Source organism: Enterovirga aerilata, from assembly GCF_013044135.1.
Taxonomy (GTDB): Bacteria; Pseudomonadota; Alphaproteobacteria; order Rhizobiales; family Beijerinckiaceae; genus Enterovirga; species Enterovirga aerilata.
The window spans coordinates 832762-943185 of the sequence record NZ_JABEPP010000002.1 but is presented as its reverse complement, the minus strand read 5'-3'; the positions used below and the strand labels follow the sequence as shown (position 1 = coordinate 943185).

Genomic DNA, 110424 nt, shown 5'->3' with positions numbered 1-110424 from the left:
TTACCCGGAGGGCGGCGCTGGTCCGGCTCCCCGAGTGCGGGTTCGCGAAACCCGCCCGCAGGCGCCGCGTCAGCCGGCCTGGGCTCTCGCCCATTCCGGCCCATTCAAGCTCTTCCGCTCTGTCGACGCCTCGCGAGAGCGCCCCTCGGCGAAGAGGACGGAGCCGATCTAGACTATATTCCTAACAATGTCAAGCCGCATGTCATCCCCGGCGGCCCGCAGGGCCGGGAAGGGGATCCAGCACACCTCCCACCGCGGACGACGTCCCTGGATTCCCTTCCCCTCCGCAGCGCTGACGCGCTGCTCCGGCCGGGAATGACAGTTGCGCGTGTCATCCCCGGCGGGCGCGAAGCGCCCGGGAAGGGGATCCAGAAGCCCTACGGTCGCGGGTCCCCCTGGATTCCCTTCCCCTTCGCAGCGCTGACGCGCCGCCTCCGGCCGGGAATGACAGTTGCGCGTGTCATCCCCGGCGGCCCGAAGGGCCGGGAAGGGGATCCAGACAACCTACCGCCGCGTGTCCCCCTGGATTCCCTTCCCCTCCGGCGGCTCCGCCGCCTCCGGCCGGGAATGACAGTGGAGACGCCGGTGCCACATCCCCTTCGGTAGCGTGCAGGTCCCGGGAAGCCCTCGGCGTCATCCCCGGCGGGCGCGAAGCGCCCGGGAAGGGGATCCAGAAGCCCTACGGTCGCGGGTCCCCCTGGATTCCCTTCCCCTCCGCAGTGCTGCCGCACTGCTCCGGCCGGGAATGACAGTGGCGCGTGTCATCCCCGGCGGCCCGAAGGGCCGGGAAGGGGATCCAGACAAGTGCCCACGACAGGCGGCGCGCGCGGCCGTCGTGCTCCGGTTGGAACCCGAGAATCCCGGTCAGGCGCTCGCCTGCGCCGCCTCGAGCAGGCGCAGAAGGTTGCAGCCGACGTAGACGAAATCGGTCACGCCGGCTTCGCGCAGGGTCTGCTCGATCTCGCCCGGGCGCCCGGCCAGGTAGATCGCGGTGGCGCCCGCGGCCTTGAGCGCCGCAGCAGCCGGAGCGGCCTGGGTGCCGTAGATCTCGTCGGAGGAGCAGATGCAGGCGAGACGGGCTCCCGATCCGCCGAAAGCCGCGGCCAGCTCGTCGAGGCCGCCGAAGCCGTCATTCGTCACCGCCTCGACGCCGCCCGCCTCGAAGGCGTTCTTGGCGAAGGTGGCGCGGGCCGAGAAGGCCGAGATCGGACCGAGATTGGCCAGGAACACGCGCGGGCGGCTGCCGGTCTGCGCCAGCACCGCGTCCGAGCGGTCGCGCAGGCGCTCGTAGGGTTCCGCGAGCCGGATGGAGGGGAGGGGGGTGACTTGTCCCTCCCCCTCGCGGGGAGATGAAGGCGGCGAGCTTGGCATCAGCACGCTCACCGGCGCCTCGTGGATGTCCGGGAACTCGCTCGTGCCCGTGAGGGGATCGCGGCGGGTCGCAGTGGCGGCGTCGCGCTTCGACCGCGTCTCGGCGATGCGTCCCTGCAGCGCGCCGGAGGCGAGCGAGGCGACGATGCCGCCCTCGCGCTCGATCTCCTGGAAGCGCGCCCAGGCCTCTTCCGCCAGCCCCGCCGTGAGCGCCTCGAACGCGCCGGAGCCCGCCACCGGATCGGCGACGCGCCAGACGTTCGATTCCTCCAGCAGGATGATCTGCGTGTTGCGGGCGAGCCGCCGGGCGAAGCCGTCCGGCAGGCCGAGCGCGGCCGTGAAGGGCAGGACCGTGACCGCGTCGGCCCCGCCGATCCCGGCCGAGAAGGCGGCCATCGTGCCGCGCAGCAGGTTCACCCATGGGTCGCGGCGCGTGCTCATCCGCCAGGCGGTCTCGGCATGGAGCCGGAGCGGCTTCGGCGCGAGCCCGCAGGCCTCCTCGACCTCCGCCCAGAGGCGCCGGAGAGCCCGGAACTTGGCGACCGTCAGGAACTCGTCGGCATCGGCGACGAGCAGGAACGAGAGAGCGTCCCGCGCCCGGTCGAGCGCGTGGCCGCCGGCCTCGAGCGCGCGCAGATAGGCGAGGGCGGTCGCGAGCACGGCGGCGAGCTCCTGCGCCTCGCTGCCGCCCGCCTCGTGATAGGGGCGCCCGTCCGCGATCGCGAGCCGTCCGGCGAAGCCGCGCTCCGCGAGCCGCCCGAAATTCTCCGAAAGCCGTCCGGCCACAATGTCCCAATCGGCCGACATCCGGCCGGTCGCCGCGAACGCGCCGATCGGGTCGAGCCCGAGGTCGAGGTCGAGTCCGGAGAGCGCATGGCCCCGCCGCTCCGCGAGGTCGAGCATCAGGCCCATCGCCTCGCGGCCGCCGAGGCCGGCTTCGAGCCGGACCGAGACGAGGTCGAGCATGACGCCCGACAGCGCGCGGTCGAGCTCGTCCAAACCCGCCGCGTTCAGGCCGAAGCCGCGCGCGGCCGGCGCGCCCGCGAAGGTCAGGACGAGCGCGTCCGCGCCGCCCTCGAGATCGGCCAGCGCGAGCGCATTCGCCGCCTGCGGGTCGGGATGGTCGACCCGCTGCGCCACGCGCCAGGGCGAATGCGCGGCGCGGCGAACCGGCGCAGGCGCCTCCGCCTTGGGGTAGAGCGGCTCGATCCTGATCCCGTCATAGGTGCGGGAGACGAGCCTCTTCTCGAAATCGGCACCCTTCAGCACCTTGTCCACGAGCGCCGTCCAGGCCTCGCGCGTCGGGGTCGGGAACTCGGATGCAAGCGCGAGATCGGTCATGGGATGCGGGTCACAGGCTCGTCGGCTATGGTCCGGCCGGGAATAGCGACCATCTCCGTAGCGTCACAAAGCTGCGACGTCACGATTCCTGCATGTTCGTCTGCCAGCACCTCGTCAGCGATCCGAAGCGAGCGACGATGAAAGCGCTTTTGAGCGCCGCCCTGGTGGCGCTCTCCCTCTGGGCCGGCTTCGGCCATGCCACGGCGGCGCCGCGCGCCGAGGACCTGGTGAAGGCCGAGCTCGTCGCCGAGCCCTCGGCCGTCAGGCCCGGCGAGCCCTTCACGGTCGGCGTGAAGCTGACCATGGCGCCGCACTGGCATACCTACTGGCGCAATCCCGGCGATTCCGGGCTCGCGACCGAGATCAGGTGGTCGCTCCCGGAGGGCCTGCAGGCCGGCCCGATCCAGTGGCCGGTGCCGCAGCGCATCCCGGTGAGCCACCTCGTGAACTACGGCTACGAGGGCGAGACAATCCTCCTCACCGAGATCACGCCGCCCGCGGATCTCTCGCCGAGCCGCCCGCTGACGCTCAAGGCCGATGTCAGCTATCTTGTCTGCGAGCGCGAATGCATCCCCGGCGAGGCGAGCCTCTCCATCCTGCTGCCGGTCGCGGGCCCGAGCGAGGACGGGAGGCCGGACCCGGCCGACAAGGCGCTGTTCGACAGGGCGCGCGCGGCGCTGCCGACGCCCTCGCCCTGGACCGCCCGGACCGAGATCTCCGGCGACAAGCTCCTGTTCTCGGTCGAGGCGCCGGGGCTCGGGCCCGGCAGCATCCGGTCGGCCTATCTGTTCCCGTTCGACGAGACCGCGATCGAGCATGCCGCGCCGCAGAGCCTGTCGGCGAGGGCCGACGGGTTCGCGCTGGAGATCAAGCGCAGCAGCCTGTCCCAGGGAGAGCCGGCCCCGCTCGGCGGCGTGCTCGTGCTGGAGGAGGCGCTCGATACGGGAACGGTCCGCCATGCCGTCGAGATCGGCGCGCCGCCCAAGGCCTCCCCGGCGGCCGCAGCCGTCGCGCCCGGAACGCCCGCGGCGGCCGGGCCGGGGGCCGGCACGCGGCAGCCGGCGGAGCTGACCTTCGCGGGGGTAGCCCAGGCGGCCTTCCTCGCCTTCCTCGGCGGGCTGATCCTCAACCTGATGCCCTGCGTCTTCCCGGTGCTCTCCATCAAGGTGCTGAGCCTCGTAAAGCATTCGGGCTACCCGCCCGCGCTCGTGCGGCTGAACGGGCTCGCCTATGCGGCCGGGGTGGTCGGCAGCTTCCTCCTGCTCGCCGGGATCCTGCTCGCGGTCCGGGCCGGCGGCGCCGAGGTCGGGTGGGGGTTCCAGCTGCAATCGCCGGCCGTCGTGACGGCGCTCGCCTTCCTGCTCTTCGCGATGGGCCTCAGCCTGTCGGGCGTCGTCGAGCTCGGCACCTCGCTGGCCGGGTTCGGCCAGCGGCTCGACACCCGCACCGGCCTGCCGGGTTCGTTCCTGACGGGCATTCTCGCGACCGTGGTCGCGACGCCCTGCACGGCGCCCTTCATGGGCACGGCGATCGGCTTCGCGATGACCGCGCCGGCCGTAGTGGCGCTCGCGATCTTCGCCGCGCTCGGGCTCGGCCTCGCGCTGCCCTTCCTGCTCCTCACCTTCTGGCCGGGCCTCGCGCGGCACCTGCCGCGGCCGGGCCGCTGGATGGAGACGCTGAAGCAGTTCCTGGCCTTCCCGATCTACGCGACGGTCGCCTGGCTGCTCTTCGTGCTGTCGCAGGAGGTCGGGCCGGCGGGGCTCTTCTCCGCGCTGATCGGCCTCGTCGCGGTCGGCTTCGCGGCCTGGGCGCTCCGGCTCGCCGCCTTCCGCGAGGGCTGGAGCCGCCGCGCCTGGCAGGGCGGCGCGCTGGCCGCGATCCTCGCCCTCGTCGGACTCGGGATCGCGATCGACAGGGACCGGGTTCAGGGATCGGCCAGCGCCGCGGCGGCCTCGGGCGAGGCCTGGCAGCCCTTCACCCAGGCGAGGCTCGACCAGCTCCGTGCGGAGGGAAGGCCGGTCTTCGTCAACATGACGGCCGCCTGGTGCATCACCTGCATCGTCAACGAGCGCACCGCGCTCTCGACGGAGGCCGTGCAGCAGGCCTTCCGCAGCCGCCAGGTCGCGTATCTGAAGGGCGACTGGACGAACCGCAATCCCGAGATCACCCGCCTCCTGGAGCAGCACGGCCGCAGCGGCGTGCCGCTCTACGTCTTCTACCCGCCCGGCGGGGAGCCGGTCGTCCTGCCGCAGATCCTGACCCAGGCGACCGTGATCGACAGCCTCGGCGCCGCGCCCTCGAAGCGGGCCGGGCTGCAGAGTTCAGCAACCAGGAAGGAGTGAGCCATATGACGACCACCAGACGGGCCGTGTTCGCGGCCGCCCTCTTCGCGGCGGGCGCGCTCTCGGCCGGCGCCTTCGCCCAGTCCGGCCCGAAGGTCGGCGCGCCCGCGCCGGGCTTCACGGCGACCGATTCCCACGGCAAGCAGGTCTCGCTGGCCGATTTCAAGGGCAAGACGGTCGTCCTGGAATGGACGAATGACGGCTGCCCCTTCGTGAAGAAGCATTATAGCGGCCAGGCCATGCAGGCGCTCCAGAAGAAGTGGACCGAGAAGGGCGTGGTCTGGCTCTCGGTCATCTCCTCGCCGCCGGGCGAGCAGGGCTATGCCGACGGCCCGACCGCGAACAGGCTGACGGCGGAGCGCGGGGCGGCGCCCACCGCCGTGCTGCTCGACCCGAAGGGCGATCTCGGCCGCACCTATGGGGCGCAGGTCACGCCGCACATGTACGTGATCAAGGGCGACGGCACGCTCGCCTATATGGGCGGCATCGACGACAAGCCCTCGACCAAGGTGGAAGACCTCAAGACCGCGAAGAACTTCGTCGACGCGGCGCTGACCGAGATCACGGAGGGCAAGCCCGTCTCCGTCTCGACCTCGCGGCCCTATGGCTGCACGGTGAAGTATACGTCGTGACGTATGGCGCAGGGCTCCCGCAGGTTCAGATCTCGCGGGAGCCCCGGGCCGCGTGGAAGACGCCGAGGATCGAGGTTGTTCTTCGATCCACCTCGATCCGGTAGGCGATGATGTAACGACGCCGAGGCACGACGATCTCGAACACGCCGGGCTCGGCAATCATTCGGCCGGGTTCTGGAAGTCGCGGAGGAGGCCAACGGTCCTGTGTATCTGCGCGAGCACTCACGCCGCGCCCGAGGACTTCGCTCGGATAATTGAGCAGGTCCCATCTCCGGGTCGGAGATGAAGGGCGGCCTGGCCGGAATCAATCGAGCCGCACGATGCCGGTCCGGTCGATCCTCTCCGCCCAGTCGCGGATGCTCCGCCCGGCGACGATCCGGTCCGGCGCGATCTCGGCGAGCGGCGCCAGCACGAAGGCGCGCTCCGTCAGGCGCGGATGCGGGAGCGCGAGGCCGGGCTCGTCGAGCTCCTGCCCGGCATAGTCCAGGATGTCGATGTCGATCGCCCGCGGCCCCCAGCGCTCGCCCGGCACGCGGCCGAGCTCGCCCTCGAGCGACTTCGCCAGGGCGAGAAGATCGCGAGGGGCAAGCCGCGTGTCGCCGGCCGCGCAGGCATTGACGAAATCGGGCTGCGGCACCGGCCCCCAGGGGGGCGTGCGGTAGAAGCCCGACACCCGCCGGATGGCCACGCCGCGCTCGCCGAGGCGGACGAGCGCCCGCCGGATCGTGGCCTCGGGATCGCCGAGATTGCCCCCGAAGCCGAGCAGGACCTCGGCCAGCGGCCCGGACCCCGTCAGAGGAACTGCGACAGGCCCGGGATCGCGCCCACGATCGCGCCCATCGTGTCCTCGCCCGCATGCTCGCGGCCATAGGCAAAGAGCTCGCGCGCGAAGGGCTGCATCTGGCTCATCGGGACGCCCGCGGCCATCAGCTTGGTGCCGAGGGCCATGACCCCGCCGCCGCCCGGCATCATGCCCATCAGGCCGCCCATGGCGCCGCCGGGGCCGCCGTCGCCCGAGGTCGCGACCGCCTCGCGGGCGCCCGGAAGCGCGTCGAAGAGCTTGCCGACCTCCTCCTGCGGGCCCTCCTTCTCCAGGAAGGCCAGGATCAGGCCGACGGCCTTCTCGACCACGTCGGCTCCGAGGCCGGTCGCCTCCGTGATGCGGGCGATCAGCGCTTCCATGCAGGGCTCCTCAGGATGCTGGGGACGCGCCCGGGTGGGCGGCCGCCCATGTAGCGGGTCGACGGCCGATTGCGTATGACAGGCAAGGCACCGCCGCAACCTTCGAGACCCGCATGGCCGAGACCACGTCGCCCCAGGACCGCATCCTGGTCGGCAAGAGCGACCACCTCGAATACCTGCTCCTGAAGCTCGCCAACCGGCACGGGCTCGTCGCCGGCGCGACCGGGACGGGCAAGACCGTCACGCTGCAGGTCCTGGCGGAGGGCCTGTCGAATGCCGGCGTGCCGGTCTTCGCGGCGGACATCAAGGGCGACCTCTCCGGCATCGCGGCGCCGGGGCAGGGGAAGGACGTCTTCGTCAGGCGCGCGGCCGAGATCGAGATTCCATACCAGCCGGACCGGTTCCCGGTCGTCTTCTGGGACGTGTTCGGCGAGCAGGGCCATCCGATCCGGGCGACCGTGAGCGAGATGGGGCCGCTGCTCCTCGCCCGTCTCCTGGAGCTGAACGACACCCAGGAGGGCGTCCTCAACGTCGCCTTCAAGGTGGCCGACGAGAACGGCTGGCCGATCCTCGACATGAAGGATCTGCGCGCGCTGCTGCAATTCGTCGGCGACAACGCCGCCGAGATCGGCGCCCAATACGGCAACGTCGCAAAGACCTCGCTCGCCGCGATCCAGCGCCAGCTGCTCATGCTGGAGAACCAGGGCGCCGACAGCTTTCTCGGCGAGCCGGCGCTCGACCTCAACGATTTCATCCGCACCGACCGCGACGGGCGCGGCGTGGTCAACATCCTCGCCGCCGACAAGCTGATGGCGAAGCCGCGCCTCTATGCGACCTTCCTCGTCTGGATGCTGTCGGAGCTGTTCGAGACGCTGCCGGAGGTGGGCGACCTGCCCAAGCCCAGGCTGGTCTTCTTCTTCGACGAGGCGCATCTCCTCTTCAACGATGCGCCCAAGCCCCTGCTCGAGGCCGTGCAGCAGGTCGTGCGGCTCATCCGCTCGAAGGGGGTCGGCGTCTATTTCGTGACCCAGAACCCGCTCGACGTGCCGGAGGAGGTGCTGGGCCAGCTCGGCAACAAGGTCCAGCATGCGCTGCGCGCCTTCACGCCGCGCGACCAGAAGGCGGTCCGCGCCGCGGCGGAGACCTTCCGCCAGCGTCCCGGGCTCGACACCTCGAAGGCCATCATGGAGCTCGCGGTCGGCGAGGCGCTGGTCTCGCTGCTGGAGGAGGGCGGCGTGCCCGGCATGGTGGACCGGGCCCTGATCGCCCCGCCCGCGGCGCGGGTCGGGCCGCTGACGCCGGAGGAGCGCGCCGCGATCGTCGCCGCGAGCCCGCTGCGCGGGAAATACGATCAGACGCTCGACCGCGAGAGCGCCTACGAGATCCTGGCCAAGCGCCGCCACCTGCCGGAGGAGCCGGCCCAGGCGGCGACGGCATCGGGCGGGCTGGGCGGCATCCTGGACCGGCTCACCGAGACCCTGGGCTCGTCCGGCATCCCGGTCGGCCGGTCCACGGGCGGCGGGACGGCACCCTCCGGGGGCGCCGCTCCTTCCGGCAAGGGGAAGGGCGGCGGGCGCCAGTCCATGTCCCTGACCGAACTCGTGATCCGCTCGGCGGCGCAGAGCTTCGCCCGCTCCGCCTCCACCCAGATCGCCCGAGAAGGCGCCAAGATCCTGCGCAACTCGCTCGGCGGCATCATCGGGGGCGCGATCGGCGGGGCGATCGCGAAGGAGGGCGGCGGCGGCCGCGGCCGGCGGACACGCGCCGTCGGGTCAGGCGTGCCGCCGACGGGCTCCGCCGATTTCGCGGGCGAGATGTCCGACCTGCTCGGCGGGAAGGGACGGCGTTAGGGCAGCAAGATCGTCGCCGCCCGGCGCGAGGGGGAAGGGGAGGCCGGCGCCGCGCCGCGCCCGGATCCGCGCGAGGCGACGCCGGCGCAATCCGCGCCGGCGGGCGAGGGCGGCGACCGGGCGCAGCAGGCGCAGGTCGCGCTCGACGAGGCCGGGACCGCCGACGGCAAGGGCGACGCCGCCGGCTGCGATGCCGCGCTCGCCCAGGCCCGGCGCCTTCTCGACGGCGCGCCGTAGCGCCGCCGCCTCAGAAGGCGTAGCGCAGTCCCGCGAAGACGCTCCGCCCCTCGCCGGGATAGAAGATCGCCGTCGAGGCCGTGCGCGCATCCGCCACCGCCGCGAGATCGCTGACATAGCGCTCGTCGGTGAGGTTGCGGGCATCGACGAAGACCGTGAGCCCGGGCGCGAGCTTCGCGCCGGCCTGGATGCCGAAGAGCGCGTAGCCGGGCGTGCGGAGCGTGTTCGCGTGATCCGCGAAGGCGCCCTGCGGCACCCAGTCGAGCGTGGGCGCGATGAAGAACCCGTCCGGGCGCGTATAGGACAGGGTGGTCCGCAGGACGTGGCGCGGCACGCCCGCGATCCGGTTGTTGCCGTAGACCCGGTCGCCGACGAAGCGGAAGTCGTTCCAGGTCCAGAGCTGCGCCAGGGTGATCGTGTCGCCGGCGCCGGGTCCGGAGAGGTCGCGGATGAGATCGACGGCGCCGCCGAGCTCGACGCCCTGGTGCACCGTCCGGTCGGCGTTGAAGGTGGCGGCCGGGATGCCGAGCGCCGCATTCTGGCTGAAGTTGATGAGCTCGTCCCGGACCGTCGAGCGGTAGAGCGTCACGTCCCAGCGGAAGCGGTCCCATGAGCCGCGCGTGCCGATCTCGCCCGTCCAGGCCTTCTGCTGCTGCAGCGGCACGAAGGTGAGCCCGGCGAGATTGGCCTGCGCCAGGTCGGAGAAGTCCGGCACGTCGCGCGACCTGGTGATGTCGGCGAAGACCTGGACGGTCGGTGCGGGCTGCCACAGCAGGCCGAGCTTCGGGTTGAAGCCGTCGTAATCGCGGGCCGCGGTCCGGACCGGCGTCGCGAAGCGGTTCTCGAAGTCCCGCTCGTCGTGGAAGAGCTTGGCGCCCGCCATGACGGCGAGTTCCGGCGTGATCCAGAACCGGTTGTCGAGGAAGGCCTGGTAGTTGTTCGCGATCTGCCGCGCGTCCGCCGTCCGGGCGCCGCGGTTGCCCGCCACGTTGACGAATTGCAGGGCGGAGTTGGTCCCGCCGAAATAGCGCGCGCCGACCACGAGGTCGTTGCGGTGGCCGGCGAGGTCGAAGCTGCCGCTCCAGTGCGGCGAGACCCCGTAGGTCCACCCGTCCTGGTCGATCACCTGGAAGATCGGGTGGTACAGGTTCTTGTGAAGGACCCAGGTGTCGACATCGAGCTTGCCGCCGCCGAGCTCGAACGAGGTCCGGTTCGCGAGCCGCTGGGCGGAGACGTCGCGCGCCTGGTTGCCGGTGATGGCCGCGAGGCTCGCGCGGGTCGGGAAGGTCAGCGCGTCCGTCAGGCCGAGGGAGCCGGGCAGCTTCTGCCGCGTCTCGTAGATGCCGAGATAGAAGCGCGTCTCGACGCCCGGCGCCAGCCGGTAGCCGATATTGGCGTTGATCTGGCTGTAGTCCTGGTTCTGGTGCCGGCGGAACCCGTCCTGATGCGAGTGCGTGACGTTGAGGAGCGCATCCGCATCGCCCGATATGCCCGAGACCTGCGCGTTTGCGCGGAAGGCGCCGAACGAGCCGCCCTCGATCCGCACGAAGGCGGGCGCGAGCGCCGTATAGGCGGTCGGGGTGACGAAGTTGACCGCGCCGCCCAGCGTCGACGATCCGAAGACGAGCGCGTTGCCGCCCTTGAACACCTCGACCGAGCGCAGCGCGAGGGGATCGATCTGGTAATAGTCGCCCGAGCCGTCGGCGAAGTTGAAGGGGATGCCGTCCTGCAGGATCTCGACACCGCGCGTATGGAAGCTGCGCGCGAGGCCCGAGCCGCGGATCGAGAGCCGGATCTCCTGGCCGTAGCGGGTCTGGGCGAAGACGCCGGGCGTTTCCCGGAGCACGTCCGTGATGTTGTTGGTGTAGCGGTTCTCGAAGCTCCGGGCGTCGATGAAGGCGACGGACCCGACGGTGGCGTTCACGGCGTCGCGCTGCGCCTCGACGCTCGGGACGGTGAGCGAGCCCTGCGGCGGACCGGAGCCCTGCACGGTGATCTCGGGGAGGGCGACGGGCGCGTCCTGCGCGGCGGCGGGACCGACCGGGGCGGCGAGCCAGAGCAGGCAGGAGAGGGCGGACGCACCGCGTGCGCCGCCGGATGGAGAAAACGACATGGAAAACCTCGTCTGACGGAATCGGTGGAAGCGATGCGTCAGGCGAGGGGTGGGCCTCTGGCGGTATGGGAGCCTTCCGGCGGACCCGTGCGGGGCAGGTCGGCCTCAGGCCGCCACGCGATGCGGATCGCTTCCGCCGTTCTCCAGGAGACCGGGTCGTAGCCGCCCGGAGGCGGCGCGAGCGCCGGTCCGTGGCCGGGCAGGCAGCAATGGTGGTCGTGGCGGGCGGGTGCCCCGCCGCCCTCCGGCTGGCCGGGACCGTGCTCGGTGCAGAGGATGCCCCGGCCGTCCAGCGACAGGGTCGGGGTCGCGGCCGCCACGAAGGCCTGGAGCAGCACGGCGTAGAGCGCGATCGCACCAACGATCGCGCGCCAACGCATCCCTGTCGGCTGTCGGCCCATGGGCCCGATTAGGGGCGGCACGCCGGAGCCGTCAATCGCCTGGCCGCGATTTCGTCCCGGCGTGGCAGCGCTGCGTCACGGGCGCTTGGCAGCGGCCGCGATCGGGACTAGCCGGTGCCGGACGCCGATGGAGCAGACATGATCGACCGGGTTCTCGGGGACATCGACACCGATCTCGACAACGCGCTCGCCCGCCTCTTCGACTGGCTCAGGATCCAGTCGATCTCGACGGATCCGGCCTATGCCGGCGAGTGCCGCAGGGCCGCCGAGTGGGTCCGCGGCGAGCTCGAGGCGCTCGGGTTCAAGGCGCATCTGAGCGAGACGTCGCTCCATCCGGTCGTCGTCGGCCACAAGCCGAAGCCCGGCGCGCCGCATGTCCTCTTCTACGGTCATTACGACGTGCAGCCGGTCGACCCACTCGAGCTCTGGGAGACGCCGCCCTTCGAGCCGCTTCTCGCCGAGCTCGAGCCGGGCCGGAGGGTCATCCGGGCCCGCGGCGCCTGCGACGACAAGGGCCAGGTGATGACCTTCGTCGAGGCCTGCCGCGCCTGGATCGCGACGGAGGGCGAGCTGCCGGTCGGCGTGACCGTCCTGATCGAGGGTGCGGAGGAGAACGGCTCCAAGGGCCTGCCGGAATGGCTCGCCGCGAACAAGGACGAGCTCAAGGCCGATTACGCCCTCGTCTGCGATACGGGCATGTGGGATCGCGGCACGCCCTCGATCACGACCTCGCTGCGCGGGCTCGTCTACCGCGAGATCGTCGTGAAGGCGGCCGACCGCGACCTCCACTCGGGCATGTTCGGCGGCGCGGCCCGCAACCCGATCCACGTCGTGGCCAGGATCGTCGCCGACCTGCACGACGAGAACGGCCGGGTGACCCTGCCGGGCTTCTACGACGGCGTGCCGGAGACCCCGCCGGAGATCCTGGCGCAGTGGAACGCCCTCGGGCTGACGCCCGAGACCTTCCTCGGCCAGGTCGGGCTCTCGATCCCGGCGGGCGAGAAGGACCGCTCCGTGATCGAGCAGATCCAGTCGCGCCCGACCTGCGACGCGAACGGGATCGTCGGCGGCTATACGGGCGAGGGCTCCAAGACCGTGATCGCCGCGCAGGCGAGCGCGAAGATCTCGTTCCGGCTCGTCGGCGACCAGGACCCGCAGAAGATCTCGGCCGCCTTCGAGGCCTTCGTGCGCGAGCGCGTGCCGGCCGATTGCCGGGTCGAGATCCTGGACCATTCGGCCGCCCGCGCGATCCAGCTCCCCTACGACATGCCGGCGCTCGTCAAGGCCAAGGCCGCTCTCGCGGCCGAATGGGGCAAGGAGCCGGTCGCGATCGGCTCCGGCGGCTCGATCCCGATCGTCGGCGACTTCAAGCGCACGCTCGGGCTCGACACCTTGCTCGTCGGCTTCGGCCTCGACGACGACCGGGTGCATTCGCCGAACGAGAAATACGACCTCTCCAGCTTCCACAAGGGCGCGCGGAGCTGGGCCAGGATCCTCGGGGCGCTCGGGTCCTGAGCGCGTCCTTGATGTTCCGGCGATATGCCCTTAGCTTATGTGCATATCGCCGGAGGCTCTCATGGCCCGAGCCGCACAGCTGTCGCCCATCGCCGATCTGCCGAACGTCCGGAGCGCGGATTGGCGCGGAATCGTGGAGGCCACCCGCCGCGGCTTCCCGGTCCAGGCGGTCGACAATCTCGTTCGGACGGGGCGTCTGACGGCGGCCGAGGTGGACCGGACGATCATCCCCCGCAAGACCCTCAGCCACCGGCGCAAGATCGGCACGCTCACGGCCGAGCAGTCGGACCGGCTGGCCCGGGTGATGCGCGTCATCAGCGCGGCCGAGGAGACGTTCGGCTCGGAGGCCAAGGCTGCGCGCTGGCTCCGCCGGCCCACGGACGCTCTCGGGGGAGAGGCGCCCATCGCCCTCCTCGACACGAGCGAGGGGAGCAGGGAGGTCGAGCGCCTTCTCAGCCGGATCGACCACGGGCTGGCCGCCTGAAATCGCCACCGCATGCGATCCTGGCGCCTGTGCCGGGAGCCCTATGCCGACCTGAGCGGGGAGGGCGCCCGCCTGAACGGCGGCCGCTGGAACCGACCCGGGCGACCCCTGATCTACACGGCCGACAACGCCGCGCTCGCCGCGCTCGAGGTCCGGGTTCATCTCGACCTTCCGCCGGACCTCCTTCCGGACGACTACGTGCTGCTGGAGCTCGATCTGGGCGAGGCCTCCGTGGAAGGGATCGATGCGCCGCCGGCGGATCCCGCGGCCTTCGGCTCGGACTGGCTCGCCTCGGCCCGCAGCGCGGTGCTCCGGGTTCCGTCCGCGATCGTCCCGGAATGCAGCAACCTGCTCATCAACCCGCTCCACCCGGAGGCGGGGACGATACGGGTCGCGCGAAAAAGGCGCTTCGCCTTCGACCCGCGTCTTTGGGCGTCGTGACGGAAGGCCGAAGGTGAGCTACCGTCCGGGGATGCGCGTCGCGACCGTCACGCTCGGCCTTCTCCTGGGGGCCTCGGGCCTCGCCCTGGCGGCGGAGCCCTGGGTTGCGCCCGAGGTGGCAAAGCCCTGTCCGCATTACGGGCCGGGCTGGATCGCCGTCCAGGGGAGCAGCACCTGCGTCCGGATCGGCGGGCGGGTGGTGGCGGACTTCACGGCCGGCGGCAAGGCGGGGCCCGAGGTCCGGCGCGAGATGCCGCGCGGGTTCGGCACGGGCGCGCGGGTCACGCTCGAATCCCGGACCGAGACCGAGCTCGGGCCGCTGCACCTGATCTACCGGATGGATGCGGGGAAGAGCCGGATTCCCGGCCGCTGACGCCCGTCCGTCCGGCGGCCGGCCCGGGGCTCATATCCGGCGCAGCCGCAGGCCGAAGAGCCTGAGGCAGAGGGCGAGGGCCGCGCCGTAGAGGAGGAGGCCGGCGAGGCCGAGCGCTCCGAGCGTGCCGATGTCCCGGAGCGGCCCGAGCGGGGTGAGCGCCGTCGCGACCGGCGCGCGGCCGAACGCGGCCAGGGCCGCGAGCAGCGCGCAGGACAGGCCTATTCCCGCGAGCGTCTTGGCGAGCGCGCGCGAGGGCGCCGCGAAGTCCCGCCGCACGGCGAGGAACCATAGTACGCCGACATTGATCCAGGCCCCGACCGAGGTCGCGAGCGCGAGGCCGGCGACGCCGAACGGGCCGATCAGGACGAGCTTGAGCGCGACGTTCACGCCGTAGCCGGCGAGCGAGGCCCAGAGCGGGGTCGTGGTGTCGCCGCGCGCATAGAAGCTCGCCGTCACCGAGCGGATGATCACGGCCGCCGGAAGCCCGACCGCATAGGCCGCGAGCACCTCGCCGGACCGCGCCGCCGCCGCGGCGTCGAAGGCGCCGCGCTGGAAGAGCGCCGCCATGACGAGATCGGGCAGGACCAGGAAGGCCACCGCGCAGGGCGCCGCGAGCGCGAGCGTGAAGCCGACGGCCCTGTTCTGCGCCGCATGCGCGCCGGCCGGATCCCCGGCCGCGACGAGCCGGCTCATGGTCGGCAGGAGGACGGTCCCGGCCGCGATGCCCACCACCCCCAGCGGGAGCTGGTAGAGGCGCTCGGCGTAGTAGAGGGAGGAGAGGGCCCCCGTCGGCAGGAGCGAGCCGATGATCGTGTCGGCGAACATCGCGATCTGGATGCCGGCCGAGCCGATCACGGCCGGGCCGAGCCGCTTGAAGAAGCCGCCCATCTCCGGGTCGCCGCGCGGGTTCGCGAGCCGGGGGGCGAGCCCGGCGCGCGCCGCGTCCCACCAGACGAGCCCGAGCTGCAGCGCGCCCGAGAGCAGCACGCCGAGGGCGGCCGCGTGCCCCGCGGTCGGAAACAGCCAGGCGACCGCGAGCATCGCGATCATGGACAGGTTGAGGAGGATCGGCGCGGCCGCGGCCGCCCAGAACCGGTCGCGCGCGTTCAGCACGGCCGAGATCAGCGTGACCAGCGTGATCAGGAGAAGATACGGGAAGGTGATGCGGGTGAGCGTCACGGCGAGCTCGAAGGTCTCCGGCCTGAGCCCCGGCGCCAGGACGGACACGAAGGCCGGCATGGCGGCGAGCGCGACCAGGAGCAGCAGCGCCTGCACGGCGAGCATCAGCGTGTAGACGCGGTTCGCGAAGGCGGCGGCGCGCGCGGCCCCTTCCGTCTCGTTGACGCGCCCGTAGGTCGGCACGAAGGCCGCGTTGAAAGCGCCCTCGCCGAAGATGGCGCGGAAATGGTTCGGCAGCCGGAACGCCACCACGAAGGCGTCCGTGATCGGGCCCGCGCCCATGATGGCGGCCATCACGACGTCGCGGACGAAGCCGGTGATCCGCGAGACCAGGGTCCAGCCGCCGACCGACAGGATCTTCTTGAACATCGCGCCGCGGTGGGGTGAGCCGGATGCGCTGTCAAGCGCGGCTCCCCTGCCGGCCGCAAGGAACCAGGCCCGGCCCTTCCTGCTTGATGGCAGGCTATGCCGACGCCTGGATGGTGCCTCTGATGGGTGGTGAAGCTCTCGCGGCGGCCGCCTTCGAGGCCAAGGCCTCGCCCATCCTCAAGAATCCGGAAGCGGAGCCCTTCTATATCGAGGCGATTCGGGAGCTGTCGGAGCTCGGCATCCCCTACCTGCTCGCCGGGACCTATGCGGTCAGCGCCTATACGGGGATCAGCCGCGAGACCAAGGACCTCGACGTCTTCTGCAAGGCGGGCGACTACCCGCGCATCCTCGCCCATTTCAAGGCGCGCGGCTACGCGGTCGAGATCGAGGACGAGCGCTGGCTCGGCAAGGTGTTCAAGGGCCGGCACTTCTTCGACGTCATCTTCGCGTCCTCGAATGGCACCATGCCGGTGGGGGATGCGTGGCTGGAACATTCCTGCGAGATCGAGCTCTTCGGGATTCCGGTGCGCATCATCGGCCCGACCGAGCTCATCTGGTCGAAATGCTTCATCCAGCTCCGGCACCGCTACGACGGGGCGGACGTCGCCCACCTCATCCTCCGCGCGCACGAGCGCATCGATTGGCACCGCCTGCTCGGCTACATGGAGCTGCACTGGGAGGTGCTGCTCGTCCACCTCCTGAACTTCCGCTGGATCTACCCGGCCGAGCGCGACTTCGTCCCCGTCTGGCTGCTGGACGAGCTGCTGGACCGCCTCGAGAAGCAGCGGCAGCTGCCGGCGCCGCAGATGAAGGTCTGCCGCGGCCGGATGTATTCGCGCGTCGATTACGAGATCGACGTGAAGGAGTGGGGCTACGCCGATGTTGGCGGCGAAGGAGAATGGCGCAATGACTGACGCCGTGCGGGCGAGGGGCGGCCATGGCTGAGGAGGCCGGCGCGCTCAAGGTTGCGGCGATCGGCGACCTGCATGTGAAGGCGGACGGGACGACCAGCTACAAGGCGCTCTTCGGCGAGATCTCGCGCGCCGCCGACGTGCTCGTCATCGCGGGCGACCTGACGGATCTCGGCAAGCCGGCGGAGGCCGAACTGCTCGCGGAAGACCTGCGGGCCTGCACGGTCCCGGTCGTGGCCGTGCTCGGCAATCACGACTACGAGTGCGGGGCCGTCGAGGAGGTGAGCAGGATCCTCCGGCAGGCGGGCGTCCGGCTTCTCGACGGTCAATGGACGGAGGTCGACGGCGTCGGCTTCGTCGGCGTGAAAGGCTTCGTCGGCGGGTTCGGACGCGCGATGCTCGGCTCCTTCGGCGAGCCGGCGATCAAGGCGATGGTCGCCGAGAGCGTCAGCGAGGCGATGCGGCTCGAGAACGCCATGCGGCAGGTGCGCACCGAGCGGGCGGTCGTCGTCCTTCACTACGCGCCGATCGCCGAGACGATCGCGGGCGAGCCGCTGGAGATCTTCCCCTTCCTGGGCTCCTCCCGCCTCGCCGAGACGATCGACCGCTTCCCCGTCAGGGCGGTCGTGCACGGCCATGCCCACCGGGGCGCCTACGAGGGCAGGACGCCGGGCGGCGTTCCCGTCTACAACGTCGCGCAGCACATCGAGAAGCCGACCGGCTGCCCCTACGCCCTCCTGACGATCTGATTCCGGTCCGGCGCCTCAGTCGGTGACGGCGGGCGCGTCGTCCTCCACGGCCTGCAGGATGCCGATGATCTCGCGCACGCGGCCCGACGGAAGCTCCTGGCCGGCATTCATCAGCGCCTCGTCGTTCTGCATCCAGGCCCACGCCTTGGCGAATTCCTCCTGCGAGGCTCCGGTCGCGAGGATGCGCGCCACGACGGTGTCCTCGGCCGGCCTGAGGACCTTCACGACGTCGTCACGGGTAAGATCCGCCATCGTCTTCCTCCGGTTGGCTGTGCTGGAGTTTCGGCGGGGCGGCGCCCCGGCCTCCGGCGGCAAACGCATGGCGCCGCGGGCGGTTTCCGGCCGGCGCCCCGGATGCCTGCCGTCCGACCGTCCCGGGCCGGCCTATATGGCGGCGAGCCGCGCCTCGGCGACCGGGGAAGCTTCGCCGGACCCGCCGACCGTATCGGCCACGACATAGAGCGGCCGGCGCTTCACCTCGGCGAAGATGCGCCCGACATATTCGCCGATCATCCCGAGCGACATGAGCTGGATGCCGGAGAAGAACGTCACCGACACGATGAGGGACGGATAGCCCGGAACGTCGGAGCCGAAGAGCAGCGTCCGGACGGCGAAATAGATGGCGGCCGCGATGGACAGGAGCGAGATCAGCCCGCCCAGATAGGTCCAGACCCGCAGCGGCACGGTCGAGAAGGACGTGATGCCGTCGAAGGCGAAGCGGAAGAGCTTGCGGAAGCTCCACTTGGTCGTCCCGAACTGGCGCTCCTCCACGACGAAGGGCACGCCGACCGACGGGAAGCCGATCCAGGCATAGAGGCCCTTGGAGAAGCGGGCCCGCTCGCCGAGGCTGCGCAGGACCTCGACGCCCTTGCGGTCGATGAGCCGGAAATCGCCCGCGCCCTCAGGCAGCTCGGTCTCGCCGAACCGCGCGAAGAGGCGGTAGAAGGCCTGCGTGAAGCCGCGCTTCACCGGGCTCTCGCCGGCCCGGTCCGTGCGCTGGCCGTAGACCATGACATAGCCTTCGCGCCACTTGGCCACGAAGGCCTCGATCGTCTCGGGCGGGTGCTGCAGGTCGGCATCCATGATGACGACGGCCCTGCCGCGCGCATGGTCGAGCCCGGCCGCGATGGCGATCTCCTTGCCGAAATTGCGGCTGAACGAGACCGCCTTGATGCGCGGGTCTCGCGCGTTCTCGGCCCGGATGGCGAGCAGCGTGTCGTCCGTCGAGCCGTCGTCGACGAAGAGGATCTCGAACGAGCTCGCGACGCGCTCCAGGACCGGGACGAGACGGCGGCAGAGCGGTCCGACGCTCTCCGCCTCGCGGAAGATCGGGACGACCACGCTGATCTCGGGGTCGGTTCTGGGCTCGTTCATGGGGGTCAGGCTGTATGCGTTCGGCCGCGCGTGCCTCTCGCGGGCGATCGGCCTTGGGGGTGTGACCGGGATGGCAGTCCGGACGATTGTTCTGTGCGCCGATGACTACGCCATGAACGAGGGCGTGAGCCGCGGCATCCTGGCGCTCGCGCAGATGGGCCGCATCTCGGCGACGAGCGCGATGACCAATGCGCCGGGCTGGCCCGAACTCGCGAAGCGGCTCGACCCCTTGGCCGGCCGGATCGGGACCGGCCTGCACCTCACGCTGACCTGGGGTGGGCCGCTCGGGGCCATGCCGCAGCTCGCTCCGGGCGGCCGGCTTCCAGGGCTCCGCGCCGTCGTCGAGGGCTCCTTGAGCGGGCGCCTGCCGCTCGGCGAGGTCGCCGACGAGATCGGGCGGCAGCTCGATGCCTTCCGGCAGGCGACCGGGCGCGAGCCGGATTTCGTCGACGGCCATCAGCACGTCCACGCGCTGCCCGGGATCAGGCAGGCGGTTCTCGGGGTGCTCGCGGCGCGCGGCCTCGCCGGCCGGCTCTGGCTGCGGGATCCGGCGGACCGGCCGTCCGCCATCATCCGGCGCCGGGTGGCGGCCCCGAAGGCGCTGCTTGTGGCGGCCCTGTCGCGCGGCTTCGGCGCCCAGGCAGGCATGGCCGGCTTCCGGACCAATCGGGGCTTTTCCGGCTTCAGCCCGTTCGATCCCGCGCGCGATCTCCACAGGGATTTCGCGGCCTGTCTGGTGGCCGCCGGGCCGGCGCATCTCGTGATGTGCCACCCGGGCGAGATCGGCGCGGCCGAGGGGCTGGACGAGGTCGTCGAGGCGCGGCGGCGGGAGCTGGATTATCTCCGCTCGCCCGCTTTCGGGCGTCTCCTGGCCGAGCGCCGGATCGAGCTCGTGCCCGCCCCGGCCTGAACCGGGGCGGGCTCGGGGCGGGATTTACGCGGGCGCCTTGGAGAGCATCTCCTCGACATGCTCCCAGTTCACCAGGTTCTCGATGAAGGCCTTCAGATAGTCGGGCCGGCGGTTGCGGTAATCGATGTAGTAGGAGTGCTCCCACACGTCGACGCCGAGGATCGGGTGCGCGCCGTGCACGAGCGGGTTCTCGCCGTTCGGCGTCTTCATGATCTCGAGCTTGCCGTTCTTCACCGCGAGCCAGGCCCAGCCGGAGCCGAACTGCGTGACGCCCGCCTGGATGAAGTCGGCCTTGAACTTCTCGACGCCGCCGAGCTCGTCGTTGATGCGCTTCTCGAGCGCGCCGGGGATCGCGCCGCCGCCGTTCGGCTTCATCCACTGCCAGAAATGGATGTGGTTGTAGTGCTGGCCGGCATTGTTGAAGAGCGCCTGATTCTTGCCGTAGCTCCCTTTGACAACCTCCTCCACGCTCTTCCCTTCCAGCTCGGAGCCCTTCAGGAGGTTGTTCCCGGTGTCGACATAGGCCTTGTGGTGCTTGTCGTGGTGGAACTCGAGGGTCTCCTTGGACATGTACGGCTGGAGCGCGTCATACGCGTAGGGCAGATCGGGCAAGCTGAACGTCATCTTGGATCTCCTCGGGTCCGGAAGGGTTCGGCCGGACCTTCGCGAGGGCATCTATGACCGCAGGCGGCGCGCGGCAACGGCGAAACGTCAAGCTTGATCCGGCAACGAGGTGGAGACCGTCGGCGCCTCGCCGTTCGGCGAGCGTGGCGCGAGCGTGAGATGAGCGTGTTCCTGGCCCTGCTGGGCATCGCCATGATGGTCTCCGGCCTCGCCGCCATCTATTCCGGCTCGCTCTTCGTGGGCATCGAGCGCGGCTGGACGATGGTCGTCTCGGGGACGGTCAGCTTCTCGGCCGGCGCGCTCCTGCTCGGGCTCGCGGCCGCGCTCCGGCGGCTGAAGCGGATCGAGAGGGCGACCAAGCGGCTCGCCGGCACCTTCGGGACCTTCCGTCCGGTGACGCTCGAGGCGGAGCCGGCGAGCGTTGCGCCGCAGCCCGAGCCCGCCGCCGCTCCGCAGGTGCAGGACAAGGAAAGCGAGCCCGCAGGCGCGGCTGCTTCAGGCGAGGGGCTGGCCCCGGGCGGAGCGCCGCGATCCGCCGCGATCGTCGGCACCTACCAGGCGGGCGGAAATTCCTACGTGATGTATGCGGACGGCTCGATCCGGGCCGAGACGCCCTCCGGCGAGCACCGTTTCGCCTCCATGGACGAGTTCAAGGCCTTCATGATGACCGGCACGATGCGGGCCGGCGCGCCGGACGAGCCGGGGAAGATCCCGGCTTCCTCGGCGCCGGCTCAGGCCAAGCCGACCGCCTTGAGCGCGAAGGCGTAGATCAGCGCCACCTCCTCCAGCCGGTCGAAGCGGCCGGCGGCTCCGCCGTGGCCGGCATCCATGTTGATGCGCAGCAGGACCGGCCCGCCATCCGTCATGGTCGCGCGGAGCTTGGCGACCCATTTGGCGGGCTCCCAGTAGGTCACGCGCGGATCGGTCAGTCCGCCGAGCGCCAGGATCGCCGGATAGGGCTGCGGCCGGACATTGTCGTAGGGCGAGTAGGGCAGGATCGTCCGGAAGGCGGCCTCGTCCTGGCGGGGATTGCCCCATTCCGGCCATTCGGGCGGCGTGAGCGGCAGGTCGCCGTCGAGCATCGTGTTGAGCACGTCGACGAAGGGCACCTCCGCGACGATGCCGGCGAAGAGGTCGCCCGCCATGTTCGCGACCGCGCCCATCAGCATGCCTCCGGCCGAGCCGCCGAGCGCGACCAGGCGCTTGCGGCCCGTATAGCCGGCCGCGACGAGCGCCTCGGCGCTGGCGACGAAGTCCTTGAAGGTGTTGGTCTTCTTCTCGCGCTTTCCGTCGAGGTACCAGCGCCAGCCCTTCTCCGTGCCGCCCCGGACATGGGCGATCGCATAGACGAAGCCCCGGTCGACCAGCGACAGGAGGTTCGTCCGGAACGAGGCCGATACGGAGGAGCCGTAGGAGCCGTAGCCGTAGAGGAGGCAGGGCGCGGTCCCGTCGAGCTTCAGGTCGCGCCGGTGGACCAGGGAGATCGGCACGGTCTCGCCATCCTCCGCCGTGCCGAAGAGCCGGCGCGTGACGTAGAGGGCCGAATCGAAGCCGCTCGGGATCTCCTGGCGCTTGCGCAGCACGCGCTCGCGGGTGCGCAGGTTGTAGTCGTAGGTCTCGTTCGGCGTCGTCATCGACGAGTAGCCGAACCGGATCGTGTCCGTGTCGAACTCGTAGCCGGCATCGAGCCCGAGCGAATAGGCCTCCTCGGGGAAGGCGATGGCGTGCTCGGCGCCCGTCCACATCTCGCGCACGACGATGCGAGGGTTCGCGTCCTGCCTCTCCAGCCGGACGAGGTGGCGGGCGAGCGCCACCTGGTAGAGCACCATGACGCCCTGCCGGTAGGGCACGAGATCGCGCCAGTTCTCGCGCCGCGGATCGGCGAGGGGTGCGACGACGAGCTTGAAGTCCTCGGCGCCGTCGGCGTTGGTGCGGATGATCAGGTCGAGCCCGTGATGCTCGACGTCGTAGATGACGAGCGGGGTGCGGGCGGCGACGAGGCGGCGCTCCGCCTCCGGGTCCGCCCGGTCCAGAAGCCACACCTCGGAGGTCTCGTGGTCGCTGATGCTGACGACCACGAAGGCGCCGGACGTGGTCTGGTCGATATCGATGAACCAGCCGACCTCCGTCTCCTCGTAGATCAGCTCGTCTTCGGATTGCGGCCTGCCGAGGCGGTGGCGGCGGACGCGCGCGGGCCGGTGATTCTCGTCGACCTCGACGTAGTAGAAGGTCCGCGAATCCAGGCACCAGATCACCTCGCCGGAGGTCCGCCTGACCTCGTCGGCGAGGTCCTCGCCCGTCCCGAGGTCGCGGACGCGGATCGTGTAGAGCTCCGATCCGGCGACGTCCGCGCTCCAGGCGAGCAGCCGGTGATCCGGTGAATGGACCGCGTCCTGGAGGTCGAAATAGGCGAGGTCCTCGCCCTCCTTGTCGCCGTCGAGCAGGATCTCGGCCTCGCCGCCCTCGCGTGGCTCGCGGCAGATGAGCGGGTGCTGGCCGCCCTCGCGGTAGCGGGTGAAATAGGCGTAGGGCCCGTCCGGCTGCGGGACGGTGTCGTCGTCCTCCTTGATGCGGCCGCGCATCTCGCGGACGAGCCTCTCCCGCAGCGGCCCGAGATCGGCGAGCATCGCGTCCGTGTAGGCGTTCTCGCGCTCCAGATGCTCCCGGATGGCGAGCGGGAGGGCGCTGCCGTCCTTCAGGACCTCGCGCCAGTTCTCGGCCTTGAGCCAGGCATAGTCGTCCTGGATCTCCTGCCCGAAGAGCTCGAAGCGGTGCGGCCACCTCTCAGCGAGCGGCGGGGCGAGGTCGGGGAAGGGCGCGGTCCAGGACGCGTCGGCCACGGCGGGAACTCCAGGCGGGCGGCGGGACGGCCGCTTCACGGCCCAGCGCATAGGGGCGAGCGGAGCCGTTAGCAACGGAACGGCCGGCGCCTCTTGACAGAATATAGGAAAAAATACTTATTAAATGGGCGCCGTGACCGAGGTCTCACGCCCAAGCCGCTCAAGGAACGTATCATGAACATAAATGCCGTGTCCAATTCCGCGACCCTGTCGAAGGCGGCCCGTCGCCTGCTCGCCGCGCTCGCCGAGCCGGGAGCGAGCGCGATCCCCGATCCGTCGCGCGAGGGGATGCTGATCCTGCGCGGCGCGCGGCACGGCATCTCGATCGGACGCGGATGCGTGGAGGAGAAGGTCTGCCGCGAGCTGCAGGCGCACGACCTCGTGACCCGAGGGGAGGCGGGGCGGGCGGTGGTGATCTCGGAGACGGGCCGCCGGCATCTCCGGCGCGGCGAGGCGCCGCGGGCCGAGAGCGCGTTCCAGCAGCAGCACGCCGAGATCGAGACGGCCACGATCACGGACGAGACCGGGCCGGCCAAGGTCGCGCTCAATGCGGCCGAGAGCCCGCTCGACTGGCTGCGCCGGCGCAGGGATCGCGACGGAAAGCCGCTGATCGATGCGGCCTGCCACGAGGCGGGCGAGCGGCTGCGGCGCGACCTGACCTTCGGAGGGCTCCTGCCCTCGATCACGGCGCGCTGGGAGGGCTCCATCGGCTCGGGCGGTGCCGGCCCGCGCGATCCCGCGGCGGCGGCCGATGCGGTCGTCGCGGCGCGCCAGCGGGTGCGGAACGCCCTTGCCGCGGTCGGCCAGGATTTCGCCGATCTCCTCCTCGACCTCTGCGGCTTCCTGAAGGGGCTCGAGACGATCGAGCGCGAGCGGCGGTGGCCGCCCCGCTCCGCGAAGGTCGTGGTCCGGCTCGCGCTGCGGCGTCTCGCCGAGCATTACGGGCTGGAGACCGAGGCGCGCGGCCCGGCGCAGTCCCGCGGCGTGCGGAGCTGGGCCGCGGAGGAGAGCGCAGCCTAACATGGTTCGGGACAGGCTCTCCCGAGATACGTCTCCCCCCTGAACTCGACCCATTATGGCAAAACTGCCATTGCTCACGAAGCCGCTTCGATCTATGGTGGTTTTGCCATAAAGGAATGGCACACATGGGTGGGCAACATGAGTGATCCACCTTCGCAGGTACCCGACAGCGAGCTCGTCTGGCTCGGCCGGACGAAACAGACGGTGTCGGACTTCCCACCTGAGGTTAAGCGGGAGGTTGGGTTCGCCCTCCGCCTCGCTCAGAAGGGACGCAAACCGGCCTCGGCAAAGCCCCTGAGGAGCGAGAAGGACTTCAGGGGCGCGGCAGTTCTGGAGATCGTCGAGGACGACGACGGAAACACCTACCGGACGGCCTACGCGGCCAAGTTCGCCGGGGTGGTCTACGTTCTCCACGCTTTTCAGAAGAAATCTACGAAGGGTGTCGCTACCTCCCGCAAGGACATCGATCTGATCAAGGATCGGCTAGCCGAGGCGAAGCGGCACTACGCCGAGCACCATGCGGCAAAGGACACCGGTTGAGGCCGGTATCGCGTATCCCGAGTTCGTCCCTTTCCCGATCGGGAAAGGGGCACCACACACCAGGTAGACAGATCATGGCTGACCATCTCACCCGTTTCGCCGGATCCGCGGACATCGCTTCCGTTGTGGCGAACACCGATGACATGGCCACTCGTAGCAGCGGCAACGTCTATGCCGATCTCGGCTTCGATGATCCCACAGAGGAAAGCCTGAAGGCCGATCTCGTCATGGGGATCATGGACGAGATCGCGCGACGTGGGCTGTCGCAAACGGCGGCTGCGCGCCTCATGGGCATCAGCCAGCCGGACGTGTCCAAACTCCTGCGCGGCCGCACAGGTGGCTATTCGCTGGAGCGTCTGCTCGGCTTCACACGCGCGCTCGGCGGGGATGTCGAAATCACCGTCAAACGGAACGCGTCCGAGCGACGCGGCCAGCTAAAGCTGAGCGTGCGCGAGCCTGCCTGATCGTCAACCCTTTTCTGTTCGGCACACACACACAGAGAGAGAGCCGTCGGCCGGCAAGCCGGCGGCGTTTCTTGCTGAAGAACGGCCATTGTCTGCTGCCGACAGAAAATATGCCTTTCCTTTCGAAGGACAGGTACCTGTTCCGTCACACAGCTGCCGCTGCGACCCGCGCGGCCTCGCCCCGGATCCGGTCCACCATCGAGCGCAGGCCGTTGGAGCGCTTGCTCGTGATGTGCTGGCCGAGACCCAGGTCGCGGAAGAGCTTCAGGGCGTCGGTCTGCAGGATGCGGCGGGCCGGCTGGCCGGAATAGAGCGCCACCAGGAAGGCCACGAGGCCCTTCGTGATATGGGCGTCGCTGTCGGCCGCGATCGTCAGGACCGCGTTCTCGCCCGCGCCGCTCGTCCGCATGTCGAGCCAGACCCTGCTCTGGCAGCCGGGCACGAGCTTCTCGTCCGTATGCAGCTCCTCCGGCATCGGCGGCAGCAGGCGGCCGAGCTCGATGAGGTACTCGAACTGCTCGGTCGGGTCCTCGAGAAGCTCGAAATTGGTGACGATCTCGTCGGGGGCGGGAAGCATGGGCGGCGGCTGCAGGCTCGGATGTCATATAGAGAGCGGCCGCGGCCGAGGCGAGGCTCGCCGGCCGGCCGTGATCGCGCTCTCCTTGGGCCGGATGTCAGATCGCGCTGATGCGCCGGCCCGTGGAGAAGAAGGGCCGGGACTTCTCCCGGCAGCTCAGCGCCGGAGCGGAGGCATCTCGAGCGGCGCGGCCGTCGCGGACGAGGCGGTCCCGCGCAGGCTCCCCGGTCCGGCCGCGGCGGCGGCGCGAAGAGCCGTCCCGGCGGCGGCCGCGGCGAGGGCCGCTCCGTCCGGCACCCCGGCGTCCTCCGCTTCTCCGCGGCCGGTGAGGACGTCGAGGCTCGCGGAGAGCGAAGCGGGCGGCCAGGAGCGAGTCGCAGCCGAGTCGTGCCGGGAATCGCGCTCGGGCGAAAGCACGCACATCGCTGTTATGATGGCAAGACTGCCCACTACCCTGAACATCGCCCAAGTACCTGATCAAAGGACATCAGAATCTTGTGGCGAAGTTCAAGAAGTGTGACGTTCCGACACTCGCCGCCCGTCAGGATTAATGGGCGGTTAAGCGCCTGCGGCCGAGCGGGCGAGGGTTCGATTCGCCCTCTGTCCTTAGCTTTCATTTAAGTTCGCCGGCGCATTGTCGGGCCATGGGAGCGAGAGGGCGCGGCCAACGCGCGGACGGTTTGAGCAGCATCGAGTCGAGCTCCGCAGCAGGCCTGGCGCTTGGTCGCGCCACGCCGGTCCTTGCGGAGGCCAGCATCCCCGACGGGCGCCGGGTGAACGAGTTCGCCGCGACCCGCCTCGTCGCAGGCGGGCTCGGGCTCGCCTGCCTGTCGCCGTATCTCGCCTGGCGCGGCACCTCGTCCGCGGTGGATGCGGTGCTGGCCCTGGGCCTCGTGGCGCCGCTCGGGGCCGCCTATCTTGCCGCGCAGACGCGCCGGCTCGATCTCGCCTACGCGGTTGCGGCCGCCGGCATCGCCGCGCTCGTCTCCTGCGTCTTCTCCGGCGGCGGGGCGCTCGCCTGGCCTGCCGCGATCTGGCTCGCCGCCCAGCCGCTCGAGGCGCTCGCGGCCGGCGAGCGGCGCAACGCGCTGGCGGCCGGCCTCGTCTCGGCTCTCGCCTGCCTTCTGCTCGCCGGCGGCGCCGGAGCCGCGCTCTCGGTCCAGCCGCAGGCCGCGCCGGCGGGCATCGCGCTGCTCTTTCTGATCGCCGGGACCATGCTGGAAGGCGGGCTGCGCTTCGTGCGCCCGGCCCCGGACGCGGCTCCTGCGCCGGTCGAGGCCGGTGAGGAGGAATCCCGCCTGCGCGAGGCGCTGGGCGATCTCGTCACCTTCCACGACCGGCAAGGCGACGTGGTGAGCGCCTCGGGGGCCGCGATGGCCCTGACCCGCCGGCCCGCGCCCGCCCTGCTCGGCACCGGCCTGTTCGCGCAGGTCCATATCCCGGATCGTCCGGCCTATCTGAAGGCGCTGAGCGACGCGGCCTCGGGGCTCGGCCCGGTCACGACGCAGTTCCGCCTCGTGGTCACGCCCGAGCGCGGCCCCGCGCGGCTCGTCTGGGTGGAGATGCGGGCGCATGCGGCCAAGCGCGCCGAGGACCGGGCGCCCGTCGTCGCCGTGACCCGGGACGCCTCGGCGGACCGGACCCATGCCGAGGAACTGGAAGCGGCGCGGCTCGAGGCCGTCCAGGCGGCCGAGATGAAGGGCCGCTTCCTGGCGACGGTCAGCCACGAGCTCAGGACGCCCCTCAACGCGATCATCGGCTTCTCCGAGCTCCTCTCGGCCGACCACCCCTTCGTGATGGCCGAGGAGCGGCGGAAGGAATACGCCACGATCATCAAGAACTCCGGCCACCACCTGCTCGAGGTGGTGAACACGCTCCTCGACATGTCGAAGATCGAATCGGGGAATTTCAGCGTGGCGCCGGAGCCGTTCAACCTGGGCGAGTTGGCGAATGGCTGCTGCGATCTCATGGCGCTCAAGGCCCAGGAGGGGCAGGTGCGGCTCGAGCGGCAGATCGCACCCGACCTGCCGGAGCTCGTCGCCGACCGTCGCGCCTGCCGGCAGATCCTGATCAACCTCCTGTCGAACGCCGTGAAGTTCACGCCTGCCGGCGGCGCGGTGACCCTGTCCGTCCGGCGCGACGGCGACCGCGTCGTGCTCTCGGTCGCCGATGACGGGATCGGCATCCGCGAGGCCGATCTGCCGCGCCTCGGCGATCCCTTCTTCCAGGCGGGCGACCTGCATCGCCGGCCGCACGAGGGAACCGGGCTCGGCCTCTCGGTGGTGCGCGGCCTCGTGGGCCTGCACCATGGGACGATGGCGATCGAGAGCGGGCCCGGCGCCGGAACGGTGGTCACCATCACGCTCCCGCTTGCCGGACAGGTCGAGACGCGCCAGATCCGTCCGGTCGCCGTGCAGACGACGGCCCGCATCCCGGCCCGGCCGGCCGAGAGGAGAAGCGCGTGAGACAGGACCGAGGGAGGATGGGGCAGGGAAGGGCGGCTGCGCGACAGCCCGGGCCCGGACCGTCCCGCCTCGGCCGCGTTCTCGCCCCCGCGCTGCGCTTCGTCGGGAATCGCCCGGGGCTCGTGCTGGCCGCGACCGCCATCCTGGGCACCACCGGCGCGGTCGGATGGAATGCGCTCCATCAGGCGAACCGCCATCCGGCGCCGCTCTTCAAGCCGAAGCCCGCCGTCCAGGCCGAGGCGCCGCGCCGTGCCGAAGCCGCTCCGGCGGCTGCACCCGCTGCGGTGCCAATGCCCGTGCCGCGGCCCGATCCCGCGACCGTCGGCTCGCTCGCCGCGGCACCTGCGGCGTCGTCCGTTCCGGCCGTGAAGGTGGCGGCTCCGGGGGCCGATCCGATCGGCAACCTCATCCGCGGCGGCGAGCCGGGCGCGCCGCGCCCGGCCGAGGCGAAACCGGATCCGCGCGTGATCTCGGTGCAGAAGGCCCTCGCCAAGCTCGGCTACGGCCCGCTCAAGGCCGACGGCTATCTCGGTGCGACGACGCGCCAGGCGCTGGAACGCTTCGAGCGCGACAACAAGCTGCCCGTCACGGGCGGCCTCGGCATCCGCACCACCCGCCAGCTCGCGGCCGCCTCCGGCACGCAGATCGAATAGGCGCGGCCGCCCGCGTGAGCCGCATCCGCTCCGATTTCTGGGTCTCGGCGCATCTGAGGCGCTGCGCCCTGGAGGGCGTGGATGCGGTGCTGCGCCGCCGCGGCGCCGACGAGGCGGGCTCCATTTTCATTTCGGTCGACCGGCTCGACGGCCGCGCCGACCTGCTCGGTCCCGCGCCGCAGGTCTGGGTGCCGGACGGCGAGGTCGACCGCCTGTTCGCGGTCGTCCTCTCCGAGCGCCCGCCGCTCGAGATCGAGGAGCGGATGCGGCGCGAGATCAGGTTCGATCCGGACCTGTGGTGGATCGGGATCGATGACCGGCAGGGGCGCTCGCTCGTGACGCCGGTGACGGGCGAGCCCGCTCCGTAACGGCGCCGGGCGCACCCTCGGCCTTCCTGCCGCGCGGATCGGCGGCGCCGGTCGCGCGGGCGGGCTTTCGGGGCAGCTCCCTGGCCGCGAGAAGCTGCCACGCTGCCGCACGCGATGTCGTGCGGCAGACCTGGCGCAGCCGGAACACGGCCGGGACGGAAGCCGAGATGCGCGGATCGGCCGTGAGCAGCACGCGCATGCAATCCTCGATCGCGAGCCCCGCCGCGACGAGCGCAAGCCCGAACAGCTCCGCTTCTGCCGGATCGTCGAGGTTCCAGGGCGGGGCCTCGCCGAGCCCGAGCGCCCGCGCAAGCTCGCCGAAGAGCTCCGGCAGGTCCGCCTTGGCGGCCGCCCGGAGGATGCGGGCGCGGCGCCAGGCCGAGAGGGCGGGCAGGTTCGGCGCGGAGGCGGCGGCCGCGCGCTCCAGCTCCTCGCGGATGCGGTCGCGCTCGGCCCTGTCGCGCACGAAGCGGAAGAGCGCGCCCCGTTCCCAGGCCGAGAGGTCCGGCCTGGCGAGCAGCGCATCGGCCAGCGCCCGGTCGGCGGCGGCCCGCGCGACCAGCTCGCGCCGCCCATGCGCGTCGATGGCCGCGTTCCGGTTCCGGGCGAGCGCGAGATCGATCGCCGGATCGCCGAGTGCCAGCAGATCGGCGCTCTCCGCCTGGCTCAGCGTTGCCGCCGCCGCGCGCTCGCGCGGATCGGGCTCGGACCGGGCCCGGCGCCGCGCGGCCAGAAGGTCGATCACGCGCGCGGGCGCCTCGGGCACCCGCTGCAGCATGGCGGAGACATCCGCGATCACGTCATCGGGGACGAGCGGGATCAGGCCCAGCGCCAGCGCCTCGTAGGTCGCGACCGCGCGGCGGTCGCGCAGCGCGGCCGCCACGAACTCGCGTGTGTGGAGCTTGAGCAGGACCGGGCGGAGCTCGCGGTCGCCGTTGCGCGCGAGCATCGCGAGGCCCGCGAGGTCGGGAGGTGGAAAGCTCGACATCTACGGTTCGGCGGCGCGCGAGATTTATAGCTTCGGCAACCTTACCGAGCCCCTAACCATCGCGTGCGTGCCCACACCGGCTTGCCTCTGGAAACCGGTCATTAACCATAAGGGCCGTCAATCGAGGGCGTGAGACTCGGGGGAGGGCGGGATGCCGCACCCACAGACGATTTCGGTAGCGGAGGTGATCGCGTTTCCGCCGCTCTCGGCGCGCGCGAAGCGGGCGGCACTGCGCGAGGATTCCGAGCGCGGCACGGTCCTGCTCTTCACGGGCGTGCGCTACGAGCGCCTGCGGACGCAGGACGAGAAAGAGGGCGGCGAGGAGCGTCCGTCCCGGCGCGACGACGAGATCTGGTCCTGAGCCGGAGCGAGCGGCGCCCATGAGGCACCGCATCTCCGTCCGTCCCGCGCTCGCCGCGCTGTCCGCGCTGCTCCTCGGGGCCTGCGTCGAGCGAGGCGATTTCGGCCGCGTGAAGCGCAACTCGGCCTGGAACGACATGCTGGAGGCGACGGGCTCCGTCGCGGCGGCAGGGCGGGGCGAGCCGGTTTCGCCCTACGACCACACCGACGACGAGCGCGAGCTGCGCGACCGGGCCTGGCGCTTCCTCGTCCCGGCGCATGATCTCGCCTGGTTCGAGCGCGCGCTCGGGGAGCTCGCGGCCAAGCGCATCCTGCCGCCGGACGCCGGGGCGGGCGACCCGGCCGCCTATTTCGGCGCCCTCCAGCGGGACGGTGCGCTCTCGCCCGCCTCGCGCTACCGCCGCCTGTCGGAGGATGCGGCCGCCGATGCCCGTCTGCTGCCGAAGCTCGCCGATGTCGCGGCCCGGGTCTTCGCGGCGGACGGCGTGCGCATGAAGACGCTGGGCTATGCCGGCCGCGTCTCCGCCGCCGACATCGCCCAAGCCGAGGCGAGGGTGGCCGAGAACCGCTGCCTCGTGGCCTGGGTGGCCTGGGGTCTCGACCGCCGCCTGGCGGAATACCGCTACGCGCTCGAGCATCTCGTGATCGAGACGCCGCAGGCCCAGGCGGTGCCGGCCGAGCGCTCCGTCGCCTTCCTCGAGGCGCAGCGGCCGGCGCTCGCCCGCCTCGGGGTCCCGCCGCTCGCGAGCGCGGATTGCGCCGGCCGGGGCAGGGTCCCGGCAGCCGTCGCGGTCGAGTCAGCCCCTTCGCCGCCTGCTCTCGTCCGCAAGGGCTGAGGCGCGCCGCGATCCCGCCCATTTCGGGCGCTACGAGCCCGGCTCCGTTCCCCCGACAAGCCGTCCGATGAAATTCCCGCCCGACGCGGCAGACGAACCCTTCTGGCGCACCAAGCGCCTCGAGGAGATGAGCGAGGCAGAGTGGGAGAGCCTCTGCGACGGCTGCGGCCGCTGCTGCCTCGTCAAGCTGGAGGACGAGGATTCGGGCGAGATCCACTACACCGATGTCGGCTGCACGCTGCTCGACGGGACGAGCTGCCGCTGCCGCTCCTATGCGAACCGGCAGGAGATCGTGCCCGATTGCGTGCGCCTGACGCCCGGCACCGTGCGGGGGCTCCGGTGGCTCCCGACCACCTGCGCATACCGGCTCCTCGCCGAGGGGCGCGACCTCTATTGGTGGCACCCCCTCGTCTCGGGCGACCCCGAAACCCCGCATCTGGCGGGCGTCACGGTCCGCGACCGGCTCGCCGGCCCGGAGGAGGATTTCGAGGAGGAGGAGCTCTTCGAGCAGATCGTCGAATGGCCGGCCGAGGCGCCGGTGGAACCGCTCTCGGGCATGGTCCGCCGGAACGGGCCGCGGTTCGGCTAGGCCGTCAGCAAGCCTCCATCCTTCGAGCCCAGCTTGACGGGCGCATGCGCGCCGGCGCCGGAGCGGGCCGGAACTGACTGCCGTACGCCACGTTTCCCCGTCGTGACGCGCCCGACCGCGGGCGCCGGGAATTCATCCGACATCAAGGGAGACGGGCGATGGGCCTCTTCACGTCACCGATCAAGACGTTCGACGATCTCTATCTGCATACGCTTCAGGATATCTATTACGCCGAGCAGCAGATCACGAAGGGCCTGACCGAGATGATCGGCAAGGCCGAGAACGCCTCGCTGAAACAGGCCTTCCAGAAGCATCTCGGCGAGACCGAGCAGCAGATCAAGCGGCTCGAGGACGCCTTCAACATCCTGGGCGAGAAGGCCAAGGGCGCGACCTGCCCGGCCATCGACGGCATCATCAAGGAGGCCCGCGAGATCATCTCCGACTGCGACGACCACGAGGTGCGCGACGCCGCCATGCTGGCCGCCGCCCAGGCGGTCGAGCATTACGAGATCACCCGCTACGGCACGCTGATCTCCTGGTCCAACCAGCTCGGCCGCAAGGACATCGCCGCCATCCTGGAGAAGAACCTCGCCGAGGAGAAGGCGACGGACGAGAAGCTGACCAAGCTCGGCGAGAGCCGCATCAACAAGCAGGCGGCCTAACGGGCCGTGGCATTCGAGAAGGAGGGCGGCGGCCGGAAGGCCGCCGTTTTCTTATGTCCGCGCCGAGATTTTGCCCCGTTAACTACGATCAATTTCTCGTGAAACTGAGCGAAGTCCTGCGCGTTGCTCCCGGCGTGACAAGCTTGGCCGTTGGGCAGGAGGTCGACCGATGACAGTCGGAACAATTCTTCTCATCATCCTGATTCTGCTGCTCATCGGAGCCATCCCGAGCTGGCCCCATTCCCGCAGCTGGGGCTACTACCCGTCGGGCGGCATCGGCCTGATCCTGATCATCGTGCTGATCCTGCTCCTGATGGGAAGGCTCTGACGCACGGCTCGGCTCCGGCCGGAGAGGCGCCTCGGCTCATGCCGGGTCGCCCGTCGCCGTCTGAACGGCCGGCCGAATCCGTCCGGGTTCTTACCGCCTAGCTCGGACGCGCCCGAAGCTACCCCCAAAGCGCCGACCGCGACGCGTCGGATCCATGCGACGGAGCGGCCATCGTCGACGCGCTCCGGCGCGATGCGCCTCGACCCTGGGGGCGCGACATGGCTACCGTCACGAGCTTCGATCTGAACGGCTCCGGTGCCGGGCTCAACGAGAGCCGAAGCCTGCAGGAGGGCGCGTCCGCGATCCTCCTCGCCCCGAGCGCGACGCTCAGCGCGACCGGCAACTTCAATGCGCAGTCGCTCCGGCTCTCCGGCCTCCTCCCCGAGGCGGTGATCGGCTTTTCGAGCGGCGTCAGCCTGTCCGGCACCAGCCTGCGGGTCGGCGGCGTCGCGATCGGCTCGGTCACGGGCGGCCGGGACGGCGTCGACCTCGTGGTCGCGTTCAACAGCAACGCGACCGCGAGCCGGGTTCAGACCGTGCTGCGGAACCTGACATATTCTGACGTGAGCGACACGCCGACCCCGAGCCAGACGATCACCTTCGATCTCGCCGGCACGGTTCGCACCGACGCGATCACGGTCACGCCCGTCAACGATCCACCGGCGCTGGACCTCAACGGCGCGGCCTCGGGCACGGGCTCCTCGGCCGCCTTCGTCGAGAACAGGTCCGTTCTCGTCTCGCCGAATGCCACGCTGGCGGATCCGGACAGCGGCAGCCTCGTCTCGCTCACGGCGACGCTTCTCGCCCGGCCGGACGGCAACGTGCTCGAGCGCCTCGCCCTCGACGCGACGGCGGCGAGCGCCGCGGCGGCCGCGGGGCTCGCCGTCACCTACACGGCCTCGACCGGCGCGCTCAGCATCGCGGGCGGCGCCTCGGTCGCCACCTACCAGGCCGTCCTGCGCGGCATCCTCTATGAGAACGCAAGCGACCAGCCGTCCACGGCGGCCAGGACGATCCGGGTCGCGGCGAGCGACGGAACCGCCGCCAGCCTCACGCGAGATGCGAGCGTCGCGATCACGCGCGTCAACGACGCCCCGACCGTCGACCTCAACGGCGCTGCTGCCGGCACGAGCGTCGGGCTGTCCTACCGGACGGGCGACGCCGTGACCAAGATCGCGCCGGCCGCCGCCGTCGCCGATGTCGATTCGGCGAATTTCGGCGGCGGCTCGCTGCGCGTGAGCTTCGTGGAGAACGGTTCTGCCGGCGACCAGCTTCGGATCGTGACGGACGGGACGGTCACGCTGGCGAATGGCGGGACCACGGTGCGGGTCGGCGGCACGAGCATAGGGACCGTCGCGGGCGGAACCAACGGCGCGGATCTCGTCATCAGCCTCAATACGAGCGCCACGCCCGCAGCCGTCCAGACGCTTCTGCAGCATATCGGCTACGCGGCCAGCACGGGCAGCCCGACCCTGCCGCGCCAGATCGCGTTCACGCTGAACGACGGCGACGGCACGGCGAATGGCGGCCAGGCCGTCGCGAGCGCGACCGCGACGATCCAGCTCACGGCCGGCCAGGGCAACGTGGCGCCGACCCTGACGGGCGACCTCCGGGCGACGATCGCCAACGGCACGACCTACCAGTTCACGACGAGCGACTTCTTCTACACCGATCCGGATGACGGCCCGGCCGGGATCACCTTCGGGGTGAGCAACCTCGATAACGGCTACGTTCTCCGGAACGGCTCGGCGGTCTCCTCCTTCACGGCCGAGCAGCTCGCGGCGGGCCAGATCACCTTCTGGCACGACGGGACGGAGCCCGTCGGCAGCTTCCGGATCTTCGTCGAGGACGGGAACGAGGACGGCTCGGCCCCCGTGCCGCAGACCTTCGTGTTCGACGTGACGACAGGGCAGGTGAACGCCCCGCCGAGCCTCACGGGCGATCTGGCCGCGACGGTCGCGAGTGGCGGCACCTATGTGCTGAGCCAGGCCGACCTGTTCTATTCCGATCCCGACGACACGGCGGCCGGCGTCTCCTTCGCGGTCGCGGCGGTCACGGGCGGCAGCCTCCTGGTGGGCGGCGCTCCGGCGGCGAGCTTCACGCCGCAGCAGCTTTCCGCCGGCCAGGTGGCGTTCCGGCATGACGGCACATCCTCCGCGCCGTCCTTCTCCGTCTCGGTCGAGGACGGGAACGAGGACGGCTCGGCGCCGGTCTCACGGAATTTCGTGCTCAGCGTGGCCGCCGGCCAGGGCAACGTGGCGCCGACCCTGACGGGGGACCTCCGGGCGACGATCGCCAACGGCACGACCTACCAGTTCACGACGAGCGACTTCTTCTACACCGATCCGGATGACGGCCCGGCCGGGATCACCTTCGGGGTGAGCAACCTCGATAACGGCTACGTTCTCCGGAACGGGTCGGCGGTCTCCTCCTTCACGGCCGAGCAGCTCGCGGCGGGCCAGATCACCTTTTGGCACGACGGGACGGAGCCCGTCGGCAGCTTCCGGATCTTCGTCGAGGACGGGAACGAGGACGGCTCGGCCCCCGTGCCGCAGACCTTTGTGTTCGACATGACGACGGGGCAGGTGAACGCCCCGCCGAGCCTCACGGGCGATCTGGCCGCGACGGTCGCGAGCGGCGGCACCTATGTGCTGAGCCAGGCCGACCTGTTCTATTCCGATCCCGACGACACGGCGGCCAGCATCTCCTTCGCGGTCGCGGCGGTCACGGGCGGCAGCCTCCTGGTGGGCGGCGCTCCGGCGGCGAGCTTCACGCCGCAGCAGCTTTCCGCCGGCCAGGTGGCGTTCCGGCACGACGGCACATCCTCCGCGCCGTCCTTCTCCGTCTCGGTCGAGGACGGGAACGAGGACGGCTCCGTGCCCGTACCACAGACCTTCGTGTTCACCGTAGGTAGCGGTGGCGGGTCGACCCTCGACCTCTCCGGTGCTTCGCGCGGCGTCACGGCCGATCTCGGCGCGGCCCAATGGTCCCTCGCCACGAAGGTGATGGCCCTCGGCGACTCGATCACCAACGGCGACTCGCCGCCCGGGCAGGACGAGCACGGCTATCGGGGCTTCTTCTACAACAACGTCCTTGCGGCAGGGCGCCTCGTCGACATGGTCGGGCCGAACAGCAACGGCCAGGTGCCCGACCCCCATCACGCGGGCTATCCGGGGGAGACCGGGGACGACATCCAGGCCATCCTCCCGGGCCTGCTCGCCACCTACGCCCCGAGCGCCATCCTCCTCATGGCCGGCACAAACGACATCTTCTACAAGACCAATCCGCAGAACGCCGTCCGGGCCGAGATCGCCGGCATGCTGGACCATGTCGCGCAGGCGAGCCCGGCGACGCATGTCTATGTCTCGACCCTGATCCCGCTGGCGGGCTACGACGCGCAGGTCGCGAACGTGAACGCGGCGATCCGGAGCGTCGTCGCGGACGCGATCGGGCGCGGGCAGAACGTGAGCCTCGTCGAGATGCCGAGCGTCACGCTTTCCGACCTGTTCGACGGCATCCATCCGACGGATACGGGCTACCGCGAGATGGCCGGTTACTGGACGGCGGCCTTCCTGGCGAATCCGCCCGCGTCCGGTGCGGCGAACGCGATCGGTCCCGCCGTCACGGCGATCACCGGGAGCGCCCACAACGACCTCCTGGTCGGCGACGGCCGGGCGAACCAGATCGCGGGCGGCGCGGGCGTCGACTGGATCCGCGGCGAGGGCGGAGCCGACCTCCTGACGGGAGGAGCCGGCCGGGACGTGTTCGTGTTCGGGCCGGGTTTCGGCCAGGATACGGTGTCGGATTTCAGCCGGGGCGAGGACGTCCTCGACTTCCGGGCCCTCGCCCTGAATGTCGGCGACTTCGCATCCTGGCGCCAGGCCCATGTCGCGGCCTCGGGAACGGACGCCGTGGTGACGATCGAGGCCGGCCAATCCGTGACGCTCACGGGTGTGAACGCCGCCGCGCTCCAGGCGAGCGACTTCTGGTTCGTGTAGCGTTCTATGAAAATAGTCCTTGACACCCGGACGCTGCCCGGGTAGAGAAGACCCACGCTGACGAATTGCGCCGGGACATCGGCCTTCGTTGCGATGCCCTTCCGGCGAGCTCGCGAAAGCGGCCGGGGGCCGACACCCGACAATCTGAACCCGAGCGCGGGCGGAGGATCTCCGGCCGCGCTTCCGCTTGGGGAGCGTTCCATGACGCGCGCCTTCGGGCCGGCCATGATCGAGAAGATCCGCCTCGGCTATGCCGACCTCGATACCCCGCTGGACGAGACGGCGGCCAAGCTCGGCGTCCACCGCGGCACGATCGTCCGTCTCGCGCAGAGATGCGGCTGGCCGAAACGGCGCGAGGCTTCCGCCGCGCTCCGCCGGCCGCCGGCGAAGACCGACGAGGCCGACGAGCTCGATCCCTCCGGGCAGCTCGCGCGGTTGAACCGGATTTCGGCCCGGACCATCGCCGGCCTGGATGCGGAACTGTCCGCCGGCGAGACCAAGGATCCCGAGCGCACCGCCCGTGCGCTCGCCACCCATGTCCGCACGCTCGGGAGCCTGAAGAAGCTGCAGGCCGAGCGCTCTCAGGAGCCCGAAGCCGATGACGAACCTCCCCCGCGCACGCTCGCCGAGCTGCGCGACGAGCTTCGCCGGCACCTTGAAAGGATATGCGAGGAAGAAGAGGACGATTGCGATCCGGACCTTCGTGGAGACGCTGAACCGGGCTGAGGCGGAGGGGATGCTCGCGCATTGGCCGTTTCTCTGCCGAAAGGCCCAGCGCCCGCCGGAGACCTGGGGCGATCCGCTGGCCTGGACCGCCTGGCTGGTCCTCGGCGGCCGGGGCGCGGGCAAGACCCGGACCGGGGCCGAGTGGGTGCGCGGCATCGTCCGGGGCGATCCAGGCTTCGCCGAGCCGCCGACCGGCCGCATCGCCCTCGTCGGCGAGACCTTCGCGGCCGTGCGCGACGTGATGATCGAGGGGCCGGCCGGGATACTGGCGGTGTACGACAGGCGCGGGGAGGCCCGCCCCGCTTGGCTACCGGCCCTGCGCCGCCTCCAATGGCCGAGCGGCGCGGTCGCGCATGCCTTCTCGTCCGAGGACCCGGACAGCCTGCGCGGGCCGCAATTCGAAGCGGCCTGGTGCGACGAGCTCGCCAAGTGGCGCTATCCGACCGAGACCTGGGACATGCTGCAATTCGGGCTGCGGCTCGGGCCGGCACCGCGCGAGATCGTGACGACGACGCCGCGGCCGATCCCGCTCTTGAAGCGGCTGCTCGACGACCGGCGGGTCGTCGTGAGCCGGTCGCGGACGGCCGACAATGCCGAGAACCTCGCGCCCGCCTTTCTCGACGCGATCGTCGGCCGCTATGCCGGGACGCGGCTCGGGCGCCAGGAACTCGACGGGGAACTCGTGGAGGAGCGCGAGGACGCGCTCTGGTCGCGCGACCGGATCGAGGCCGCGCGCACCGAGGCGGCGCCGCCGCTGGCCCGGGTCGTGGTGGCGGTCGATCCGCCGGCCTCCTCCGGGGCGCGGGCGGATGCCTGCGGGATCGTGGTGGCGGGCGTGGACGCGGCCGGGACCGGCTATGTGCTCGCCGATGCGAGCCTGGAGGCCGCGCGCCCGACCGAGTGGGCGGAGCGGGCGGTCGCCGCCTATCGGCGCTGAAGCGCCGACGCGCTGGTCGCGGAGGCGAACCAGGGCGGCGAGATGGTCCGCGCGGTGCTGGCGCAGGTCGATCCCGCCGTGCCGGTGACGACCGTCCACGCGACGCGCGGGAAATACCTGCGCGCCGAGCCCGTCGCGGTGCTCTACGAGCAGGGCAGGGTGCGCCATCTCGGCGCCTTCCCGGAGCTCGAGGACGAGCTCTGCGATTTCGGCCCCGGCGGCCTGTCCTCCGGCCGTTCGCCCGACCGGCTCGACGCGCTCGTCTGGGCCCTCACGCACCTGATGCTGACCCGCGCGGAGCCGCGGGTAAGGATGTTGTGAGGGGGACCGCCCGCAAAAGCTTCGCCTCCGCGCTCGTCTGGCGGCTCCGTAGGACACGGGCGCGCCTGACGAATCGGTCCACGTCACCCTCACCCGCCTCCGGGCTCTGCCTGAAGGCGGCCTTTCCCCGCCGGGGAGAGGTTAGCGGCGGGGTTCCGCGCCTGCCAACAGATGGTCTGCCATGCCGAACCTCCTTTCACGCCTTTTCGGGCGGCCGCCCGAGGAGAAGGCCTCGCGCGCCCCGCTGCCCGCCGCCGGGCACGGGGTGGCCTTCTATCTCGGCGGGCGCGCTGCCTGGACGAGCCGCGACTACCCCGCGCTCGCCCGCGAAGGCTTCCAGCGCAACGCCGTCGTGCACCGGGCGGTGCGGCTGGTCGCGGAGGCGGCGGCCGCGATCCCGCTCGACCTGATGGAGGGCGAGCGGGCCCTCGCGGCCCACCCTCTGCTCGATCTCCTGTCGCGGCCGAATCCGCGCGAGAGCGGGACCCGCTTCCTGGAGGGCCTCTATGGCCACCTCCTGGTCTCGGGGAACGCCTATCTCGAGGCCGTCGCGGTCGAGGGGCTGCCGCGCGAGCTCTATGCGCTCAGGCCCGACCGGATGCGCGTCGTGCCCGGGCCGGACGGCTGGCCGGCGGCCTACGAGTACCAGGTCGGAACGCGGACGGTGCGGTTCGACCAGACGGGCGAGGTCCCGCCCATCCTGCACCTGACGCTGTTCCACCCGCTCGACGACCATTACGGCCTCTCGCCCATGGAGGCGGCCGCCGTGCCGCTCGACATCCACAACGCCGCCGGGGCGTGGAACAAGGCTCTGCTCGACAACGCGGCGCGGCCCTCCGGCGCGCTCGTCTTCGCCGGGCCGGCCGGGGCCCAGCTGTCCGATCCGCAATTCGAGCGGCTGAAGGCTGAGCTCGAGGCCAGCTACCAGGGCGCGGCGAATGCCGGACGGCCGCTGCTGCTCGATGGGGGACTGGACTGGAAGCCGCTCTCGCTCAGCCCGAAGGACATGGATTTCGTGGAGGCGAAGAACGCGGCGGCGCGCGAGATCGCGCTCGCCTTCGGGGTGCCGCCGCTCCTTCTCGGCCTCCCGGGCGACAACACGCATGCCAACTACGCCGAGGCGAACCGGGCCTTCTATCGCCAGACCGTGATTCCGCTCGCCAAGCGGACCGCGGAGGCGGTCGCGCAATGGCTCGGACCGGCCTTCGGTCCGGACCTGCGATCCGGCGCGGGGCTCACCCTCGTGCCCGATCTCGATGCGGTCGAGGCTCTGGCGCCCGAGCGCGAGTCGCTGTGGCGGCGCGTCGGCGGGGCACCCTTCCTCTCGGAGGACGAGAAGCGCGCCGCCGTGGGCTACGGCGCGCGGGGAGGCGGATCATGAGCGCGAACGGACAGGGCTCCGACCCGACGATCCAGTTCGCCGCCCTGCAGGAGCGGGTCTACGGGCTCGGCCAGCAGTTCCTCCATTTCGAGCAGACGACCACCGCGCCTTCCAGCAGGTGGAGAGCGCCATCGCGACCCTTTCGGCGGAGGTGCGGGCCGGCGGCAAGACGCAATGGCAGACCATCGTCACCTCCGTCGGCGTGATCGTCGCGATCCTCGGGGCGCTCGGCGGGCTCGCCTATCTGCCGATCAAGAACGGCATGGGCGTGCTCGGCTCCGAGCTCCGCCTCCTGCGCGACGCGGCCGTGCCCCGGGCCGAGCAGGCCGAGCGGTGGCGCCGGACCGAGGAGGACATCAGGGCGCTGCAGGCCGATCTGCGGCGGGCGGACACCCGCTTCGTCGGCCGCTCGGAATACGAGGAAAGGTGGCGCTGTCTTGAGAACAAATAGCGAACTTGTCCGCGGCCTGGAGGTGAAGCTGCTGCCGCGCGAGCTGCGCAGCGTCGGCCAGGATGGGCTCATCGAGGGCTATGCGAGCCTCTTCGGCGTGGCGGATCTCGGCCGCGACGTGGTGGAGCGCGGCGCCTTCCGCGACAGCCTCGCCCGGCGCGGCGCGGCGGGCGTGCGGATGCTGTGGCAGCACGATCCGGCCGAGCCGGTCGGGACCTGGCTGTCCATCCGCGAGGATGCGCGCGGGCTCCTCGTGCGCGGGCGGCTCAATCTCGCGGTGCGCCGCGCCCGCGAGATCGCGGCGCTGATCGGGGAAGGCGCGCTCGACGGGCTCTCGATCGGGTTCCGCGTGATCGAGGCCGCCAAGGGCGCGGGCGGCATCCGCCGGCTCGTGAAGCTCGACCTCTGGGAGATCTCGATCGTCACCTTCCCCATGCTGCCCGGCGCGAGGCTCGGCGCGCCGAAGGGCGGGCCGCCTTTTCCCCTCCGCCTTGCCGGGAGGGGCCACGCTCCCCGCAACGGGAAGGGCACATCCCCAGGCCTCGCCCGCGCCATCCGCCGCGCCTCGGTGCGGCTGTCCCGTCCCGCAACCCCGTGAGGAACAGATGACCCTGCAATCCCCCGCACCCGAGACGAAATCCGCCGCATCCTCCGATGTCGCCGCGGCCTTCGACGACTTCGCCCGGACCTTCGACGCCTTCCGGGCTGCCAATGACGAGCGGCTCGCCGAGATCGAGACGCGGCTCTCGGCCGACGTCGTCTCGGAGGAGAAGCTCGCCCGGATCGATGCCGCGCTCGACGACGCGAAACGCCGGCTCGACCGCGTCCAGATCGAGCGGAGCCGGCCCGCGCTCGGGGCGCCCTCCGAAGCCGGGCGCGATGCCGGGCTCGCCGAGCACAAGGCCGCCTTCGATCTCTATGTCCGGGCCGGCGAGGCCTCGGGCCTGAAGCGCCTCGAGGAGAAGGCGCTCTCCGCGGGATCCGGGCCGGATGGCGGCTATCTCGTGCCGGGGACGGTCGAAAAGGAGGTGCTGACGCGGCTCGCGAATCTCTCCCCGATCCGCGCCATCTCGTCGGTCCGGACGATCTCGACCGGGCTCTACAAGCGCGCCTTCTCGACGGCAGGCCCGGCCTCGGGCTGGGTGGGCGAGACGGCATCGCGGCCGCAGACCGCCTCGCCGAACCTCGCCGAGCTCGCCTTCCCGGCCATGGAGCTCTACGCGATGCCGGCCGCGACCCAGACGCTTCTCGACGACGCAGTGGTCGATATCGATGCCTGGCTCGCGGCCGAGGTCGAGACGGTCTTCGCCGAGCAGGAAGGCCTCGCCTTCGTCCGCGGCGACGGGGTGAACAAGCCCAAGGGCTTCGTGGCGGCCCCGGCCGTCGCGGAGGCGAGCTGGAGCTGGGGCAATCTCGGCTATGTGGCGACCGGCGCCGCTGGAGCGTTCCCGGCCGAGGGCCCCGCCGACGTGCTGATCGACCTGATCTACGCGCTCAAGGCCGGCTACCGGCAGAACGCGGTCTTCGTCATGAACCGCAAGACCCAGAGCGCCATGCGGAAGTTCCGGGACGACACCGGCGCCTATATGTGGCAGCCGCCCGCAGCCGCGGGCCAGCCCGCGACCTTCATGGGCTTCCCGGTAGTCGAGGCGGAGGACATGCCGGATATCGCGGCCAACGCCTTCCCGATCGCCTTCGGCGACTTCCGCCGCGGCTACCTGGTCGTGGACCGGGCAGGCATCCGCGTGCTGCGCGACCCGTATTCCGCCAAGCCCTATGTGCTCTTCTACACGACCAAGCGGGTCGGCGGCGGCGTCCAGGACTACGCGGCGATCAAGCTCCTGAAGTTCGCGGCGAGCTGAGGACGAGCCCCCCGTCATCCTCGGGCTTGCCCGAGGATCCGGGCAGGCCGCCCGGACGCCCCGATGCTCGGCTCGTCGCCGACCATGACGGGGCGGCGCCTCAGCGCATGGACCAGTCGTAGGCGTTGCTGCGCACGCGCGGCGCCGACCAGCCGATGGTCTGCTCGCCGTTGAGCCGCTGCAGGTCCTGCGCCCGGGCGGAGATCCAGTCCTCGTGCTCGGAGACCGGCGTGACGGCCGTCAGGCCGCCGCAGGCGGTCGGCGTCGAGGAATGGAGCGCGCCCGAGGACCAGCTCACGATGCCGAGGAGCTGGTAGCCGTCGGGACCGCCGCGGACGATCGGCCCGCCGGAATCGCCGCGGCACGCGCCCGCTCCGGTCGTCTCGGCGAGCCTGCGCTGGTCGGCCACGACGACGACGCGGTTGGCCGCCTGCAGCGTCCCGAGCGAGACGAGCCGGGTGGCGCGCAGAACGCGCGCCGAGCCGCGCTTCGCCTCGGCCGCAAGCCCGAACCCGGCGAGATCGACCAGGTCGCCCTCGCCGAGCCCGGGGGAACGCGCGGGGTTCAGCGGCGTGAATTCGGGACCCAGAGGTTCGGCGAGCTTGAGGATCGCAAGGTCGATGCCCGGCTGCGTGCGCGGCGTGGTGCCCGGCACGAAGGACGGATGCAGCGCGGCCGCGACGGCCCGGATGCCGCGCTTGCGGAAGCGCCGGTCGACCGCGACGACCCGGTAGGCGGCGCGTTGCAGCACGCAATGCGCGGCCGTGAGGATCAGGTCCGGCGCGATCACCGCGCCCGAACAGAGCTCGCCCTGCGAGCTCTCGATGAGCACGACCGAGCGGCGGATGCCGTTCGGATCCTGGACGACCTTGCCGCCGGTCACCGCGGTCGCGGGGAGGGGCGCGAGCGTCAGCGCCACGGCGGAGAGACAGCCGCGAAGGAGGCGTTTCATGCGGTCCAATGTGCCTTTGACGGCCGGATTCGACAAGTGACGGACCCTAGCGCCACTCGGCCGCGCGTCCCCAGGCCGTCAGCGTGCGGTCGATCCAGCCGCGCTGCGGCCCGAGGAGGACGCCCTGGCTCATCGTGCCGCAGCCGCCCTTCCGCTCGCCCGCCGCCCAGCTCGTGACCGCCGCGACCGAGCCGGACGCGTTCGCGATCGGGCCGCCGGAATCGCCTTCGCATGCGCCCGTCCCGCGTCCCGCCGAGGCCCAGAGCAGGATCGTGCTGCGGCCATAGGGTTCCACGACCGCAAGCCCGGCCGTGCGGAAGGTACCGGTCGAACGGGCATCGCCTTCCCGGGCGACGCCGTAGCCGCCGAGCGTGACCGGCTCGCCCTTCGCCGGCGCGCCGCCCGCGAGCGCGACCGGGCCGAAACGGCCGGGCAGGTCGCCCGGCATGCGGAGCAGCGCGAGGTCGATCGAGCGCCGGCGCTCGGCGACCGCGCCGGACACATAGAGCGGATGCAGGGCCCGCGAAGCAGGCTCGACGAGGACCGGCTGCCCGTCCTCGCCGCGCCAATGGACCCGGAACTCGCCCTGGCCCGCGACGCAGTGGGCGGCCGTCAGCACCACGTCGCGGGCGACCACCACGCCCGAGCAGACGCCGCCGCGCGAGTTCAGGACCATCACCGAGGACCGGGCGAGCGGGCCTGAATTCTCGCTGCCGCCCACCACGGCCGAAGCGGGCTGAAGCCCGGTCAGGAGAAGCGCGGCCGCCGCTGCGCAGCGGCGAATCCGGCGCGGCCGATCGCTGAATTTCGGAGACATGGATGAGTCCGATACCCATCGCCGGCCCGGCCGTCGAGCCCGTGACGCTGGCCGAGGCGAAGGCCTATCTGCGCCTCGACGGCGACGACGAGGATGCGGTGGTCGCAAGCCTCGTCGCGGCGGCGCGGCAGGTCCTCGAATGCGCCACCCGCCGCGCCTTCATCGCCCAGACCTGGCGGGTGCGGCTCGACCGGTGGCCGGAGGGCCGGGTCGTGGCGCTGCCGCTCGCACCGGTCCTCGCCGTCGCGGCCGTGCGGGTGAGCCCGGGAGCCGGGCCGGCGCTCGTGCTCGATCCCGCGCTCTGGCGGCTCGAGACGGATGCCGAGCCGCCGCGCCTCGTTGCGGATCCGGCCGCCCCCGATCCCGGCATTCCTTCCGGCGGCATCGAGATCGACGCGACATACGGCTTCGGACCCGCTCCTGCGGACGTGCCCGCGCCGCTCCGCCTCGCGATCCAGCGGCTCGCCGCCCGCTGGTTCGAACGACGCGGCGACGAGGACGGCGAGGGCGTCATGCCGGCCGAGATCCTGTCGCTCGTCGCGCCCTTCCTCCGGCCGAGGATCGCGTGATGGCGCCCGCCCGCAAGCCGATCGGGTCGCGCGACCGGCGCTTCACGCTGGAGCTGCCGCTGGAGACGCCGGACGGGTTCGGCGGTGTGATCCGGACCTGGCAGCCGGGGCCGCTCGTCTGGGGCGCCATCGAGCATCTCTCGGCCAGCGAGCGCAGCCGCGCCGACAGGGCCGAGGCCGCGATCACGCACCGGGTCACGCTGCGGCACCGCGAGGGCGTGAGCGAGCGGATGCGGCTCCTGCTCGGGCCCCGGCGGTTCCGCATCCGCAGCGCTGCCGATCCGGACGGAAGCCGGCGCGAGCTGGTCTGCCTCGTGGAGGAGATCCGCCCGTGAGCTCGCCGATCCTGCCTCTCCGCTCCGCGATCCTCGCGCGCTGCGGGGCCGACGCCCCGCTCGCCGCGCTTCTGGGCGGCACCGGGGCCATCCACGACGAGCCGCCGCCCGGTGCCGAGCCGGTCTATGCGGTCTTCGGCGAGGCCGAGGCGCGCGACGCGTCGAGCTCGGCCGAGCGCGGGCACGAGCAGGATCTCGCCATCCGGATCTGGGCGAGACCCGGCAGCACCGCCTCGGCGCTGGCGGCGGCCGAACGGATGGCCGAGCTCCTCGACGACGCGAGCCTCGCCCTGACCGGGCACCGCCTCGTCGCGCTTCGCGTGACGGCGATCGAGATCGGCCGCGAGGAGCGGACGAACCTGGCGCGTGCCGTCCTCCGGCTCAGGGCCGTGACCGAGGTGACCTGACGGAGCCGCACCCCGAACCCTCTCGCTAAAGGACGAACAGATGGCCGCACAGAAGGGCAAGGACCTGCTGATCAAGCTCGAGGACGGGGCGGGCGGCTTCACCACGGTCGCGGGGCTCAGGACCCGGCAGCTCGCCTTCAACGCGGAGGCGGTCGACGTCACGAACGCCGACTCGGCCGGGCGCTGGCGCGAGCTCCTGGCCGGCGCGGGCATGCGCCGGGCCTCGATCGCGGGAGCGGGCGTGTTCCGCGACGCGGCCTCCGACGCCCGCATGCGCGCGCTCTTCTTCGACGGCGCGATCCCGACGCTCCAGGTGATCCTGCCCGATTTCGGCACCGTCGAGGGGCCGTTCCAGATCACCGGCCTCGAATACCGCGGCGACCATGCCGGCGAGGTCACCTTCGACATGGCGCTGGAATCCGCCGGCCCGCTCGTCTTCACGGCGCTCTGACATGGCCAACCGGAGACGCGGCGAGGTCGCCGCAACGCTCGGCGGCGAGCGTTACACGCTGTGCCTGACGCTCGGCGCCCTTGCCGAGCTCGAGGACGCTTTCGCGGTCGCGGATCTTGCGGCGCTGGGAGCGCGTCTCGGCTCGGGCCGGCTCTCGGCCGAGGACCTGGCCAAGCTTCTGGGCGCGGGCCTGCGCGGCGGCGGGCACGAGATCGCGGATGAATCCATCCGCGCCTGGCCTGCCGCCTGCCTGCCGGAGGTGGCGAGCGCCGTGGCCGAACTCCTCGCCGCGACCTTCGGGGAGGGCGGCGAAAACCCTCGGGAGCCGCAGGCGGACTGAGCGGCGCGGCGGAGCCCTTTCCCTGGGACGAGGTGCTCCATCTCGCGCTTTCCCGCCTGCGGTGGAGTCCCGACGCGCTCTGGCGGGCGACGCCGCGCGAGCTGGCCCTGGCGCTCGCTCCGCCGGCACGGACCGCGCTCGAGCGACCGGGCCTCGACGTATTGATGAGGATGTTTCCCGACAGGTGAGGAAGAATTGTCGTGGCTATGTTAGACGACACCGAGACTATGCTCGCGGGCAATGCACGCCAGCTCGAGACACTGGACCGCCTCTCCCGGAGCTTCGGGCAGTCGCTCGCCGGCGCGCTTTCGGCCGGCGCCACGAGCGGCAAGCAGCTCGGGAGCGTGCTCGACGGCATCGGCGCGAAGCTCGCCGGCGCCCTCGGCCGGAGCGCCGTCTCGACGCTGCAGACGACGCTGACGGGAGCGCTGCAGGGCGCCGCCCGCGCTCTGACCGAGGCGGCATCCTCCTTCAGCTTCGGCGGGAACCTGTTCCCCTTCGCCAGGGGCGGTGCGCTATCCGGCGGCTTGGTCGTCCCCTTCGCGTCGGGCGGCGTCGTCGCCTCCCCGAGCTATTTTCCGCTCGGCCGCGGGCTCGGCCTCATGGGCGAGGCGGGCGCGGAGGCCGTGATGCCGCTCGCGCGCGGCCCGGACGGCAGGCTCGGCGTGCGCGCGGGCCCGGCGGCGGCCGCGAGCGTGACCGTGAACATCGCCACGCCCGATATCGACAGCTTCCGCCGCTCCGAGGCCCAGGTCTCGGCGGCGCTCGCCCGGGCCGTCGCGCGCGGCCGCCGGGCATCGTGAGGGCCGCATGCCTGCCGACTTCCATGAGGTCCGCTTTCCGCTCGACGTCGCTCTCGGCTCGCGCGGTGGGCCGGTGCGCCGGACGGAGATCGTGACGCTCGCCTCGGGCCGCGAGCACCGGAACGGGCGCTGGGCGGATTCGCGCCGCCGCTACGATGCCGGGCTCGGCGTCCGGACGGTCGATGCGCTCCACGCCGTTCTCGCCTTCTTCGAGGAGAGGCGCGGGCGGCTCCACGGCTTCCGCTTCCATGACCGGGTCGATTGCAAGTCCTGCGCGCCTTCGGGCGTGCCGAGCCCGACGGACGTGCGGATCGGGACCGGCGACGGCACGAGAGCGATATTCCAGCTCGTCAAACGATATGGCTCGGGCTTCTCTCCATACGAGCGCGCGATCAGAAAGCCCGTCGCGGGGAGCGTGCGGATCGCGGTCGCCGGGTCCGAGCTGGCGCTCGGCGCCGGGGTCGCCTGCGACGCGACGACCGGGCTCGTGACCTTCGCGGCGCCGCCCGCCGCGGGCGCGCCGGTCACGGCGGGCTTCGCCTTCGACGTGCCCGTTCGCTTCGACGCCGACGAGCTCGAATTCGACCTCTCCGCCTTCGCGGCGGGCGCGATCCCGTCGATCCCGCTCGTCGAGATCATCCCCTGAGGCCTCGCCGATGCGCACCATACCGCCCGCGCTCGCCGCGCATCTCGGCGAGGGCGCGACCACGCTCTGCCGCGCCTGGCGCCTCACGCGCCGCGACGGCGCGGTTTTCGGCTTCACCGACCACGATCGCGATCTCGCCTTCGACGGCACCACATTCGCGGCGCGGACCGGACTCGAGGCCGCGGAGGCGGGCGCCGAGCTCGGCTTCGCAATCGGGGGCGGGGAGGTCGCTGGCGCCCTCGTCTCCGCCGGGCTGACCGAGGCCGACATCCTGGCCGGGCGCTACGACGACGCGAAAGTCGAGACCTGGATCGTGAACTGGGCCGCTCCCGAGGCGCGGCTCCTGACGGACATGTTCTCGATCGGGGAGATCCGGCGCGAGGACGGCGCCTTCGTGGCGGAGCTGCGCGGGCCGATGCACCGCCTCGACGAGGAGCGCGGGCTGACCTACCGCGCGACCTGTTCGGCCGATCTGGGCGACGGGCGCTGCCGGGTCGACCTGTCCTCGGCCGCCTACACGGCCGAGGCTGCCGTGGAGACCACGGACGGCGCTCTGAGCCTCGCGGCGGGCGCTCTCGCCGCTTATGCGGCGGACTGGTTCACGGCCGGGCGCCTCGTCTGGCTCTCGGGCGCGAATGCCGGCGACGCCGTCGAGGTGAAGGCGCATCGGGTCGTCGGGAGCCGGGCGGAGCTCGACCTGTGGCGGCGCATGCCGGCCGCGGTCTCGCCCGGCGACGCGTTCCGCGTCTCGGCCGGCTGCGACAAGCGGCTGTCGACCTGCCGGGGCAAGTTCGACAACGTCATCAACCATCGCGGTTTCCCGCACATGCCGGGCAACGACTTCGTCCTGAAGGTCGCGACCGCCGGTACGGGCGTCTTCGACGGCGGGAGCCTGTTCAGATGAAGCGGGCGGAGATCGTCCTGGCCGCGCGGGGCTGGATCGGCACTCCCTACCGGCATCAGGCATCGCTGAAGGGCGTGGGCTGCGACTGCCTCGGCCTGCTCCGCGGCCTTTGGCGCGAAACGGTCGGCGCCGAGCCGGAAAGGGCGCCGCCCTATTCGCGGGACTGGGCGGAGGCGTCCGGCCGCGAGGCCCTGCTGGGGGCGGCGGGCCGGTACCTCGTGCCGGTCCGGGGGCGCTGCTGGCAGGCGGGCGACGTCCTCTTCTTCCGCTGGCGAAACCACCTGCCGGCGAAGCACTGCGCGATCGCGACGGGCGAGGGCACGATGGTCCATGCGCATGACGGCGCGTCGGTCGCGGAGGTCGCGATCGCGCCCTGGTGGGACCGCCATCTCGCGGCGATCTTCTCCTTCCCCGGAGCCGAGCCATGACGACGCTGGTTCTCCAGGCCGCCGACGCGGCGATCGGCGGGCTGGTCAATGCCGGCACAAGCTATCTCGGCGGGCTGCTCGCTGGTGCGATCGCGGGGGGCGGCGGGCGCAGCACGACCCGCGTGGTGGAGGGCCCGCGCCTCACCGAGATGAACGGGCTCGCCTCGACCGAGGGCGCCCCCATCCCGCGCGTCTACGGCCGCTCGAGGATCGGCGGACAGCTCATCTGGGCGACGCGGTTCGAGGAGGTGGCGAACACGGCGACCGAGCGCCAGACGAGTCGCGGCGGCAAGAGCCTCGGCTCCTCCCGGCGCGCGACCACGACCGTGACGACGACCTACGCGTATCACGCGAATCTTGCGGTCGGGCTCTGCGAGGGGCCGATCGCCTTCGTCCGCCGGATCTGGGCGGATGGGCGCGAGATCGACCAGACCGCGCTCGCGATGCGGGTGCATCGCGGCACGGAGGACCAGCTTCCCGACCCGCTGATCGTGGCCAAGGAGGGCGCGGAGAACGCGCCGGCCTATCGCGGCCTCGCCTATGTGGTCTTCGAGAGGCTGCCCCTCGCCGAGTTCGGGAACCGCGTTCCGCAACTGACCTTCGAGGTCGTGCGGCCGATGGACGGGCTGCGGCAGATGATCCGCTCCGTCTGCCTGATCCCGGGCGCGGGCGAGTTCGCCTACGAGACGGTTCCGACCCGGCGCGAGCTCGGGCTCGGACACTCGGCGCCGGAGAACGCGCACCAGTTCCAGCAGGCGACGGATGTCGCGGCGTCGCTCGACCAGGTTCAGGCGCTCTGCCCGAACCTGGAGCATGTCTCGCTCGTGGTCTCGTGGTTCGGCGACGACCTGCGGGCCGGCCATTGCACGATCGCGCCCCGGATCGAGACGGCGGACAAGACGACCTCCGGGACGGAATGGAGCGTCGCGGGCCTCGTCCGGACGGAGGCGCGCGCCGTGAGCCAGGCCGGGGGCCGCCCCGCCTATGGCGGCACGCCGTCCGACGCGAGCGTCGTCCGGCTCATCGAGGACCTGAAGGGGCGGGGGCTCGCGGTCACGCTCTACCCCTTCGTCATGATGGATGTGCCGCCCGGGAACGACCTGCCCGACCCGCGGACCGGCGAGGCCGGGCAGCCTCCCTATCCCTGGCGCGGGCGGATCACCTGCGCGCCCGCCCCCGGCCGGCCGGGCAGCGTCGACCTGACCCCGGCGGCGGCGGAGCAGGTCGAGACCTTCTTCGGTCCACCGGAGGGGTGGGGCCTGCGCCGCCTCGTCCGCCACTATGCCGACCTCGCGGCAGAGGCGGGAGGCGTGGACGGGTTCGTGATCGGCTCCGAGCTCGTCGGCCTGACGCGGGTGCGCTCCGCGCCGGGCGCCTACCCGGCCGTCGGCCAGCTTCGCGCGCTCGCCGGCGAGGTGCGCGACAGGCTCGGGCCCGCGACCCGCATCACCTATGCGGCGGACTGGACGGAATACGGCGCGCATGTCCTCGATGGCGGCGCCGAAGTCCGCTTCCCACTCGACCCGCTCTGGGCCGATCCGGCGATCGATGCGGTCGGGATCGACCACTACGCGCCGCTCTCCGACTGGCGCGACGGGCCGGCGAACGCCGACTCGGCGCTCGCCCGCAGCGTCTACGATCGCGACTATCTGCGGTCCCGCCTCCATGCCGGCGAGGGCTTCGACTGGTTCTACGCCGGCGATGCGGACCGCCTCGCGCAGGCGAGGATGCCGATCACCGACGGCGCCTACGGCAAGCCCTGGACCTTCCGGCCGAAGGATTTCGGGGGCTGGTGGAGCAATCCGCATGTCGAGCGGGTCGATGGGGGCGAAACCGCGCCGACGTCATGGCTGCCGATGTCGAAGCCGATCTGGCTCACCGAGATCGGCGTTCCGGCCGTCGACAAGGGGCCGAACGGGCCGAACGTCTTCCCCGATCCGAAATCGATCGAAGCGGCCGTCCCGCCCTTTTCCAGCGGCGCACGCGACGACCTCGTGCAGGTGCGGGCCCTTGAGGCGATGCTCTCCGGCTTCGATCCGGCGCTGCCGGGCCATTCCGGCGGCAACCCGGTCTCGCCATTCTATGGCGGGCGCATGATCGACCCGGCTCGCGTGTCGGTCTGGGCCTGGGACGCGCGCCCCTTCCCGGCCTTCCCGGATCTCGACCTCGTCTGGGCGGATGGCCAGAACTGGCAGGCCGGGCACTGGATCACCGGCCGGATCGAGGGCGTCCCCCTCGACCGGCTCGTCCAGGCGATCATGACGGAGTACGGCCTCGACCCCGGGCCGGACCTCCCGCTCGACGGCTTCGTGGACGGCTACGTGCTCGACCGGCCGATGTCGGCCCGCCAGGCGCTCGAGCCCTTGGCCGAGCTCTTCGGCTTCGATGCGGTCGCGAGCGGCGGCGCGATCCGCTGGAAGGGCAGGGGCGGCAGGGCCGAGGCGGCCGTCGCCGCGGCCGAGCTTTCGGAGCTGGACAAGGAACCGCTCCTCTCCCGCCTGCGGGCACAGGAAACGGAACTCCCGGTCTCGGTCGAGCTCGGCTTCACGGATGGCGAAGGCGAGTATGGTCGGGCGGCGGCAGGGTCCCGCCGGCTTGCAGGAACGAGCCGCCGCGAGATCCGCGTCGAGGCAGCGCTCGTGACGCGTCGGGCGGAGGCGCAGCGCCTCGCCGACATCCGGCTCCAGGACGAATGGGCCGGCCGGGAGACCGCCCGCTTCGCGCTCTCGCCGCGGCGGCTCGATCTCGAGCCGGGCGACATCGTGGAGCTCGAGGGACAGGCCGGCGCGGTGCTCCACCGTGTGGTGCGGATCGCGGACGGCCCGGTGCGCCGGGTCGAAACGCGCGAGGTCGATCCCGCGGTATTCGCCGTCACGGCGCGGTCCGTATCCTCGCCGCCGCGGCGTTCGCAGCCGCCCCCCATTGCGGGCAGGCCCGCGGCGTTGCTGCTCGACCTGCCGGCGGCCGGCGGGGAACCGACGCCGCTCCAGCATCTCGCGGTCGCGGCCGAGCCCTGGCCGGGCGCGGCTGCGGTCTGGCGGTCTCTCGATGGCGGCGCCAGCTTCTCGCTCCACGGCGTGGCCGAGCTGCCGGCCGTGATCGGCCGGACGCTCGCCCCCGTGCCGCCCGGTCCGGTCTGGCTGTTCGATCGCGGGACCACGATCGATGCCGAGTTCTCGGCGGCCGCGCTGAGCTCCGTCGGCGAGGCGCGGGCGCTCGGCTCTGAGAGCCTTTTCGCACTGCGCGGGCCGGAGGGCGCCTGGGAGGTCATCTCGGCGGCCTTCGCCGAGATGACCGGCCCCAGGCGCTACCGTCTCTCGGGCCTGCTCCGCGGGCTCGGGGGAACCGAGCGCCTGGCGCTCCGGACGGTTCCCGCCGGCGCCCCCATCGTCCGGCTCGACGAGGCGCTCCTGCCCGTCGCGCTCCACCCGGGCGATCTCGGGAGAGGCTGCCTCTACCGGGTCGGCCCGGCCGGCCGGGATCACGGGGATCCGAGCTGCGTCCAGCTCGCCGCGACCGCCGGCGGAACGGCGCTCGCTCCGTTCGCGCCTGTGCATCTGCGCGCCCGGCGCGAGCCGGAGGGCGTCCGGATCAGCTGGATCCGGCGCACGCGGCAGGGCGGCGACAATTGGGAGCTCGCCGAGGTGCCGCTAGCGGAGGAGCGCGAGGCGTACCGGCTGGAGGTCATGAGCGGCGCGGCGGTGCTGCGCGGGATCGAGGCATCAACAACCTCGGCGCTCTACGCGGCGAGCGACGAGATCGCCGATTTCGGCGCGGCGCAGGCCACGCTGTCCGTCCGCGTCGCACAGGTGAGCGCCGCAATCGGGCCGGGCTTTGCGGCCGAGGCCGTCCTTCCGATCCACTGAGCCGGGAACGATCATGTCCGAAACGCCCAATCTGGGCCTGCCGCTGCTCGCGGCGGCGCAGGCGCAGAAGCACGTCACTCACAACGAGGCGCTGCTCGCGCTCGATGCCCTCGTCCATTGCGCCGTCCTCGACCGCGACCTTTCCGCGCCGCCCGCCTCGCCCGCCGAGGGCGACCGCTATCTCGTCCCTGCCGCGCCGGGCGGCGCCTGGGCCGGCCATGCCGGCGAGATCGCGGCGTTCTCGGCGGGAGCATGGGCCTTCCACGCGCCGCAGCCCGGCTTCCTCTGCTTCGCCGCGGACGAAGCCGTGCTCCTCGTCTTCGATGGGGCCGCCTGGGCGCCGGCCGTTCCGGCGGCGCTGCAGAACCTTGCCCGGCTCGGGATCGGCACGAGCGCGGATGCCGCGAACCCGTTCTCGGCCAAGCTCAACAAGGCCCTCTGGACCGCGCTCGGCACCGGCGAGGGCGGGACGGGCGACCTGCGCTGCACGCTGAACAAGGAGGCGGCCTCGCAGGTGCTGTCGGTCCTGTTCCAGAGCGGCTATTCCGGTCGGGCGGAGCTGGGCCTCGTCGGCGACGACGATCTCCAGCTCAAGACCTCGGCCGACGGCACCGCCTGGAGCGAGGCGATGCGGGTGAAGGCCGACGGGAAGGTCGGGATCGGGACCTCCGCGCCTTCCGAGCGGCTTACCGTCGCCGGCAACATCGCTCCGGCGAGCGACAATGCGCATTCACTCGGGACGGGAACGCGCCGGTTCTCCGCGATCTATGCCGCGACCGGCACGGTCAGCACCTCCGACATGCGCCAGAAGCGCGAGGTCGAGCCGCTCGATCCCGGTCTGGCGCTCGATCTGCTCCGGGAGGCGCCGCCGATCGCCTTCGGCTGGAGGTCGGGAGAGAGCGGCCGCCATTTCGGCTGGAATGCTCAGGCCTGGCTCGCTGCGCTCGGTGCCAGGGTGGGAGAGGCGGGCCTCGTCGTCCGCCTCGCGCCGGACCGCCCGGACGGCGAGCTCGGCCTGCGGCCGGACCAGGTCACGGCGCTCCTCCATGCGGCCGTGCTGGAGCTTTCGGCCGGAATGACGCGCCTCGCCGCGAGGGTCGCGGCTCTCGAGGCAGACGCTACCTGACCTGCCAGGAGCGTGGCCACCAGCCGCTCTGCTCGGCCGCGACGACAAGGACGATCACCGCGAGCGTAGCCGCGATGATGACCGGCCAGCGCGACAGCGGCATGCCGCGTCCCACCAGGAAGAGCACGGCCAGAAGCGCGACGAGGGAGACGATCCAGGTCATCCCTGGAGCCTAGCCCAGCTCCTGCGACCCGACCAGCCGGCGCTGCCGGCATGAGCCATCACGACCCGGAGGAACCATGGCGGCGGACACATTCGACCGGGCGCTCGCGCTCGTCCTCGAGCTGGAAGGCGGCTTCGCGAACCATCCGAACGACCCCGGCGGGGCGACGAATCTCGGGATCACCCGCGCCACGCTGGCCAAGGCGCGGGGGCGGCCCGTGACGGTCGCCGAGGTCAAGGCTCTGACTCGTGCGGAAGCGGGCTCGATCTACCGCCGGCTCTACTGGAAGGCCGTTCGCGGAGACGAGCTTCCGGCCGGGCTCGACCTGGCGGTCTTCGACTTCGCCGTGAATTCCGGCCCCGGACGCGCCATCCGGACGCTGCAGACGGTGCTCGGCACGGCTCCCGACGGCAGGATCGGTCCCGTCACGCTGGCAGCGGCGCGCGCCGCCGTGCCGTCCTACGCCATCCGGGCGCTCACCCGCGAGCGGCTGCGCTTCCTGCGCACGCTCTCGACCTGGCCGGTCTTCGGGCGCGGCTGGACCTCGCGCACCACCCGGGTCGAGGCGGCGGCGCTCGCCGCCGCTGCGCGAGCTCCCGCCGGCCCCATCGCCGCGATCGCAGATTTGCAACCGAGAGAGGAGAACCAGACCATGACCGACACAAAGAGCATGCTGGCCAGCCGGACCGTCTGGGCAAACGTCGTCGGCCTCGGCTCGCTCGCCCTCGGCGCGCTCGGGGTGCAGACGGGAAGCCTGGATCAGAGCGGCCTCGCCGAAGCTCTGTCCCAGATCGTGGCGGGCCTGAGCTTCCTCGCCTCGACCTATTTCCGGCTCCGCGCCACCAGCCAGATCGCGCCCACCGCGAAGTGAGCCGGCCGCATTCACGGTGAGTTCAGGGGCGCGGCGCGAGCCTTCGTCATGCGCCGCGCCCTCATCGGCACGATCCTCGCCGCTCTCGGCTCCCCGTCCGCCCGGGCCGCCGACCGGGCTGCCGAGCCGCCTTGCCTGTCGCCGGGCGACACGGTGGAGGTCGTGGCCGCGCACGAGGTCGTCGCTCCGAGCGAGGCGCTCGTGCATGTGCGCCGGGCCGTGCCCGATTCCGAGATTCTCCGGGCGTCCCTCTGCCGCGAGCCCGACGCGCTCGTATATCGTATAGTTCTGCTGACCAGAGATGGCCGGGTCGTACGGGTGACGGTCGACGCGCCCTCCGGCAAGGTCAAGACAGTCCACTGATCCCGAAGGCCCCCGTGCGTCTCCTCCTCGTCGAAGACGATCGCAACCTGAACCGGCAAGTGGCGGCTGCGCTGAGCGATGCCGGCTACGCGGTCGACAAGGCCTATGACGGCGAGGAAGGACAGTTCCTCGGCGAAACCGAGCCCTACGACGCTGTCATCCTGGACCTCGGGCTGCCGGGGATCGACGGCGTCTCCGTTCTGACGAACTGGCGCCGGGCCGGGCGCAAGATGCCGGTCCTGATCCTGACGGCGCGCGACCGCTGGAGCGACAAGGTCCAGGGCTTCGATGCGGGGGCGGACGATTATGTGGCAAAGCCCTTCCACATGGAGGAGCTGCTCGCCCGCATCCGCGCGCTGCTCCGCCGCTCCACCGGTCACGCGACGAGCGAGCTCGTGGCGGGCTCCGTGCGGCTGGACACCCGGTCCGGCCGCGTCAGCGTGAACGGCACGCCCGTGAAGCTCACCTCGCACGAATACCGGCTGCTGTCCTACCTCATGCACCATTCCGGCCGCATCGTCTCGCGCGGAGAGCTGACCGAGCATCTCTACGACCAGGATTTCGACCGCGACTCGAACACGATCGAGGTCTTCGTCGGCCGGCTGCGCAAGAAGCTCGGGGTCGATCTGATCCAGACGGTGCGCGGCCTCGGATATCTCGTCGAAGCCGGACCGAAGGCCGAAGCCTGAGAGGGTGCGCATCATGCGGCGCCTTCTTGCCGGCCGCTCGATCGCCGTCCGCCTCGCGGCCTCCTCGCTGTTCTGGAGCTCGCTCATCCTTCTCATCGCGGGCCTGATCCTGTCGGCCGTGTACCGGCAGGCGACGGAACGTGCCTTCGACGAGCGGCTGCTCGTCTATGCCAACGACCTCGCGGCCGATCTCGTCGGCCCGGGAGACCAGGAGCCGCAGCGGGGGCTCGGCAGCCTCGGCGATCCCCGCTTCGATATCCCGCTGTCCGGCTGGTACTGGCAGGTCGGCCGCCTCGACGCGAAGCCCCGGGACGTGAAGGCCTCGCGCTCGCTTCTCGGCAACCCGCTTCCCACGCTCGCGGAGGCGTCGCCCGACCGCCGCTTCGGCCAGATCCGGAAGGATTATGCGGCCGGTCCGGAGGGCCGCATGCTGCGGATGCTCGAACGCGACATCGATCTCGGCGAGGATGGGCGCTTCGTCGTCCGCCTCGCGGGTCCGGCGGACGAGATATCGGATGCACAGCGCCGCTTCGTGATGGCGCTCGTCATCACCTTCCTTCTCCTCGGCGGCGCGCTCGGGCTGTCGACGCTCTTCCAGATCCGTTTCGGCCTGAAGCCGCTCCTCGATCTTCGCGCCGCCGTTGGATCGATCCGGCGTGGACATTCGGAGCGGATCGCCGGCGACTATCCGAGCGACATCGCCCCGCTCGCGGAGGAGCTGAACCTCCTGCTCGACGCGAATCGCGAGATTCTGGAGCGCGCCCGCACGCAGGTCGGCAATCTCGCCCACGCGCTGAAGACGCCGCTCAGCGTCATCATCAACGAGGCGAGCGAGCCGACTCCCGAACTCTCCGCGCGCGTCCGCGAGCAGGCTGCGATCATGCGCGACCAGATGGACTATTACCTCAATCGGGCGCGCGCGGCGGCTCTGGCCGGAACGCTCGGCGCGGTGACGGAGGTCGGCCCGGTCCTGGAGGCGCTGGCCCGCACCTTCGGCAAGATCTACCGGGAGAAGGACCTCTCCGTCTCGGTGGAAGCCGTCGAGGGGCTCCGGTTCCGCGGCGAGCGCCAGGACCTGGAGGAGATGGCCGGGAACCTCGTCGACAATGCCTGCAAATGGGCCGAAGCGCGCGTCGCCATCCGGGCCGGGCTCGGCGAGGACAAGGCGCGGCCGGTCCTGCGCATCACGGTCGACGACGACGGTCCGGGCCTTCCCCCGGAGGCGCGCGCGGAAGCCATGCGGCGCGGCCGCCGGCTCGACGAGACGAAGCCGGGGTCGGGGCTTGGCCTTTCGATCGTGGCGGAGCTCGCCGCGATCTATGGCGGGAAGCTGGAACTCGGGCCGTCCCCGCTCGGCGGGACGCGGGCGGAGATCACGGTGGCCGGGGACATGGTGGCGTGACGCGCGGGGCTGCGACGGCGCGCTCATGCAGGCCGCAAACCCGTTCCCACGCTAGGTTCCGATGCGCTAAGGGCTATTACGTGTGGCCACGTGCCACCTTCGGCTCGTTTTTCCTGGCGCGTATGTGAAGCCATGCTCCTTTGGGTCGTCATGGCGCTGATGACGGGGGCCGCCGTCATGGCGGTGCTCTGGCCGCTCTCCCGCCGGATCTCCGGCGCGGAGAGCGAGGCTCGTGGCGACGTCGAGTTCTACCGCGACCAGATGGCCGAGATCGACCGCGAGATGGAGCGTGGGCTGATTTCCGCCGATCAGGCCAAGGCCGCCAAGGCCGAGGCGGGCCGCCGTCTGCTGAGGGCGCATGCCGAGGGAGGGCCGGCGATCTCCGCGACTGGCGAGCCCGCTCTGCGCCGGCGCCGCGCCGCCGCGGCCTTCAGCCTGTCCATCGTTCCCCTGATCGGACTCGCCGTATACGGCGTGCTCGGCTCGCCGCAGATCTCATCCCGCATCGATGCGGAGGCCGCGCGCGCCGAGGTCGTCCGGGATTTCGCCGGGGCTCTCGCGAAGATCGAGGCCCATCTTGCGGCCAACCCGGAGGATGGGCGCGGCTGGGACGTCATCGCGCCCGTCTATCTCGGGGCCGGCCGGTACGAGGATGCCGCACGGGCCTATGCGGCGGCGCGGCGCCTGCAGGGCGAAAGCGTCGACCGGCTGACCGGACACGGTGAAGCTCTCGTTGGCGCCGCCGGGGGCGTGGTCTCGGCCGAGGCCGCCGCGATCTTCGCCGAGGCGCGCAGGCTCGATCCGACCTCCGCGAAGGCCCGCTTCTACGCGGCGCTCTCCGCCGAGCAGGACGGCGATGCGGCCCAGGCCATGGTCGAGTACCGGCGCATGATCGCCGAGGCGCCCGCCCAGGCGCCGTGGGTGCCGATCGTGCAGGCGCGCCTCGGACGGCTCGAAACCCGCGAGGCGAAGCCTGTCGCCGGGCCCCAGCCTGCCTCCCCCGAAATTCTCGCCATGGTGGAGGGGCTCGATTCCCGCCTCGCGCGCCACGGTGGCACCGAGCCCGAATGGGCGCGGCTCGTGCGATCCTTCGTCGTGCTGGGCCGCCCGGACGAGGCGCGCGACAGGCTCGCCAAGGCAAAATCGGCCCTCGCCGCAGACGCCCAGGCGGTCGCGAGCCTCGACCGGCTCGGCCAGGATCTCGGCCTGCCGACCCGGGAGGCCGGGCGATGACCCGCAAGGGCCGCCGGCTCGCCATCATCGGCACCGCGGGCGTGGTGCTCGCCGGTGCGCTCGGCCTCGCGCTGAACGCCATGCGGGACACGATCGTGTTCTTCCGCTCGCCGAGCGAGGTGGCCTCGACCGCCCTGCCGCCCGGCACGCGTTTTCGCCTCGGCGGACTGGTGGATGCAGGCTCCGTGAAGCGCGGCACCGATCAGGTCGTCGAGTTCAAGGTGGGAGACGGCGCGGCGAGCGTGCCGGTCCGCTACAAGGGATTGCTGCCGGATCTCTTTCGCGAGGGGCAGGGCGTGGTGACGGAGGGCGTGCTGAGCCCGAGCGGCGTCTTCGTGGCCGACACCGTGCTCGCCCGCCACGACGAGACCTACATGCCGCGCGAGGTCGCCGATGCGCTGAAGGCGCAGGGCGTCTGGCAGGGCGGCCCGCAGCAGCAATCGGCCACGCGCTGACGCCGCATGATCGTCGAAGCCGGTCATTACGCGCTCGCCCTGGCGCTCGGCCTCTCCGTCCTGCAAGGCGTGATCCCGTTCTGGGGCGCCCGCGCCAACGATCCCGTCCTGATGGGTTCGGCCGCGCCGGCCGCGATCGGGGTCGCCGGCCTCGTCGGCTTCGCCTTCGTGGCGCTTCTCGTCGCCTATGTGACGTCCGACTTCACCGTCCTGAACGTGGTGGAGAACTCCCATTCGGCGAAGCCGATGATCTACAAGATCACGGGCGTCTGGGGGAACCACGAAGGCTCGATGCTTCTCTGGGTGCTGATCCTCGCGCTCTTCGGCGCGATGGTGGCCGTGAGCCCCAATCTCCCAGCCCGGCTTAAGACGAACGCCCTCTCGGTCCAGGCCGCGATCACCGTCGCCTTTCTCGTCTTCATCCTGTTCAGCTCGAACCCCTTCACCCGGGCGAATCCGGCGCCGGCGGAGGGCAACGACCTCAATCCCATCCTCCAGGATATCGGCCTCGCCATCCATCCGCCGCTCCTCTATTTCGGCTATGTCGGCTTCTCGATGACCTTCGCGCTCGCCATGGCGGCGCTGATCGAGGGGCGGGTGGATGCGGTCTGGGCGCGGGCGGCGCGTCCCTGGGTGCTGCTCGCCTGGAGCTTCCTCACGCTCGGCATCTCGATGGGCTCCTACTGGGCCTATTACGAGCTCGGCTGGGGCGGGTTCTGGTTCTGGGATCCGGTCGAGAACGCTTCGCTCCTGCCATGGCTCGCCGGCACCGCGCTCCTCCATTCCGTCGTGGTGATGGAGAAGCGCGAGGCGCTCAAGGTCTGGACCATCCTGCTCGCGATCCTGACCTTCTCGCTTTCGCTGCTCGGCACATTCCTGGTCCGCTCCGGCGTCCTCACCTCCGTGCACGCCTTCGCGGTCGACCCGGCGCGCGGCGTCTTCATCCTGGCGATCCTGGCCATCTTCATCGGCGGCTCGCTCGCGATCTTCGCTTGGCGCGCGCCGCTGCTCCGCGCGGGCGGCATCTTCGCCCCCATCTCCCGCGAGGGCGCGCTCATCCTGAACAACCTCCTCCTGGCGAGCGCCTGCGCGACCGTCCTCCTCGGCACGCTCTATCCGCTCGCGCTGGAGGCCCTTACGGGCGAGAAGATCTCGGTCGGGGCGCCTTACTACAACCTGACCTTCCTGCCGCTCGTCCTGCCTCTGTTCCTCGTCCTTCCCTTCGGGCAGGCGCTGGCCTGGAAGCGCGGCGATCTCTACGCCGCCGCCCAGCGCCTCGCGGTTCTGCTGGCCGTTGCGATCCTGGTCGCCCTCGGGTTGGTGGCGGCGACGTCCGGTGGGCCGGTCCTCGCGCCGCTCGCGGTCGGGCTCGGCGTCTTTCTCGTGCTCTCGGGCGGAGGCGAGATCTGGTTCCGCTCGCATGCGCGCGGCCGCCCGCTCCTCGCGAGCCTCCGCCGCGCTGCGGGCCTCCCCCGAGCGGCCTGGGGCAGCGCCCTCGCCCATGCCGGGCTGGGCGTCACGATCATCGGTATCGCAGCCCAGGCCTGGAGCGCGGAGACCATCGTCACCGCGCGTCCCGGGACGCAGGCGAATGTGGGCCGCTATACGGCGCGGCTCGACAGCATGAAGCCGCGGACGGGGCCGAACTACACCGAACAGGTGGCGACATTGACGCTCTGGCGCGGCGGGCAGCCCGTCGGAACCGTCGAATCCGCCAAGCGCTTCTACCCGGCGCGCGGCATGCCGACGACCGAGGCCGGCATCCTCACCCGCGGCTTCGACCAAGTCTATGTCAGCGTCGGCGAGATCGGCACGGACGGATCCGTCGGCCTGAGGCTCTACGACAAGCCGCTGGTTCTCCTGATCTGGATCGGCTCGCTCTTCATGGCGGCAGGCGGGGCGCTCTCGCTCACCGACAGGCGCCTCCGGGTGGGCGTACCCGTGCGCGCCCGGGCGGCCGCCCCGCTCGGGGCCGCTGCCGGGAAGCCGGCATGATCCGAGCCCCGCTTGTCTTCGCCGCCGCCCTCGCCGTCGCGGCCGCCGCCTCCGGCCCGGTCTCCGCAGTCGCCCCCGACGAGATCCTGCCGGACCGGCAGCTCGAGAGCCGGGCGCGCGAGATATCCGCGGAACTGCGCTGCCTGGTCTGCCAGAACCAGTCCATCGACGACTCGGACGCGCCGCTCGCCCGAGATCTGCGCGTCCTGGTGCGCGATCGCCTGAAGGCGGGAGACAGCGACGAGCAGGTCCGGGCCTTCGTCGTCCAGCGCTACGGCGAGTTCGTCCTCTTGCGCCCCGTGATGGCCTGGCACACGGCCATCCTCTGGGCCGGACCTGCGCTCGTGCTCGCCCTCGCCGTGCTCGGGGTGGTCCGGGCGCGCAGGCGCAAGCCCGCCACGAGCGATGCCCCGCTCACGCCCGACGAGGAAGAGCGCATCCGGGCGATCGGCGGGCCGTGATCGTCAGGCCGCATCGGCGGCGGGGATCTCGGGATGGGCCTGGAGCCCGAGCATGCGATCGATCTCCTCGCGCGGCACGGGCCGGGAGAAGAGATAGCCCTGGAGCTGGTGGCAGCCGAGCGCCTGCAGGAAGCGGTGCTGCTCCTTCGTCTCCACGCCTTCGGCCGTAACGATCAGACCGAGCGCGCGACCGAGATGCACGATCGAGTGGACGAGGATCGCCGATTCGCCCGTCGCCTCCATGCTCTCCAGGAAGGAGCGGTCGATCTTGATCTTGTCGAACGCGAAGCGGCGCAGGTAGATCAGGCTCGAATAGCCGGTGCCGAAATCGTCCAGCGCGAGGTGGACGCCGAGCGCGCGCAGATCGATCATGGCCGCCTCGGCCGCGTCGGCGTCGCCGACCACCACTCCCTCGGTGAGCTCGAGCTCGAGCCGCGAGGGCTCGAACCCGGTCTCCTCCAACACGCGCATCACGCTCTCGACGAAGCCGCGATGGCGGAACTGGATCGGCGAGACGTTCACGGCCACGCGCAGGTTCGGCCAGCGCTTCCCGTCCTCGCAGGCCCGTCGCAGCACCCACTCGCCGAGCGGGATGACGAGGCCCCGCTCCTCCGCGATCGCGATGAATTCGGTCGGGCTGATCAGGCCTCGCTCGGGATGCGGCCAGCGGACCAGGGCCTCGAGGCCGACGATCCTTGTCCCGTCCGCCGAGAAGAGCGGCTGGTAGTAGAGGACGAGCTGATCCTCCTTGATGGCCCGGCGCAGATCGTCCTCGACCATTTTCCGCATCCGCAGGGTCTCGTCCATGCGGCTCTGGAAGAAGCTCATCCGGTTCCGGCCCTCGCTCTTGGCATGGTAGAGCGCTGTATCCGCGAGCTTCATCAGGCTTTCGCGATCGCGCGCGTGGTCCGGCGCGACGGCCACCCCGATCGAGGCCCCGACCGTCACCTGCGTATGCGCGACCGCGAAGGGGCGGGTCAGGAGGTCCAGGATGCGCCGGCAGAGCGCCTCCACCTCCTCGAAGGAGGCGACCTGGGTCTGGATGATGGCGAATTCGTCGCCGCCGAGCCGGGCGAGCGTATCGCGTTCCGGCAGGATGTTGAGGAGCCGGCCGGCGACGAGGCGGATGAGCTCGTCGCCGGCCTGGTGGCCATAGGCGTCGTTCACGTCCTTGAACCGGTCGAGGTCGATGAACATCACCGCGAGCCCGGGCTCGCCTTCGGCGACCTTGGCGAGCTCGCGGTCGAGCCGCTCGTTGAACAGCATGCGATTGGCGAGGCCGGAAAGCGGATCGCGGCCGAGCAGCTCCTTGGAGATCGCATCGGTCTCGGCCAGGTTCTTCGTCGTCTTGTGGAAATGGAGGGCGACGGCGCCGAAGAGCAGCGCCGCGAAGCCAAGCCCGATCGTGAGGAGAGGCAGAAGGCGGCCACGCATGACGTCGCCGGGCCGCTCCGGGTCCCAGACGATGTAGCTGGCGGTTTCTCCGCGCCCGTCGAGGAGGGGAAGGACGGCTTCGTCGCCCGACGACGGACCCGCCCGCGAGGCTGGCACGACCTTCAGGTTCTTCAGGCCGTGGATCGCGCCCATCCGGTTGAGGATGGGGCCGTCCAGTCTCTTCCAGGCGAGAACGAGATCGTTCGCGTGCGGAGACGCGATGAGACGGATGTCTCCGATCCGTGCGGACAGGACGGCGAAGACGGCTTCGCCGTCGCTCAGCAGCCGCGCTTCGATCGCTTGGCGGACCGGATCGACCGTGGCATTTGGTTCGCCGTCCCGATCGAGATCCGTCGTGGTTCCGCGCAGCGACAGCCCCCCCGCGACGAGCTTCTGGACGCGGTCGAGGGTCAAGGGGTCCCTGGCCGGGCTGTTGTAGAAGCCGGAGGGAGACAGCATTGCCGCATCGTCGAAGCCGCGGAACGTGACCGCCGCCGGATCGAGCCCGAAAGTCGGGTCGGCGCCCTCGATCGGGAGCCGGGCCAGAAACCCGGCGAACTCGTCGCGGAGCGACTCGAGGCGCTGGTCGAGGCCGGCGCCGAGCCGGGCCCGCTGGCCGTCGATGGCCACGAGGTCGGCGTTCTGGCTGGTCCAGAGGAAGGTCACGACCACCATGGTGAGGGTCGCCACGAACAGCACGCCCGTCGGCCAGAGGAGACGCGACAAGAGGGCGCTGTGCGAACGGGCGAGCCTGGAACTCAGGTGGGACATTCAGTCGGACTGCGATCTTCTCCGACTATGTGGAGCGAACCTTTAGAAGCCGTTGCGGCCAAGCACGCTTCCCTGGGGCCGCCCGTAGGGCGGCGATGGGATCGCCATGTGGGCTGCCCTTAGCGCCGTCGACCAGCGCTCGCGCAGATCGTGGAAATAGGGCTCGCCGACATCGATGCGATGGACGACCTCCGTCGCCAGCGCGTCGCGCCGGATCACCACGATGTCGATTGGGAGCCCGACGCTGAGATTCGACCGCATGGTCGAGTCCATCGAGATCAGCGCGATCTTCAGCGCGTCGTACAGGTCGGTGCCGTGTGAGACGGCGCGGTCGAGGATCGGCTTGCCGTATTTGTGCTCGCCCACCTGCAGGAAGGGCGCGTCGTGCGAGCATTCGATGAAGTTCCCGGCGGAATAGATCATGTAGAGCCGCATCGGCCCCCCCTTGATCTGCCCCCCGAAGAGGAAGGACACGTCGAACCTGAGCTCCGCCTCCTGCAGCCCGGGGCCATGGATGGCTCGAACCTGGCGGATAGCCCGCCCGACGAGCTGGGCGGCCTTGAACATGGTCGGCGCGTCGTGAATCGTCTCGAGCTGACCCGTATCGGGGTTCTCCGTGCCTTCCTGGAGGAGGCTGATCACCGCTTGCGAGACGGACAGGTTTCCGGCGCTCGCCAGCGCCAGGGCGCGATCACCCGGCGACACGAAGAGGTGCAGCTTGCGATAGGTTGATATATTGTCGAGCCCGGCATTGGTGCGGGTGTCGGCGATCATGACGAGGCCGTCCCTGACGAGCACGCCGACGCAATAGGTCATCTGTTCTCCTGGGCGGTCCTGCCCGCAGCTCAGCTCTGCGTCTGAACCTGCCGGCGAGCGGTATCCACTCTCAGGCGAACGTCAAGCTTCTCGCCGCCGCCGCCGCGACGGCTGCCGCGGATGGGGGCTGCTCCGAGATAGTCGAGCCCGATGGCCACCCGCACATGGGCCTCGGTCGTGCTGATGCTGTTGGCGGGGTCGAAGCCGATCCAGCCGAGATGCGGCACCTTGGCCTCCGCCCAGGCATGGCCCGCTTCCTGGTCGGCGACGCCGTCGGCGCGGTGAAAGTAGCCGGACACGTAGCGGGCGGGAATGCCGAGGTGGCGCGCGCAGGCGATGAAGATATGCGTCAGATCCTGGCACACGCCCCGACCCAGCGAGAAGGCCTGCGTCGCCGTCGTGGCGGCGTCGGTCGGATCCGTGTCGAACGCGATCGTCCGGTGGATCGCGGACATGACGGCGTGCAGGGCCCCCAGCGGGTCCCGGTCTGCATGGCGCCCGTGCTCGGAGGCGAAGGTGCGAATGGCGTCGTCGGCGGCGGTCAGCGGCGTCTCGCGCAGGAAGACCGGATCCGGCACCCGCTCCACCGTCCCGCGCACCATGCCTGCCGTGTCGTGCGTCTCGACATCGCCTATGACCGCGATGGTGAAGTCCTCGACGGGGTGGTCGGGCGCGAAGTCGTGGCAGAGATTGCCGAAGGCGTCCTCGAACGGCTTGAGCCGGCCCTCCACGCTGGGTTCCAGGCGCCACCAAAGGATGTGCTGGCTCTCGCTGTCCCGCGGCGTGAGCCGTAGGATCTGCAGCACCGAGCGGGCAGGGCTCTCGTAGATGTAGCGGGTCTGGTGCGAGATGCGGATCCGCATGGGTCTCGAGAGGGAACGTCAGCTCAGATACTGCTCGGCGATGGCCAGGCCGAGGCGATTGTTCTCGTCGATGAACTCGGTCACGAATTCATGCAGGCCCCGGGAGAAGATCTCGTCGATGCTGGATGACGAGAGACGCGCGCGCATGCCGGTCGCGATCCGCTGGCTCGGGCCGCGCCGGCCATAGGCGTCGGCGATCAGGTCGAGATAGCGCACGAGGATCTCGTAGCAGTTCGCGAACGAGCGCGGCATCTGCCGGTTCAGGATCAGGAGATCGGCCACGAGCCACGGCTTGACGCTCTCGCGGTAGACCCAGTGATACGCGGTGAGTGCCGAGACCTCGCGTAGGATCGTGGTCCATTGGAAGTAGTCGAGGCTGCCGCCGACGCGCTCGGTCTCGGGTAGGAGCAGGTAGTATTTCACGTCGAGGATGCGGGCGGTATTGTCAGCGCGCTCGATGGCGCTCCCGAGCCGGGTGAACCAATAGGCATCGTTCCGCAGCATGGTCCGGTAGGCCGAGCCGTCGATGGTGAGGACGACCCGCTTCACCCAGTCGAGGAAGCGCGCGAACTCCTCCTGGCTGATGTCGTTGTCGTATTTCTTCATCTCCAGCCAGGCGCAGTTCAGGTCGTCCCACATCTCCGAGGTGAGCGCGGTCCGCACGGACCTTGCGTTCTCCCGCGCGGTCTCGATGCAGCTGCGGATGGAGGATGGGTTTCTTGGGTTGAAGGCGAGGAAGTCGCGGACCGTGTCCTCGTTCGCGACGGAGTAGAGCGACCGGAAGAGCTCCACGTTGCCGGCCGAGGCGAGGGCGGATTCCCACTCGTTCCGCCCGCCGGAGTAGCTTTGCGGCAGCGTGGTCAGTCGCAGGGTCGCATCCAGGATGCGCGCGACGAAATCGGCGCGCTCCGAATAGCGCGAGAGCCAGAAGAGGGAATCGGCGGTGCGGGAAAGCATCGGGGAGGCCTTGCTGGTGGGAGCCGGGCGGTTCGGTCAGGCGGGGAGCGCTCAGCCGTCCAGGACCCAGGTGTCCTTCGTTCCGCCTCCCTGGCTCGAATTGACGACGAGCGAACCCTCCTTGAGCGCGACCCGGGTGAGGCCACCGGGCACGATCCTGATCTCGTCCGCGCCCGAGAGGACGAAGGGCCGCAGGTCGACATGCCGCGGCGCGACCCCGGAGGCCACGAAGGTGGGACAGGTCGAGAGCGAGAGCGTCGGCTGCGCGATGAAGTTCTCCGGGTTGTGCTTCAGCTTGCGGGTGAACTCGTCCAGCTCCCTCTTGGAGGCGTGCGGTCCGACGAGCATGCCGTAGCCGCCCGAGCCGTTCACCTCCTTGACGACGAGCTCGGACAGGTGTGCCAGGACATGCGACAGCGCCTCCGGTTCGCGGCAGCGCCAGGTCGGCACGTTCTTCAGGATCGCGTCCTCCCCGGTGAAGAACCGGACGATCTCCGGCATGTAGGTGTACACCGCCTTGTCGTCCGAGATTCCCGTCCCGACCGCATTGGCCAGGGTCACGTTGCCGGCCCGGTAGGCTCCCATAATGCCGGGCACGCCGAGGATCGAATCCGGCCGGAAGACGAGGGGGTCGAGGAAGTCGTCGTCGATTCGGCGGTAGATGACGTCCACCCGCGTCGGTCCCTGGGTCGTGCGCATGTACACGCGCTCATCCTTGACGAAGAGATCGGACGCCTCCACCAGCTCCACCCCGAGTTTGTCGGCCAGGAACGAGTGCTCGTAGAAGGCCGAATTGTAGCGGCCGGGCGTGAGAAGGGCGACGACCGGGTCGCGCGCCACGCTCTCGGGCGCGACGGAGCGGAGGGTCGCAAGAAGGGCGTCCGGATAGTTCTCGACCGGGGCGACGTGGTGCCTGGCGAAGAGCTCGGGAAAGAGCCGCATCATCACTTCGCGGTTCTCGAGCATGTAGGATACGCCCGACGGCGTTCGGGCGTTGTCTTCGAGCACGTAGAACTCGTTCGGTCCCACCCGGACGATGTCGATCCCGGCGACGTGGACATAGATGTCGTGCGGGATGGGGATGTCCTTCACCTCGAGCCGGTAGTGCGGGTTGCGATAGACGAGGTCGGCCGGGATGATCCCCGCCCTGATGCATTCCTGCGGCCCGTAGATGTCCTTCAGGAAGGCGTTGAGCGCCGCCACACGCTGCTTCAGGCCGCGCTCCAGGAACGACCACTCGGCCTTGGTGAGAAGGCGCGGAATGATGTCGAAGGGGATGAGCCGCTCGGAGGTCTCGTTCTCACCATAGACCGCGAAGGTGATGCCGATCCGGCGGAAGAAGAGCTCCGCCTGGCTGCGGCGGGTGTTGAAGAACTCGGGCGGTTGCTGCTTCAGCCAGGCGCTGAGGGCCTCGTACGGGGGGCGGACGCCATCGGTTCCGCTCCCGCTGCCGTTCATCTCGTCGAACGCTGCGCCTGCCATCGTCCCCCCGGGTGTAGTCTGCGACGCTAAACGCAAGTCGTGTTCCAGGGAAAGCGGAGTTTGGTGGTAGGTTCCGGCCAACACGTTCCCCTTGGTCTAAAGACCAGGGTACTCGCATCCGCATGCGGGGCGGCCAAGCCCGGGCGGGAGGACACCATGCTCGACCGATACGGCTATGCCACGCACGAGGTGCTGAACCAGCCGCCTCCGCTTTCGGATTACGACGCCTTCTCAAGCGACCCGGCGCTGGGCCGGATCGTGCATGCCTTCGGGGCAGACTGGGCGCGGCAGAAGCTCGAGGCGGCCGGGCGGACGGTCGGGAGCGCACATGTCCAGATGCTCGCGCGCCAGGCGAACCGCCACACCCCCGAACTCAGGACCCATGACCGGTTCGGCAACCGGATCGACCAAATCGACTTCCATCCGGCCTGGCATGAGCTGATGGGCCTGGCGATCGGACAGGAGGTGCATTCCCTCTCGTGGACGGACCGGCGCCCTGGTGCGCAGGTCGCCCGCGCCGCCCTGTCCTACCTCTGGAACCAGGGCGAGAACGGCATCATGTGCCCGATCCTGATGACCTATGCCTCCGTGCCGACGCTGCGCCGCGATCCGGCGCTTGCGGCGGAGTGGGAGGCCAAGGTCCTCTCGACCCGTTACGACCCGCGCCAGACCTCCGCGGCGGGGAAGACCGGCATCACGGTCGGCATGGCCATGACCGAGAAGCAGGGCGGCTCAGATCTGCGCCAGACCCAGACCTTCGCCGAGCGGGACGGCGAAGGCTGGCGCCTCGTTGGGCACAAGTGGTTCTTCTCGGTGCCGCACTCGGACATCTTCATCACCCTCGCCCGGACGGAGGCCGGCGTCTCGTGCTTCCTGGTCCCGGGCTGGCTTCCCGACGGTTCGCGCAACCACCTCATGATCCAGCGGCTCAAGGAGAAGGCGGGCAACCGTTCCAACGCCTCCTCGGAGGTCGAGTATCGCGGCGCCTACGCCCAGCTCGTCGGCGAGGACGGGCACGGCATCCGCGAGGCGATCTCGATGGGGCACCTGTCGCGGCTGGAATGTGCGCTGTCCTCTGGCGGGATCATGCGGCAGGCGATCTCGCACGCGGCGCACCATGTCGCGAACCGGCGCGCCTTCCAGCGCTCGCTCATCGACCAGCCGATCATGACGAACGTGCTCGCGGACCTGCAGGTGGAGGCGGTCGCGGCCGCCTGGCTGTCCTTCCGCGTGGCGGCGGCTTTCGACGGCGAGGCCGACGAGGCGGAGCGGCTGATCGGGCGCATCGCGGCGCCGATCGCAAAATACTGGGTCTGCAAGCGGGTCACGTCCGTCGTGACCGAGGCCCTCGAATGCCACGGCGGCAACGGCTTCATCGAGGATCACCTCATGGCGCGGCTCTACCGCGAGGCTCCGCTGAACGGGATCTGGGAAGGCACGGGCAATGTCATCTGCCTCGACGTGCTGCGCTCGATGCAGCGCGCGCCGGGCTCGCTGGAGGCGCTTCTTGCCGAGATCGGCCGGGCCGCGGGCGCGGATCGCCGCTTCGACGCGGCTCTCGCGGCGCTTCACGACGAGATCCGCGACCTCGCGGCTCACGAAGGCCAGGCGCGGCGTTTCATCGAACGCCTGGCGCTCATGCTGGCGGGAAGCCTGATTCTGAGGCACGAGCCGCCGGAGGTCGCTGACGCCTTCGTCGCGAGCCGGCTCGATGCCGGCTGGACGGGCGCCTTCGGCACGCTTCCCCGCGGCATCGATGCCGGAGCGATCGCCAGGAGCGCGGTGCCGCGCCTGCACTGACGGACGACGTTCAGATCAGCCTCAGTCCCTTCATGCTGGCATGGCCTTCGCGGCCGACGATGATGTGGTCATGCACCGCGATCCCGAGCGGCTTCGCCACGTCGATGATCTGGCGCGTCATCGAGATATCGGCCGAGGAGGGCGTGGGGTCGCCCGACGGGTGGTTGTGGACGAGGATCACGGCCGTCGCGGCGAGTTCGAGCGCCCGCTTCACCACCTCGCGCGGATAGACGGGCGTATGGTCCACCGTGCCGCGCTGCTGCAGTTCGTCCGCGATCAGGGCGTTGCGCTTGTCGAGGAAGAGCAGCCGGAACTCCTCGCGGTCGGAGAAGGCCATGGCGGTCCGGCAGTAATCCAGGACCGCGCTCCAGGAGGACAGGACGGGACGCTTCGCGACCGAGCCCCGCGCGAGCCGCTTGGCCGAGGCCTCGACGATCTTGAGGTCGAGCGCGACGCTCTCGCCCACGCCCTCAACCTCCGTCAGCAGATGCGGCGGAGCGGCCAGAACCTCCGCGAAAGAACCGAAGCGCTTGATGAGGCGCTTCGCGATCGGCTTCACGTCCCGGCGCGGGATCGAGCGGAAGAGCAGAAGCTCCAGGAACTCGTAATCGGCCATGCCCTCGCCGCGCGTCTCCGCGAAGCGGGCGCGCAGCCTGTCGCGATGGCCGAGATGATCGGGCGGGCCGGCCGGGTCAGAGCTCATCCGAAACCGCCCGACCCGGAGACTAGCCGGCGGTGGCGTAGGGCGGCTTGTGGTAGCCCTTCGGGGACAGCGTGAAGATCTCGACCCCGCTCTCCGTCACACCGACGCTGTGCTCGAACTGGGCCGAGAGGGAGCGGTCGCGGGTCACCGCGGTCCAGCCGTCGGACAGGACCTTCACCTGCGGGCGCCCGAGATTGATCATCGGCTCGATGGTGAACAGCATGCCCGGCTTCAGCGGGACGTCGTAGCTCGGCTCGACATAATGCAGGATCGTCGGCGCGTCGTGGAAGACGCGGCCGAGCCCGTGGCCGCAGAAATCGCGCACCACCGAGCAGCGCTCCTGCTCGGCAAGCGACTGGATGGCGGCCCCGATGGCGTTCGTGGTGCGGCCGGGCTTCACGGCTTCGATCCCGCGCATGAGGCACTCATGCGTGATGTCGCACAGGCGCGCCGCCCGTCGCGGCACCTCGCCGACGAAGTACATCCGGCTCGAATCGCCGTACCAGCCGTCGAGAATGAGGGTCACGTCGATGTTGAGGATGTCGCCTTCCCGCAGCGGCTTGTCGTTCGGGATGCCGTGGCAGACGACGTGGTTGATCGAGGTGCAGATCGATTTCGGGTAGCCGCGATAGAGCAGCGTCGCGCTGTAGGCGCCATTGTCGCGCGCGAAATCGGAGACGAGCGCATCGAGGGCCTGGGTCGAGACGCCGGGCTTCACGTGCTCCACGAGCAGGTCGAGCGCCTCCGCGGTGAGGCGGCCGGCACGGCGCATGCCTTCGAAGGCTTCGGGCCCGTGCAGGGGCGGCTCGGCCCTCCGCTCGGTCTGGGTGGCTGTATCGTAACTCATGGGGCTGACGACGTATCTAGTCGCCGCCCGGGCGGAAGCAAGCGCCGCGTCGGGCCGGGCTGGGTTGCGGGCCGGCGAGAGGGGTGCGATGAGCACGCCATCCGCACCCGCCTGCCGGACCCTGATAACTCATCGGAATGATCGAGGCAGCCTCCTACGGCGCCTATGCCCCAAAGGGCATCGTCCGCTTCCTCATCGACTGGACGCGCTCGCTGCCGGACACCTGGCTCGCGCGCCGCGCCGTCATCCTGGTCCGCCGCTTCGTCATGCGCCGGCTCGACGGAGCGCCGGTCGACATCGAGGCCTGGGGCGTTCGCATGCGCGTTCGGCCCTACAACAACATCTGCGAGAAGCGGGTGCTGTTCACGCCGCAGACCTTCGACGCCGCCGAGCTCGCGATCCTCGCCGCCGACATCCGCGAGGGCTACGTCTTCATCGACGTCGGGGCGAATGTCGGAGCCTATTCGCTGTTCGTCGCATCCCGCGCCGGGCCGTCCGCCCGCATCCTCGCGGTGGAGCCGCAGCCGGAAATCTACGACCGCCTCACGTTCAACATCCGCCTGAACGCGTTCCCGACCATCAAGGCGATCGATTGCGCGGTGGCCGAGAAGACCGGCGAGGTGACGCTGTTCCTCGACCCGAACAATGCCGGCGAATCGAGCCTCAAGGTGGTGTCCTGCGGCGGCGCGACGCCGATCCGGGTGGCCGCCCGCACCCTGCTCGACCTGATCCAGGGCGAGGGCTACGAACGGGTGGACGCCATCAAGCTCGACGTCGAGGGCGCCGAGGACCTGATCATCGAGCCGTATCTCGCCAAGGCGCCGTCCCGGCTCTTCCCGCGCCTTCTCATCCTGGAGAACGGGCTTGCGCGCTGGCAGATCGATCTCGCCCGCCTCCTGGAAAACAAGGGATATGTATTGAAGGCGAAGACGCGCCAGAACCTCGTCTTCGAGCGAGCCTGCGGAGAGACCCTGGATGGCTGAGGGAACCATCACGGCGGCGCTGCTCGTCATCGGCGACGAGATCTTGTCCGGCCGGACCAAGGACAAGAACATCGGCTATGTCGCCGAGTACCTGACCAATCTCGGCATCGACCTGCGCGAGGTCCGGGTGGTGCCGGACGTGGAGGAGGAGATCGTGGGCGCCGTGAATGCGCTCCGCTCCCGCTACACCTACCTGTTCACCACGGGCGGGATCGGCCCGACCCATGACGACATCACGGCGGATTGCGTCGCTAAGGCATTCGGCGTTCCGATCGACGTCGATCCGCGCGCAGTCGAGATGCTGCTCCAGCGGATGAGGCGCGAGGACCTGAACGAGGCGCGACTGCGCATGGCGCGCATCCCGCACGGGGCGGAGCTCGTCGAGAACCCGATCTCGCGCGCGCCGGGCTTCAGGATCGGCAACGTCATCGTGATGGCGGGCGTCCCGGCGATCATGCAGGCGATGCTGGACAACGTGGCGCCGGGCCTGGTGAAGGGCGAGCCGGTCCTCTCCGAGACGATCGAGGCTGCCGGGCTGCCGGAGGGGCTCTACGCGGCCGGCCTCGGCGAGATCGCGAAGGCCTATCCCGGCCTGTCGATCGGCTCCTACCCGTCCTATTCGCCGTCCGGCTTCACGAACCAGATCGTCGCGCGCGGGCGGGACAGGGCGGCGCTCGCCGAAGCCGCGGCGAGGATCCGCGCCATGCTGGACGGCTTGCGGGCCGGGCAGAGCTAACCGTCAGGCCGCGCGCTTCCTGGCCCGCCGCGGCTTCTCGGCCGTAGGCAGGAGCTGGTCGATCCGGGTGATCTCCGCCCAGGGATCGCGCTTCAGCTTCGCGAGCCTCTCGCCGAGATTGGCGATCGTGAAGTGGTTCGGGGCGAGGTCCGGCGACAGCTCCGACCAGGCAAGCGGAACCGAGACCGGTGCCCCCGGGCGCGCGCGGGTCGAATAGGCGGAGATCGCGGTCGCGCCGCGGCCGTTGCGGAGGTAGTCGACGTAGATCAGCCCCTTGCGGGCCTGCTTGGAGGCCTTGGCGATGTAGCGGTCGGGCGCGTCGGCCTCCATGGCGAGCGCCAGCGCGTGGGCGAAGGTCTTCGCCTCCGTCCAGTCCGCCTTGGGGGTGAGCGGCACCACCACGTGCAGGCCCTTGCCGCCGGTCGTCTTCACGAAGGATTCGAGCCCGACACCCCGGAGCCGTTCACGGACGTCGCGCGCCGCCGCTATCACGTCGGTCCAGGCGACACCCGGGCCGGGATCGAGATCCATGGTGATACGGTTCGGCCGGTCCACGTCCCCGATCGTCGCGCCCCAGGGGTGGATCTCCAGCACGCTCGCCTGGACGAGCGAGACGATGCCCCGGATGTCCTCGACGTAGAGGACCTCTTCCTTGCCGCCCTCGTCGCGGATTGTCTCGCGGCGGATGGCGTCGCCGAGCCCGGCCCAGGAATGTTTCTGGAAGAAGCAGCCCTTCTCCGCTCCGTTCGGGCAGCGCACGAGCGAGAGCGGCCGTCCCGCCACATGCGGCAGGATCCAGTCGGCGATCTCCTCGTAGAACCGGGCCAGGTCGAGCTTGGTGATCCCCTCGTCCCATAGAACGCGGTCGGCATGGGTGAGGGCGACGCCCGCGACCTCGCCGCCACACTTCGAGCGGATCGAGGCGGCGCGTCGCGGCGGCGGTGCCGTCTCCACCTCCACCTTGTCCTTCGGCACCTCGCGGACGACCTCGTCGGCCGTCTTGTCGTCCCGTAGCCCCTTGAACGAGGCGTGCCGGAGATGGCGGTCGGCGGTCCAGCCCCGGAACTCGACCTCGGCCACGAGCTTCGGCTCGACCCAGACCACGCCCCGGCGCTCGACCGCCGCGAGCTTCGCCGGGAAGGGGGAACTCGCGCGCTTCAGAGGTTCGAGCTTGCGGTAGATTTCGCGGGCGGATTCGGCCGTGAACCCAGTTCCTGTCTTGCCCGCATGCTTGAGCTCGCCTCCTTCGTAGTAACCGAGCACGAGCGAGCCGACGGCACGGGCGGAGACTGTCGAGGGCACGTAACCTGCGACCACGAATTCCTGGCGCTCGGTGCACTTGGTCTTGAGCCAGTCCTCGCCGCGCCCGGAGCGATAGGGCCGGTCCCGGCGCTTGGAGATCACGCCCTCTAGTCCGAGTTGGCAGGCGCTCCTGACCATCGCGGCGCCATCGGCCTCGATATGCTCGCTGAGCCGCAGGAACCCGTCTTTCGCCGGCGGCACGAGCGCTCCGAGCCGCGCCTTGCGCTCCTCGAGCGGCAGCGTCCGCAGGTCATGGCCGTCGAGATAGAGGAGATCGAAGGCGTAGAAGACGGCGTTCTTCGCCACGCGCCCGTGCTCGTCGGACAGCGCGTTCTGCAGCGCGGAGAAGTCGGAGACGCCGTTCTCGTCGACGATCACCGCCTCGCCGTCGAGGATGGCGGTCTCGACCGGCAGGGCGGACACGGCCTCCGCGATGTTCGGGAACCGCGCCGTCCAGTCGTGCCCCCGCCGGGTCAGCATGCGGACGGTCTTGCCCGACTTGAAGGCGAGCAGGCGGTAGCCGTCCCATTTGATCTCGTGGATCCAGTTCGGCCCGCGCGGCACCTGGTCCACGAGGGTCGCCAGACAGGGCTCCAGCGTCTCCGGCATAAGCGCCTTCGTGCCGCCCTTCGCGAGCTTCGCGACGTCAGGCGAAGGCTCGCCGTTCGGGTCGGAGGCCGCCTCGTCCCCGCGCGGGTTCCTCTCTTCGCCGCCGGCCTTCCGGGAGGCCTTCTTAGCGGCCGTCTTACCCTCGGCCCGCTTCTCCTTCCGCTCCTCAGCAGCCATGCCGCGGTTCGAGTTCCACACCGCGCTGTTCCGGTCGTTCGCGATCTCGTCGAGGCTGCGGCCTGTGGCGACCGAGAGCGGCATCTCCTCCAGGATGTCGGGATCGCCCGGATGCCGGGCGAACTCGTCGTCCGACTTGATGAGAAGCCAGGCCTCCTGCTTCTCGCGCGGCCGCGGCTTCAGCCGGACCAGGTGGAAGCGGCCGTGCAGCTTCTCGCCATCCAGGCGGAAGTCGAGATGGCCTTTGGCCATGCCCTTACGCGGGTCGCCTTCCGGCTCCCAGCGGCCGCGGTCCCAGATGAGCACCGTCCCGCCGCCATACTGGCCCTTCGGGATGGTCCCCTCGAAGCCGTTGTACTCGATCGGGTGGTCCTCGACATGCACCGCGAGCCGCTTCTCGCCCAGGATTAGACTCGGTCCCTTGGTCACGGCCCAGCTCAGCATCACGCCGTCGAGCTCGAGCCGCAGATCGTAATGGAGGCGGGTCGCGGCGTGTTTCTGGATGACGAAGGAATTCCCCGAATCCTTCGCCGGACCGCCCTTCGGCTCCGGGGTTTTCTCGAAGTCGCGCTTGGCGAGATAGGCGGCAAGCTTGGCCATGGCCCGAGTCAAGTCGGATCGCCCGAAGCTGTTCCGCTCAGGTCGTGCGGGCGGACAGGCTTCGTTTCTTGCGCGCGACCGTCCCGGGCAGGTAAAGCCGGGCGCCCGGCTACCTGGCTCGGGCCGTGCGCTGCCCGGACGAAAGCACCCTCAGCCCCATGAACGCCAATATCTTCCAGCGCATCTCCGACGCCATCGCGGATACGAGCAAGGTCGCGATCGAGACGAGCGCCGGGCAGCGCTATACCTATGAGGACGTGATCCTCGAATCCGGGCGCCTGGCGAACGCGCTTGCGGATCGCGGCGTGAAGCCGGGGGACCGCGTCGCCGTCCAGGTCGAGAAGTCGGTCGAGGCGCTGATCCTCTATCTCGCATGCGTGCGTGCGGGAGCCGTCTACCTCCCTCTCAACACCGCCTACACCCTCACCGAGCTCGAATACTTCATCGGCGATGCCGAGCCGGCGCTCGTGGTCTGCGACCCGGCCAAGCGCGAGGGGCTCGCCCCGGTTGCAGAGCGCGCAAAGGCCGCACTCGAGACGCTCGACAGGGAGGGCAGGGGCTCGCTGGCCGATCTCGCCAAAGGCGATTCACGAGCCTTCCCGACGGCGATCGTCGGCGAGGACGACCTCGCGGCCATCCTCTACACCTCCGGCACGACCGGCCGGTCCAAGGGCGCGATGCTGACGCACGGCAATCTCGTCTCCAACGCGCTGACGCTGAAGGACTACTGGCGCTTCACCTCGCAGGACGTGCTGCTGCACGCGCTGCCCATCTACCACACGCACGGGCTCTTCGTGGCGTCGAACGTCACTCTCCTCTCCGACGCGTCCATGATCTTCTGCCCGCGCTTCGATCCCGACGAGATCATGCGCCTCATGCCGCGGGCCACCGTGATGATGGGCGTGCCGACCTTCTATACGCGGCTCCTCAGGCATCCGGGGCTGACGAAGGAGGCGACCGCGCATATGCGCCTCTTCGTGTCGGGCTCCGCACCGCTTCTGGCCGAAACCCATCGCGAGTGGAGGGAGAAGACCGGCCACGCCATCCTCGAGCGCTACGGCATGACCGAGACCGGGATGAACACCTCCAACCCCTATGACGGCGACCGGATCGCCGGCACGGTCGGGTTCCCGCTACCGGAGGTCGAGATCCGGGTGGTGAACCCCGACACGGGCGAGGACCTCCCGGCGGGCGAGGTCGGCATGATTGAGGTGCGCGGCCCCAACGTGTTCAAGGGCTACTGGCGCATGCCGGAGAAGACCGCGGCCGAGATCAAGCCGGACGGCTTCTTCATCACGGGCGATCTCGGGAAGGTCGACGAGCGCGGCTATGTCCACATCGTCGGGCGCGGCAAGGACCTGATCATCACGGGCGGCTTCAACGTCTACCCGAAGGAGGTCGAGACCGAGATCGACCTCCTGCCCGGGGTCGTCGAGAGCGCCGTCATCGGCGTGCCGCATCCCGATTTCGGGGAAGGCGTGACGGCGGTGGTCGTGAAGGAGAAGGACGCCGCGATCGACGAAGCCGCGGTGCTCGCCGCACTGGAAGGGCGCCTCGCCAAGTTCAAGCTGCCCAAGCGCGTCCTCTTCGTGGACGACCTGCCCCGGAACACGATGGGCAAGGTGCAGAAGAACGTGCTTCGCCAGGAGAACGCGGGCCTTTACGGCGGCGCCTGAGCTCCGCCTGGTCAGGAGAGCACGCGCTCGACCTTGCTGACGGCCGGCTTGGCGCGGAGCTCGGACACGATCGCGTTCAGATGCTTCAGGTCGAAGACCGAGAGATCGATCGTGACCTCGGTGAAATCGGGCGTGCGCCGCTTCATCGATACGTTCTCGATGTTGCCGTCATGGTCGGCGATGACCTGCGCGATCGTCGCAAGGCTTCCCGGCTCGTTGATCGATTGCAGCGCGAGCCGGCTCGGAAAGCGGCGGCCCTGGCCTGGCTCGACGTCCCAGCGCACGTCGATCCAGCTCTCGGGATCGTTGTCGAAAGCCGCGAGCGCCGGGCTCTGGATCGGATAGATCGTCACGCCCTCGCCCTTGGTGAGGATGCCGACGATGCGATCGCCGGGCACCGCGCCGCCATTCGGGGCGAAGCGGATCGGCAGGTCCGAGTCGATGCCGCGGATCGGAATCGCGTTGGCGGACGGGGCGCTCTGGCCGTTGGGTCCGGGCGTCCCCGAACGCGCCTCCTCGCGCGCCTCGCCGACCGTCCGGCGCTCCTCCTTGTAGTCCGGATAGACCCCGCGCACCACGTCGCCCGAGAACATCTCGCCGCGGCCCACGGCCGAGAGCACGTCCTCGATGGAGGAGCGGGCCAGGCGGGGCAGGGCGGCCTTCAGCTTGTCGTCGGAGAAGGCCTTGCCGGCGCGCTGGAAGGCGCGTTCCAGGATCTGGCGGCCGAGCCCCGCATATTGCTTGCGCACCGAGGCGCGGGTTGCCCGGCGGATCGCCGCGCGGGCCTTGCCGGTCGCAACGAGCCCCTCCCAGGCTGGCGGCGGTATCTGCCCGTCGGCGCGGACGATCTCCACCTCGTCCCCGTTCTGCAGCTCGTTGAACAGCGGCGACATGCGGCCGTTGATCTTCGCGCCGACGGCCGAGTTTCCGACATCCGTATGCACCGCATACGCGAAGTCGATGGCGGTCGCGCCGCGCGGCAGGGCGATGAGCCGGCCCTTCGGCGTGAAGCAGAAGACCTGGTCGTGGAAGAGCTCGAGCTTGGTATGTTCGAGGAACTCCTCCGGGCTGTCGCCCTCTGCCAGGAGCTCGACCGTGCGGCGCAGCCACTGGTAGGCGCGGCTCTCCGCTCCGAGCTGCGCGCCGGACGTCACGCCCTCCTTGTACAGGGCATGCGCCGCAATGCCGTATTCGGCGACCTCGTCCATCTCGGGAGTGCGGATCTGCAGCTCCACGCGCTGCGATTGCGGCCCGATGACGGTGGTGTGGAGCGAGCGGTAGTCGTTCTGCTTGGGCGTCGAGATGTAGTCCTTGAAGCGGCCGGGAACCATCGGCCAGGCGGTATGGACGATTCCGAGGGCCTGGTAGCAGTCGCCGATCGTATCGACGAGGATGCGGAAGCCGTAGACGTCGGACAGCTGCTCGAAGGCGAGCGACTTGCGCTCCATCTTGCGCCAGACCGAATAGACCCTCTTCTGCCGCCCGATCACCTTCGCCTGGACGCCCTTGGCGGCCAGCTTCTCCTTCAGTGCGCTCTCGATCTCGTCCACGAGGCCGACATTGCGTTCCGTCAGCTCCTTCAGGCGTCGGTTGATCGTGTCGTAGGCCTCGGGATTGAGGGTCTTGAAGGCGAGCTCCTCGAGCTCGTCCCGGATCTCCTGGATGCCCATGCGGCCGGCGAGCGGCGCATAGATCTCGAGTGTTTCCTCGGCGATGCGCCGGCGCTTCTCCGGCGGCATGAAGCCGAGCGTGCGCATGTTGTGCAGGCGGTCGGCGAGCTTGACGAGGAGGACGCGAAGATCGGCCGCGATGGCGAGCAGCAGCTTGCGGAAATTCTCCCCCTGCGCGGCCTGCTTGGAGACGAGGTCCAGCTTCTTCAGCTTGGTCAGCCCGTCCACCAGCGACCCGATCTCCGGCCCGAACAGGCGGTTGATCTCGTCGAGGGTGGCGCCCGTATCCTCGATCGTGTCGTGCAGGACGGCCGCGACGATGGTCGCGCAGTCGAGCCGCATGTCCGTCAGGATCGCCGCGACCTCGAGCGGATGCGCCACGAAGGGATCGCCGGAAGCACGCTTCTGGCTCCCGTGCGCCATCATGGCATAGACATAGGCCCGATTGAGCAGAGCTTCGTCGGCCGCCGGGTCGTAACGCTTGACCCGCTCGACGAGCTCGACCTGACGCATCATCGAGAGTTCAGGGCCTCATCATCTCTGGTTGCATGCCTCCGATATCGGTCAGCGATGCTGCTCTTTGCAAGGCAAGACTGCAGGCCGGTGCGCCTGGATGCGGGCGAGCAAAAGAAAAGCCCGACCGAGCGGCCGGGCTTGATCGCATCGGATCGGTCGAGAGGCTCAGCCCTCGTCCTCCTCCGTCTCGGCGGGGGGAACCAGCCCTTCGAGGCCGCGCAGGAGATCCTCCTCGCTCATCTTGTCGAACTGGACGTCGGTATCGTCCACGGCGGACGAGGGGGCGAGCACGGTCGTGCCGCTGATCATCGGCACGGCCTCGGCCTCCGGCTCGTCGACCTCGACATATTTCTGCAGCGAGTGGATGAGCTGCTCCTTCAGGTCCTCCGGCGTGATCGTCTCCTCGGCGATCTCGCGCAGAGCCACCACCGGGTTCTTGTCGCGGTCGCGGTCGATGGTCAGAGCCGCTCCCTGCGAGATCATCCGGGCGCGGTGGCTGGCGAGCAGCACCAGCTCGAACCGGTTCTCGACCTTGTCGATACAATCCTCGACAGTGACGCGCGCCATGCGGCGGCTCCTTGCACTTCGCACTAATGGGGATGATCGACAGATAGCGCGGCCGGCCCTGAACTGCAAGGCGAGAGGCGGAGGAGAGAAGCCGACGGGCGCTGGCGGCGTTGGCGGAGGTGGCAGGCCGCGCAACCGTGACGCGCTTCCGCTTGACTCTGCGCGGAGCCCGATGCGACCTCGCGCGCAACTTCAGGGCGGAAACAGGGACGCATGCGAGCACTCATCTTCCCGGGGCAGGGCAGTCAGGCCGTCGGAATGGGACAGGCGCTGGCCGATGCGTACCCCGCCGCCCGCGCGGTGCTGGACGAGGTCGACCAGACACTCGGGCAGAATCTCTCCGGCCTGATGCGCGACGGCCCCGCTGACGAGATCAACCTCACGGCCAATGCTCAGCCGGCCCTCATGGCGGTGAGCGTCGCCGCGCTGCGGGTCCTCCAGGCCGAGCTCGGCCTCGATCTCACGCGCGACGTGGCCTTCGTGGCCGGGCATTCCCTCGGCGAGTACTCGGCGTTGGTTGCCGCAGGCTGCCTCGGCGTCGGGGATGCGGCGCGGCTGCTCCGCATCCGTGGAGAGGCCATGCAGAGGGCGGTTCCGGTCGGGCAAGGCGCGATGGCAGCGCTCCTGGGGCTGGACCGCGAGCCCGTGGAGGCGATCGCGCGAGAGGCAGCGCAGGACCAGGTCTGCGACGTCGCCAACGACAACGGGCCGGGGCAGGTGGTCGTCTCGGGCCACGCCGCGGCCGTGCAGCGCGCGGTGAGCATCGCGCAGGGCAGAGGTGCGCGTCGGGCCGTGATGCTGCCGGTTTCCGCGCCCTTCCACTGTGCGCTGATGGCGCCCGCCGCAGACGCGATGCGCGAAGCGCTCGCCGGGGTCGCGATCTCGGCTCCAGCCGTGCCGGTGGTCGCCAATATCGAGGCGGCGCCGATCAGCGATCCGGAGGCGATCAGAGACGCGCTCGTGCGCCAGGTGACCGGAACCGTTCGCTGGCGCGAGAGCGTCGACCGCATCGCTCGGGACGGCGTGGACGTCTTCGTCGAGGTCGGGGCCGGCAAGGTCCTGGCCGGGCTGGTCAAGCGCATCGCCCCGGGTGCGAAGGCCACCTCCTTCGGGCAGCCCGGCGACCTCGAGGCCGTTCGGCCTCTTCTCACAGCGTGAGCGACGCTATGTTCGATCTCGACGGCCGCAAGGCCCTGGTGACCGGCGCGACCGGTGGCATCGGAGGCGCGGTCGCCCGGGCCCTCCACGCCCGCGGCGCGACGGTCGCTCTGTCCGGCACCCGGCAATCGGCTCTGGACGAGCTTGCGACGGCGCTCGGCGAGCGCGTCCACGTCGCCTCCGCCGATCTGGGAGAGATGGATTCGGTTGAGGCGCTGGTGCCTGCCGCCGAGGCCGCGATGGGCGGTCTGGACATCCTGGTCAACAATGCGGGCGTGACGCGGGACAATCTCCTCCTGCGCATGAAGGACGAGGAGTGGGAGACGGTCATCTCCGTCAATCTCACGGCCGCCTTCCGCCTCTCGCGCGCGGCCGTGAAGGGGATGATGCGCCGCCGCTACGGCCGCATCGTCAATATCGGGTCGGTCGTCGGCGCGATCGGCAATCCCGGCCAGGTCAACTACGCGGCCTCGAAGGCGGGGCTTGTCGGGATGACGAAGGCCCTCGCGGCCGAGGTCGCCGCCCGCGGCATCACGGTGAATTGCGTCGCGCCGGGCTTCATCGAATCGCCGATGACGGACGGTCTGACGGAGGCCCAGAAGGCCGGGCTCCTCGGGACGATCCCGATGGCGCGGCTCGGCACGGTCGGCGACGTTGCGGCCGCGGTCGTCTATCTCGCCTCGGCTGAAGCCGCCTATGTCACGGGCCATACACTGCATGTGAACGGCGGCATGGCCCGCCTGTGAGCCGGCTGCCGGCCGCCCTCGTCACCGTCAGGACGCTGTGCTAGGGAGCCTCCCGGCCGTCCCGGGGCTTGACCAGGGGCAAAAATGCAGGTTTGCACCGGCAACTATCTCGGGCGGGCGTCGGCGGTGTCGCCGATCCTGTGGCCGGGGTTTCGGGCCGCCGGCGAGCGGACATTTTCCGGCCAAATGAAACGGGGACAAGATGAGCGATATTGCTGAGCGGCTGAAGAAGATCGTTGTCGAACACCTTGGCGTCGAGCCCGAGAAGGTGACGGACAACGCCAACTTCATCGACGATCTCGGCGCGGACAGCCTCGACACGGTCGAGCTCGTCATGGCGTTCGAGGAGGAGTTCAACGTCGAGATCCCGGACGATGCGGCCGAGACGATCGTCACGGTCGGCGATGCTATCCGCTTCCTCGAGAAGAACGCGGGCTGAGACGAGGGGAGCGCTACGTCGCGTGACGCGGCGCTCGGCCCGGGGGCAAGTATGCGACGTGTGGTCGTCACCGGCCTGGGTATGGTCACCCCGCTCGGCTGCGGGGTCGAGCCGACCTGGAAGCGGTTGCTGAGGGGCGAGAGCGGGGCAATCCGCGTCGACAGCTTCGACGTGTCGGACCTTGCCTGCCAGATCGCCTGCACCATCCCACGCAGCGGCGAGGGTGCCTACAATGCCGACGACTGGATGGATCCGAAGGACCAGCGCAAGGTCGATCCCTTCATCGTCTACGCGATGGCGGCCGCGAAGCAGGCTCTCGACGATGCGGGCTGGGAGCCCGAGACGCAGGAAGACCAGTTCGCGACCGGCGTCCTGATCGGCTCCGGCATCGGCGGCATCGGCGGCATCTACGACGCGTCCGTGACGCTCCTCGAGAAGGGGCCGCGGCGCATCTCTCCCTTCTTCATCCCGGGCCGCATCATCAACCTGGCCTCGGGCTATGTCTCGATCGCGCATGGGCTGAAGGGTCCGAACCATGCCGTCGTCACGGCCTGTTCGACGGGCGCGCACGCGATCGGTGACGCTTCGCGCCTCATCGCGCTCGGCGATGCGGACGTGATGGTCGCGGGCGGCACCGAATCGCCGGTGAACCGGCTTTCCCTGGCGGGCTTCGCGGCCTGCCGGGCGTTGTCGACCGGGTTCAACGACAATCCCACCAAGGCGTCGCGCCCCTATGACCGCGACCGCGACGGTTTCGTCATGGGCGAAGGGGCCGGGATCGTAGTGCTCGAGGAGTACGAGCACGCGAAGGCGCGCGGCGCGCGTATCTATGCGGAGATCGTGGGCTACGGCCTGTCGGGCGACGCCTATCACATCACCTCGCCGGCCGAGGACGGGGACGGGGCCTTCCGCTGCATGCAGGCGGCCCTGAAGCGCGCCGGCATCGCGCCGAGCGACATCGACTACATCAATGCGCACGGCACCTCGACGCCGCTCGGCGACGAGATCGAGCTCAAGGCGGTGGAGCGCCTCGTCGGCAACGCGGCGGGCAAGCTCGCGATGTCGTCCACGAAATCGGCGATCGGGCACCTGCTCGGGGCCGCCGGCTCCGTCGAGGCGATCTTCGCCGTTCTCGCCATCCGCGACAATGTCGCGCCGCCGACGCTCAACCTCGATAATCCGTCCGTCGAGACCGCGATCGACCTGGTTCCGCACATGTCGAAGCCGCGGCCGATCGACACCGTGCTTTCGAACTCTTTCGGATTTGGCGGCACCAACGCCTCCCTCGTCTTCCGGCGCGCGGCATGACATGATCTGTGCCGCTGCGCTTCTCCCACGCCATTTCGCCATATTGGTCTGGGAGAGCGGGGCAGGGGCTCGCGGTGCCAGCGGCCCGAAGTAGCATCCGCATGTTCGGCAGATCGAAGAACAATCCGACCCCGCCTCCCGCTCCGAGCCCGGCTATCCCGCCGGCTCCGGGCCGCTTTGCGCCGAAGAGCCCCAACGAAGCGCTGAAGCCGTCCGCCCCGCCCCCGCCGCCGCCCCCGCGCGTCCGCCGCCCCCGGGGCGGGATGCTCTCGCTGATGAGCGGAGTCATGACGCTCGGGCTCGTGATCGCGGCGGCGCTGGTCTTCGGCCTGCTGACGCTCGAGCGCCAGGTCGAGGCGCCCGGCCCGCTTGCGCAGGACAAGGTGGTGCTCATCCCGAAGGGCACCGGCACCTCGGAGATGGCGGAGCTTCTCGCCCGGGAGGGCGTGATCACGAGCCCGAACCTGTTCGAGCTCTACGCCTATCTCAACCGGAGCAAGGGCCAGCTCAAGGCCGGGGAGTTTCAGTTCAAGGCCGGAACGAGCATCGAGGACGCGATCGACACGCTCATTCAGGGCAAGGCGATTCAGCACGCCCTGACGATCCCGGAGGGACTCACCAGCGAGCAGATCGTCGCCCGCCTTCGCGACAACGAACTCCTGACCGGGACGATCAACGAGGTCCCGCGCGAGGGCACGCTCCTGCCGGAGACCTATTACTTCGAACGCGGCACGAGCCGGCAGCAGCTCATCAACAAGATGCAGGCCGAGGCGCGCGAGGCGCTCGTCAAGGCCTGGGCGAAACGCGCGCCGGACCTGCCCATCAAGACCGCGCCCGAACTCGTGATCCTCGCTTCCATCGTCGAGAAGGAGACGGGCCGCGCGGACGAGCGCCCGCGGGTCGCGAGCGTGTTCCTGAACCGCCTCGCCAAGCGCATGAAGCTGCAATCCGATCCGACGATCGTGTACGGGATCGTCGGCGGGAAGGGGACCCTCGGCCGCGGCATCCTCCGCTCCGAGATCGAGCGGGCAACTCCCTACAACACCTATGTCATCGAGGGCCTGCCGCCGGGCCCGATCGCGAATCCGGGGCGGGCCGCGCTCGAGGCGGTCGCCAACCCGCTCAAGACCCGGGACCTCTATTTCGTTGCGGACGGGACGGGCGGACACGCCTTCGCGGAGACCCTCGAGCAGCACAACCGCAACGTCGCGCGCTGGCGGCAGATCGAGAAGGCGCGCGAGGCGGCTGGCAGCGGGCAGCCCGAGGTGGACCGGGTGGAGCCGCCGCCCCTGCCGGACGGCCGGACGGACCTCTATCTGGCACCGGGACAGGCGCGGAACGCGGCTGCCGATCCCGGCAGCGTTTCGGCGATCGCCGGTGCCGCCGCCCTCGGGCCCGCCCGCGGCTTCGACGCGTCCGAATGGACTGAGCGCGACCCGCTCCGCAACCAGAACTGGGACCTGACCTCGGCCAAGAGCGTGCCGGCGTTCCAGCCACCGCCGGGAGCGCCTCCGGCCGAGACCGCCAAGCCCGAGCCTCGGAAGCGCCAGGCTGCCAAGCCGAGGCGGAGGCCGGCCTCGGCCGGGTCCGCCCAGGAGTCGGCCGCAACCGAGTGAGCCGGGCTGCCGAATCCGGCGGGTCAGGGGCCCGGAGCGCTTGAATCCGCGCTCCTGTCCGGGCATCGAGCAGCATGGCCGTAAACTCGATGACGGGCTTCGCACGCGAGGCGGGCGCGACCGGCGCGCTGAGCTGGGCGTGGGAGCTGAAGAGCGTGAACGGGCGCGGGCTCGAGGTGCGGGTGCGCGTTCCGCCAGGCTTCGACGCGGCTGGCGAGGATGCCCGCCGACAGATCGCGGCGGCCTTTTCCCGCGGCCAATGTCAATTGACCCTGACGCTTGCGCCCGCGAGCTCGTCGCCCCAGCTGCGCGTAAGTCGTGACGCCCTCCAGGCCCTCCTCGGGGCGATCGCCGCGATGAAGCTTCCCGACGACATACGGCCGGCCTCTCTCGACGGCTTGCTCTCGGTCCGGGGGGTCGTCGAGATCGAGGACGGGGGAGCGGTCCGCGGCGACGACGAAACGCTGCGGCGGGATCTCTCGGCCGCCCCGGGCCGGCTCGTTGCCGCGCTTGCCGCCGCGCGCGCAAGCGAGGGAGCCGCCCTGCACGCGGTCCTGCAGGGACAGCTGGCGGAGATCGGCCGGCTCGTCGAGGCGGCCGAGACTTGCCCCGCCCGCCAGCCGGACGCAGTCAGGGCTAGGCTTGCCGAGCAGGTTGCCGCCCTTCTTGCTGCCTCGGCCGCGCTGGATCCCGGCCGCCTGCACCAGGAGGCGGCGCTGCTCGCCACGCGTGCGGATATCCGCGAGGAGCTCGACCGGCTCAAGGCGCATGTCGAGGCCGCCCGTGAGCTGCTGGCCGCCGATGGCCCTGTCGGCCGCCGGCTCGACTTCCTGGCGCAGGAATTCGGCCGCGAGGCCAACACGCTCTGTTCGAAGGCGAACGACGTATCGCTCTCGCGCATCGGGCTGGAGCTCAAGGCTGTCGTCGAGCAGTTCCGGGAGCAGGTGCAGAACGTCGAATGAGCGGCAGGCAGGAAGCGGCAGGCGCCGTCGGACAGGGCAGGAGGGTCGGGCGGCGCGGCCTCATCCTCATCCTCTCCTCCCCTTCGGGTGCCGGGAAGACGAGTCTCACGCGGGCGCTGCGGGAGGAGAAGGAGCTCGGCCTCGAAGTGTCGGTCTCGGTCACCACGCGCGCCAAGCGCCCCTCCGAGATCGCCGGCCGCGACTACAACTTCATCTCGGTGGAGGACTTCATGGCCATGCGCGACCATGACGATCTTCTCGAATGGGCCGAGGTGCACGGCAATTACTACGGGACGCCGCGGCGGCCGGTGGAGCGGGCGCTCGGGGCGGGCACCGACATGATCTTCGACATCGACTACCAGGGCACGCGGCAGGTGCGCGCCACGATGGGCCCCGACGTCGTGACGGTGTTCATCCTGCCGCCCTCGATGGCCGAGCTGAAGCACCGGCTGGAGCGGCGCGCCGAAGATACCCGCGAGACGATCGAGAAGCGGCTCGGCAATGCCCGCGTGGAAATCGAGCGGTGGACGGAATATGATTACGTCGTGGTCAACGAGGACCTCGGCGCCTCCTTCGAGGGCCTGAAGGCCATCCTCTTCGCCGAGCGGCTGAAGCGCGAGCGCCAGGTCGGCCTGCCGGCCTTCGTCGACGGGCTCCTGGCCGAGAAGATCGCCTGAGCGTCAGCCGAGGTCTGCCGGGGCGCCGCCGAATTCCCGCTCCATCTCGCGCCGGGTCCGGACCGCGAGATCGGTCTCGTCGATGGCGACGTCGCGCCAGCGCACCGGCTCGCCCTCGGCGATCGGGTTCCTGAGCCGCACGTGCTGGGCGAGCCCGAGCGGGAGATAGCCCTCCGCGAGCGAGCGCCGCGCCGGGCACTGCTTCCCCCAGACCAGAAAGCCGCCCTCGCCGTCGAGCACCTCGCCTGCCGCGAGGTGGCGTTTAGCGGTCGCGACCACGTCCGAGTTGAAGCAGACGGGCGAGCCCGTCGGCTCGCGCCGGAGCGCGGCGGAGGCGACGGAGATCCCGAGCTCGAGCCCGATCATGTGCGTCGGCCGATAGAGGGAGGCGTAGCGGCCCGAGCCGTCCTGCAGCATGTGGTACTCGGCAAAGCAGCGCCGGGCGTAGTCGCTCTCCCCCTCGATCACGACATAGGTGCCCATGGCGAGGTGATGGGGCACCTCGCGGCCGTCGCGGTAGACGGACGAGGTCACCTCGGTCACGCCGGCCCGTTCCAGCACCCCGCCGCTCCCGCGCGGCTTGCAGATCTCCGCGAGCTCGAACCGGGAGGCCGGCGGGAAGCCGAGGCCGCCGCTCTGCGCCTCGAGCCCGGTCGCGTTGCACACGGCCGTCATCTCGATGCCGGACTTCGTCCCGTCCACGAACGAGTTGAACATCTTCGGGTTGATCGAAGAACGGTCGTCGATCCTGAGATACTGATCGAGGATGTCCCAGACCGTATCCGGGTTGGAGGCGTGGTAGGTCGGGAGATAGCGCGTTCCCTTCCCGGCGGCGACGACCCGGAAGCCCGCCGTGCGCGCCCAGTCCACCTGCTCGCAGATGAGCGCGGGCTGGTCGCCCCAGGCAAGGGAATAGACGACGCCGGCCTCGGCGGCGCGCCGCGCGAGAAGCGGACCGGCGAGCGCATCCGCCTCGACGTTGACCATGACGATGTGCTTGCCGGCCTCGATCGCCGCGAGACAGAACCGGATCCCGGTGCGCGGGTCTCCTGTCGCCTCGACGATCACCTCGATGGCGGGATGCCGGATCAGAGCCTCCGCATCGTCCGTCACGGCCGTTCCGCCGTCCCTCGCCGCGTCGTCGAGCGAGGCCGCCGCGTATTGCTCCCCCGGCCAGCCGGCGGAGGCGAGCTGGGATCTGGCGCGCGCGACATTCAGGTCCGCCACGCCGACGAGATGCATGCCTCCCGTCACCCGCACCTGAGACATGAACATGGTGCCGAACTTTCCGGCCCCGATGAGCCCGACCGTCACGGGACGGGCTGCTGCTGCGCGCTCGCGCAGCATGCGGCTGAGATTCATGGCGTTTCCCGGCTCGCGCTCTCCGGCGCGTCCGGGCATTCGGCCGTCCCGGGCGGGGGTGTCAAGCGAGCGCGTTGGCGAGAGCGACGAAGCCCGCCACCGGGATCTCCTCGGCCCGGGCGGTCTCCGGCAGCCCGGCCGCATCGAGCAGTTCCCGGGGATCTCGGCCGAGCCCCTTGAGGCTCTGCCGCAGCATCTTGCGCCGCTGGCCGAAGGCGGCGCGGGTGATGCGTTCGAGCGCCGCAACCGAGCACGGCAGAGGGTCGGCTCTCGGCTCGATCTGCACCACCGCGGATGTCACTTTGGGCGGCGGAACGAAGGCTTGCGGCGACACGTCGAAGAGGATGCGGGCGCGCGTGCGCCAGCCGCAGAGCACGCCGAGGCGGCCGTAATCGTCCGGCCGGCGCTCGTCGGCGACGATGCGGTCGGCGACCTCGCGCTGGAACATCAGCGTCGCGCTCGACCATCGCGGCGGCCAGTCCGGCACCGTGAGCCAGCGGACGAGGAGCGCGGTCCCGACATTGTAGGGCAGGTTTGCGACGATCCGGGCAGGCCGCGTTCCCGAGAAGAGGGCCGCCGGATCGAGCTCGAGCGCATCCGCCTCCACCACCTCGAGGCGGCCGGCATACCGCGCCCCGATCTCGGCGAGGGCCGGCAGGCAGCGCGCGTCGCGCTCCACCGCGATCACTCGCTCGGCGCCCTCGGCCAGGAGCGCACGCGTCAGCCCGCCCGGGCCTGGTCCGACCTCCAGCACCTCGTGGCCGGCGAGCGGACCTGCGGACCGGGCGATCCGGCCCGTGAGGTTGAGGTCGAAGAGGAAGTTCTGCCCGAGCGCACGTTTCGGCATGAGATCGTGCTTGTGCACGACCTCGCGCAGGGGCGGCAGGTCGTCTGGCTCCCTCACGAGTGGGGAGTCGAGTTGGTCGCGAGCCGGCCCGCGAGGCGCAGCGCGGCGATCAGGCTGTCCGGCCGCGCGATCCCGCTTCCGGCGATGTCGAAGGCCGTGCCGTGGTCGGGCGAGGTGCGGACGAAGGGAAGCCCGAGCGTGACGTTGACGGCGTCGTCGAACGCGACCGTCTTGATCGGGACGAGCGCCTGGTCGTGGTACATGGCGAGCGCGGCGTCGTAGCCCTTGCGCGCGCGGGCGTGGAACATGGTGTCCGCCGGCCAGGGTCCGGACGCCTCGATCCCTTCCGCCTGGAGCCGGTCGATGGCGGGCGCGATCACGTCCCGCTCCTCGGTGCCCATGGTACCGGCCTCGCCGGCATGTGGATTGAGACCGGCGAGCGCAAGGCGCGGTCGGGCGAGGCCGAAGCGCGTCCGGAGATCGTGCGCGACGATGCGGCCGGTCTCGACGACCAGATCCTGCGTGAGCGCGTCCGGCACGTCCTTCAGCGGGATGTGAACCGTCACGGGCACCACGGCGAGCGACTCGCTCCAGAGCATCATGACGGAACGCGGCGCCGGGCGACCGTCTTCGGCCGCGAGCGCGGCCAGGAACTCGGTATGGCCCGGATGGTGGAAGCCGGCCGCGTAGAGGACGTGCTTCGCGATCGGGCAGGTCACGACCGCCGCGGCCTCGCCGCTCCTCGTGAGTGCGACTGCCTGCTCGATCGACTCGATCGTCGCGGCGGCGCTCGCCGGGTCGGGCCGGCTTGGCTCGGCGCTCACCCGACGCGAGAGCGGCACCACCGGCAGGGCCTTGGCAAAGACCGCCTCCGCATTCTCCGGCACGACCACCCTGACCGGAACATCGAGGCCGAGCCGGGCCGCTGCCCGGGCCAGAAAATCCGGATCGGACAGGACGAAGAACGGCGGCAGGCCGTCGTCCCGGCGGAGCCACGCCTTGAGGGCGATCTCAGGCCCGATCCCGGCGGGATCGCCCTGCGTGAGCGCGAGCGGGCGCGTCATGACGCCCTTGCCGGGCGCTGGGGCGCCATCAGCGGCTCGAGACGCCGTCCGTCGTCGTGCTGCCGAGGGACTGCGAGAAGCTCGCCTGGCCGAGAGTCCGGAGTTCCAGCCGCACCAGCACGGTCCGGTCGGTCTCCCGCTCGCCCGTCGCGGCGACGCGCGGGGTCATGGCGTAGTTGATGCTGAAGGTCGTGCACTCGTCCTTGTAGCCGAGCGTCAGCCCGGCCTGGGCGATCGTGTAGGGATCGCCGCGGTTGTAGACGACCGTGTTCGCGAGCGCCTGTCCGCCCTGGGCGAGCGCCGCCGCATAGGCGTTGAAGAACGTGTCCCGATTGTCGAGGTAGCGGTCGAGGTCGAAGAGGACCGAACCGCCGATCGACCAGTTCGGCGTGATGTTCCAGGCGGCCGCCGGCTGCAGGCCCTCGCGCCGATGGAGGTAGCCGAGCGCCGGCTGCTCCTTGTAGCGCACATAGGTCAGCGAGCCCGTGATCGGCGCCCAGGGATTGAAGTTCGCGACCGCCTGCGCCTCGAAGCTCTTCACCGAGAAGTCGCCCTGGTCGAAGCGGCTGCGGGCGATCAGCGAGAAATTCTGCGTCGGGTTGACCTGAAAGCGGCTCACGAAGTCGGAGGCGCGGGTCTGCAGGCCCGATTCCGAGCCCGTATTGACCAGGTCGGGGATGCGGTAGGAGTTGCGGCCGGCGAGTTGATAGGACTGGCCGAAGAGCGCGTTCGCGGTCCAGCCGGCCGGCGTCTGCCAGTTGTACTGCAGGCCGAGATTGGCCCGCACGCCGCCCTCCGCGCGATCGTAGCCGGAGAACTTGTCCCAGTCGAACAGGGTTGTGTCGTCATAGACGAGGCTGTGCGCATCCTCGTTCGGCAGCCGGCCGATATGGGTCTCGTTCGGCCGAGCGATGATCTGCGCGATCGGCGTAAGCGTATGCGTGCCGAAATTCCCCGTATCCGCCACGAAGGGGTAGCGGTATTCCATGCCGACGGCGGGCATGGCGCGGCCGATGAACTCCTGGTCGGGGTTCACGAAATTGGCCACCATCGCGTTCTGGTACCCGGTCGTGTCGACGTGGTTGAAGAACCCGTCGGCGCGCAGATAGGTGAACGGCGTCCAGACCTGACCGACATCGTCGACGAAGGCGCGCCGCCACGAGACCTCGCCGGAGACGCGGGCGAAGTTGCCGGCAAGCCCGCGGACCAGGCAGATCCCGCGCTGGAACACGACGCAGCTCTGGTAGGCGGCGGTCGTCAGCCCCGAACCGAACGGAAAGGAGCGGTTCGCCGCCGTGATCGGGTCGAACTGCGCCGCCTCGCGCATCAGGTTCGTGAAGTTGAACTGCAGCCGGAGCTCGCCGCCGAGCGGCTGCGGGCCGTCGATGCGCTTGTCGTAGTCGAGCACCGGAGCGACGAGCGGCAGCTGCTTCTGCCAGTCCGCATAGGACAGGCCCTGGAAGTAGAAGCCGCGCAGGTCGAAGAACGAGCGGTCGCCCTGGCCGCGCAGGAAGACCTGCGAGGTGGACTCGAGCAGCAGGTAGTTCGAGGCGAGCGTCTCGCTGCGGATCTTGTAGTTCTGGAGGAACCACTTGTCCGACAGGAGCGCGATGTTCCAGCCGAACTGCCATTGCGGGTTGATGGCGAAGCGGCCGTTCGTCTCGATCATGCCGCGGCCTTCGCGGTTCGCCGGCCCGAACGGCGCGGGGAGGAAGGCGGACTGCCCCTGCTGGAAGATGCCGGCCGCGCGGATGTTGTAGGAGCCGGTGAGCAGGCGCTGGCGCCACTCGGCCTGGAGCAGCACGCCCTGGCGGGAGTAGAAGGTCGGCGCGATGGTGAGGTCGCGGTCCGGCGCGATGTCCCAGAAGAACGGGGTCGAGACGCCGAAGCCGAGCGCGGTGGAGTGGATGAAGTGCGGGGCGAGGAAGCCCGTCATCCGCTTCACGGTCGGATCCGGCGTCCAGAAATACGGCACGGCCGCAATCGGCACCCCGAGGAACTCGATGCTGGCGTTCTCGTAGTAGATCGTCCGTTCCTGGTTGTTGTGGACGATGCGCGCTGCCTTGACCTGCCAGAGGGGGGGGCGCTCCGGGTTCTCGCGGCAGGGTTCGCAGGCCGTGTAGGTTCCGCGCAGGAAGGTGGTCGTCTCGCCCTCGATCCGCTCGGCCCGGGGCGCGGAAAAGCGCGCCCGCACGGTCTCGCCGCGGTCGACGGTGGTCTGCACCACGCGTAAAGAGTCTATAAACCCTGTCTTGAAATCATCCGTGAGCTCGAATCGGGAGGCCGTGGTCACCGCGCCGGAGGAGTCGGCGAGGCGGACATTGCCCTCGGCGAAAACGCGGCTCGTGTTCCGGTCGTAGACGACCCGGTCCGCCTGGAGAGTGCGGCCCTGGTAGCTGAGCTCGACGTCGCCGGACGCCGCGATCGTGTTCCGGTCGTTGTTGTAGACGATCTCGCGCGCATCGACGAGCAGGCGCGAATCGTCTCTGCCTGCCGCGCGCTGCCGGGCTGCGATCATGTCGTTGAGCGTGCCCTGGGCCCAGGCAGGCGAGGGCAGGGCGGCGAGGAGACTCGCCACCGCGATCGCAAACCCCGCGATCGTACCCTTCAGACGCCCCATTCTCGCTCCTCGGCGAGCCCGCAGGCCGGGCTCAGCCGTCCTCTTGGTACAACAAGGCCAAGCTTCCGAGCAAACTCCCGACCACCGCCGGGAACCATGCCGCGACTGCGGGACGGACCAGCCCCGCATTGCCCAGATCGCGCATGAGTTCGGTCGCGACATACAACAGGAACCCCGCCGCGACCCCCCCGAGCATCATCCTGGCCATTCCGCCGAAGCGGACGAAGCGCAGCGATACGGACGCGGCCACGAACACCATCGCCACGAAGAGAAGCGGCCGGGCGATTAAGATGTCGTATTGCAGCCGATAGCGCGTCGCGTCGAGGCCCGCGCTCTCCCGACGTGCGATCGTTTCCGACAGTTGCCAGAACGGCACGGCCTCCGCGGGCGTGATCCGCTGACGGATCTGGCTCGGATCGAGGTTCGAGGCGAGCAGATAGGTCGCGTAGGTCTGGGGCTCCTCCACGGTCGTGAAGACCGTCGCGTCGCGGAATTCCCAGTAGCCTTCGCGCAGCGTCGCTTCCGGCGCCTCGACGCGTTCCATGAACCGGCCCTGCCGGTCGAACACGAAGGCCGAGACGCCCGTGATGGTCCGCGTCGAGCCGACGCCGCCATCGGCCTTGATCACGGCGTGGCCGTCGACGCTGCGCTGCTGGATCCAGAGGTCCTGGCCGGTGCTCCGCATGCGGCGGCCGAAAAGGTCGGCCTCGATGCGGGCGGCCTCCTCCTTCAGCGTGGCGGAGACCGGATTGTAGACGAACACCGTCAGGATCCCGAGCACGGCCGCGACCAGGATGCCGGGCTGGAGGAACTGCCAGGCGGAGATGCCGGCCGCTCGCGCTACGACGAGTTCCAGCCTCCGGCTGAGCCCGAGAAGCGTCGCCATAGCCCCGAACAGCACGGAGAACGGGAAGACCTGCTCGGCGATGGCCGGGGTGCGATAGAGCGAGAGCCGGGCCATGAGCGCCGGCGTCGCGCCTTCCGTGTCGCCCGCCCGCCGCATCAGCTCGACGAGGTCCAGCGTGAAGACGAGCGCGAAGACGGTGGCGAAGACGACGAGGATCGTCTTCACGAAGCGGAGCGAGATGTAGCGGCCGAGGGTCGCGCCGATCAGCATGGTCAGGCGCGCCCGGGCCGCAGGCGAGGGAGCGCATGGCCGGAGAGACGCGGCCTCAACCGCGCGGTCAGGCGGCCGAGCGAGGCCCGCAGGCGCGGCCCGCCCGCGATGACGGCGGTCGACAGCAGGATTGCGGCGATCGGCAGCCCATAGACCAGCCACAGCGCCCCGGCCGAGCGGGCCGAGGCGCTCGTCGCCGCGAAGATGCCGATGCGCAGCCCGACCACGGCGACGATGGCGCCGACCAGCGCCGCCCCTCGGCCCTGCCGCGTGGTGCGCGGCTCTCCGAGCGCCGCGAAGGCGATGAAGACCGAGGCGAGCGGGAACAGCCAGGACGACAGGCGATCGTGCAGCTCCGCCCGGAAACGGCCGGGCTGAGCCTTGTAGAGCGCCTCGCTCACGTCCGGCATCAGGAGGTCGCCCGTCGAGCGCTCGCGCGGCTTGTAGACGAGCTCCGCCGCCTCCTGGTTGAGTGCGGAGAGGTCGATCGCATAGCGCTCGAAGGTGACGATGGAGGAATCGACCGCGTTCGGCCGCTGTCGGTGGATGCTCCCGTTCTGGAGCACCAGGTACGAGCCGCCGTTATGCTCCACCGCCTGGCCGCGCTCGGCGAGGTAGACCGTGATCCGGCCCTGCTCGCGGCGGTCCTGGAGGAAGATGCCCAGAAGCGCGTTTCCGGCCCGTTCGCGATAGTGGAAGGTGACCCCGTTCTCCAGGGTCGTGAACTGGCCCTCCTGGGCGACGTTCGCCAGGAAGTCCGCCCGGATGCGCGTGATCAGGTCGCGGATTTCCTGGAAGCTCGACGGGATGAGGACGATGGTCAGGATCGCCACCATTCCGGCCACGAGCCCGCCGAGCGCCAGGAACGGGCGGAGCAGACGGCGCGGCGACATGCCGGCCGCGCTCATCACGATGAGCTCGCTGTCGCCGTTCAGCCGATTGAGCGCGTAGAGCGCGGCGATGAAGAGCGCCACCGGCGAGATCACGGCGACGAGGGTCGGGATGGTCAGGCCCGTGACGGTGAGGAAGACCAGGATGGTCTGGCCCTGGGCCGTCACGACGTCGAGCTGCCGCAGCGCCTGCGTCACCCAGATCACGGCGGTCAGGACGACGACGCAGGTCGCGAAGGCGGCCGCGGCGATCCTGAAGATATAGCGCTCGACGAGATTCATGCGGGAGGCCGGGATCGGGCCGGGGCTAGCCCGACGGCGGGGGCGGAGCAAGCGCCGCCGATCTTTACGGACGGAAGTTCGGCGCTTTCGGGGCCGGCGGTCGCGAAGCGACGATACGGCTCCGGTCCCGCTCTGGCGTGCGGCCACGCTTCCTGTATGGCTCTGTCGCGAGTCTGAGCCGGCGCCTCTGCCGTCGGCGATGGAGCCCGACGCGTGGACAGCATCAAGATCGAATACGTGGCCCTCGAGGAGCCGCAGGGCGGCGACCTCGTGGTCTTCGCGGGGGACGACCTTGCGGTCACGCCGCTGGCTGCCGAGCGCTTCGGAACGATCAACGATCTCCTCCGGCGGGCCGCTCCGGGCGAGCGTTTCAAGGGCAAGGCGGCGAGCACCCTCGTCGTGCCCGTCCCGGAGGGCATCCCGGGTGTGAACCGCCTCGTCGTGGTCGGGATCGGGGCGCCGGCCGATCGCGCCAACCAGGACTGGCGCAAGATCGGCGGCGTGATCGCGGGCAAGGCGCTCGGCCGGAATGCGCTCGTCGTCGCCGACCTGCCCGGGATCGAGCAGCCTGCCGAGGCCGTGGCCGAGATGGCGCTCGGGGCGAGGCTACGGGCCTACAAGTTCGATCGCTACAAGACGAAGAAGAAGGAGGATTCGGAGCCGGAAGGCGCGACGCGGCTCACCTTCGCGGTCGCTGAACTCGCCGCATGCCGCAGGGCCGACCGGCGCCGGGCGGGGCTGGCCGACGGCGTCAATCTCGCGCGCGATCTCGTGAACGAGCCGCCGAACGTCCTTTTCCCGGCCGAGTTCGCCCGCCGCGCGCAGGCGCTCGAGAAGCTCGGGGTGGAGGTGGAGATCCTGGAAGAGGAGGATCTGCGCCGCATCGGCATGCGGGCGCTCCTCGCGGTCGGGCAGGGTTCGGGTCACGGCAGCCGGGTCGCCATCATGCGGTGGAACGGCGGCCAGGCGGACGGGGCGCCGCTCGCCTTCATCGGCAAGGGCGTCTGCTTCGATTCCGGCGGTATCTCCATCAAGCCGTCGGGAGGCATGGAGGACATGAAGGGCGACATGGCGGGCGCCGCCGCCGTCGTCGGGCTCATGCACGCGCTCGCCTCGCGCAAGGCGAAGGCGAACGTCGTGGGCGCGATCGGGCTCACCGAGAACATGCCGGACGGGGACGCGCAGCGCCCGGGCGACATCATCAGGACGCTGTCAGGCCAGACGGTCGAGATGGTGAACTCGGACGCGGAGGGCCGGCTCGTCCTGGCCGACGTGCTCTGGTACGTCCAGGAGCGCTTCAAGCCCGCCTTCATGATCGATCTCGCGACCTTGACGGGTGCGATCCTGGTCGCCTTGGCCCAGGAGCATGCCGGCCTGTTCTCGAACAACGACGATCTCGCGGACAGGCTGCTCGCTTCGGGGAAGGCGACCGGCGAGAAGGTGTGGCGGATGCCGCTCGCTCCCGAATACGACAAGCTCATCGATTCCCGCTTCGCCGACATGAAGAACACGGGCGGCCGGCATGGCGGCTCGATCACCGCGGCGCAGTTCCTCCAGCGCTATGTGCAGGACACGCCCTGGGCGCATCTCGACATCGCCGGCACGGGCATGAACGCTCCCCAGACCGAGACGAACAAGTCCTGGGGCCCGGGCTGGGGCGTGCGCCTCCTCGATCACCTCGTCCGGGAATTCTACGAGAGGTGATGGTCGCGGCGGGCGCCCGAGCTACCGCGGTGCAAAATCGGGGTTGACCCGACGCATTCGAATCGTCATCTGAACCTGTCCGGGCGCCACGCGTTCTCGCATTGTCCGGACACTCACTGGAACCGATCCGTCCCATGCCAAGCGACAGTCACAGTCGATTGACCGCGCCGTCGCGGCCCGCTCTGGACGCCTGATCACCCGATCGGCTCGCCAGACCGGCTGCGGCGGCCGGTCGAAAGGTGAGCCACATGAACAACAAGCTCCGTCATCTCGCCCAGCCCGCGCCGGTCGCTGGGGTATCCCTCGTCTCCGGGTGCGTGCGGCCTGTCCCGCGCCGTGGCTGCGCGAATGCACGAGCCAGCCTCGCCGCGGCCCCGCGCCGGCTTCTTCCCCGTTTCGCCTGAACGCCAGGGAGGCGAGACATGCGCACCACCGGCATCGTCCTCTGGCTCATGATCCTCCTGGTCTTCGTGCCGATCGGCGCGGCGCACGGGATCGCCCTCTTCCTGGAAAAGGGGGATCACCCGGAGATCGCCTCCGTCGAAGATGCGGGGTCGCAGCGGGTCGTGACCCGCTGATCCCGGTCCCGGCGCGGGAACGGGCATGAGCGAGGTCTTCTTCTACCACCTGCAGCGGCAGCCGCTCGAGGCGGTGCTGCCGCGCCTCCTCGACAAGTCGCGCGAGCGCGGCTGGCGGGCGCTCGTCCGGGTCGGCGCCGAGGAACGGCTCGCCGCTCTCGACGACCACCTCTGGACCTACGCGGACGAGAGCTTCCTGCCGCACGGCACGGACCGGGAGCCCGATCCGGAGGAGCACCCGGTCCTGCTGACGACCGGCGATAGGAACCGGAACGGCGCAGCGATCCTGTTCCTGGTCGCAGGCGCGGCGGTCCCGGCCGACATCTCGGCCTTCCAGCGCGTGATGTATCTCCTCGACGGTTCGGACGAGGAGGCGGTGCAGGCCGGCCGGGAGGCCTTCCGCTTGCTCCGGGAGGCGGGGCACGAGCTCTCCTACTGGCAGCAGGACGGCGAGGGCCGCTGGGCGAAGCGCGGCTGAGCGCCCCACCGCCTCGAAAAGGGCGCGGCTCCGGTCTAGCTTCCGGGCCGATCGGAGTTCCTGATGGTCCGCGCCTTCGTCCTGTCCGCCTGCCTCGCCTTTGGGCTTCCTCACCTTGCCCTCGCGCAGCCCGCGCAGCGTCCGCCCGAGCAGGGACAGGCCGCCAACCAGAACCGCCCGCCGCAGGGCGGGCAGGAGGCCGGGGGACGCAGGCTCCCTGCCGACGTCACCACGCTGCATACGGTCGAGCTGCCCGGCCGCACGCTCCGGTTCTCGGCGACCGCCGGCTCGCTTCCGCTCGTCGACCCTCAGGGTTCCGTGCAGGCCGAGCTCGCCTATGTGGCCTACACGGCCGCCGGCGCCGATGCCCGGACGCGGCCCGTCACCTTCTTCGTGAATGGCGGGCCCGGCGCCTCGTCCGCCTATCTGCATCTCCTGGTCGCCGCACCCTGGCGCCTGCCGCTCGGACAGACCACGATCAGCCCGTCGCAATCGCCGGCGCTCGTTCCGAACGCCGAGACCTGGCTCGACTTCACCGACCTCGTCTTCATCGATCCCGTGGATACGGGCTACAGCCGCGCGAACGGCGCGCGCGAGGAAATCCGCGACCGCTACCTTTCCGTCGAGGGCGACATCGCGTCCATCACGGCCGCGATCTCGCGCTGGCTGCGCCAGAACGACCGGCTTGCCTCGCCCAAGTTCTTCGCCGGCGAGAGCTATGGCGGCTTCCGCGGCCCGATGGTCGTCCAGAAGCTCCAGACGGAGCTCGGCATCGGCATGTCCGGCGCGATCCTCCTGTCGCCCGTGCTCGATTTCGGCCTTCTCGGCCGGCCCCGGCACGACCCGATGGAGTTCGTGAGCCGGCTTCCGTCGCTCGCGGCGGCGCGGCTGGAGCGCGACGGCGTCGCGAGCCGCCAGGCGCTTGCCGAGGTCGAGCGCTATGCGGCGGGCGAGTACCTCGTCGATCTCGTGCGCGGGCTGCAGGACCGCGACGCCGTGGTGCGCCTCGGCGCGCGCGTCGCGGAGCTGACGGGCCTGCCCGCTGATCTCGTGCTGCGCCATGCCGGCCGGATCGACATGGGCACCTTCCAGCGCGAGTTCCGCCGCGGCGAGGGCCGGGTCCCGTCCGCCTACGATACCGGGGTCACGACCTTCGACGCCGACCCGACCACCGACAGGGCGGAGGGCGGGGACGCGGTGCTCACGGCCATGCAGGCGCCGCTCTCGACCGCCATGGTCGACCATCTCTGGCGCACGCTCGGCTGGCGCGTGCCGAACCAGCGCTACGAGCTCCTCAACGGCTCGGTCTCGTCATCCTGGCGCTACGGCCGGAGCCGGCAGGCGCCGCAGGTCATGGATGAGCTGAAGGAGGCGCTTGCGCTCGATCCCGACTTCCGGGTCCTGGTTGCGCACGGCCTGACGGACCTCGTCACCCCATATTTCGCAAGCGAGCTCCTGCTCCGGCAGCTTCCCGCCTATGGCGGCGAGGCCCGGGCGGTGCTGACGACCTATCCGGGCGGCCACATGTTCTACACCCGCGACGCCTCCCGGGCGGCGTTCCGGGCGGATGTCGAGCGGCTGATCGGCGAAGCGGGCGGCATGCGCGGCCGGCCGTGAAGCCTGATAAGCCTGAGGTGCATCCTGCGCATTGCCTGCATGGCTTCAGAGCCGCGGCATCGCTACGCCGCCAGCAGCATCACCGAGATCCCGACCGCGAGAAAGCAGATCGCGGCCAGGATCAGGACCACGTCCGAGGCATGGATCCCCTTTCCGCCGCGGGCAGACGACAGCATGACCGAACTCTCCGTTGAGTACGTTCATGACCCCGGTCTGTTTCGGTCGAATGTCGCGCGACCTGCGCCCGCTCCGGCTGCGCTTCAGCTGCCCTTGGCAGCCCGGCCCCAGAACACCCTGTTCACCGTCGCCAGCCGCTGCGCCACCGCGGCAAGCGCGAAGCGGTCGTGATGCCGCAGGGCCTCGTTGCGGATGGTCTCAAGGCGCCGCATCTCGGCGATGTATTCGGCTGCACTGATGTGGGACATGACGACCCCGCTGCGCATCACCGCAATGAGCTTCGCGCGGCATGGTTGACGATGCGTTAACGCGTCCGGCGCGGAGCCGTTCGCCGAACCCGCCCGGGGAAACCGCGTTGAGGGCTGGGGCTGACGAACGGAGAGATCAGATGAAGGTTACATCCGTCGTGCTGGCCGGGGCCCTCGCCCTGGTCGCTTCAGCGGCATCGGCGCAGACCTATGTCGAACGCCGGGTCACCGTCCGTCCGAGCGGCTATCTGCCGCCGCCCGCGCCGCAAGGCATGGTGAGCGCGGATGAGATCCGCGACTATCAGATGGACCAGCTCGAGATGCGGCAGGAGGCGGAGGAGCGCGCCCTGGAGATGCGCCATCTCGCCGAGCGCCGGGCGATCGATCCGGACGAGGATTGACCGTCCCTTCCGGGCGGGGCCAGCGCCCCGCCCGTCTCGAGCAGGTGCTGGCAGTCTCTCGGTCGGGGCCTCGGATCGGCGATCCGTCCACCACCGCCATGACGGGCGAGATCAGCCTCCGGTGCCTGGTCCTGCCGGTCGGCGGCATCAAGGAGAAGGTGGTCGCGGCCGCGGCCTCCGGCATCAGGCGGGTGATCCTGCCCGCCCGCAACCGGCGCGATTTCGACGAGGTTCCGGAAGAGGTGCGCGAAGCGCTCGAGTTCATCTGGCTCGAACGGGCGGAGGGTGCGGTGCAGGCGGCGCGCGACCCGGCCGCGGGGATCGCGGCCGTGACCTGATTGCATCAGGGGGTCGAATCGACCTCTCGCGTACGTTCCATTACCTGGACTCTGTCCAGCTAGACATTACGGTTATCCACAGTTGTTGCGTAGGAGGGTACCGGATGCGGCGTCCGGAAGATCAGCACGTCCGCGCCATGCGCAATCTCCTGGCGGAGGCGCGGGCCGAGAATTCCCGCATGGTGGCGGCGGCCATCGGGGGACACCTGTCCCGGATCACGAAGGAGGTCGGGGCGGTGGAAGAGCTCGACCATGCGTCCGACGTCGTTCGCGACGCGAGCCTCGACCTGCTCAAGGCCCTGCACCGCGGGAAGGACGTGAATCGGGCGAGGAGCGCGGCGCTGAGATCGGTCGAGATGCTCGAGGCGGCGCTTCCCGACCCGTCCTCGCTGACCCCCCTCGCGCCCCGCGGCGGGCAGAGCCGGCCGGCATCCCTCGGCCGTCCGCGCGCCATCCGCGAACTCGCCGGCCGCAAGCTCGCCGGCGTCCTGCCGCCTCTCTGGCGGAGCTGATCCCGGCCGGGCCGCCGGCCGTCTGGCCACGACGCGCGGGGCCGCGCTACTCTCCCGCCGGCGCCCGGCGAGGCGCGAGGGAGGACGGGCGTGAGAATGGGACTGGCTAAGTCGTTTCTGGTCGGGATCGTGGCCGCCGTGGCTGCGGCGGGCGGCGCCGAGGCGGATGCCTGGCCGCAGCGCTCGATCACCTTCATCGTGCCCTTCGCGGCGGGCGGCGGCACGGACGCTTTCGCGCGGCCCCTCGCGCAGCAGCTCGACAACCAGCTCAAGGTCCGGGTGCTGATCGAGAACCGGGCCGGCGCGGGCGGAACGGCGGGCGCCTCCGCGGCGGCGCGGGCGACCCCGGACGGCTACACCTTCTTCGTCGGGGCGACCCATCACGCGATCGCGCCTGCGATCTACCCGAATCTCAGCTACGACCTCGAGCGCGACTTCATCCCGATCGCGATGATCTCGCGCCCGCCGCACGTGGTGGTGGTCAATCCGAAGCGCGTCACGGCCAGGACGCTCGGCGAGCTGATCGCGGCCGCCAAGGCCAATCCCGACGGCCTGACCTATGCCTCCGCGGGCGTCGGCACCACCCACCATCTCGCGGCGGAGCTGTTCAAGCTGCTCACCGCCACGAAGATCCGCCACGTCCCCTACCGGGGTGCCGGCCCGGCGATGCAGGATCTCGTGGCTGGCCAGGTGGACATGGCGTTCGACGGGCTCGGCAGCTCCGCCGGCCAGATTTCGGGCGGCTACATCAACGCCCTCGCGGTCGCCGCGCCGAGCCGCAACCCGGCCATCCCGAACGTGCCGACCGCGGCCGAGGCCGGGGTTCAGGGCTACGACGTCGCCACCTGGTACGGCATCTGGGCCCCGAGGGGCACGCCGGCGGAGATCGTCGAGAAAATGCGGGCCGAGGTCGGCAAGGCGCTCGATACGGCCTACATCAAGGAGACCTGGGAGCGGAACGGGTCCGACGTCCCCAAGGTCGCCGGCGATGCCTTCGGCGCCTTCGTGACGAGCGAGATCGCGCGCTGGGGCAAGGTCGTGCGCGAGGCCGGCGTCAAGATCGAGCAATAGGGGAGGGCCGGCCGCCCCTCCCGGTCAGGCCACCTCAGGCCGCCGGAGGCCAGGTCTCGGTGTCATGGTCCGGATGCTGGCGCGACTTCATGCGGGCCAGCAATTCGGGGCCGGTCCCCGCTTCGGTCGTCTCCTCCGGGAGCTCGTGAAGACGCGCAAAGGCCGGGCGGCGGTTCTCGATGCCGTATTGCATGACCGGCTCGACGCGGTCCGGCTCGTCGAGCGACCCTATGGAGATGGAGATGCGGTCGATCTCCAGGACGCTGTAGTAGAGCGGCGTCCCGCAATCCCGGCAGAAGCCGCGCTCCACCGCCTCCGAGGAGCGGAACGAGCCCGGCCGGCCGCGCGTCCAGACGAGGTCCGCCCGCTTCACCCCTGCCAAGGGCGCGATGTAGTTGCCGAACGCCTTCTGGCACATCCGGCAATGGCAGATGGACGGCTCGGTCGGTTTGCTGAGCAGACGGTAGCGCACCGCGCCGCATTGGCAGCCGCCGCTAAGATGGACGGAGTTCGGCACCGCGCTCATCGCTCCCTCCCCGTCGTGGCCGGGTTCGACCCGGCCGTGCGGCCGCTCCCCGCAATGCGAGCGCTGCAAGTTCCGGGCGGTCCGGACCGCGCCGCCGAGCGAAACGGCCTCGCGGAAGGCCGGGTCGAGCCCAGCCCTCCGCGGAGCGGTAACTCAGGCCGCCATGGCCTTCTTCAGGTTCTCGTCGATCTTGTCGAGGAAGCCGGTGGTGGACAGCCATTTCTGATCGGCGCCGACGAGGAGCGCGAGGTCCTTGGTCATGTAGCCGGACTCGACCGTGTCGACGCAGACCTTCTCCAGCGTCTCGGCGAAGCGCTTCAGCTCGGCATTGTCGTCGAGCTTGGCGCGGTGCAGCAGGCCGCGCGTCCAGGCGAAGATCGAGGCCATCGAGTTCGTCGAGGTCTCCTTGCCCTTCTGGTGCTCGCGATAGTGACGCGTGACCGTGCCGTGCGCCGCCTCCGCCTCGACCGTCCGGCCGTCCGGCGTCATCAGCACGGAGGTCATCAGGCCGAGCGAGCCGAAGCCCTGCGCGGCCGTGTCGGACTGCACGTCGCCGTCGTAGTTCTTGCACGCCCAGACATAGCCGCCTGACCACTTCAGGCACGCCGCCACCATGTCGTCGATCAGCCGGTGCTCGTAGGTCAGCCCCAGCGCCTGGAACTGCGACTTGAACTCGGAATCGTAGATCTCCTGGAAGATGTCCTTGAAGCGGCCGTCATAGGCCTTGAGGATCGTGTTCTTCGTCGAGAGATAGACCGGGTACTTGCGGGCGAGCCCGTAATTGAACGAGGCGCGGGCGAAGTCGCGGATCGACTGGTCGAGATTGTACATCGACATCGCGACGCCGGCCTCGGGGAACTTGAACACCTCCTTCTCGATGACGGTGCCGTCCTCGCCCTCGAACTTGATGGTCAGCCGGCCCTTGCCGGGCACCTTGAAGTCGGTCGCGCGGTACTGGTCGCCATAGGCGTGGCGGCCGATCACGAAGGGCTGCGTCCAGCCGGGCACGAGGCGCGGCACGTTCTTGCAGATGATCGGCTCGCGGAAGATGACGCCGCCCAGGATGTTGCGGATCGTGCCGTTCGGCGACTTCCACATCTCCTTGAGGCCGAACTCCTTCACGCGCGCCTCGTCGGGCGTGATGGTCGCGCATTTCACGCCGACGCCGACCTTCTTGATCGCCTCGGCGGCGTCGATCGTGACCTGGTCGTTGGTCGCGTCGCGGTGCTCGATCCCGAGATCGAAATACTGGAGCTCGAGATCGAGATAGGGATGGATCAGCTTGTCCTTGATGAGCTGCCAGATGATCCGGGTCATCTCGTCGCCGTCGAGCTCGACGACGGGGTTGGCCACCTTGATCTTGGGCATTGTCGCTCACCTTGGGTTTGGGGCCGGCGGCCCCGTCTCACTGACGCGGCCCGCTCATAGCGCGCTGCAGCGGAGCCGGAAAGGCGCTGCCGGCCGGCACGGCACCATCGGGGCGCGGCAGGGCAGGTCGGCCCGAGCGTTCCCTACCGAACAAAGCGGGACGGATCCCGAACGGATTTCCCCGGGGGCAAGTTGGGCTCGCGACCGCGTTGACGGGAATGCCCGCCCGCAACGCGGCGGCATCTCGTTCGTTGACCAGGCCCGACCCCGAGGAGACAGCCCGATGAAAGCGCTCGTTTGGCACGGCACGCAGGACATCCGCTGCGACAGCGTGCCGGACCCGGAGATCGAGGATCCCCGCGACGCCATCATCAAGGTCACGAGCTGCGCGATCTGCGGCTCCGACCTCCATCTCTACGACCATTTCATGCCCGGCATGCAGAAGGGCGACATCCTGGGCCACGAGACGATGGGCGAGGTGGTGGAGGTGGGCTCGGCGGCGAAAGGCGCCCTCAAGGTCGGCGACCGCGTCGTGATCCCCTTCACGATCTTCTGCGGCGAGTGCGACCAGTGCAAGCGCGGCTTCTACTCCGTGTGCGAGCGCTCGAACCGGAACAAGGCCATCGCCGACAAGGTGTTCGGCCATTCGACCGCCGGGCTCTTCGGCTACTCGCACCTGACCGGCGGCTACCCGGGCGGCCAGGCCGAGTACCTGCGGGTGCCCTTCGCCGACAAGACGCATATCAAGGTGCCGAAGGGCATTCCGGACGAGAAGCTGCTCTTCCTGTCGGACATCTTCCCGACCGGCTGGCAGGCCGCCGTGCAATGCGAGATCGAGCCGAACGACACGGTCGCGATCTGGGGCGCGGGGCCGGTCGGCCAGATGGCCGTGCGCTCGGCGGTTCTGCTGGGTGCGAAACAGGTCGTCTGCATCGACCGGCTGCCCGAGCGCCTCTCGATGGCCGCCGCGGGCGGCGCCATCACGATCAACTTCGAGGAGGAGAGCGTCGTCGAGCGGCTGAACGAGCTGACCGGCGGCAAGGGCCCGGAGAAGTGCATCGACTGCGTCGGGCTCGAGGCCCATTCCACGAGCACGCTCGACGCGATGTACGACCGCGCCAAGCAGGCGATGTTCCTGGAAACCGACCGCCCGCATGTCCTGCGCGAGATGATCTATGTCTGCCGGCCGGCGGGCGTCCTCTCGATCCCGGGGGTCTATGGCGGGCTGCTCGACAAGATCCCGTTCGGGGCGGCCATGAACAAGGGCCTGACCTTCCGGATGGGCCAGACGCATGTGAACCGCTGGACGGACGACCTGTTGCGCCGGATCGAGGAGGGGCAGATCGACCCCTCCTTCGTCATCACGCACAAGGTCGGGCTCGAGGACGGGCCCGAGATGTACAAGGTATTCCGCGACAAGCAGGACGGCTGCATCAAGGTCTTCATCCAGCCCTGACGAGGTGATCCCATGGCCAACACGCTTCCCCGGACGGCCCTGAAGGGTCGCTCGCAATCCGCCAACGACAAGCTCGCCTCGGGGCTCGGCTGGTTCTCCATCGCGCTCGGGGCGGCCGAGCTCTTCGCCCCGCGCGCGCTCTGCCGCTGGCTCGGCATGGAAGGTCACGAGAACCTCATCCGCGCCTATGGCGTCCGGGAGGTCGCGACAGGCGTCGCGATCCTCGGCAGCCACGACCCGCAGCCCTGGATCTGGGGCCGGGTCGGCGGCGACGGGCTCGACCTGGCGACGCTCGCCACCGGCCTGCACGGCGACAATCCCCGGAAGGGGAACGTGATGGTGGCGATGGCCGCCGTCGCCGGGGTGACCGCGATCGACGTGCTCTGCGCGAACGGCCTCACGGCCGAGAAGGGCGGGCCCGCGACGGCGATTGCGGATTATTCGGACAGGTCCGGCTTCCCGCGCGGCGTCGAGGCCTCGCGCGGCCTCGCCCTCGACGTGCAGCCGCAGAACCGTCTCACGACCCCCGAGACGCAGCGCGCCTTCCCGCACGCGAGCACCTGAGGCGCGGGAGCGGCTTGCGCCGGCCCGCCGGCGTGCCAGGATCGCATCCTGGCGGCAGGTGCGGGACGGATGGGGCTGCATTCCAGATTGTGGCGGCGCGTGGGGCGGTCCGTCGCGACCGCGGTTCTGCTGGCCAGCTTCGCGCCGCAGGGCGCGACGGCTTCCGACGGGGTTGCCGCGCGGGTGCTCCGGTTGGCGCAAGCCGCCGGCGACGATTCGGCCTGGAGGGCGCTCGAGGCCGAGCAGGAGCGGCGCCGGCGCGCCCGCGAGCGATCCTCGCCAACCCTCGGCGATCCCGCGGCCGCGGCTCCGACGCAGCCTCGCGCGGCCGGACAGGGCCGCGTCGATCCGAGGCGGGAGGTGAAGCGCAGGGAGCCCAAGCCCGAACCCGTGCGGGCCAGGCGCAGCGTGCTCCGGGAGGCGCCCGAGCCGCGCCCGCGCCGCGCTGCGCCGGCACGCTCCGCTGCCGCCCCGGCTCCCCTGGCCGCAGCGCCGCGCATCTCGCCTGCGGCCGAACGCGCCAGAAGCTGCTATGCGGCGGTCGGCATCCCGGCCGACGCCGCCGGCCGCCCGCTGCGAGATCCTGCCACGGCCGGGGAGCGGAGCCAGGAGGCGTTCATCCGCTGCGTGGACAGGCGCTGAACCCGACGCGCCGGGCCCGCGTAACCGATCGGCAAGGTCGGCGGTGTAGCCCTGCGGCAGATCGAGGGATCGGGGATGTCGCGGGACGATCTGGCTGCCTTCCGTCGCATGCGGGCCTGTCTCGCCGGGATCGTGGATCTCGATCCGGAGGGCGTGCCGCAGCGTCTGGCCGAACTCGATCGCGAGATCGAGCGGCTCGAGCGCCTGCTCGGGGATGAGCCCGAGCCGGGCTCCGGTCAGCGCACGCGCCTGGAGGTCATCCCGATCGGCGCGCCCGTCAAAGCAGCTTGAGGAAGCCGGCGAACCGCATCAGCCCTTCCGGCCAGGGCCCGTAACCGCTCTCGGCGTTCATGTGGCCTGCCTGCCCGGCATCGACGATGGCCGAACCCCAGGAATAGGCGAAATCCTCCGCCCGCTCGTAGATGCAGTAGGGGTCGTCCCGGCTCGCGACGAGGACTGACGGGAAGGGCAGGGGATCGCGCGGCAGCGGGCTGAAGGCCGGATCGATCTCGGACGGCATGTCGGGCCGCTCCACGTCGGGCAGGCCGACCAGGAATGCCCCCGCGACGGCCCCCGGCGCGAAACGGCCGGCCGCATGCACGACGGTCGGCACCCCGAGCGAATGGGCCACCAGGATGACCGGGCGCGCGCTCGCCGCGACCTCGGACGCGACCCGCTCCGTCCAGAGTTCGCGGATCGGGCGCTCCCAGTCGGCCTGCTCCACCCGCCTTGCGGTCGAAAGCTTCTGCTCCCAGCGGGTCTGCCAGTGATCGGGCCCGGAGCCGGACAGGCCGGGCACGATCAGGATGTCGGCGTCGGAGGTGCGCATCGGCCCGAGGTAGCGTCTCCGGCGCGGGAGGTCGAGGCTCGGCTATTCCGCCGCGACCTGGAGGCGCGTCTCCTCCGCGCGCCGAAGCATCTCCTCGTTCCGAGCGATATAGTCACGGGTGATCGGGAGCACGTCGTTCCGCTTCGCGAGCTGGATCTGGAACACGACGACGTCCTCCCAGCGGAAGGCCGCCTCGGAGAGGGCGAGGTAGAACTCCCACATCCGGCAGAAGCGCTCGTCGTAGAGAGCGAGCGCCTCGTCCCGGCGGGCCAGGAAGCGCTCGCGCCACGCCTTCAGCGTCTCGGCATAGTGAAGCCGAAGCACCTCGATATCCGTCACCATCAGGCCCGAGCGCTCGATGGCCGGCATCACCTCGGCGAGCGTCGGGAGGTGCCCGCCCGGGAAGATGTACTTGCGGATCCAGGGATTGGTGTAGCCCGGCTCGCCCGTGCGCCCGATCGTGTGGAGCAGCATCACGCCGTCCTCGGCGAGGAGCCGCGCGGCGGCCTCGAAATAGGCCCCGTAGTCCTTCGGGCCGACATGCTCGAACATGCCGACCGAGACGATCCGGTCGAACCGGCCCTGCGTCGCCCGGTAATCCTCCATCTCGAAGGCGACGCGGTCGGACAGCCCGGCCTCGGCCGCGCTCCGCCGCGAGGCGGCGAGCTGCTCCGCGGACAGCGTGATGCCGCGCACGCGCTCGGCCCCGGCATAGCGGGCGAGGTACATCGCGAGACCGCCCCAGCCGCTGCCGATCTCGAGCACGTCGTCGCCGGGACGGATCGCGAGCTTTGCCGCGATGTGGCGCTGCTTGGCCCGCTGCGCGTCGTCGAGCGCCTGGCCCTCATGCTCGAAATACGCGCAGGAATATTGCCGGTGCCGGTCGAGGAAGAGATCGTAGAGCCGTCCGGAGAGGTCGTAATGGTGCGCGACATTGGCCCGGGCGAGCCGTGCGTCGTTGCGTCCGGCGAGGCGCCAGGCGAGCGAGCGCAGCTTCGCGATCGTCGGAATGGGAAGCTTGGAGCGCTCGGCGCGGCTGTCCTGCAGGAGGAGCTGCAGGAATTCCATGAGGGTCCCCTCCTCGATGACGAGCCGGCCATCCATGTAGAGCTCGCCGAGCGTGAGCTCCGGATCGATCACGAGCGCCCTTGTGGCTCCCTCGCCCACCAGCCGGACAGCCACCCGCGGCGCCGTTCCGTCTCCCGCACGATGAACTTCGCCCGTCTCGGCCGTGACCTCGAGCGACCCCCGCTGCACAAAGGCGGCAAGGGCTTTGGCTAGAAGGCGATCGAACACCATCGGCGCAGTCCCGAAGGCAAACCCGACAGAGACAGGATTCGCCGAAGCTCGGCCGTTCGCAAGTGCCTCAGGCATGCCTTCTGCGCATGTCTCTTGTGGAAACGGAGGTCGGCTATGAGACCGCAGCGGAGCCTGCCCAGCGCCTCCAGTCACGCGAGATCGAAGTTGATCTTTACGACCTGGGGTTGCAGTCTGGCGTCAGGCAGCGGGGCGCTTCATGGACCAGGATCGGCCTCATCCGGGCGCGACGTACCGGAATCTCGTGCTGTTCTCCGACGGAACGGGGAACAGCGCCGCGAAGCTGTTCCGGACCAACGTCTGGCGGACCTACCAGGCGGTCGACCTGGCAGACCCGCTGCACGAGGCGCATCCGATCCAGTATGCCTTCTACGACGAGGGCGTAGGCACCTCGCCTCTCCGCCCGCTCGCTCTCCTCGGCGGCGCGATCGGCCTTGGCCTGGGCCAGAATGTCCGCGACCTCTACGCGTTCGTGTGCCGGACATACCGCCCCGGCGACAAGATCTACGCATTCGGGTTCAGCCGCGGAGCCTTCACCATCCGCGTCCTGATGGGATTGATCCTCAATCAGGGTATCGTCGAGTATAACGGAGACGAGGCAGCGCTGAAGCGGAACGTCGCCGCGGCCTACAGGCGATACCGCCGTCTGCGGTATACCAACACCCAAGGTCTCGTCCCGGTGATCCGGGCGGTTCGGGACTGGTTCATCGATGGGTGGCACGGGATCCGGCACGGAGTGACCTATGACGGTGTGCCGAAGCTGGGCGCGCCGGCCGAATACAGGGGTCCATGGACCGGAGGAGCCGCGCAGCGGCCCGAACAGGACAGGCCGATCGAGATCGAATTCGCTGGCCTGTGGGACACGGTCGACGCCTATGGCCTGCCCGTCGACGAGCTGACGCGGGCCATCGACTGGCTCGTCTGGCCGCTGTCCATGCCGGACCAGAAGCTCAATGGG

108 protein-coding genes and 2 pseudogenes (1 of these 110 only partly in view) are annotated in these 110424 nt (G+C 70.4%); 73 read left to right on the top strand and 37 right to left on the bottom strand.

Annotated elements, in window-relative coordinates:
• Positions 1 to 864 precede the first annotated feature (864 nt).
• Complete coding sequence (locus HJG44_RS09890) at positions 865 to 2712, bottom strand: methylmalonyl-CoA mutase subunit beta (RefSeq protein WP_171218142.1); 1848 nt, start codon at positions 2710 to 2712, stop codon at positions 865 to 867.
• A gap of 137 nt (positions 2713 to 2849) precedes the next feature.
• Between HJG44_RS09890 and HJG44_RS09885 the strand changes: the two genes are divergently transcribed.
• A complete protein-coding gene (locus HJG44_RS09885) occupies positions 2850 to 5054 on the top strand; it encodes a protein-disulfide reductase DsbD family protein (RefSeq protein WP_171218141.1) in 2205 nt (734 codons plus the stop codon).
• A gap of 5 nt (positions 5055 to 5059) precedes the next feature.
• Entirely contained in the window at positions 5060 to 5686 is a 627-nt protein-coding gene (locus HJG44_RS09880; RefSeq protein ID WP_171218140.1) for a thioredoxin family protein, read from the top strand.
• 25 nt (positions 5687 to 5711) lie between these two features.
• On the opposite strand, the gene HJG44_RS09875 is transcribed toward HJG44_RS09880, so the two are convergent.
• The 3 genes from HJG44_RS09875 to HJG44_RS09865 form a co-directional block, all read right to left on the bottom strand.
• Complete coding sequence (locus HJG44_RS09875) at positions 5712 to 5849, bottom strand: hypothetical protein (protein WP_171218139.1); 138 nt, start codon at positions 5847 to 5849, stop codon at positions 5712 to 5714.
• 141 nt (positions 5850 to 5990) lie between these two features.
• The gene (gene folK, locus HJG44_RS09870) at positions 5991 to 6452 is read right to left on the bottom strand and encodes a 2-amino-4-hydroxy-6-hydroxymethyldihydropteridine diphosphokinase (RefSeq protein WP_246736172.1); all 462 of its coding nucleotides are present in this window, start codon (positions 6450 to 6452) and stop codon (positions 5991 to 5993) included.
• A gap of 26 nt (positions 6453 to 6478) precedes the next feature.
• Positions 6479 to 6868, bottom strand: a complete 390-nt coding sequence (locus HJG44_RS09865; RefSeq protein ID WP_171218138.1) for a DUF2267 domain-containing protein — start codon at positions 6866 to 6868, stop codon at positions 6479 to 6481.
• Positions 6869 to 6981: 113 nt separating this feature from the next.
• Between HJG44_RS09865 and HJG44_RS09860 the strand changes: the two genes are divergently transcribed.
• A complete protein-coding gene (locus tag HJG44_RS09860; RefSeq protein ID WP_171218137.1) occupies positions 6982 to 8718 on the top strand; it encodes a helicase HerA-like domain-containing protein in 1737 nt (578 codons plus the stop codon).
• Between the two features lie 247 nt (positions 8719 to 8965).
• Here the strand turns inward: HJG44_RS09860 and HJG44_RS09855 are convergent, their stop codons facing one another.
• Both HJG44_RS09855 and HJG44_RS09850 read right to left on the bottom strand, forming a co-directional pair.
• Positions 8966 to 11068 carry a TonB-dependent receptor family protein gene (locus HJG44_RS09855; RefSeq protein WP_171218136.1) on the bottom strand — a complete coding sequence of 701 codons (2103 nt, stop codon included), beginning with the start codon at positions 11066 to 11068 and terminating at the stop codon, positions 8966 to 8968.
• A 38-nt stretch (positions 11069 to 11106) separates the two neighbouring features.
• On the bottom strand, positions 11107 to 11448 hold the full coding sequence (locus tag HJG44_RS09850; RefSeq protein WP_171218135.1) for a hypothetical protein: 342 nt from the start codon (positions 11446 to 11448) through the stop codon (positions 11107 to 11109).
• A gap of 159 nt (positions 11449 to 11607) precedes the next feature.
• Between HJG44_RS09850 and HJG44_RS09845 the strand changes: the two genes are divergently transcribed.
• From HJG44_RS09845 to HJG44_RS09830, 4 genes are all read left to right on the top strand, one after another.
• Complete coding sequence (locus HJG44_RS09845; protein ID WP_171218134.1) at positions 11608 to 12984, top strand: M20/M25/M40 family metallo-hydrolase; 1377 nt, start codon at positions 11608 to 11610, stop codon at positions 12982 to 12984.
• 61 nt (positions 12985 to 13045) lie between these two features.
• The gene (gene parS, locus HJG44_RS09840) at positions 13046 to 13468 is read left to right on the top strand and encodes a type II RES/Xre toxin-antitoxin system antitoxin (RefSeq protein ID WP_171218133.1); all 423 of its coding nucleotides are present in this window, start codon (positions 13046 to 13048) and stop codon (positions 13466 to 13468) included.
• Positions 13469 to 13480: 12 nt separating this feature from the next.
• A complete protein-coding gene (locus HJG44_RS09835) occupies positions 13481 to 13909 on the top strand; it encodes an RES family NAD+ phosphorylase (protein WP_171218132.1) in 429 nt (142 codons plus the stop codon).
• Between the two features lie 13 nt (positions 13910 to 13922).
• On the top strand, positions 13923 to 14282 hold the full coding sequence (locus tag HJG44_RS09830) for a porin (protein WP_171218131.1): 360 nt from the start codon (positions 13923 to 13925) through the stop codon (positions 14280 to 14282).
• 30 nt (positions 14283 to 14312) lie between these two features.
• On the opposite strand, the gene murJ is transcribed toward HJG44_RS09830, so the two are convergent.
• Positions 14313 to 15833 carry a murein biosynthesis integral membrane protein MurJ gene (gene murJ / locus HJG44_RS09825; protein ID WP_171218130.1) on the bottom strand — a complete coding sequence of 507 codons (1521 nt, stop codon included), beginning with the start codon at positions 15831 to 15833 and terminating at the stop codon, positions 14313 to 14315.
• Between the two features lie 110 nt (positions 15834 to 15943).
• Here murJ and HJG44_RS09820 point away from each other — a divergent pair, with 110 nt between their 5' ends.
• Both HJG44_RS09820 and HJG44_RS09815 read left to right on the top strand, forming a co-directional pair.
• A complete protein-coding gene (locus HJG44_RS09820) occupies positions 15944 to 16747 on the top strand; it encodes a nucleotidyltransferase family protein (RefSeq protein WP_246736170.1) in 804 nt (267 codons plus the stop codon).
• Positions 16748 to 16770: 23 nt separating this feature from the next.
• Positions 16771 to 17493: a metallophosphoesterase family protein gene (locus HJG44_RS09815; RefSeq protein ID WP_171218128.1), complete on the top strand. Its 723-nt coding sequence runs from the start codon at positions 16771 to 16773 to the stop codon at positions 17491 to 17493.
• 15 nt (positions 17494 to 17508) lie between these two features.
• Here the strand turns inward: HJG44_RS09815 and HJG44_RS09810 are convergent, their stop codons facing one another.
• Both HJG44_RS09810 and HJG44_RS09805 read right to left on the bottom strand, forming a co-directional pair.
• Entirely contained in the window at positions 17509 to 17745 is a 237-nt protein-coding gene (locus tag HJG44_RS09810; RefSeq protein WP_171218127.1) for a hypothetical protein, read from the bottom strand.
• A 132-nt stretch (positions 17746 to 17877) separates the two neighbouring features.
• The gene (locus HJG44_RS09805) at positions 17878 to 18867 is read right to left on the bottom strand and encodes a glycosyltransferase family 2 protein (RefSeq protein ID WP_171218126.1); all 990 of its coding nucleotides are present in this window, start codon (positions 18865 to 18867) and stop codon (positions 17878 to 17880) included.
• On the opposite strand from HJG44_RS09805, the gene HJG44_RS09800 reads away from it, so the two are divergent.
• Positions 18866 to 19777 carry a ChbG/HpnK family deacetylase gene (locus HJG44_RS09800; RefSeq protein ID WP_246736123.1) on the top strand — a complete coding sequence of 304 codons (912 nt, stop codon included), beginning with the start codon at positions 18866 to 18868 and terminating at the stop codon, positions 19775 to 19777. The genes HJG44_RS09805 and HJG44_RS09800 overlap by 2 nt on opposite strands.
• Before the next feature lie 24 nt (positions 19778 to 19801).
• Here the strand turns inward: HJG44_RS09800 and HJG44_RS09795 are convergent, their stop codons facing one another.
• The gene (locus tag HJG44_RS09795; protein ID WP_171218124.1) at positions 19802 to 20401 is read right to left on the bottom strand and encodes a superoxide dismutase; all 600 of its coding nucleotides are present in this window, start codon (positions 20399 to 20401) and stop codon (positions 19802 to 19804) included.
• 159 nt (positions 20402 to 20560) lie between these two features.
• On the opposite strand from HJG44_RS09795, the gene HJG44_RS09790 reads away from it, so the two are divergent.
• Entirely contained in the window at positions 20561 to 21169 is a 609-nt protein-coding gene (locus HJG44_RS09790; RefSeq protein ID WP_174873182.1) for a hypothetical protein, read from the top strand.
• On the opposite strand, the gene HJG44_RS09785 is transcribed toward HJG44_RS09790, so the two are convergent.
• Positions 21133 to 23241: a S9 family peptidase gene (locus HJG44_RS09785; protein ID WP_346767128.1), complete on the bottom strand. Its 2109-nt coding sequence runs from the start codon at positions 23239 to 23241 to the stop codon at positions 21133 to 21135. The genes HJG44_RS09790 and HJG44_RS09785 overlap by 37 nt on opposite strands.
• Before the next feature lie 174 nt (positions 23242 to 23415).
• On the opposite strand from HJG44_RS09785, the gene HJG44_RS09780 reads away from it, so the two are divergent.
• The 3 genes from HJG44_RS09780 to HJG44_RS09770 all read left to right on the top strand — a co-directional run bounded on the left by HJG44_RS09780 (position 23416) and on the right by HJG44_RS09770 (position 25265).
• A complete protein-coding gene (locus HJG44_RS09780; RefSeq protein ID WP_171218123.1) occupies positions 23416 to 24261 on the top strand; it encodes a DUF6456 domain-containing protein in 846 nt (281 codons plus the stop codon).
• A 138-nt stretch (positions 24262 to 24399) separates the two neighbouring features.
• On the top strand, positions 24400 to 24801 hold the full coding sequence (locus HJG44_RS09775; protein ID WP_171218122.1) for a type II toxin-antitoxin system RelE/ParE family toxin: 402 nt from the start codon (positions 24400 to 24402) through the stop codon (positions 24799 to 24801).
• A gap of 74 nt (positions 24802 to 24875) precedes the next feature.
• The gene (locus HJG44_RS09770; RefSeq protein WP_171218121.1) at positions 24876 to 25265 is read left to right on the top strand and encodes a helix-turn-helix domain-containing protein; all 390 of its coding nucleotides are present in this window, start codon (positions 24876 to 24878) and stop codon (positions 25263 to 25265) included.
• 145 nt (positions 25266 to 25410) lie between these two features.
• Here HJG44_RS09770 and HJG44_RS09765 read toward each other — a convergent pair whose 3' ends face one another.
• Entirely contained in the window at positions 25411 to 25842 is a 432-nt protein-coding gene (locus HJG44_RS09765; protein WP_171218120.1) for a SufE family protein, read from the bottom strand.
• Between the two features lie 680 nt (positions 25843 to 26522).
• On the opposite strand from HJG44_RS09765, the gene HJG44_RS09760 reads away from it, so the two are divergent.
• From HJG44_RS09760 to HJG44_RS09750, 3 genes are read left to right on the top strand one after another with little or no spacing between them, the layout of a single operon-like run.
• On the top strand, positions 26523 to 28307 hold the full coding sequence (locus HJG44_RS09760; protein ID WP_171218119.1) for a sensor histidine kinase: 1785 nt from the start codon (positions 26523 to 26525) through the stop codon (positions 28305 to 28307).
• Positions 28304 to 28960 (top strand): peptidoglycan-binding protein, encoded by a 657-nt coding sequence (locus HJG44_RS24195; protein ID WP_171218118.1) that lies wholly within the window; start codon positions 28304 to 28306, stop codon positions 28958 to 28960. Before HJG44_RS09760 ends, HJG44_RS24195 begins: the two co-directional genes overlap by 4 nt.
• Positions 28961 to 28974: 14 nt before the next feature.
• Entirely contained in the window at positions 28975 to 29328 is a 354-nt protein-coding gene (locus HJG44_RS09750) for a DUF1491 family protein (protein ID WP_171218117.1), read from the top strand.
• On the opposite strand, the gene HJG44_RS09745 is transcribed toward HJG44_RS09750, so the two are convergent.
• On the bottom strand, positions 29237 to 30316 hold the full coding sequence (locus HJG44_RS09745; protein ID WP_171218116.1) for a hypothetical protein: 1080 nt from the start codon (positions 30314 to 30316) through the stop codon (positions 29237 to 29239). The two genes, HJG44_RS09750 and HJG44_RS09745, sit on opposite strands and share 92 nt — an antisense overlap.
• A gap of 151 nt (positions 30317 to 30467) precedes the next feature.
• Here HJG44_RS09745 and HJG44_RS09740 point away from each other — a divergent pair, with 151 nt between their 5' ends.
• The 12 genes and pseudogenes from HJG44_RS09740 (at position 30468) to HJG44_RS09690 (ending at position 42767) form a co-directional block, all read left to right on the top strand.
• On the top strand, positions 30468 to 30677 hold the full coding sequence (locus HJG44_RS09740; RefSeq protein ID WP_171218115.1) for a hypothetical protein: 210 nt from the start codon (positions 30468 to 30470) through the stop codon (positions 30675 to 30677).
• Between the two features lie 19 nt (positions 30678 to 30696).
• Positions 30697 to 31512 (top strand): hypothetical protein, encoded by an 816-nt coding sequence (locus HJG44_RS09735; RefSeq protein WP_246736122.1) that lies wholly within the window; start codon positions 30697 to 30699, stop codon positions 31510 to 31512.
• A gap of 67 nt (positions 31513 to 31579) precedes the next feature.
• Positions 31580 to 32101 (top strand): YcgN family cysteine cluster protein, encoded by a 522-nt coding sequence (locus HJG44_RS09730; RefSeq protein WP_171218114.1) that lies wholly within the window; start codon positions 31580 to 31582, stop codon positions 32099 to 32101.
• Between the two features lie 158 nt (positions 32102 to 32259).
• Positions 32260 to 32763 (top strand): YciE/YciF ferroxidase family protein, encoded by a 504-nt coding sequence (locus tag HJG44_RS09725; RefSeq protein ID WP_171218113.1) that lies wholly within the window; start codon positions 32260 to 32262, stop codon positions 32761 to 32763.
• Between the two features lie 169 nt (positions 32764 to 32932).
• On the top strand, positions 32933 to 33091 hold the full coding sequence (locus tag HJG44_RS09720) for a DUF3309 family protein (protein WP_171218112.1): 159 nt from the start codon (positions 32933 to 32935) through the stop codon (positions 33089 to 33091).
• A gap of 218 nt (positions 33092 to 33309) precedes the next feature.
• Positions 33310 to 37089, top strand: coding sequence for a cadherin-like domain-containing protein (locus HJG44_RS09715; RefSeq protein ID WP_171218111.1), 3780 nt, complete (start codon positions 33310 to 33312; stop codon positions 37087 to 37089).
• A 201-nt stretch (positions 37090 to 37290) separates the two neighbouring features.
• Positions 37291 to 37815: a hypothetical protein gene (locus HJG44_RS23650; RefSeq protein ID WP_246736121.1), complete on the top strand. Its 525-nt coding sequence runs from the start codon at positions 37291 to 37293 to the stop codon at positions 37813 to 37815.
• 10 nt (positions 37816 to 37825) lie between these two features.
• Positions 37826 to 39073, top strand: a pseudogene (locus HJG44_RS09710) (DNA-packaging protein).
• A 181-nt stretch (positions 39074 to 39254) separates the two neighbouring features.
• Positions 39255 to 40454, top strand: a complete 1200-nt coding sequence (locus HJG44_RS09705; RefSeq protein ID WP_171218110.1) for a phage portal protein — start codon at positions 39255 to 39257, stop codon at positions 40452 to 40454.
• Between the two features lie 118 nt (positions 40455 to 40572).
• A complete protein-coding gene (locus HJG44_RS09700) occupies positions 40573 to 40905 on the top strand; it encodes a hypothetical protein (protein ID WP_171218109.1) in 333 nt (110 codons plus the stop codon).
• A gap of 43 nt (positions 40906 to 40948) precedes the next feature.
• Positions 40949 to 41503: an HK97 family phage prohead protease gene (locus HJG44_RS09695; protein ID WP_246736168.1), complete on the top strand. Its 555-nt coding sequence runs from the start codon at positions 40949 to 40951 to the stop codon at positions 41501 to 41503.
• Between the two features lie 7 nt (positions 41504 to 41510).
• Positions 41511 to 42767, top strand: coding sequence for a phage major capsid protein (locus HJG44_RS09690; protein ID WP_171218108.1), 1257 nt, complete (start codon positions 41511 to 41513; stop codon positions 42765 to 42767).
• Between the two features lie 100 nt (positions 42768 to 42867).
• Here the strand turns inward: HJG44_RS09690 and HJG44_RS09685 are convergent, their stop codons facing one another.
• Positions 42868 to 43719 (bottom strand): S1 family peptidase, encoded by an 852-nt coding sequence (locus HJG44_RS09685; protein WP_171218107.1) that lies wholly within the window; start codon positions 43717 to 43719, stop codon positions 42868 to 42870.
• Positions 43720 to 43765: 46 nt separating this feature from the next.
• Positions 43766 to 44536 carry a S1 family peptidase gene (locus HJG44_RS09680; RefSeq protein ID WP_171218106.1) on the bottom strand — a complete coding sequence of 257 codons (771 nt, stop codon included), beginning with the start codon at positions 44534 to 44536 and terminating at the stop codon, positions 43766 to 43768.
• Between the two features lie 2 nt (positions 44537 to 44538).
• Between HJG44_RS09680 and HJG44_RS09675 the strand changes: the two genes are divergently transcribed.
• The 12 genes from HJG44_RS09675 to HJG44_RS09620 are packed head-to-tail and all read left to right on the top strand — an operon-like array spanning position 44539 to position 54411.
• A complete protein-coding gene (locus HJG44_RS09675) occupies positions 44539 to 45105 on the top strand; it encodes a head-tail connector protein (protein ID WP_171218105.1) in 567 nt (188 codons plus the stop codon).
• Entirely contained in the window at positions 45105 to 45440 is a 336-nt protein-coding gene (locus HJG44_RS09670) for a phage head closure protein (protein ID WP_171218104.1), read from the top strand. Before HJG44_RS09675 ends, HJG44_RS09670 begins: the two co-directional genes overlap by 1 nt.
• Complete coding sequence (locus tag HJG44_RS09665; protein WP_171218103.1) at positions 45437 to 45847, top strand: tail completion protein gp17; 411 nt, start codon at positions 45437 to 45439, stop codon at positions 45845 to 45847. Before HJG44_RS09670 ends, HJG44_RS09665 begins: the two co-directional genes overlap by 4 nt.
• A gap of 40 nt (positions 45848 to 45887) precedes the next feature.
• A complete protein-coding gene (locus HJG44_RS09660) occupies positions 45888 to 46298 on the top strand; it encodes a phage major tail protein, TP901-1 family (RefSeq protein ID WP_171218102.1) in 411 nt (136 codons plus the stop codon).
• Between the two features lies 1 nt (position 46299).
• Positions 46300 to 46638, top strand: a complete 339-nt coding sequence (locus tag HJG44_RS09655) for a gene transfer agent family protein (protein WP_171218101.1) — start codon at positions 46300 to 46302, stop codon at positions 46636 to 46638.
• The gene (locus tag HJG44_RS24190; RefSeq protein ID WP_346767137.1) at positions 46521 to 46826 is read left to right on the top strand and encodes a rcc01693 family protein; all 306 of its coding nucleotides are present in this window, start codon (positions 46521 to 46523) and stop codon (positions 46824 to 46826) included. Before HJG44_RS09655 ends, HJG44_RS24190 begins: the two co-directional genes overlap by 118 nt.
• 18 nt (positions 46827 to 46844) lie before the next feature.
• Positions 46845 to 47441: a phage tail tape measure protein gene (locus HJG44_RS09645; protein WP_171218224.1), complete on the top strand. Its 597-nt coding sequence runs from the start codon at positions 46845 to 46847 to the stop codon at positions 47439 to 47441.
• 7 nt (positions 47442 to 47448) lie between these two features.
• Positions 47449 to 48087, top strand: coding sequence for a DUF2460 domain-containing protein (locus HJG44_RS09640; protein WP_171218100.1), 639 nt, complete (start codon positions 47449 to 47451; stop codon positions 48085 to 48087).
• 10 nt (positions 48088 to 48097) lie between these two features.
• Positions 48098 to 48991 (top strand): DUF2163 domain-containing protein, encoded by an 894-nt coding sequence (locus HJG44_RS09635; RefSeq protein WP_171218099.1) that lies wholly within the window; start codon positions 48098 to 48100, stop codon positions 48989 to 48991.
• The gene (locus HJG44_RS09630; protein ID WP_171218098.1) at positions 48988 to 49419 is read left to right on the top strand and encodes an NlpC/P60 family protein; all 432 of its coding nucleotides are present in this window, start codon (positions 48988 to 48990) and stop codon (positions 49417 to 49419) included. The genes HJG44_RS09635 and HJG44_RS09630 overlap by 4 nt, the downstream gene beginning before the upstream one ends.
• Positions 49416 to 53285 (top strand): baseplate multidomain protein megatron, encoded by a 3870-nt coding sequence (locus HJG44_RS09625; RefSeq protein WP_171218097.1) that lies wholly within the window; start codon positions 49416 to 49418, stop codon positions 53283 to 53285. Before HJG44_RS09630 ends, HJG44_RS09625 begins: the two co-directional genes overlap by 4 nt.
• 13 nt (positions 53286 to 53298) lie before the next feature.
• Complete coding sequence (locus tag HJG44_RS09620; RefSeq protein WP_210260994.1) at positions 53299 to 54411, top strand: DUF2793 domain-containing protein; 1113 nt, start codon at positions 53299 to 53301, stop codon at positions 54409 to 54411.
• Here HJG44_RS09620 and HJG44_RS09615 read toward each other — a convergent pair.
• Positions 54404 to 54574, bottom strand: a complete 171-nt coding sequence (locus HJG44_RS09615) for a hypothetical protein (protein WP_171218096.1) — start codon at positions 54572 to 54574, stop codon at positions 54404 to 54406. The two genes, HJG44_RS09620 and HJG44_RS09615, sit on opposite strands and share 8 nt — an antisense overlap.
• Before the next feature lie 76 nt (positions 54575 to 54650).
• On the opposite strand from HJG44_RS09615, the gene HJG44_RS09610 reads away from it, so the two are divergent.
• From HJG44_RS09610 to HJG44_RS09575, 8 genes are all read left to right on the top strand, one after another.
• The gene (locus HJG44_RS09610) at positions 54651 to 55445 is read left to right on the top strand and encodes a glycoside hydrolase family 108 protein (protein ID WP_171218095.1); all 795 of its coding nucleotides are present in this window, start codon (positions 54651 to 54653) and stop codon (positions 55443 to 55445) included.
• Between the two features lie 48 nt (positions 55446 to 55493).
• Positions 55494 to 55808, top strand: a complete 315-nt coding sequence (locus HJG44_RS09605; protein ID WP_171218094.1) for a PepSY domain-containing protein — start codon at positions 55494 to 55496, stop codon at positions 55806 to 55808.
• 14 nt (positions 55809 to 55822) lie between these two features.
• Positions 55823 to 56497: a response regulator gene (locus tag HJG44_RS09600; protein WP_171218093.1), complete on the top strand. Its 675-nt coding sequence runs from the start codon at positions 55823 to 55825 to the stop codon at positions 56495 to 56497.
• A 13-nt stretch (positions 56498 to 56510) separates the two neighbouring features.
• Positions 56511 to 57899 carry an ATP-binding protein gene (locus HJG44_RS09595; protein ID WP_171218092.1) on the top strand — a complete coding sequence of 463 codons (1389 nt, stop codon included), beginning with the start codon at positions 56511 to 56513 and terminating at the stop codon, positions 57897 to 57899.
• A 132-nt stretch (positions 57900 to 58031) separates the two neighbouring features.
• On the top strand, positions 58032 to 59132 hold the full coding sequence (gene ccmI, locus HJG44_RS09590; protein WP_171218091.1) for a c-type cytochrome biogenesis protein CcmI: 1101 nt from the start codon (positions 58032 to 58034) through the stop codon (positions 59130 to 59132).
• On the top strand, positions 59129 to 59587 hold the full coding sequence (ccmE, locus tag HJG44_RS09585) for a cytochrome c maturation protein CcmE (protein ID WP_171218090.1): 459 nt from the start codon (positions 59129 to 59131) through the stop codon (positions 59585 to 59587). Before ccmI ends, ccmE begins: the two co-directional genes overlap by 4 nt.
• 6 nt (positions 59588 to 59593) lie before the next feature.
• Positions 59594 to 61582 carry a heme lyase CcmF/NrfE family subunit gene (locus HJG44_RS09580; protein WP_171218089.1) on the top strand — a complete coding sequence of 663 codons (1989 nt, stop codon included), beginning with the start codon at positions 59594 to 59596 and terminating at the stop codon, positions 61580 to 61582.
• Positions 61579 to 62043 carry a cytochrome c-type biogenesis protein gene (locus HJG44_RS09575; protein WP_171218088.1) on the top strand — a complete coding sequence of 155 codons (465 nt, stop codon included), beginning with the start codon at positions 61579 to 61581 and terminating at the stop codon, positions 62041 to 62043. Before HJG44_RS09580 ends, HJG44_RS09575 begins: the two co-directional genes overlap by 4 nt.
• A gap of 3 nt (positions 62044 to 62046) precedes the next feature.
• Here the strand turns inward: HJG44_RS09575 and HJG44_RS09570 are convergent, their stop codons facing one another.
• The 5 genes from HJG44_RS09570 to HJG44_RS09550 all read right to left on the bottom strand — a co-directional run bounded on the left by HJG44_RS09570 (position 62047) and on the right by HJG44_RS09550 (position 68366).
• Positions 62047 to 64203: a putative bifunctional diguanylate cyclase/phosphodiesterase gene (locus tag HJG44_RS09570; RefSeq protein WP_171218087.1), complete on the bottom strand. Its 2157-nt coding sequence runs from the start codon at positions 64201 to 64203 to the stop codon at positions 62047 to 62049.
• A gap of 87 nt (positions 64204 to 64290) precedes the next feature.
• Entirely contained in the window at positions 64291 to 65064 is a 774-nt protein-coding gene (locus HJG44_RS09565; RefSeq protein ID WP_171218086.1) for a proteasome-type protease, read from the bottom strand.
• 29 nt (positions 65065 to 65093) lie between these two features.
• On the bottom strand, positions 65094 to 65927 hold the full coding sequence (locus HJG44_RS09560; protein WP_171218085.1) for a transglutaminase family protein: 834 nt from the start codon (positions 65925 to 65927) through the stop codon (positions 65094 to 65096).
• A gap of 18 nt (positions 65928 to 65945) precedes the next feature.
• The gene (locus HJG44_RS09555) at positions 65946 to 66884 is read right to left on the bottom strand and encodes an alpha-E domain-containing protein (RefSeq protein WP_171218084.1); all 939 of its coding nucleotides are present in this window, start codon (positions 66882 to 66884) and stop codon (positions 65946 to 65948) included.
• 51 nt (positions 66885 to 66935) lie between these two features.
• Positions 66936 to 68366 carry a circularly permuted type 2 ATP-grasp protein gene (locus HJG44_RS09550; protein ID WP_171218083.1) on the bottom strand — a complete coding sequence of 477 codons (1431 nt, stop codon included), beginning with the start codon at positions 68364 to 68366 and terminating at the stop codon, positions 66936 to 66938.
• 156 nt (positions 68367 to 68522) lie between these two features.
• Between HJG44_RS09550 and HJG44_RS09545 the strand changes: the two genes are divergently transcribed.
• A complete protein-coding gene (locus tag HJG44_RS09545; RefSeq protein ID WP_171218082.1) occupies positions 68523 to 70166 on the top strand; it encodes an acyl-CoA dehydrogenase family protein in 1644 nt (547 codons plus the stop codon).
• A 10-nt stretch (positions 70167 to 70176) separates the two neighbouring features.
• On the opposite strand, the gene radC is transcribed toward HJG44_RS09545, so the two are convergent.
• Positions 70177 to 70869, bottom strand: coding sequence for a RadC family protein (gene radC / locus HJG44_RS09540; RefSeq protein WP_171218081.1), 693 nt, complete (start codon positions 70867 to 70869; stop codon positions 70177 to 70179).
• Between the two features lie 22 nt (positions 70870 to 70891).
• Positions 70892 to 71716, bottom strand: coding sequence for a type I methionyl aminopeptidase (map, locus tag HJG44_RS09535; protein ID WP_171218080.1), 825 nt, complete (start codon positions 71714 to 71716; stop codon positions 70892 to 70894).
• Positions 71717 to 71853: 137 nt separating this feature from the next.
• Here map and HJG44_RS09530 point away from each other — a divergent pair, with 137 nt between their 5' ends.
• Together HJG44_RS09530 and HJG44_RS09525 are read left to right on the top strand one after the other, a co-directional pair.
• Positions 71854 to 72699: an FkbM family methyltransferase gene (locus tag HJG44_RS09530; RefSeq protein WP_171218079.1), complete on the top strand. Its 846-nt coding sequence runs from the start codon at positions 71854 to 71856 to the stop codon at positions 72697 to 72699.
• Positions 72692 to 73435, top strand: a complete 744-nt coding sequence (locus tag HJG44_RS09525; protein ID WP_171218078.1) for a competence/damage-inducible protein A — start codon at positions 72692 to 72694, stop codon at positions 73433 to 73435. The genes HJG44_RS09530 and HJG44_RS09525 overlap by 8 nt, the downstream gene beginning before the upstream one ends.
• Positions 73436 to 73438: 3 nt before the next feature.
• Here HJG44_RS09525 and ligD read toward each other — a convergent pair whose 3' ends face one another.
• Positions 73439 to 76123: a DNA ligase D gene (gene ligD, locus HJG44_RS09520; protein WP_171218077.1), complete on the bottom strand. Its 2685-nt coding sequence runs from the start codon at positions 76121 to 76123 to the stop codon at positions 73439 to 73441.
• 158 nt (positions 76124 to 76281) lie between these two features.
• Here ligD and HJG44_RS09515 point away from each other — a divergent pair, with 158 nt between their 5' ends.
• A complete protein-coding gene (locus tag HJG44_RS09515) occupies positions 76282 to 77799 on the top strand; it encodes a malonate--CoA ligase (RefSeq protein ID WP_171218076.1) in 1518 nt (505 codons plus the stop codon).
• Between the two features lie 11 nt (positions 77800 to 77810).
• Here HJG44_RS09515 and HJG44_RS09510 read toward each other — a convergent pair whose 3' ends face one another.
• On the bottom strand, positions 77811 to 79985 hold the full coding sequence (locus tag HJG44_RS09510) for a RelA/SpoT family protein (RefSeq protein ID WP_171218075.1): 2175 nt from the start codon (positions 79983 to 79985) through the stop codon (positions 77811 to 77813).
• Positions 79986 to 80150: 165 nt separating this feature from the next.
• The gene (rpoZ, locus tag HJG44_RS09505; protein ID WP_171218074.1) at positions 80151 to 80552 is read right to left on the bottom strand and encodes a DNA-directed RNA polymerase subunit omega; all 402 of its coding nucleotides are present in this window, start codon (positions 80550 to 80552) and stop codon (positions 80151 to 80153) included.
• 213 nt (positions 80553 to 80765) lie between these two features.
• Here rpoZ and fabD point away from each other — a divergent pair, with 213 nt between their 5' ends.
• From fabD to gmk, 7 genes are all read left to right on the top strand, one after another.
• On the top strand, positions 80766 to 81710 hold the full coding sequence (fabD, locus tag HJG44_RS09500) for an ACP S-malonyltransferase (RefSeq protein WP_171218073.1): 945 nt from the start codon (positions 80766 to 80768) through the stop codon (positions 81708 to 81710).
• A gap of 8 nt (positions 81711 to 81718) precedes the next feature.
• Positions 81719 to 82456: a 3-oxoacyl-[acyl-carrier-protein] reductase gene (fabG, locus tag HJG44_RS09495; RefSeq protein WP_171218072.1), complete on the top strand. Its 738-nt coding sequence runs from the start codon at positions 81719 to 81721 to the stop codon at positions 82454 to 82456.
• A gap of 202 nt (positions 82457 to 82658) precedes the next feature.
• Positions 82659 to 82895, top strand: a complete 237-nt coding sequence (locus HJG44_RS09490; RefSeq protein ID WP_171218071.1) for an acyl carrier protein — start codon at positions 82659 to 82661, stop codon at positions 82893 to 82895.
• 51 nt (positions 82896 to 82946) lie between these two features.
• Positions 82947 to 84203: a beta-ketoacyl-ACP synthase II gene (fabF, locus tag HJG44_RS09485; protein ID WP_171218070.1), complete on the top strand. Its 1257-nt coding sequence runs from the start codon at positions 82947 to 82949 to the stop codon at positions 84201 to 84203.
• 101 nt (positions 84204 to 84304) lie between these two features.
• Entirely contained in the window at positions 84305 to 85819 is a 1515-nt protein-coding gene (mltG, locus tag HJG44_RS09480; RefSeq protein ID WP_171218069.1) for an endolytic transglycosylase MltG, read from the top strand.
• A gap of 74 nt (positions 85820 to 85893) precedes the next feature.
• Positions 85894 to 86781, top strand: coding sequence for a YicC/YloC family endoribonuclease (locus HJG44_RS09475; RefSeq protein ID WP_171218068.1), 888 nt, complete (start codon positions 85894 to 85896; stop codon positions 86779 to 86781).
• A complete protein-coding gene (gene gmk / locus HJG44_RS09470; RefSeq protein WP_171218067.1) occupies positions 86778 to 87458 on the top strand; it encodes a guanylate kinase in 681 nt (226 codons plus the stop codon). The genes HJG44_RS09475 and gmk overlap by 4 nt, the downstream gene beginning before the upstream one ends.
• A 3-nt stretch (positions 87459 to 87461) precedes the next feature.
• Here gmk and HJG44_RS09465 read toward each other — a convergent pair whose 3' ends face one another.
• The 6 genes from HJG44_RS09465 to lptF form a co-directional block, all read right to left on the bottom strand.
• Positions 87462 to 88820 (bottom strand): NAD(P)H-dependent oxidoreductase, encoded by a 1359-nt coding sequence (locus HJG44_RS09465; RefSeq protein ID WP_171218066.1) that lies wholly within the window; start codon positions 88818 to 88820, stop codon positions 87462 to 87464.
• Positions 88821 to 88881: 61 nt separating this feature from the next.
• The gene (gene rsmA / locus HJG44_RS09460) at positions 88882 to 89667 is read right to left on the bottom strand and encodes a 16S rRNA (adenine(1518)-N(6)/adenine(1519)-N(6))-dimethyltransferase RsmA (protein ID WP_246736166.1); all 786 of its coding nucleotides are present in this window, start codon (positions 89665 to 89667) and stop codon (positions 88882 to 88884) included.
• Positions 89668 to 89720: 53 nt separating this feature from the next.
• Positions 89721 to 90731: a 4-hydroxythreonine-4-phosphate dehydrogenase PdxA gene (gene pdxA / locus HJG44_RS09455; protein ID WP_171218064.1), complete on the bottom strand. Its 1011-nt coding sequence runs from the start codon at positions 90729 to 90731 to the stop codon at positions 89721 to 89723.
• A gap of 28 nt (positions 90732 to 90759) precedes the next feature.
• A complete protein-coding gene (locus tag HJG44_RS09450; protein ID WP_171218063.1) occupies positions 90760 to 93351 on the bottom strand; it encodes an LPS-assembly protein LptD in 2592 nt (863 codons plus the stop codon).
• A gap of 31 nt (positions 93352 to 93382) precedes the next feature.
• On the bottom strand, positions 93383 to 94468 hold the full coding sequence (lptG, locus tag HJG44_RS09445; protein WP_171218062.1) for an LPS export ABC transporter permease LptG: 1086 nt from the start codon (positions 94466 to 94468) through the stop codon (positions 93383 to 93385).
• Between the two features lie 2 nt (positions 94469 to 94470).
• Positions 94471 to 95640 carry an LPS export ABC transporter permease LptF gene (gene lptF / locus HJG44_RS09440; protein ID WP_171218061.1) on the bottom strand — a complete coding sequence of 390 codons (1170 nt, stop codon included), beginning with the start codon at positions 95638 to 95640 and terminating at the stop codon, positions 94471 to 94473.
• A gap of 213 nt (positions 95641 to 95853) precedes the next feature.
• On the opposite strand from lptF, the gene HJG44_RS09435 reads away from it, so the two are divergent.
• From HJG44_RS09435 to HJG44_RS09420, 4 genes are all read left to right on the top strand, one after another.
• The gene (locus HJG44_RS09435; protein ID WP_171218060.1) at positions 95854 to 97344 is read left to right on the top strand and encodes a leucyl aminopeptidase; all 1491 of its coding nucleotides are present in this window, start codon (positions 95854 to 95856) and stop codon (positions 97342 to 97344) included.
• A gap of 422 nt (positions 97345 to 97766) precedes the next feature.
• Positions 97767 to 97922 carry a hypothetical protein gene (locus tag HJG44_RS09430; RefSeq protein ID WP_171218059.1) on the top strand — a complete coding sequence of 52 codons (156 nt, stop codon included), beginning with the start codon at positions 97767 to 97769 and terminating at the stop codon, positions 97920 to 97922.
• 25 nt (positions 97923 to 97947) lie between these two features.
• Entirely contained in the window at positions 97948 to 98400 is a 453-nt protein-coding gene (locus tag HJG44_RS09425; protein ID WP_171218058.1) for a DNA polymerase III subunit chi, read from the top strand.
• Positions 98401 to 98463: 63 nt separating this feature from the next.
• Positions 98464 to 100017: a S10 family peptidase gene (locus HJG44_RS09420; protein ID WP_171218057.1), complete on the top strand. Its 1554-nt coding sequence runs from the start codon at positions 98464 to 98466 to the stop codon at positions 100015 to 100017.
• Positions 100018 to 100277: 260 nt separating this feature from the next.
• On the opposite strand, the gene HJG44_RS09415 is transcribed toward HJG44_RS09420, so the two are convergent.
• Positions 100278 to 100442 (bottom strand): hypothetical protein, encoded by a 165-nt coding sequence (locus HJG44_RS09415; protein WP_171218056.1) that lies wholly within the window; start codon positions 100440 to 100442, stop codon positions 100278 to 100280.
• A gap of 140 nt (positions 100443 to 100582) precedes the next feature.
• Here HJG44_RS09415 and HJG44_RS09410 point away from each other — a divergent pair, with 140 nt between their 5' ends.
• From HJG44_RS09410 to HJG44_RS09395, 4 genes and pseudogenes are all read left to right on the top strand, one after another.
• The gene (locus tag HJG44_RS09410; RefSeq protein ID WP_171218055.1) at positions 100583 to 100843 is read left to right on the top strand and encodes a hypothetical protein; all 261 of its coding nucleotides are present in this window, start codon (positions 100583 to 100585) and stop codon (positions 100841 to 100843) included.
• Between the two features lie 86 nt (positions 100844 to 100929).
• Positions 100930 to 101181 (top strand): annotated as a pseudogene (locus tag HJG44_RS09405) (S16 family serine protease); the annotation flags it as partial.
• A gap of 104 nt (positions 101182 to 101285) precedes the next feature.
• Complete coding sequence (locus tag HJG44_RS09400; protein WP_171218054.1) at positions 101286 to 101693, top strand: hypothetical protein; 408 nt, start codon at positions 101286 to 101288, stop codon at positions 101691 to 101693.
• 96 nt (positions 101694 to 101789) lie between these two features.
• Positions 101790 to 102764 carry a Bug family tripartite tricarboxylate transporter substrate binding protein gene (locus HJG44_RS09395; RefSeq protein WP_171218053.1) on the top strand — a complete coding sequence of 325 codons (975 nt, stop codon included), beginning with the start codon at positions 101790 to 101792 and terminating at the stop codon, positions 102762 to 102764.
• A 34-nt stretch (positions 102765 to 102798) separates the two neighbouring features.
• Here HJG44_RS09395 and HJG44_RS09390 read toward each other — a convergent pair whose 3' ends face one another.
• Both HJG44_RS09390 and HJG44_RS09385 read right to left on the bottom strand, forming a co-directional pair.
• A complete protein-coding gene (locus HJG44_RS09390; RefSeq protein WP_171218052.1) occupies positions 102799 to 103290 on the bottom strand; it encodes a GFA family protein in 492 nt (163 codons plus the stop codon).
• 153 nt (positions 103291 to 103443) lie between these two features.
• Complete coding sequence (locus HJG44_RS09385; protein WP_171218051.1) at positions 103444 to 104658, bottom strand: NADP-dependent isocitrate dehydrogenase; 1215 nt, start codon at positions 104656 to 104658, stop codon at positions 103444 to 103446.
• A gap of 283 nt (positions 104659 to 104941) precedes the next feature.
• On the opposite strand from HJG44_RS09385, the gene HJG44_RS09380 reads away from it, so the two are divergent.
• From HJG44_RS09380 to HJG44_RS09365, 4 genes are all read left to right on the top strand, one after another.
• Positions 104942 to 106114 carry a zinc-dependent alcohol dehydrogenase gene (locus HJG44_RS09380; RefSeq protein WP_171218050.1) on the top strand — a complete coding sequence of 391 codons (1173 nt, stop codon included), beginning with the start codon at positions 104942 to 104944 and terminating at the stop codon, positions 106112 to 106114.
• Between the two features lie 12 nt (positions 106115 to 106126).
• On the top strand, positions 106127 to 106678 hold the full coding sequence (locus HJG44_RS09375) for a cyclase dehydrase (protein ID WP_171218049.1): 552 nt from the start codon (positions 106127 to 106129) through the stop codon (positions 106676 to 106678).
• Positions 106679 to 106777: 99 nt separating this feature from the next.
• Positions 106778 to 107320 (top strand): hypothetical protein, encoded by a 543-nt coding sequence (locus HJG44_RS09370; protein WP_171217336.1) that lies wholly within the window; start codon positions 106778 to 106780, stop codon positions 107318 to 107320.
• Between the two features lie 75 nt (positions 107321 to 107395).
• The gene (locus HJG44_RS09365; RefSeq protein ID WP_171218048.1) at positions 107396 to 107611 is read left to right on the top strand and encodes a hypothetical protein; all 216 of its coding nucleotides are present in this window, start codon (positions 107396 to 107398) and stop codon (positions 107609 to 107611) included.
• Here HJG44_RS09365 and HJG44_RS09360 read toward each other — a convergent pair.
• Together HJG44_RS09360 and HJG44_RS09355 are read right to left on the bottom strand one after the other, a co-directional pair.
• Positions 107598 to 108149: an RBBP9/YdeN family alpha/beta hydrolase gene (locus HJG44_RS09360; RefSeq protein WP_171218047.1), complete on the bottom strand. Its 552-nt coding sequence runs from the start codon at positions 108147 to 108149 to the stop codon at positions 107598 to 107600. The genes HJG44_RS09365 and HJG44_RS09360 overlap by 14 nt on opposite strands.
• Positions 108150 to 108191: 42 nt before the next feature.
• Positions 108192 to 109448 carry a cyclopropane fatty acid synthase gene (locus HJG44_RS09355; RefSeq protein WP_171218046.1) on the bottom strand — a complete coding sequence of 419 codons (1257 nt, stop codon included), beginning with the start codon at positions 109446 to 109448 and terminating at the stop codon, positions 108192 to 108194.
• Positions 109449 to 109665: 217 nt separating this feature from the next.
• On the opposite strand from HJG44_RS09355, the gene HJG44_RS09350 reads away from it, so the two are divergent.
• On the top strand, positions 109666 to 110424 hold the start of the coding sequence (locus HJG44_RS09350; protein WP_171218045.1) for a phospholipase effector Tle1 domain-containing protein. Its footprint extends 1767 nt past the window's final position; only the first 759 of its 2526 coding nucleotides appear in the window; it begins with the start codon at positions 109666 to 109668; its stop codon lies off the right edge, out of view.

Bases quoted from the DNA above. Each gene is read 5' to 3' on its own strand.
- rsmA (WP_246736166.1), bottom strand. From the start codon at position 89,667: ATGCCGAAACGTGCGCTCGGGCAGAACTTCCTCTTCGACCTCAACCTC.
- lptG (WP_171218062.1), bottom strand. From the start codon at position 94,468: ATGCTGATCGGCGCGACCCTCGGCCGCTACATCTCGCTCCGCTTCGTG.
- HJG44_RS09620 (WP_210260994.1), top strand. From the start codon at position 53,299: ATGTCCGAAACGCCCAATCTGGGCCTGCCGCTGCTCGCGGCGGCGCAG.
- HJG44_RS09890 (WP_171218142.1), bottom strand. From the start codon at position 2,712: ATGACCGATCTCGCGCTTGCATCCGAGTTCCCGACCCCGACGCGCGAG.
- HJG44_RS09845 (WP_171218134.1), top strand. From the start codon at position 11,608: ATGATCGACCGGGTTCTCGGGGACATCGACACCGATCTCGACAACGCG.
- HJG44_RS09795 (WP_171218124.1), bottom strand. From the start codon at position 20,401: ATGACGTTCAGCTTGCCCGATCTGCCCTACGCGTATGACGCGCTCCAG.
- HJG44_RS09615 (WP_171218096.1), bottom strand. From the start codon at position 54,574: ATGACCTGGATCGTCTCCCTCGTCGCGCTTCTGGCCGTGCTCTTCCTG.
- radC (WP_171218081.1), bottom strand. From the start codon at position 70,869: ATGAGCTCTGACCCGGCCGGCCCGCCCGATCATCTCGGCCATCGCGAC.
- HJG44_RS09475 (WP_171218068.1), top strand. From the start codon at position 85,894: ATGGCCGTAAACTCGATGACGGGCTTCGCACGCGAGGCGGGCGCGACC.
- HJG44_RS09560 (WP_171218085.1), bottom strand. From the start codon at position 65,927: ATGCGGATCCGCATCTCGCACCAGACCCGCTACATCTACGAGAGCCCT.
- HJG44_RS09625 (WP_171218097.1), top strand. From the start codon at position 49,416: ATGACGACGCTGGTTCTCCAGGCCGCCGACGCGGCGATCGGCGGGCTG.
- HJG44_RS09580 (WP_171218089.1), top strand. From the start codon at position 59,594: ATGATCGTCGAAGCCGGTCATTACGCGCTCGCCCTGGCGCTCGGCCTC.
- pdxA (WP_171218064.1), bottom strand. From the start codon at position 90,731: ATGACGCGCCCGCTCGCGCTCACGCAGGGCGATCCCGCCGGGATCGGG.
- HJG44_RS09450 (WP_171218063.1), bottom strand. From the start codon at position 93,351: ATGGGGCGTCTGAAGGGTACGATCGCGGGGTTTGCGATCGCGGTGGCG.
- HJG44_RS09685 (WP_171218107.1), bottom strand. From the start codon at position 43,719: ATGAAACGCCTCCTTCGCGGCTGTCTCTCCGCCGTGGCGCTGACGCTC.
- HJG44_RS09765 (WP_171218120.1), bottom strand. From the start codon at position 25,842: ATGCTTCCCGCCCCCGACGAGATCGTCACCAATTTCGAGCTTCTCGAG.
- HJG44_RS09380 (WP_171218050.1), top strand. From the start codon at position 104,942: ATGAAAGCGCTCGTTTGGCACGGCACGCAGGACATCCGCTGCGACAGC.
- HJG44_RS09810 (WP_171218127.1), bottom strand. From the start codon at position 17,745: ATGGCGGATCTTACCCGTGACGACGTCGTGAAGGTCCTCAGGCCGGCC.
- HJG44_RS09705 (WP_171218110.1), top strand. From the start codon at position 39,255: ATGCCGAACCTCCTTTCACGCCTTTTCGGGCGGCCGCCCGAGGAGAAG.
- HJG44_RS09595 (WP_171218092.1), top strand. From the start codon at position 56,511: ATGCGGCGCCTTCTTGCCGGCCGCTCGATCGCCGTCCGCCTCGCGGCC.
- ccmI (WP_171218091.1), top strand. From the start codon at position 58,032: ATGCTCCTTTGGGTCGTCATGGCGCTGATGACGGGGGCCGCCGTCATG.
- HJG44_RS09605 (WP_171218094.1), top strand. From the start codon at position 55,494: ATGCGCCGCGCCCTCATCGGCACGATCCTCGCCGCTCTCGGCTCCCCG.
- HJG44_RS09565 (WP_171218086.1), bottom strand. From the start codon at position 65,064: ATGACCTATTGCGTCGGCGTGCTCGTCAGGGACGGCCTCGTCATGATC.
- parS (WP_171218133.1), top strand. From the start codon at position 13,046: ATGGCCCGAGCCGCACAGCTGTCGCCCATCGCCGATCTGCCGAACGTC.
- HJG44_RS09670 (WP_171218104.1), top strand. From the start codon at position 45,105: ATGGCGCCCGCCCGCAAGCCGATCGGGTCGCGCGACCGGCGCTTCACG.
- murJ (WP_171218130.1), bottom strand. From the start codon at position 15,833: ATGTTCAAGAAGATCCTGTCGGTCGGCGGCTGGACCCTGGTCTCGCGG.
- HJG44_RS09355 (WP_171218046.1), bottom strand. From the start codon at position 109,448: ATGGTGTTCGATCGCCTTCTAGCCAAAGCCCTTGCCGCCTTTGTGCAG.
- HJG44_RS09390 (WP_171218052.1), bottom strand. From the start codon at position 103,290: ATGAGCGCGGTGCCGAACTCCGTCCATCTTAGCGGCGGCTGCCAATGC.
- HJG44_RS09425 (WP_171218058.1), top strand. From the start codon at position 97,948: ATGAGCGAGGTCTTCTTCTACCACCTGCAGCGGCAGCCGCTCGAGGCG.
- ligD (WP_171218077.1), bottom strand. From the start codon at position 76,123: ATGGCCAAGCTTGCCGCCTATCTCGCCAAGCGCGACTTCGAGAAAACC.
- HJG44_RS09530 (WP_171218079.1), top strand. From the start codon at position 71,854: ATGATCGAGGCAGCCTCCTACGGCGCCTATGCCCCAAAGGGCATCGTC.
- fabF (WP_171218070.1), top strand. From the start codon at position 82,947: ATGCGACGTGTGGTCGTCACCGGCCTGGGTATGGTCACCCCGCTCGGC.
- lptF (WP_171218061.1), bottom strand. From the start codon at position 95,640: ATGAATCTCGTCGAGCGCTATATCTTCAGGATCGCCGCGGCCGCCTTC.
- fabG (WP_171218072.1), top strand. From the start codon at position 81,719: ATGTTCGATCTCGACGGCCGCAAGGCCCTGGTGACCGGCGCGACCGGT.
- map (WP_171218080.1), bottom strand. From the start codon at position 71,716: ATGAGTTACGATACAGCCACCCAGACCGAGCGGAGGGCCGAGCCGCCC.
- HJG44_RS09660 (WP_171218102.1), top strand. From the start codon at position 45,888: ATGGCCGCACAGAAGGGCAAGGACCTGCTGATCAAGCTCGAGGACGGG.
- HJG44_RS09675 (WP_171218105.1), top strand. From the start codon at position 44,539: ATGAGTCCGATACCCATCGCCGGCCCGGCCGTCGAGCCCGTGACGCTG.
- HJG44_RS09375 (WP_171218049.1), top strand. From the start codon at position 106,127: ATGGCCAACACGCTTCCCCGGACGGCCCTGAAGGGTCGCTCGCAATCC.
- HJG44_RS09745 (WP_171218116.1), bottom strand. From the start codon at position 30,316: ATGTCGAGCTTTCCACCTCCCGACCTCGCGGGCCTCGCGATGCTCGCG.
- HJG44_RS09780 (WP_171218123.1), top strand. From the start codon at position 23,416: ATGAACATAAATGCCGTGTCCAATTCCGCGACCCTGTCGAAGGCGGCC.
- HJG44_RS09860 (WP_171218137.1), top strand. From the start codon at position 6,982: ATGGCCGAGACCACGTCGCCCCAGGACCGCATCCTGGTCGGCAAGAGC.
- rpoZ (WP_171218074.1), bottom strand. From the start codon at position 80,552: ATGGCGCGCGTCACTGTCGAGGATTGTATCGACAAGGTCGAGAACCGG.
- HJG44_RS09850 (WP_171218135.1), bottom strand. From the start codon at position 11,448: ATGCGTTGGCGCGCGATCGTTGGTGCGATCGCGCTCTACGCCGTGCTG.
- HJG44_RS09815 (WP_171218128.1), top strand. From the start codon at position 16,771: ATGGCTGAGGAGGCCGGCGCGCTCAAGGTTGCGGCGATCGGCGACCTG.
- HJG44_RS09720 (WP_171218112.1), top strand. From the start codon at position 32,933: ATGACAGTCGGAACAATTCTTCTCATCATCCTGATTCTGCTGCTCATC.
- HJG44_RS09555 (WP_171218084.1), bottom strand. From the start codon at position 66,884: ATGCTTTCCCGCACCGCCGATTCCCTCTTCTGGCTCTCGCGCTATTCG.
- HJG44_RS09525 (WP_171218078.1), top strand. From the start codon at position 72,692: ATGGCTGAGGGAACCATCACGGCGGCGCTGCTCGTCATCGGCGACGAG.
- HJG44_RS09360 (WP_171218047.1), bottom strand. From the start codon at position 108,149: ATGCGCACCTCCGACGCCGACATCCTGATCGTGCCCGGCCTGTCCGGC.
- HJG44_RS09790 (WP_174873182.1), top strand. From the start codon at position 20,561: ATGAGCGTGTTCCTGGCCCTGCTGGGCATCGCCATGATGGTCTCCGGC.
- HJG44_RS09820 (WP_246736170.1), top strand. From the start codon at position 15,944: ATGGTGCCTCTGATGGGTGGTGAAGCTCTCGCGGCGGCCGCCTTCGAG.
- HJG44_RS09655 (WP_171218101.1), top strand. From the start codon at position 46,300: ATGGCCAACCGGAGACGCGGCGAGGTCGCCGCAACGCTCGGCGGCGAG.
- HJG44_RS09385 (WP_171218051.1), bottom strand. From the start codon at position 104,658: ATGCCCAAGATCAAGGTGGCCAACCCCGTCGTCGAGCTCGACGGCGAC.
- HJG44_RS09800 (WP_246736123.1), top strand. From the start codon at position 18,866: ATGGGGGTCAGGCTGTATGCGTTCGGCCGCGCGTGCCTCTCGCGGGCG.
- HJG44_RS09730 (WP_171218114.1), top strand. From the start codon at position 31,580: ATGAAATTCCCGCCCGACGCGGCAGACGAACCCTTCTGGCGCACCAAG.
- HJG44_RS09885 (WP_171218141.1), top strand. From the start codon at position 2,850: ATGAAAGCGCTTTTGAGCGCCGCCCTGGTGGCGCTCTCCCTCTGGGCC.
- HJG44_RS09410 (WP_171218055.1), top strand. From the start codon at position 100,583: ATGAAGGTTACATCCGTCGTGCTGGCCGGGGCCCTCGCCCTGGTCGCT.
- HJG44_RS09365 (WP_171218048.1), top strand. From the start codon at position 107,396: ATGTCGCGGGACGATCTGGCTGCCTTCCGTCGCATGCGGGCCTGTCTC.
- HJG44_RS09735 (WP_246736122.1), top strand. From the start codon at position 30,697: ATGAGGCACCGCATCTCCGTCCGTCCCGCGCTCGCCGCGCTGTCCGCG.
- HJG44_RS09805 (WP_171218126.1), bottom strand. From the start codon at position 18,867: ATGAACGAGCCCAGAACCGACCCCGAGATCAGCGTGGTCGTCCCGATC.
- HJG44_RS09635 (WP_171218099.1), top strand. From the start codon at position 48,098: ATGCGCACCATACCGCCCGCGCTCGCCGCGCATCTCGGCGAGGGCGCG.
- HJG44_RS09880 (WP_171218140.1), top strand. From the start codon at position 5,060: ATGACGACCACCAGACGGGCCGTGTTCGCGGCCGCCCTCTTCGCGGCG.
- ccmE (WP_171218090.1), top strand. From the start codon at position 59,129: ATGACCCGCAAGGGCCGCCGGCTCGCCATCATCGGCACCGCGGGCGTG.
- HJG44_RS09690 (WP_171218108.1), top strand. From the start codon at position 41,511: ATGACCCTGCAATCCCCCGCACCCGAGACGAAATCCGCCGCATCCTCC.
- HJG44_RS09680 (WP_171218106.1), bottom strand. From the start codon at position 44,536: ATGTCTCCGAAATTCAGCGATCGGCCGCGCCGGATTCGCCGCTGCGCA.
- HJG44_RS09420 (WP_171218057.1), top strand. From the start codon at position 98,464: ATGGTCCGCGCCTTCGTCCTGTCCGCCTGCCTCGCCTTTGGGCTTCCT.
- HJG44_RS09630 (WP_171218098.1), top strand. From the start codon at position 48,988: ATGAAGCGGGCGGAGATCGTCCTGGCCGCGCGGGGCTGGATCGGCACT.
- HJG44_RS09550 (WP_171218083.1), bottom strand. From the start codon at position 68,366: ATGGCAGGCGCAGCGTTCGACGAGATGAACGGCAGCGGGAGCGGAACC.
- HJG44_RS09875 (WP_171218139.1), bottom strand. From the start codon at position 5,849: ATGATTGCCGAGCCCGGCGTGTTCGAGATCGTCGTGCCTCGGCGTCGT.
- HJG44_RS09610 (WP_171218095.1), top strand. From the start codon at position 54,651: ATGGCGGCGGACACATTCGACCGGGCGCTCGCGCTCGTCCTCGAGCTG.
- HJG44_RS09855 (WP_171218136.1), bottom strand. From the start codon at position 11,068: ATGTCGTTTTCTCCATCCGGCGGCGCACGCGGTGCGTCCGCCCTCTCC.
- HJG44_RS09575 (WP_171218088.1), top strand. From the start codon at position 61,579: ATGATCCGAGCCCCGCTTGTCTTCGCCGCCGCCCTCGCCGTCGCGGCC.
- HJG44_RS23650 (WP_246736121.1), top strand. From the start codon at position 37,291: ATGACGCGCGCCTTCGGGCCGGCCATGATCGAGAAGATCCGCCTCGGC.
- HJG44_RS09775 (WP_171218122.1), top strand. From the start codon at position 24,400: ATGAGTGATCCACCTTCGCAGGTACCCGACAGCGAGCTCGTCTGGCTC.
- fabD (WP_171218073.1), top strand. From the start codon at position 80,766: ATGCGAGCACTCATCTTCCCGGGGCAGGGCAGTCAGGCCGTCGGAATG.
- HJG44_RS09490 (WP_171218071.1), top strand. From the start codon at position 82,659: ATGAGCGATATTGCTGAGCGGCTGAAGAAGATCGTTGTCGAACACCTT.
- HJG44_RS09770 (WP_171218121.1), top strand. From the start codon at position 24,876: ATGGCTGACCATCTCACCCGTTTCGCCGGATCCGCGGACATCGCTTCC.
- HJG44_RS09640 (WP_171218100.1), top strand. From the start codon at position 47,449: ATGCCTGCCGACTTCCATGAGGTCCGCTTTCCGCTCGACGTCGCTCTC.
- HJG44_RS09865 (WP_171218138.1), bottom strand. From the start codon at position 6,868: ATGGAAGCGCTGATCGCCCGCATCACGGAGGCGACCGGCCTCGGAGCC.
- HJG44_RS09545 (WP_171218082.1), top strand. From the start codon at position 68,523: ATGCTCGACCGATACGGCTATGCCACGCACGAGGTGCTGAACCAGCCG.
- HJG44_RS09835 (WP_171218132.1), top strand. From the start codon at position 13,481: ATGCGATCCTGGCGCCTGTGCCGGGAGCCCTATGCCGACCTGAGCGGG.
- HJG44_RS09715 (WP_171218111.1), top strand. From the start codon at position 33,310: ATGGCTACCGTCACGAGCTTCGATCTGAACGGCTCCGGTGCCGGGCTC.
- HJG44_RS09645 (WP_171218224.1), top strand. From the start codon at position 46,845: ATGTTAGACGACACCGAGACTATGCTCGCGGGCAATGCACGCCAGCTC.
- HJG44_RS09465 (WP_171218066.1), bottom strand. From the start codon at position 88,820: ATGAATCTCAGCCGCATGCTGCGCGAGCGCGCAGCAGCAGCCCGTCCC.
- HJG44_RS09415 (WP_171218056.1), bottom strand. From the start codon at position 100,442: ATGTCCCACATCAGTGCAGCCGAATACATCGCCGAGATGCGGCGCCTT.
- HJG44_RS09395 (WP_171218053.1), top strand. From the start codon at position 101,790: ATGGGACTGGCTAAGTCGTTTCTGGTCGGGATCGTGGCCGCCGTGGCT.
- HJG44_RS09515 (WP_171218076.1), top strand. From the start codon at position 76,282: ATGAACGCCAATATCTTCCAGCGCATCTCCGACGCCATCGCGGATACG.
- HJG44_RS09510 (WP_171218075.1), bottom strand. From the start codon at position 79,985: ATGATGCGTCAGGTCGAGCTCGTCGAGCGGGTCAAGCGTTACGACCCG.
- mltG (WP_171218069.1), top strand. From the start codon at position 84,305: ATGTTCGGCAGATCGAAGAACAATCCGACCCCGCCTCCCGCTCCGAGC.
- HJG44_RS09725 (WP_171218113.1), top strand. From the start codon at position 32,260: ATGGGCCTCTTCACGTCACCGATCAAGACGTTCGACGATCTCTATCTG.
- HJG44_RS09430 (WP_171218059.1), top strand. From the start codon at position 97,767: ATGCGCACCACCGGCATCGTCCTCTGGCTCATGATCCTCCTGGTCTTC.
- HJG44_RS09740 (WP_171218115.1), top strand. From the start codon at position 30,468: ATGCCGCACCCACAGACGATTTCGGTAGCGGAGGTGATCGCGTTTCCG.
- HJG44_RS09400 (WP_171218054.1), top strand. From the start codon at position 101,286: ATGCGGCGTCCGGAAGATCAGCACGTCCGCGCCATGCGCAATCTCCTG.
- gmk (WP_171218067.1), top strand. From the start codon at position 86,778: ATGAGCGGCAGGCAGGAAGCGGCAGGCGCCGTCGGACAGGGCAGGAGG.